This window comes from bacterium (assembly GCA_017744355.1).
In the GTDB taxonomy this organism is placed as follows: domain Bacteria; phylum Cyanobacteriota; class Sericytochromatia; order S15B-MN24; family UBA4093; genus JAGIBK01.
The window spans coordinates 57672-173014 of record JAGIBK010000004.1; the positions used below are offsets into that span (position 1 = coordinate 57672).

At 67.7% G+C, this 115343-nt stretch carries 101 protein-coding genes and 2 pseudogenes (2 of these 103 cut by a window edge); 52 read left to right on the plus strand and 51 right to left on the minus strand.

Annotation, left to right across the window (positions count from 1 at the left end; translation table 11 throughout):
- The 7 genes from J7643_11225 to J7643_11255 all read left to right on the plus strand — a co-directional run.
- Nucleotides 1–691, plus strand: the 3' end of a protein-coding gene (locus J7643_11225) for an MASE1 domain-containing protein (GenBank protein MBO9541150.1). Its footprint begins 1355 nt before the window's first position; 691 of the gene's 2046 nt are visible here — the last part of the coding sequence; the start codon falls outside the window, past its left edge; its stop codon occupies nt 689–691.
- Between the two features lie 39 nt (nt 692–730).
- Nucleotides 731–2197: a deoxyribodipyrimidine photolyase gene (locus J7643_11230; GenBank protein MBO9541151.1), complete on the plus strand. Its 1467-nt coding sequence runs from the start codon at nt 731–733 to the stop codon at nt 2195–2197.
- Between the two features lie 142 nt (nt 2198–2339).
- Complete coding sequence (locus J7643_11235; GenBank protein ID MBO9541152.1) at nt 2340–3131, plus strand: ABC transporter permease; 792 nt, start codon at nt 2340–2342, stop codon at nt 3129–3131.
- 88 nt (nt 3132–3219) lie between these two features.
- The gene (locus tag J7643_11240) at nt 3220–3396 is read left to right on the plus strand and encodes a hypothetical protein (protein MBO9541153.1); all 177 of its coding nucleotides are present in this window, start codon (nt 3220–3222) and stop codon (nt 3394–3396) included.
- 125 nt (nt 3397–3521) lie between these two features.
- Nucleotides 3522–4304 (plus strand): ABC transporter ATP-binding protein, encoded by a 783-nt coding sequence (locus tag J7643_11245; GenBank protein MBO9541154.1) that lies wholly within the window; start codon nt 3522–3524, stop codon nt 4302–4304.
- Nucleotides 4301–5611: an MCE family protein gene (locus J7643_11250; GenBank protein MBO9541155.1), complete on the plus strand. Its 1311-nt coding sequence runs from the start codon at nt 4301–4303 to the stop codon at nt 5609–5611. Before J7643_11245 ends, J7643_11250 begins: the two co-directional genes overlap by 4 nt.
- A 62-nt stretch (nt 5612–5673) precedes the next feature.
- The gene (locus J7643_11255; protein ID MBO9541156.1) at nt 5674–10872 is read left to right on the plus strand and encodes a diguanylate cyclase; all 5199 of its coding nucleotides are present in this window, start codon (nt 5674–5676) and stop codon (nt 10870–10872) included.
- Nucleotides 10873–10927: 55 nt separating this feature from the next.
- Here J7643_11255 and J7643_11260 read toward each other — a convergent pair whose 3' ends face one another.
- Nucleotides 10928–12712, minus strand: coding sequence for a hypothetical protein (locus J7643_11260; GenBank protein MBO9541157.1), 1785 nt, complete (start codon nt 12710–12712; stop codon nt 10928–10930).
- A 172-nt stretch (nt 12713–12884) separates the two neighbouring features.
- Here J7643_11260 and J7643_11265 point away from each other — a divergent pair, with 172 nt between their 5' ends.
- A complete protein-coding gene (locus J7643_11265; GenBank protein MBO9541158.1) occupies nt 12885–13241 on the plus strand; it encodes a hypothetical protein in 357 nt (118 codons plus the stop codon).
- A 113-nt stretch (nt 13242–13354) separates the two neighbouring features.
- Entirely contained in the window at nt 13355–13600 is a 246-nt protein-coding gene (locus tag J7643_11270) for a hypothetical protein (GenBank protein MBO9541159.1), read from the plus strand.
- A gap of 244 nt (nt 13601–13844) precedes the next feature.
- On the opposite strand, the gene J7643_11275 is transcribed toward J7643_11270, so the two are convergent.
- From J7643_11275 to J7643_11360, 18 genes and pseudogenes are all read right to left on the minus strand, one after another.
- Entirely contained in the window at nt 13845–15104 is a 1260-nt protein-coding gene (locus tag J7643_11275; GenBank protein ID MBO9541160.1) for a type II secretion system F family protein, read from the minus strand.
- Between the two features lie 24 nt (nt 15105–15128).
- Nucleotides 15129–16232 carry a type IV pilus twitching motility protein PilT gene (locus tag J7643_11280; GenBank protein MBO9541161.1) on the minus strand — a complete coding sequence of 368 codons (1104 nt, stop codon included), beginning with the start codon at nt 16230–16232 and terminating at the stop codon, nt 15129–15131.
- A 46-nt stretch (nt 16233–16278) separates the two neighbouring features.
- The gene (gene tadA / locus J7643_11285; protein MBO9541162.1) at nt 16279–18186 is read right to left on the minus strand and encodes a Flp pilus assembly complex ATPase component TadA; all 1908 of its coding nucleotides are present in this window, start codon (nt 18184–18186) and stop codon (nt 16279–16281) included.
- A gap of 52 nt (nt 18187–18238) precedes the next feature.
- Complete coding sequence (locus tag J7643_11290; GenBank protein MBO9541163.1) at nt 18239–19345, minus strand: roadblock/LC7 domain-containing protein; 1107 nt, start codon at nt 19343–19345, stop codon at nt 18239–18241.
- A gap of 82 nt (nt 19346–19427) precedes the next feature.
- A complete protein-coding gene (locus tag J7643_11295) occupies nt 19428–21836 on the minus strand; it encodes a phenylalanine--tRNA ligase subunit beta (GenBank protein ID MBO9541164.1) in 2409 nt (802 codons plus the stop codon).
- 76 nt (nt 21837–21912) lie between these two features.
- Entirely contained in the window at nt 21913–22950 is a 1038-nt protein-coding gene (pheS, locus tag J7643_11300; GenBank protein MBO9541165.1) for a phenylalanine--tRNA ligase subunit alpha, read from the minus strand.
- Nucleotides 22951–23048: 98 nt separating this feature from the next.
- Nucleotides 23049–23291 (minus strand): 30S ribosomal protein S18, encoded by a 243-nt coding sequence (locus J7643_11305; GenBank protein MBO9541166.1) that lies wholly within the window; start codon nt 23289–23291, stop codon nt 23049–23051.
- A gap of 12 nt (nt 23292–23303) precedes the next feature.
- Entirely contained in the window at nt 23304–23711 is a 408-nt protein-coding gene (locus tag J7643_11310) for a single-stranded DNA-binding protein (protein ID MBO9541167.1), read from the minus strand.
- A 37-nt stretch (nt 23712–23748) separates the two neighbouring features.
- Nucleotides 23749–24039, minus strand: coding sequence for a 30S ribosomal protein S6 (locus J7643_11315; GenBank protein MBO9541168.1), 291 nt, complete (start codon nt 24037–24039; stop codon nt 23749–23751).
- Between the two features lie 166 nt (nt 24040–24205).
- Complete coding sequence (locus J7643_11320) at nt 24206–24886, minus strand: hypothetical protein (GenBank protein MBO9541169.1); 681 nt, start codon at nt 24884–24886, stop codon at nt 24206–24208.
- A gap of 128 nt (nt 24887–25014) precedes the next feature.
- Nucleotides 25015–26139 (minus strand): hypothetical protein, encoded by a 1125-nt coding sequence (locus J7643_11325; protein MBO9541170.1) that lies wholly within the window; start codon nt 26137–26139, stop codon nt 25015–25017.
- A 92-nt stretch (nt 26140–26231) separates the two neighbouring features.
- The gene (locus J7643_11330; GenBank protein MBO9541171.1) at nt 26232–27668 is read right to left on the minus strand and encodes a phosphoglucomutase/phosphomannomutase family protein; all 1437 of its coding nucleotides are present in this window, start codon (nt 27666–27668) and stop codon (nt 26232–26234) included.
- Nucleotides 27661–30174 (minus strand): mannose-1-phosphate guanyltransferase, encoded by a 2514-nt coding sequence (locus J7643_11335; protein ID MBO9541172.1) that lies wholly within the window; start codon nt 30172–30174, stop codon nt 27661–27663. The genes J7643_11330 and J7643_11335 overlap by 8 nt, the downstream gene beginning before the upstream one ends.
- A gap of 260 nt (nt 30175–30434) precedes the next feature.
- On the minus strand, nt 30435–31634 hold the full coding sequence (locus tag J7643_11340; GenBank protein ID MBO9541173.1) for a glycosyltransferase family 4 protein: 1200 nt from the start codon (nt 31632–31634) through the stop codon (nt 30435–30437).
- Nucleotides 31635–31709: 75 nt separating this feature from the next.
- The gene (locus J7643_11345) at nt 31710–33275 is read right to left on the minus strand and encodes a four-carbon acid sugar kinase family protein (GenBank protein MBO9541174.1); all 1566 of its coding nucleotides are present in this window, start codon (nt 33273–33275) and stop codon (nt 31710–31712) included.
- Between the two features lie 306 nt (nt 33276–33581).
- The gene (locus tag J7643_11350; GenBank protein ID MBO9541175.1) at nt 33582–34325 is read right to left on the minus strand and encodes a hypothetical protein; all 744 of its coding nucleotides are present in this window, start codon (nt 34323–34325) and stop codon (nt 33582–33584) included.
- A gap of 88 nt (nt 34326–34413) precedes the next feature.
- A complete protein-coding gene (locus tag J7643_11355) occupies nt 34414–35106 on the minus strand; it encodes a carboxypeptidase regulatory-like domain-containing protein (GenBank protein ID MBO9541176.1) in 693 nt (230 codons plus the stop codon).
- 566 nt (nt 35107–35672) lie between these two features.
- Nucleotides 35673–35951 (minus strand): annotated as a pseudogene (locus tag J7643_11360) (LysM peptidoglycan-binding domain-containing protein).
- A 323-nt stretch (nt 35952–36274) separates the two neighbouring features.
- On the opposite strand from J7643_11360, the gene J7643_11365 reads away from it, so the two are divergent.
- From J7643_11365 to J7643_11375, 3 genes are read left to right on the plus strand one after another with little or no spacing between them, the layout of a single operon-like run.
- Nucleotides 36275–38884 carry a CBS domain-containing protein gene (locus J7643_11365; protein ID MBO9541177.1) on the plus strand — a complete coding sequence of 870 codons (2610 nt, stop codon included), beginning with the start codon at nt 36275–36277 and terminating at the stop codon, nt 38882–38884.
- Nucleotides 38885–38909: 25 nt separating this feature from the next.
- The gene (locus J7643_11370) at nt 38910–39548 is read left to right on the plus strand and encodes a site-2 protease family protein (GenBank protein ID MBO9541178.1); all 639 of its coding nucleotides are present in this window, start codon (nt 38910–38912) and stop codon (nt 39546–39548) included.
- Entirely contained in the window at nt 39545–40039 is a 495-nt protein-coding gene (locus J7643_11375; protein ID MBO9541179.1) for an HD domain-containing protein, read from the plus strand. Before J7643_11370 ends, J7643_11375 begins: the two co-directional genes overlap by 4 nt.
- Nucleotides 40040–40100: 61 nt before the next feature.
- Here the strand turns inward: J7643_11375 and J7643_11380 are convergent, their stop codons facing one another.
- From J7643_11380 to trpB, 5 genes are all read right to left on the minus strand, one after another.
- Nucleotides 40101–40409, minus strand: coding sequence for a DUF167 domain-containing protein (locus tag J7643_11380; protein ID MBO9541180.1), 309 nt, complete (start codon nt 40407–40409; stop codon nt 40101–40103).
- 105 nt (nt 40410–40514) lie between these two features.
- A complete protein-coding gene (locus J7643_11385; protein MBO9541181.1) occupies nt 40515–41927 on the minus strand; it encodes a carboxypeptidase regulatory-like domain-containing protein in 1413 nt (470 codons plus the stop codon).
- 1 nt (nt 41928) lies between these two features.
- Nucleotides 41929–42921 carry a hypothetical protein gene (locus tag J7643_11390; protein ID MBO9541182.1) on the minus strand — a complete coding sequence of 331 codons (993 nt, stop codon included), beginning with the start codon at nt 42919–42921 and terminating at the stop codon, nt 41929–41931.
- Between the two features lie 95 nt (nt 42922–43016).
- Nucleotides 43017–43841 (minus strand): tryptophan synthase subunit alpha, encoded by an 825-nt coding sequence (locus J7643_11395; protein MBO9541183.1) that lies wholly within the window; start codon nt 43839–43841, stop codon nt 43017–43019.
- 2 nt (nt 43842–43843) lie between these two features.
- On the minus strand, nt 43844–45052 hold the full coding sequence (gene trpB, locus J7643_11400) for a tryptophan synthase subunit beta (protein MBO9541184.1): 1209 nt from the start codon (nt 45050–45052) through the stop codon (nt 43844–43846).
- Nucleotides 45053–45231: 179 nt separating this feature from the next.
- Here trpB and J7643_11405 point away from each other — a divergent pair, with 179 nt between their 5' ends.
- From J7643_11405 to J7643_11415, 3 genes are all read left to right on the plus strand, one after another.
- Nucleotides 45232–45690 (plus strand): hypothetical protein, encoded by a 459-nt coding sequence (locus tag J7643_11405; GenBank protein ID MBO9541185.1) that lies wholly within the window; start codon nt 45232–45234, stop codon nt 45688–45690.
- A 215-nt stretch (nt 45691–45905) separates the two neighbouring features.
- Complete coding sequence (locus J7643_11410) at nt 45906–46115, plus strand: hypothetical protein (protein ID MBO9541186.1); 210 nt, start codon at nt 45906–45908, stop codon at nt 46113–46115.
- A gap of 195 nt (nt 46116–46310) precedes the next feature.
- Nucleotides 46311–47255, plus strand: coding sequence for a hypothetical protein (locus tag J7643_11415; GenBank protein ID MBO9541187.1), 945 nt, complete (start codon nt 46311–46313; stop codon nt 47253–47255).
- Between the two features lie 54 nt (nt 47256–47309).
- On the opposite strand, the gene J7643_11420 is transcribed toward J7643_11415, so the two are convergent.
- The 7 genes from J7643_11420 to J7643_11450 all read right to left on the minus strand — a co-directional run bounded on the left by J7643_11420 (nt 47310) and on the right by J7643_11450 (nt 54832).
- A complete protein-coding gene (locus J7643_11420; protein MBO9541188.1) occupies nt 47310–48095 on the minus strand; it encodes a hypothetical protein in 786 nt (261 codons plus the stop codon).
- Nucleotides 48096–48264: 169 nt separating this feature from the next.
- Nucleotides 48265–50061 (minus strand): discoidin domain-containing protein, encoded by a 1797-nt coding sequence (locus tag J7643_11425; protein ID MBO9541189.1) that lies wholly within the window; start codon nt 50059–50061, stop codon nt 48265–48267.
- A 113-nt stretch (nt 50062–50174) separates the two neighbouring features.
- Nucleotides 50175–50381: a hypothetical protein gene (locus tag J7643_11430; protein ID MBO9541190.1), complete on the minus strand. Its 207-nt coding sequence runs from the start codon at nt 50379–50381 to the stop codon at nt 50175–50177.
- A 91-nt stretch (nt 50382–50472) separates the two neighbouring features.
- The gene (locus J7643_11435) at nt 50473–51411 is read right to left on the minus strand and encodes a hypothetical protein (protein MBO9541191.1); all 939 of its coding nucleotides are present in this window, start codon (nt 51409–51411) and stop codon (nt 50473–50475) included.
- A 109-nt stretch (nt 51412–51520) separates the two neighbouring features.
- A complete protein-coding gene (locus tag J7643_11440; GenBank protein MBO9541192.1) occupies nt 51521–51856 on the minus strand; it encodes an MliC family protein in 336 nt (111 codons plus the stop codon).
- A gap of 89 nt (nt 51857–51945) precedes the next feature.
- Nucleotides 51946–53760, minus strand: coding sequence for an S-layer homology domain-containing protein (locus J7643_11445; GenBank protein ID MBO9541193.1), 1815 nt, complete (start codon nt 53758–53760; stop codon nt 51946–51948).
- A 67-nt stretch (nt 53761–53827) separates the two neighbouring features.
- Nucleotides 53828–54832, minus strand: a complete 1005-nt coding sequence (locus tag J7643_11450) for a hypothetical protein (protein ID MBO9541194.1) — start codon at nt 54830–54832, stop codon at nt 53828–53830.
- A 267-nt stretch (nt 54833–55099) separates the two neighbouring features.
- Here J7643_11450 and J7643_11455 point away from each other — a divergent pair, with 267 nt between their 5' ends.
- From J7643_11455 to J7643_11470, 4 genes are read left to right on the plus strand one after another with little or no spacing between them, the layout of a single operon-like run.
- Nucleotides 55100–55999 carry a polyprenyl synthetase family protein gene (locus J7643_11455; protein MBO9541195.1) on the plus strand — a complete coding sequence of 300 codons (900 nt, stop codon included), beginning with the start codon at nt 55100–55102 and terminating at the stop codon, nt 55997–55999.
- Nucleotides 55999–56439, plus strand: coding sequence for a divergent PAP2 family protein (locus tag J7643_11460; GenBank protein MBO9541196.1), 441 nt, complete (start codon nt 55999–56001; stop codon nt 56437–56439). The genes J7643_11455 and J7643_11460 overlap by 1 nt, the downstream gene beginning before the upstream one ends.
- A 5-nt stretch (nt 56440–56444) precedes the next feature.
- Nucleotides 56445–57278: a TlyA family RNA methyltransferase gene (locus J7643_11465; GenBank protein MBO9541197.1), complete on the plus strand. Its 834-nt coding sequence runs from the start codon at nt 56445–56447 to the stop codon at nt 57276–57278.
- Nucleotides 57275–58129 (plus strand): NAD(+)/NADH kinase, encoded by an 855-nt coding sequence (locus tag J7643_11470; GenBank protein ID MBO9541198.1) that lies wholly within the window; start codon nt 57275–57277, stop codon nt 58127–58129. Before J7643_11465 ends, J7643_11470 begins: the two co-directional genes overlap by 4 nt.
- Here the strand turns inward: J7643_11470 and J7643_11475 are convergent.
- Nucleotides 58126–58416: a stage V sporulation protein S gene (locus J7643_11475; GenBank protein MBO9541199.1), complete on the minus strand. Its 291-nt coding sequence runs from the start codon at nt 58414–58416 to the stop codon at nt 58126–58128. The two genes, J7643_11470 and J7643_11475, sit on opposite strands and share 4 nt — an antisense overlap.
- A gap of 222 nt (nt 58417–58638) precedes the next feature.
- Between J7643_11475 and J7643_11480 the strand changes: the two genes are divergently transcribed.
- The 5 genes from J7643_11480 to J7643_11500 all read left to right on the plus strand — a co-directional run bounded on the left by J7643_11480 (nt 58639) and on the right by J7643_11500 (nt 63864).
- A complete protein-coding gene (locus tag J7643_11480) occupies nt 58639–60102 on the plus strand; it encodes a DUF4127 family protein (protein MBO9541200.1) in 1464 nt (487 codons plus the stop codon).
- A gap of 130 nt (nt 60103–60232) precedes the next feature.
- Nucleotides 60233–61063: a transketolase gene (locus tag J7643_11485; protein MBO9541201.1), complete on the plus strand. Its 831-nt coding sequence runs from the start codon at nt 60233–60235 to the stop codon at nt 61061–61063.
- Nucleotides 61063–62028, plus strand: a complete 966-nt coding sequence (locus tag J7643_11490) for a transketolase family protein (GenBank protein MBO9541202.1) — start codon at nt 61063–61065, stop codon at nt 62026–62028. The genes J7643_11485 and J7643_11490 overlap by 1 nt, the downstream gene beginning before the upstream one ends.
- A 36-nt stretch (nt 62029–62064) precedes the next feature.
- Nucleotides 62065–62514 (plus strand): nucleoside-diphosphate kinase, encoded by a 450-nt coding sequence (gene ndk / locus J7643_11495; protein ID MBO9541203.1) that lies wholly within the window; start codon nt 62065–62067, stop codon nt 62512–62514.
- A 213-nt stretch (nt 62515–62727) separates the two neighbouring features.
- Nucleotides 62728–63864, plus strand: coding sequence for a HAMP domain-containing histidine kinase (locus J7643_11500; GenBank protein MBO9541204.1), 1137 nt, complete (start codon nt 62728–62730; stop codon nt 63862–63864).
- Here the strand turns inward: J7643_11500 and J7643_11505 are convergent.
- Nucleotides 63861–64250 (minus strand): response regulator, encoded by a 390-nt coding sequence (locus J7643_11505; protein MBO9541205.1) that lies wholly within the window; start codon nt 64248–64250, stop codon nt 63861–63863. The two genes, J7643_11500 and J7643_11505, sit on opposite strands and share 4 nt — an antisense overlap.
- Before the next feature lie 105 nt (nt 64251–64355).
- A complete protein-coding gene (locus J7643_11510; protein ID MBO9541206.1) occupies nt 64356–65195 on the minus strand; it encodes a helix-turn-helix transcriptional regulator in 840 nt (279 codons plus the stop codon).
- Between the two features lie 266 nt (nt 65196–65461).
- Between J7643_11510 and J7643_11515 the strand changes: the two genes are divergently transcribed.
- The gene (locus J7643_11515; GenBank protein MBO9541207.1) at nt 65462–66268 is read left to right on the plus strand and encodes a M48 family metalloprotease; all 807 of its coding nucleotides are present in this window, start codon (nt 65462–65464) and stop codon (nt 66266–66268) included.
- 49 nt (nt 66269–66317) lie between these two features.
- Here the strand turns inward: J7643_11515 and J7643_11520 are convergent, their stop codons facing one another.
- Genes J7643_11520 through J7643_11530 form a run of 3 tightly spaced genes read right to left on the minus strand, consistent with a single transcriptional unit; the run spans nt 66318 to nt 71735 of the window.
- Nucleotides 66318–67751, minus strand: coding sequence for a hypothetical protein (locus tag J7643_11520; protein ID MBO9541208.1), 1434 nt, complete (start codon nt 67749–67751; stop codon nt 66318–66320).
- Between the two features lie 31 nt (nt 67752–67782).
- A complete protein-coding gene (locus J7643_11525; GenBank protein MBO9541209.1) occupies nt 67783–68430 on the minus strand; it encodes a hypothetical protein in 648 nt (215 codons plus the stop codon).
- Nucleotides 68427–71735: a tetratricopeptide repeat protein gene (locus J7643_11530; GenBank protein ID MBO9541210.1), complete on the minus strand. Its 3309-nt coding sequence runs from the start codon at nt 71733–71735 to the stop codon at nt 68427–68429. The genes J7643_11525 and J7643_11530 overlap by 4 nt, the downstream gene beginning before the upstream one ends.
- A gap of 202 nt (nt 71736–71937) precedes the next feature.
- Here J7643_11530 and J7643_11535 point away from each other — a divergent pair, with 202 nt between their 5' ends.
- The 4 genes from J7643_11535 to J7643_11550 all read left to right on the plus strand — a co-directional run bounded on the left by J7643_11535 (nt 71938) and on the right by J7643_11550 (nt 75401).
- On the plus strand, nt 71938–72792 hold the full coding sequence (locus tag J7643_11535) for a hypothetical protein (protein ID MBO9541211.1): 855 nt from the start codon (nt 71938–71940) through the stop codon (nt 72790–72792).
- A 109-nt stretch (nt 72793–72901) separates the two neighbouring features.
- Nucleotides 72902–74635 carry a DNA polymerase/3'-5' exonuclease PolX gene (gene polX, locus J7643_11540; GenBank protein ID MBO9541212.1) on the plus strand — a complete coding sequence of 578 codons (1734 nt, stop codon included), beginning with the start codon at nt 72902–72904 and terminating at the stop codon, nt 74633–74635.
- Between the two features lie 3 nt (nt 74636–74638).
- Nucleotides 74639–75127, plus strand: coding sequence for a GNAT family N-acetyltransferase (locus J7643_11545; GenBank protein MBO9541213.1), 489 nt, complete (start codon nt 74639–74641; stop codon nt 75125–75127).
- A gap of 76 nt (nt 75128–75203) precedes the next feature.
- Complete coding sequence (locus J7643_11550; GenBank protein ID MBO9541214.1) at nt 75204–75401, plus strand: hypothetical protein; 198 nt, start codon at nt 75204–75206, stop codon at nt 75399–75401.
- Between the two features lie 55 nt (nt 75402–75456).
- Here J7643_11550 and J7643_11555 read toward each other — a convergent pair whose 3' ends face one another.
- Nucleotides 75457–76977: an alpha-amylase gene (locus J7643_11555; protein ID MBO9541215.1), complete on the minus strand. Its 1521-nt coding sequence runs from the start codon at nt 76975–76977 to the stop codon at nt 75457–75459.
- Nucleotides 76978–77046: 69 nt separating this feature from the next.
- The gene (locus J7643_11560) at nt 77047–78747 is read right to left on the minus strand and encodes a DUF4932 domain-containing protein (GenBank protein MBO9541216.1); all 1701 of its coding nucleotides are present in this window, start codon (nt 78745–78747) and stop codon (nt 77047–77049) included.
- A gap of 123 nt (nt 78748–78870) precedes the next feature.
- On the opposite strand from J7643_11560, the gene eda reads away from it, so the two are divergent.
- From eda to J7643_11580, 4 genes are all read left to right on the plus strand, one after another.
- Complete coding sequence (gene eda / locus J7643_11565; protein ID MBO9541217.1) at nt 78871–79497, plus strand: bifunctional 4-hydroxy-2-oxoglutarate aldolase/2-dehydro-3-deoxy-phosphogluconate aldolase; 627 nt, start codon at nt 78871–78873, stop codon at nt 79495–79497.
- A gap of 114 nt (nt 79498–79611) precedes the next feature.
- On the plus strand, nt 79612–80424 hold the full coding sequence (locus tag J7643_11570) for a hypothetical protein (protein MBO9541218.1): 813 nt from the start codon (nt 79612–79614) through the stop codon (nt 80422–80424).
- 99 nt (nt 80425–80523) lie between these two features.
- Complete coding sequence (locus J7643_11575) at nt 80524–81378, plus strand: MBL fold metallo-hydrolase (protein ID MBO9541219.1); 855 nt, start codon at nt 80524–80526, stop codon at nt 81376–81378.
- Nucleotides 81375–82130, plus strand: a complete 756-nt coding sequence (locus J7643_11580) for a fumarylacetoacetate hydrolase family protein (GenBank protein MBO9541220.1) — start codon at nt 81375–81377, stop codon at nt 82128–82130. Before J7643_11575 ends, J7643_11580 begins: the two co-directional genes overlap by 4 nt.
- On the opposite strand, the gene J7643_11585 is transcribed toward J7643_11580, so the two are convergent.
- On the minus strand, nt 82127–83806 hold the full coding sequence (locus J7643_11585; GenBank protein MBO9541221.1) for an EAL domain-containing protein: 1680 nt from the start codon (nt 83804–83806) through the stop codon (nt 82127–82129). The two genes, J7643_11580 and J7643_11585, sit on opposite strands and share 4 nt — an antisense overlap.
- Nucleotides 83807–83965: 159 nt before the next feature.
- On the opposite strand from J7643_11585, the gene J7643_11590 reads away from it, so the two are divergent.
- The gene (locus tag J7643_11590; GenBank protein MBO9541222.1) at nt 83966–85123 is read left to right on the plus strand and encodes a SpoIID/LytB domain-containing protein; all 1158 of its coding nucleotides are present in this window, start codon (nt 83966–83968) and stop codon (nt 85121–85123) included.
- Between the two features lie 54 nt (nt 85124–85177).
- Here the strand turns inward: J7643_11590 and J7643_11595 are convergent, their stop codons facing one another.
- Complete coding sequence (locus J7643_11595) at nt 85178–85924, minus strand: carbonic anhydrase (protein ID MBO9541223.1); 747 nt, start codon at nt 85922–85924, stop codon at nt 85178–85180.
- Nucleotides 85925–86287: 363 nt separating this feature from the next.
- On the opposite strand from J7643_11595, the gene J7643_11600 reads away from it, so the two are divergent.
- Nucleotides 86288–86860: a peptidylprolyl isomerase gene (locus J7643_11600; protein MBO9541224.1), complete on the plus strand. Its 573-nt coding sequence runs from the start codon at nt 86288–86290 to the stop codon at nt 86858–86860.
- A gap of 64 nt (nt 86861–86924) precedes the next feature.
- Here J7643_11600 and J7643_11605 read toward each other — a convergent pair whose 3' ends face one another.
- Together J7643_11605 and J7643_11610 are read right to left on the minus strand one after the other, a co-directional pair.
- Nucleotides 86925–87116 (minus strand): hypothetical protein, encoded by a 192-nt coding sequence (locus J7643_11605; protein ID MBO9541225.1) that lies wholly within the window; start codon nt 87114–87116, stop codon nt 86925–86927.
- Between the two features lie 112 nt (nt 87117–87228).
- Nucleotides 87229–88128 carry a HAMP domain-containing histidine kinase gene (locus J7643_11610; protein MBO9541226.1) on the minus strand — a complete coding sequence of 300 codons (900 nt, stop codon included), beginning with the start codon at nt 88126–88128 and terminating at the stop codon, nt 87229–87231.
- Between the two features lie 142 nt (nt 88129–88270).
- Between J7643_11610 and J7643_11615 the strand changes: the two genes are divergently transcribed.
- The 3 genes from J7643_11615 to J7643_11625 all read left to right on the plus strand — a co-directional run bounded on the left by J7643_11615 (nt 88271) and on the right by J7643_11625 (nt 90807).
- Complete coding sequence (locus tag J7643_11615; protein ID MBO9541227.1) at nt 88271–89185, plus strand: diacylglycerol kinase family lipid kinase; 915 nt, start codon at nt 88271–88273, stop codon at nt 89183–89185.
- A gap of 56 nt (nt 89186–89241) precedes the next feature.
- A complete protein-coding gene (locus J7643_11620) occupies nt 89242–89919 on the plus strand; it encodes a DUF1054 domain-containing protein (protein ID MBO9541228.1) in 678 nt (225 codons plus the stop codon).
- A gap of 75 nt (nt 89920–89994) precedes the next feature.
- Nucleotides 89995–90807, plus strand: coding sequence for a helix-turn-helix transcriptional regulator (locus J7643_11625; GenBank protein MBO9541229.1), 813 nt, complete (start codon nt 89995–89997; stop codon nt 90805–90807).
- 66 nt (nt 90808–90873) lie between these two features.
- Here the strand turns inward: J7643_11625 and J7643_11630 are convergent, their stop codons facing one another.
- On the minus strand, nt 90874–92811 hold the full coding sequence (locus tag J7643_11630; protein ID MBO9541230.1) for a tetratricopeptide repeat protein: 1938 nt from the start codon (nt 92809–92811) through the stop codon (nt 90874–90876).
- 107 nt (nt 92812–92918) lie between these two features.
- On the opposite strand from J7643_11630, the gene J7643_11635 reads away from it, so the two are divergent.
- Both J7643_11635 and J7643_11640 read left to right on the plus strand, forming a co-directional pair.
- Entirely contained in the window at nt 92919–93317 is a 399-nt protein-coding gene (locus J7643_11635) for a CoA-binding protein (protein MBO9541231.1), read from the plus strand.
- Nucleotides 93318–93329: 12 nt separating this feature from the next.
- Complete coding sequence (locus J7643_11640) at nt 93330–93503, plus strand: hypothetical protein (GenBank protein MBO9541232.1); 174 nt, start codon at nt 93330–93332, stop codon at nt 93501–93503.
- A gap of 61 nt (nt 93504–93564) precedes the next feature.
- Here the strand turns inward: J7643_11640 and J7643_11645 are convergent, their stop codons facing one another.
- Nucleotides 93565–94743, minus strand: coding sequence for an acetyl-CoA C-acetyltransferase (locus tag J7643_11645; protein MBO9541233.1), 1179 nt, complete (start codon nt 94741–94743; stop codon nt 93565–93567).
- A 104-nt stretch (nt 94744–94847) separates the two neighbouring features.
- Between J7643_11645 and J7643_11650 the strand changes: the two genes are divergently transcribed.
- Nucleotides 94848–95264 (plus strand): hypothetical protein, encoded by a 417-nt coding sequence (locus J7643_11650; GenBank protein ID MBO9541234.1) that lies wholly within the window; start codon nt 94848–94850, stop codon nt 95262–95264.
- Here the strand turns inward: J7643_11650 and J7643_11655 are convergent.
- Nucleotides 95261–96646 (minus strand): annotated as a pseudogene (locus J7643_11655) (3-oxoacid CoA-transferase subunit B). The gene J7643_11650 and the pseudogene J7643_11655 sit on opposite strands and share 4 nt — an antisense overlap.
- A gap of 60 nt (nt 96647–96706) precedes the next feature.
- Nucleotides 96707–97312 carry a peptidylprolyl isomerase gene (locus J7643_11660; protein ID MBO9541235.1) on the minus strand — a complete coding sequence of 202 codons (606 nt, stop codon included), beginning with the start codon at nt 97310–97312 and terminating at the stop codon, nt 96707–96709.
- Nucleotides 97313–97445: 133 nt separating this feature from the next.
- On the opposite strand from J7643_11660, the gene obgE reads away from it, so the two are divergent.
- Together obgE and proB are read left to right on the plus strand one after the other, a co-directional pair.
- Nucleotides 97446–98717 (plus strand): GTPase ObgE, encoded by a 1272-nt coding sequence (obgE, locus tag J7643_11665; protein MBO9541236.1) that lies wholly within the window; start codon nt 97446–97448, stop codon nt 98715–98717.
- 11 nt (nt 98718–98728) lie between these two features.
- On the plus strand, nt 98729–99835 hold the full coding sequence (proB, locus tag J7643_11670; protein MBO9541237.1) for a glutamate 5-kinase: 1107 nt from the start codon (nt 98729–98731) through the stop codon (nt 99833–99835).
- Nucleotides 99836–99844: 9 nt separating this feature from the next.
- Here proB and J7643_11675 read toward each other — a convergent pair whose 3' ends face one another.
- Together J7643_11675 and J7643_11680 are read right to left on the minus strand one after the other, a co-directional pair.
- Nucleotides 99845–101341: an NHL repeat-containing protein gene (locus J7643_11675; GenBank protein ID MBO9541238.1), complete on the minus strand. Its 1497-nt coding sequence runs from the start codon at nt 101339–101341 to the stop codon at nt 99845–99847.
- 139 nt (nt 101342–101480) lie between these two features.
- Complete coding sequence (locus tag J7643_11680) at nt 101481–102008, minus strand: hypothetical protein (protein MBO9541239.1); 528 nt, start codon at nt 102006–102008, stop codon at nt 101481–101483.
- A gap of 217 nt (nt 102009–102225) precedes the next feature.
- On the opposite strand from J7643_11680, the gene J7643_11685 reads away from it, so the two are divergent.
- The 4 genes from J7643_11685 to rsfS are packed head-to-tail and all read left to right on the plus strand — an operon-like array spanning nt 102226 to nt 105133.
- Nucleotides 102226–103482, plus strand: a complete 1257-nt coding sequence (locus tag J7643_11685; GenBank protein ID MBO9541240.1) for a glutamate-5-semialdehyde dehydrogenase — start codon at nt 102226–102228, stop codon at nt 103480–103482.
- Between the two features lie 8 nt (nt 103483–103490).
- Nucleotides 103491–104126 (plus strand): nicotinate-nucleotide adenylyltransferase, encoded by a 636-nt coding sequence (gene nadD / locus J7643_11690; GenBank protein ID MBO9541241.1) that lies wholly within the window; start codon nt 103491–103493, stop codon nt 104124–104126.
- A 29-nt stretch (nt 104127–104155) separates the two neighbouring features.
- On the plus strand, nt 104156–104758 hold the full coding sequence (gene yqeK / locus J7643_11695; GenBank protein ID MBO9541242.1) for a bis(5'-nucleosyl)-tetraphosphatase (symmetrical) YqeK: 603 nt from the start codon (nt 104156–104158) through the stop codon (nt 104756–104758).
- Nucleotides 104759–104761: 3 nt separating this feature from the next.
- On the plus strand, nt 104762–105133 hold the full coding sequence (gene rsfS / locus J7643_11700; protein ID MBO9541243.1) for a ribosome silencing factor: 372 nt from the start codon (nt 104762–104764) through the stop codon (nt 105131–105133).
- A gap of 2 nt (nt 105134–105135) precedes the next feature.
- On the opposite strand, the gene J7643_11705 is transcribed toward rsfS, so the two are convergent.
- Nucleotides 105136–105576 (minus strand): hypothetical protein, encoded by a 441-nt coding sequence (locus J7643_11705; protein ID MBO9541244.1) that lies wholly within the window; start codon nt 105574–105576, stop codon nt 105136–105138.
- Nucleotides 105577–105700: 124 nt separating this feature from the next.
- Between J7643_11705 and J7643_11710 the strand changes: the two genes are divergently transcribed.
- The 4 genes from J7643_11710 to J7643_11725 all read left to right on the plus strand — a co-directional run bounded on the left by J7643_11710 (nt 105701) and on the right by J7643_11725 (nt 110371).
- The gene (locus J7643_11710; GenBank protein ID MBO9541245.1) at nt 105701–106162 is read left to right on the plus strand and encodes a GNAT family N-acetyltransferase; all 462 of its coding nucleotides are present in this window, start codon (nt 105701–105703) and stop codon (nt 106160–106162) included.
- Nucleotides 106163–106208: 46 nt separating this feature from the next.
- Nucleotides 106209–107351, plus strand: coding sequence for an endonuclease/exonuclease/phosphatase family protein (locus J7643_11715; GenBank protein MBO9541246.1), 1143 nt, complete (start codon nt 106209–106211; stop codon nt 107349–107351).
- Between the two features lie 118 nt (nt 107352–107469).
- Nucleotides 107470–109332: a 2-oxoacid:acceptor oxidoreductase subunit alpha gene (locus J7643_11720; protein ID MBO9541247.1), complete on the plus strand. Its 1863-nt coding sequence runs from the start codon at nt 107470–107472 to the stop codon at nt 109330–109332.
- A gap of 1 nt (nt 109333) precedes the next feature.
- The gene (locus J7643_11725) at nt 109334–110371 is read left to right on the plus strand and encodes a 2-oxoacid:ferredoxin oxidoreductase subunit beta (GenBank protein MBO9541248.1); all 1038 of its coding nucleotides are present in this window, start codon (nt 109334–109336) and stop codon (nt 110369–110371) included.
- A gap of 53 nt (nt 110372–110424) precedes the next feature.
- On the opposite strand, the gene J7643_11730 is transcribed toward J7643_11725, so the two are convergent.
- Nucleotides 110425–112845 carry a tetratricopeptide repeat protein gene (locus J7643_11730; protein MBO9541249.1) on the minus strand — a complete coding sequence of 807 codons (2421 nt, stop codon included), beginning with the start codon at nt 112843–112845 and terminating at the stop codon, nt 110425–110427.
- Nucleotides 112846–113006: 161 nt separating this feature from the next.
- Here J7643_11730 and J7643_11735 point away from each other — a divergent pair, with 161 nt between their 5' ends.
- Nucleotides 113007–115343 carry the 5' portion of a hypothetical protein gene (locus J7643_11735; protein MBO9541250.1) on the plus strand. 948 nt of this gene lie beyond the right edge of the window, so only the first 2337 of its 3285 coding nucleotides appear in the window; the start codon lies at nt 113007–113009; its stop codon lies off the right edge, out of view.

Sequence of the window (115343 nt, forward strand, 5' to 3'; positions counted from 1 at the left end):
CCCCCTGACCTCGATCCAGGGGTTCGCGGAGTTCCTCGAAGATCGCCTGGCCGGCGATCTGACCACCGAGCAAGAGCACTTCGTCCAGCAGATCCAGCAGGGCAGCAGGCGCCTGACGCATCTGGTCGACGACTTGCTGGACGTGGCGCGGCTGGAGTCCGGCAGCTTCCGGCTCGCGCTGGAGGACGCCAACCTGAGTCAGGTCGTTCGCGAGAGCGTCATGAGCTTCCGGCCGCAAGCCAAGGAGGCCGGCATCGCCCTGACGGCCGAGGGCATCGAGACGCCCCAGACAATCCGGATGGACCCCAAGCGGGTGGGCCAGATCCTCTTGAACCTGATCGGCAACGCCATCAAGTTCACGCGCCCGGGCGGCCGGATCACGGTCTCGGTCACCCGCAACGCGCGCGAGGTCCACATCCAGGTCCACGACACGGGGATCGGCATCCCCCCCGAGGACCTGCCTCACGTCTTCGACAAGTTCTACCAGGTGGACAACAGCCTCACCCGCCGGCGCGGGGGTACGGGGCTCGGCCTTGCGATCACCAAGGCCCTGGTGGAGGCTCACGGCGGCACCATCGGCGTGCTGAGCGAGTGGCATCAGGGGAGCACCTTCTGGTTCACCCTGCCGCTCGGAGCGGCCACGACCAGCCCGAAGGAGGATGGTGCGCGGATGCGCCTCGACGTATCGTAGGCGAAGCTGCGCCCGCGCCCGAGAGGAGAGTCGCCTCCCATGGTCCCGTCCATCCGCCGCCAGGTCTGCAACGAGGCCCCGCCAAGGCCCGAGGGCGACTACGTCCTCTACTGGCTGCTCACCAACCGCCGTGCGACCTGGAATTTCAGCCTTCAACGGGCGATCGAGTGGGCCCAAGAGTTGGACAAGCCGCTCGTGGTCCTCGAATCTCTCGGCGTCAGCCAACCCTGGGCCTGCGATCGCTTCCATCGCTTCGTCCTGGAGGGGATGCGCGAGAACCGGCACGCCTTCGCCGCGCGCGGCGCCCTCTACTACCCCTACGTCGAGCCGGCCGCGGGGGCGGGTGATGGGCTCCTGCAGGCCCTCGCCGCTCACGCCTGCGTGGTGGTGACGGACGAATTCCCGTGCTTCTTCTTGCCCCAGCTGGTGCGCGCGCTCTCGCCCACCCTGGGGGTTCGGGTCGAGATGGTCGACTCGAACGGGCTTCTGCCCCTGCGCGCCACCGACAAGGCCCACGCCACGGCCTACTCCTTTCGGCGCATGCTGCACAAGACCCTGCCCGCGCACCTCTTGCAGCTGCCGCAGCCGGACCCGCTCGCCAACACCCCCCTGCCCCGGCTCGAAGCCCTGCCCGAGCGCATCACCCGTCGGTGGCCCGCGGCCACAAAGGCCCTGCTCGACGGCGAGGCCTCAGCACTCGCCGCTCTTCCCATCGACCACGCGGTGCGCCCGGTGGACACCCTCTCGGGCGGGCATTCGAGCGCCTGCGAGGTGCTCGACGCTTTCCTGAGCGAGAAGCTGGCGCGCTACGACGAAGCCCGCAACGTCCCGGACGAGGCGGCGTCGAGCGGCCTTTCGATCCACCTCCACTGGGGGCACATCAGCGCCCACGAGGTCTTCGCCCGCCTGATGCGGCAAGAGGGCTGGACGCCCGCGAACCTGTCCTCCAAGCCCACCGGCCAGCGCCACGGCTGGTGGGGGGCGAGCCCCGAAGCCGAGTCCTTTCTCGACGAGCTGATCACATGGCGCGAGCTGAGCTTCAACACCTGCGTCTACGTGCCGAACTACGACCGCTACGAGTCCCTGCCCGAGTGGGCGCAGGCAACGCTCGACAAGCACGCCGCGGATCCGCGCCCGGTGCGCTACGCCCTCTCGGAGTTCGAGGCGGCCCGCACCCACGACCCGCTCTGGAACGCGGCCCAGCGCCAGCTGGTGCGCGAGGGGCGGATCCACAACTACCTGCGCATGCTCTGGGGCAAGAAGATCCTGGAGTGGAGCGCCAGCCCCCGCGAGGCCCTCGACACCCTCATCCAGCTCAACAACAAGTACGCCCTCGACGGGCGCGACCCCAACTCCTACGGCGGCATCTCCTGGATCCTCGGGCGCTACGACCGGCCCTGGGGGCCCGAGCGCCCTATCTTCGGCACCATCCGCTACATGAGCTCCGAGAACACCGCCCGCAAGGTCAGCGTCAAGGAGTACCTGCGCCGCTACGCGGGGCCCTGAGCCGGCATGATAGAATGCTGCGGGACCGCCTGAGCGTTCGGGCGGCGGTTGGATCATCCAACAAAACTGTTCCTTCTAGCCGCCCACGGCGGCCAACGGCTGTAACATGCCTGGTTTTGTTGGATGCTCTTAGGGAGACGGCATGCGGGTCGCAAGCGCCCTGGAACGCATCGGAACACGCACCATCGCTTCGCTTGAAGGCCTGGGCCGCTTCGTGATCCTGGCGGGCCGCGTGCTGCGCCTCATCGCCACGGGCGCCGTCCACGGGCGCAACACCTTCCAGCAGATGGCCTTCATCGGGGTCGAGAGCCTGCCCATCGCCCTGATCACCGCCCTGTCGATCGGGATGGTCTTCACCCTCCAGATCTCCAACGAGTTCATTCGCTTCGGCGCCACCTCGGTCATCGGTGGGGTCTCGACGATCGCCCTGACGCGCGAGTTGATCCCCACCCTCACGGGGGTCGTCATCGCCGGGCGGGTGGGGGCGGCGATCGCCGCCGAGCTGGGTTCCATGAAGGTCACCGAGCAGATCGACGCGCTGACAGCACTCGCCACCGACCCGCTCTACTACCTGGCGGTGCCCCGTGTGATCGCCTGCGCCGTCATGCTGCCGCTCCTCGCTCTGCTGGGCGACGCGGTGGCCATCGTCGGCGGCTACGCGGTGGCGGTGGCCGTCAAGGGCGTCACCCCGCAGCTCTTCATCAACAGCCTGCAGGACCTGGTGGTCCCCGCCGACATCCTGCGCGGGCTCGTGAAGGCGGGCTTCTTCGGGATGGTGGTGGGGCTCATCGGCTGCCACCAGGGCCTCTCGACCACCGCGGGCGCGCGCGGCGTGGGCAAGGCGACCACCGACTCGGTGGTGCTCTCGCTCATCACCATCTTCATTTCGAACTACTTCCTCTCGGCGCTGCTTTTCCCGGGCGCCGGCAAGTAAAGGCCAAAATTGGGGGCTACCCCCCTAGGCTCAAAACGAGCCGGACAGGTATCCTGGAGGGTCCTACTCGCCAGGAGAGATCCCCCCCATGACCTGTCTGAAGTGCGGCGAACCCATGACGCTCGATAGAACGATCGAATTCGCCGAAGGGCCCGCCAAGGCCATCTGGTGCTGCGGGCTCGACCGCAACCACGTCCGAATCCTGAGCCTGTCGAATCCCGAGCCGCCTACAAGCGAGGCGCCCGCAGGGTCGCGCGCCTCATGATAAAATACCGACGGACAGCCTGAGCGTTCAGGCGACGTTTTGGGAGACGGCATGCCGGTCGGTTTTACCCTGGAACGCGTTTGCACCCCTTTCGATCCCCTTCGTCGCGCGGTCGGTCCTCTCGGATGAGCGCCCCGACGGAGCGCGGCCTGGCCATCGGGATCGACGCCATCGAGAAGGCCTTCGGCCCCAAGCCCATCCTGCGGGGGGTCTCCTGCGAGTTCCCGGCGGGACAGACCTCGGTCGTGATCGGGCCGTCCGGCTGCGGCAAGAGCACCCTCTTGCGGATGCTCATCGGCCTGGTGACGCCGGACGCGGGGGCCATCTACTGCAACGGCGAGGACCTGACCCGGCTGGATGCGCGCGGCTGGAGCCGCTTTCGGCACGGGGTCGGGATGGTGTTCCAGTCCGCGGCCCTCTTCGACAGCATGACGGTCGCCGAGAACGTGGGCTTCTCGCTGCGCGAGCACACGCCCATGACCGACGAGGAGATCCGCCAAGTGGCGGACGCCAAGCTCGCGGTGGTGGGTCTGGCCGGCACCGGCGACGCCTACCCCTCCGAGCTCTCGGGCGGCATGCAGAAGCGGGTCGCCATCGCCCGGGCGATCGCCCGCGACCCTCAGCTCATCCTGTACGACGAGCCGACCACCGGCCTCGACCCCATCACCTCGACGGTCATCGAGGACCTGATCGTCCGCATCTCCCGCGAGACCCAGGCCACCTCGATCGTCGTCACCCACCAGCTCTCGACCATCTTCCGGACCGCCGACCGCATCACCATGTTCCATCAAGGGAAGGTGGTGGGCAGCGGCACCCCCGACGAGATGCGCGAGACCACCGACCCCACCATCGCGTCGTTCCTGAGCGGGGACCCCACGGGCACCCCCGACGAGAGGAGGCATCCTTGAAGCTCACGGCCCCCGCCAAGGTGGGAGCACTCACCGTCCTGTCGCTCGCGATTTTGGTCGTCGGCCTCAGCTGGCTGACCCAGACCTCGTTCAGGCCGCAGGGCTACCACCTCAAGGTGGTCTTCAACGACGTGGACGGCCTCTTGCCCGGCGCCAACGTGCTCTTGATGGGCGTGAAGGTCGGCCGGGTCGCCGCCGTCAATCCCGAAGAGCGGCTGGTGGTGGTCGACGCCGAGATCAGCGATCGCAAGACCCGCATCTTCGAGGGCTCGCGCTTCAAGATCCTCAGCAAGGGGATCATCGGCGAGAAGACCCTCGAGATCTTCCCGCCCGAGGAGCTGACTAGCGAGACCCTCGCCCACGACGCCACCGTCTACGGCACCAACCCGGCGCGCCTGGACGTGGCCATCGAGCAGGCCAACAAGGCCCTGCGATCGCTGCGCGACCTGGCCGAAGCCCCCGAGACGCGCATGGCCCTCAAGGACGGTATTGCCCAGTTCCAGCAGACCATGACGGGCCTCAACGCCCTCATCAAGCACACCGACGAGGTCGCCGTCGACGCCCGTCGCTTCGTGGGCACCGCCGACGCGCTGGCGGGCTCGCTCTCGCCCAACGAGCTTCGGGCCATCGTGGCCGACCTGCGGGCGGTGACGGGCGGCGTCCGCAAGAGCTACGACGCGTTCGCAGGCCAGGGCGACCAGTTCGCCGACGCCCGCGAGGCCCTCGGCAACCTCAAGCGCCTCACGGCCCGCCTCGACTCGCTGGCCGGCCAGGTCGAAACCTTCTCGCAGGACCCCAAGCTCAAGTCCGACGTCTCCGAGATCGTCAAAACCAGCCGCGCGGTCGTCACCAAGGCCGCCGACGTCGCCGCGCACCCGCCCGGCTTCTCCCCGCGCTTCGACCTGACGGGCGTCCAGGAGACGCGCCGCTCGTACGTCAACGGCAACTTCAACATGGGCCTGCACCTCTCCCAGGACTCGTTCCAGGTGGGCGTCGAGGATATCGGCGACCGGAACCTCTGGAACGCCCACTGGGGCAAGCCCAACTTCCTCGGCGACGGCCTGAGCTTCCACCTGGGGATGATCCGCAGCAAGATCGGCGCGGGCCTCGACTGGACGCCTCGGCATGACGTGGCGCTGACCGGCGAGGTCTTCAACCCCATCACGCCCTCGCTGCGCCTCTCGGGGGTGTACTACCCCAGCTGGTGGAACCAGCGCTATGGGTTGACGGGCGCCTGGCTCCGAGATCTGTCGGATCCGAACGACAATCGCCTCTACCTGGGCGTGCAGTGGCGCCCGCTTGATTAATCGCCTGGTTGATAGGGTTTATATCCGAAGAAGCCTCCTCAACGTTGTCAGTGGAGTACCCGATGCCTGACGCCATCGCCAATCGCTACGAAGTCCTCACGGCCCTCGGGGAAGGGGGAATGGGCAAGGTACTGTCGGTCCACGACACGCTCAACGACCGCGAGGTGGCGCTCAAGCTGTTACGCGCGCGCGGCTCGGGCACCCTCCAGCAGCTCAAGCATGAGTTCTGGACCATGACCCGCCTGCGCCATCCCCACACCGTCGAGGTCTACGACTTCGGCGCCCTGGAGGACGGCACCCCCTACTTCACCATGGAGGTGGTGCCGGGCAAGGGCCTCGACGAACTGCTGCCCATGGCCCCCGAGACGGTGCGCGAGGTGCTCGTCGCCCTGTGCCGGGCCCTCGGCTACATCCACGCCCAGGGCTACGTCCACGGCGACCTCAAGCCCGAGAACATCCGCCTCGGCACGACGGGCGTCGTCAAGCTGATGGACTTCGGGCTCATGGAGCGCGCGGGGCGCGCGGGCGGCACCCTCCGGGGCACCCTGCGCTACATGGCCCCCGAGATCGCCCGCGGCGGAGCGGTCGATCGCCGCGCCGACCTGTACGCACTGGGCTGCGTGGCCTACCACCTCTTGGCGGGCGAGCCCCCCTACCCTCAGACCGAACCTCGCGCCCTGCTCAAGGCCCACCTGGAGGCTCCGCTGCCCCAGGCCCCCGGCCGCGACCCCGCGCTCGAGGCCCTCATCCTGCGTCTGATGGCCAAGGATCCCCTGCGCCGCTGCCAGTCGGCCGCCGAAGTGTTGCAGCACCTCGGCCACGACGCCGAAGAAGCGGCAATGCCGCTGCTCGCGGGGGGCTTCGTGGGCCGCGAGGCCGAGACGACCGCCTTCGCATCGCGCCTCGAAGCGGGCCCCGGCACGGCCTTGAGCCTCTTGGGCGAAGCGGGCAGCGGCAAGAGCCGCCTTGCCCAGGAGCTCCACCTGATCGCCCAGCTCCAGGACCGAGAGACGGTCCTCGTGCGCTGCCGGGAGCACGCGGCCCCTTACGAGAGCCTGGTTTCGGCCATGCGCGCCCTCTTGCCGCTCGCGAAGTCCGCCTGTCCTGCAATCCTTGATGCCCAGGCGCCGGTCCTCGCGCGCCTCTTGCCCGAGCTCGGGAGCGAGGCGGCGCCCGAAGCCCTGGAGCCCCAGCAGGAGAAGATGCGCCTCCAAGCCGCCGTCTCGGAGGTGCTCTCGGCCGTCGCCCGCGCGCGGGGGCTGGTGCTCGTCGTCGACGACGCCCAGTGGCTCGATAGCCCCTCGCTTGAGCTGATCGAGCACCTGGAGCGTAACGCCCACGACCTTCCCTTCTGGATGGTGCTCGTGGGGCACGAGGCCCCCTGGCTCGAACCCATGCGCCTCTCGAACCTGGACGCGGACGAGGCCCGCGCCCTGATGGCCTCCATGCTCGGCACCCCGTCGATCGAGGCCGGCCTCTTCGAGCCCTTGATGACCCTCACCCACGGCAACCCCCGTCACCTTTCCGACCTGCTGCACCACCTGGTCGAAGCGGGCCTCCTGGTCCGGGCCCAGGGCAGCTGGCGCCTCGAAGCGGGCTTCGACCTTTCGGCCCTGCCCAAGGACCTGCAAGGCATCAGCGCCCAGAAACTGGACGCCCTTGCCCCCGAGGCGATCGCGATCGCCCGGGCCGTGGCCCTGGCTGGCCGCGCGGACCTGGCCCTCTTGGGGCGCATCGAGGGGCTCTGCGCCGACGACGAGCAGCTCTACCAGGCCCTGTGCGAGCTCGAGGCCGAAGGGGTGCTCGTGCTCGGCCCCGAGGGCTACGCGGTGGCCCACCACCTGCTCCAATCGCTCATCGTGGGCGCCCTGGGCGAGCGCGAGCGGCAGGCCCTGCACGGCCGCATCGCCCAGGCCCTCTTGCCCGCACTGGAAGCGGCCCCGAGAGACGCGGGGCTGCTCAACGCGGTGGCCGACCACCTGCTTTCGAGCGACGCTCCTAGCCGTGCCATCCCCTACGCCGCCGAGGCCGCCGAGCGCAACCTCGAACTCTTCGCCAACGCCGAGGCCCGGCGCTACCTGCAAGCAGGCCTCGCGGCCCTCGAAGCGGCCACGCCCGACCCGGCGCTGCGCCTGCGGTACCTGAGCGCCCTGGGTGACGTGGATCGCCGGCTGGGCGACTTCCAGCAAGCGAGCGCATCCTTCGAGGCGGCCCTCGCCCTGAGCCAGACGCAGGGCGACCCGGTGCTGAAAGCCCGGCTGCTCACCGGCCTGGGCAAGGCCCGTCAGGCCATGGCCGACTACCCGCGCGCCATCGAGGCCCTCGCCGAGAGCGCCGAGCTCGCCGAGGCGACCGGGGCGACCCGCGAGCAGGTCCGCGCCCTGACGACCCTCGGGCGCATCCGCTACTTCGGCGGCGACGTGGAGGAGAGCATCCGCACCTACACCCTCGCCCTCGACGCCTCCCGCGAGGCCCAGCTGCCCCTGTACCTGGCCGAGAGCCTGGCCTTCCTCGGCTACCTCTTCGCCTCGGACCCCGAACGGCAGGAGGAAGGGCTCGGCTACCTTCAGGAGAGCCTGCTCATCAAGCACGCCATCGGCGACAAGATGGGCCTCAACGACACGACCATGCTCCTCGGCAACGCCTACCTGGCCCTCGGGCGCTACGCGGAGGCCAACGAGTGCTTCCTCCAGTGCCAGGTGCTCAACGAGGAGACGGGCCAGCGCGACGAGGCCATCTTCGGCCTCTTGAACCTCGCCATCGTCGCCTTCGAGATGGGCGACCTCAAGGAGGCCCTGCGCCTCTCGGAGCTCGCGCGCGACGGGGCGATCCAGACCCAGAGCCGCTTCGCCGAAGGCATGGCCGTGACCCTCTCCGGCGTCTCGCGCCTCTACCTGGGGCAGCTGGGACAAGGCGCAGGCGAGCTGGATATGGGGCTTGCGCTCGCGCGCGAGATGAACAACCGCTACCTGGAAGTCACCATCGCCGCCTACCGCTCGGATGCCCTCATCCAGCTCGGGCGCTACGACGAGGCCCTCGCCTACGCCACCAGTGCGCTCGCCGTGGCCGAAGAGGGCGGCATGCGCGAGAACATCCCGCCCCAGCAGATCGTGGTGGGGCTCGCCCAGCTGTTCACGGGCGAGCGCGAGGCCGCCCGCCTCAGCCTCGGGCAGGCTCGCTCGACCGCTGAGGAGACCCGCGCCCGCGGCACCCTCGCCAAGGCCGGCTGGGCCCTCGCGCTGCTTTCCGCCCAGCAGCGGGACTACATGGGCGCCCAGAAGCTCGCCCACGAGGCCCTGCAGGACGCCGACGAGGTCGGCGCCCGGCACCTCTCGGCCCAGCTCCACGCCCTGTTGGGCGAGCTGCAGCTGGTGCAGGAGCACCGCAGCCTCGCGAGCGAACACCTGCGCAAGGCCCAGCACCTGGCCGAGAGCATCGGAAGCCCCCTCTTGCACGGTCGCATCCTGCGCCTGATGGCCGAAGCCGACCCGCTGCGCGCCGACGACTTCAAGCGCATGGCCAAGAACGGCGCCATGCGCCTCTACGACACCCTCGACGGCGAGGCCCGCGCCACCTTCGAGGCGGCATGGCACGCGCCCTGGGTCCCGCGCGGAGCGGGCCGCCAGCAGGCGGGCCAGTCGCTCGAAGAGAAGCTGGGCAAGCTCGGCGCCGACATGCAGGACCTCATCCAGAGCGCCCGCGACGAGGCGGCGCGCCACGCCGAGCTCGCGGACTCCCACCGCCACCTGGAGCAGCTCATCGACTTCGCCCTCAAGATCAGCCAGATCCACGACCTGCAATTGGTCCAGGAGATGGTGATGGGCCTGATCCTCGAGATCAGCGGGGCCGAGCGGGGCTTCTTGCTCCTGCTCAAGCACCACGAGCCGACCATCTGCCAGAAGCGCGGCATCGAGCCCTCGAACGAGAATGCCGACTGGCTACGCTGCCAGGCGATCGCCGACGAGGTGCTGAACAGCGAGCAGCCGATTTGCCTGAAGGGTGCGAGCGCCGGCGAGGCCCGCACCGCCCTCTGCGTCCCGCTCAAGATCCGCAACGCGGTGGTGGGGGCCGTCTACATGGACCGCCCGGCCGAAAAGGGGGACTTCGGCGACCACGACCTGGACGTGGTGACGAGCCTCGCCTCGCTCTCGGCCACCGCCATCGAGAACGCCAACCTCCACGAGGAATGGCAGGACAAGAGCCGCAAGCTGGAGATGCTCAACCACCTCTCGCGGACCATCTCGACCACCCTGGTGACCGAGGAGGTCCTGGAACTGGTGGTCAAGCTGACCCTCGAAGTGACGGACGCCGAGCGCGGCTTCTTCATGCTCTGGGAGCAGGACCAGCTGCGGTGCAACACCGCCTTCGACCGGCTGGGGACCGCGCTCGACCCCGAAGAGGAAGCGATCAGCCGCTCCATCTGCCAGAAGGTGCTCGAAAGCGGCCAGTCGCTCTGCGTGGCCGACGCCCTCTCGGACGAGGAGTTCCAGGTCCAGGAGAGCATCATGGCGCTCAGCCTGCGCACGGTCATGTGCGTGCCGGTCATCGCCAAGCAATCGGTCCTCGGCCTCCTCTACGTGGACTCCCAGGCGATCGTCAACGCCTTCAGGGCCCACGACCTGGAGATCCTGGAGGCGATCGCCAACCACGCCTCGGTCGCCATCGAGAACGCCCACCTCTACAGCCAGCTGGCACGGCGCGCCCAGGAGCTCGAAGAGCTGGTCGCCCTCTACGAGGAGGCCAACCTGCGGGCCTCGACCGATCCGCTGACCGGCCTCCACAACCGGCGCTTCTTCCAGGACCAGCTCAACCGCGACTTCGCCCAGGCCCGGCGCCACCGCCGGCACCTGAGCGTCATCATGCTCGACATCGACCACTTCAAGAGCTTCAACGACACCTACGGCCACGCCCTCGGCGACCAGGTCATCCAGAGCGTCGCCCTGGTGATCGGCCAGGCCGTGCGCCTGGCGGACGTAGTCGCCCGCTACGGCGGCGAGGAGTTCATCGTGGCGCTGCCCGACACCGACCTCGAAGGCGCGGTGATCGTCGCCGAGCGTATCCGGCGCTCGGTGGCCGAGATCGAGCTGACCGACCCCGAGGGCAATCCCCTGCGCCAGATCACCGTCTCTCTGGGGGTGAGCGCCATCCGGCTCGATGACGAGCGGATCGCCGAGCTGATCGAGCGGGCGGACCGCGGCCTCTACGTGGCCAAGGTCAAGGGCCGCAACCAGATCCGCACCGTCGACGAGGAAGACCGCTAAAAACGCAAAGGGGGTGGGACGCGACCGCATCCCACCCCCTACGCTTCTTTTGTCATCAGGCGTTGAGGACCATGAGCAGCTTTTGCACGTGGTCGCTCATCTTGGCTTTGAGGGTCTTTCGGGCCAAATCGACCACCGCCTGCTCCGCCTTCACGTCCTTCTCGGGCCGCGGCTTGTCCTGATCGTCGCGCGGGTTGACCAGCTTCACGGCGGGCAAGCGTTCCTGCTCGATCTTCTCGACCTCTCTCAGCACCGCCCGGTACTGAGTGGGCTTCATCGTGCGCGGCGGACGCGCGTTAATCGCGTCGCGCAGGGCCCTTGCGAGGCCCTTGAGATCCAGCATCGCCCCCTCGTTCTCGTTGACCAGATCCCGCGCATCGAAGAGAATCTCCAGCTTGTATACCAGGGTCTGGACCGCCGAAGCCGCCGCCTGGAAGTAATCGGCCGGCGAGGCCGCAGGTATTTGGACGGGGGTGACGTGCAGCATGGACGCCATCTGCCCCACGTCGGCGCCAAGGCCCTTTATCAGCTCATCTCGCTTGGCGTTGTCCGTGAGCGCCGAAGCGCCCAAGTAAAGTTTCTCCTGGCGGTCTACCGCCTCTAGCAGGGTCTTGAGATCCTGCTTGGTCATCGTCCGAGCAGGCGTGGCCCCAATCGCATCGGTGATTGCCCTCGACAGCCCCAGCACGGCGCGCCTCGCTCCGTCCTGCTCGTCGCTGAGCATGCCATCCATCGCCTGGAAGAGGCCCGACATGCGATACGTCAGCTGCTGGACGTAGTTCGCGCCGATCTGGAAGCACTCCTGCGGGGTGGGGTCGGGCACGGGCATCACGCTGACCCCAAGGGCCTTGGCAAGGTCGTCGACATCCTTCGAGAGCCCTGTCTTGAAGGCCTTCAGCTTGGCATCGATCTCGGCCTGCTCTCGCTGCACCTCGCCCGCATCGCGAGGCTTGTCCTCCTCGTTGCGCGGGTTGACCAGCTTCACGGCAGGCAGCCGCCGCTTCTCGATCTCATCCACCAGCTTCAGGAGGGGCTCCAGCTGATCGGCCCTGAGGGTCTTGGGCGGCACGGCGGTCGAAGCCGCTTGCAGTGATTTGGCCAGGCCCTTCACGGCCTTCATGGATTGCTCCATGACAGGGTCATTGAGCGCCTCGTGCATGTCGAAGAGGTACTCCAGCTTGTAGCTCAGCGTCCGGACTGCCGCAAGCCCCGTCTGGAAGTGATCGGCCGGCGTGGCAGGGGGGATCTGGACGGGCGTGACGCCGAGCAAGCCCGTCAGCGCCTTCACGGCATCGCCCACCCCGCCTATCAGCTTGCTCCGCTCGGCGTTGTCCGTGAGCGCCGAGGCCCCCAGGTACACCTTCTCCAGCTCGTCCACCTTGTCCAGGAGTTTCCCGAGCTGATCCTTACCCAGCGTCCGGGGAGGCGAGGCACTGATCGCGGCCGAAAGGGCGCGCGAGAAGCCCAGGACGTCGCGGCGCGCCTGTTCGTAATCCTTGTCGAGAGACGTGCTGTCGAGGGCCTGGAACAAGCCCTCCATGCGGAAGACCAGCTGCTGGGCAGCCGTTGCGCCGGTCTGGAAGTACTCCTGCTGGGTGGGTGGCTCCGCACGCTTGAAGGCCACGTTGGGACCACCGACCTGGGCAACGGTCGCCGCAAACTCCTGCACGTTGAAAGCCCCAGGTATCGCCATCCCGATGCCCGCGACCTGAGAGCGGTCTTCGACCTTCCCCGATGACGAGGGAGCGATCGCGGCCCCCTTGGCTGCCGCGACGTTCTCGGCTTCCGAGACCGGAGCGGACCAAGCGGAAGAGTTGACGCCATCGATCTTCTTGAGCATGCGACAACCTCTCATCTTGAACAAAAGGCGTTAATTTGCTCTATTGTAGAAAGATTGGCTCGCAAATCACTCTGTTTTTGTCCAGATTTAAAGAAGAATTAATAGCTTTCCGCAAATAAGCCTTATTCTTAGCTAGAAACGCCTGTTTTCACACAAAACCAGGGAGGACCTCATGAATTTGCAGCAAATCTCGCGCCTTCCCGGCATCGCCGACCCAGCCCTTCTGCGTGCCGCCGTGCGCCTGCGCATCGGCCACAAGGAGCCGCGCCAGCTCGTCACCTTCAAGGTCTACGAAGAGGCCGCCGGTGGCTTCACCGCCATCCCGAGCCACGTCCCGCTCGCGCCGAGCAAACCCGGGCTGGCCCCCAAGCCGCTCCCCAAGCCGGGGAAGGCCCCGGCGACGTCGCGATCGCCTCTCTCGGGCTCTCGTCCAAGCCCCGAGGGGGCCATCGAGCATGCCGTGCTCACCCTGCTCCTCCAGGCGGATCGCCTCGCCGCCAAGGAGTGGGGGCCCAATCCCGAGTATTGAGCGACATTTAACGAAATGAAAATGACCAGCCAACGATCAGTTGAACGAAGCGAGGGTTTTGCCGGGTATAACCCCTTTAGTCATGTAGTTTTCGATCGTCGGGAGGTCTCGTTATGAATATTGGCGGTTTGGTTGGCGGCCTCGTCAAAGGCCTGTTTGGTGGCAACAAGCTTGGCGACGCCATCGGCAACGCCGTCGGTGGCCTCATCAACGGTGGCAACGCTGGTGACATCTTCAAGGACCTTTTCAAGAGCCTCTTCACGGACACGTCGACGGTCGGCAAGCCTGCCGGCGAGCAGGCCGGTGCCTCCGGCTCGACCGTCATCCGGTCCATGATGGCCGAGATCACCAAGAAGTAACGCCCTTTCACGAACACGGCGCCCCGGTCGATGACCGGGGCGCCGCGTTCGTTTCAGGCCGATTTTAGTGCTCGGTGGATTCCGACATGATCTTGGCGGACATGTAGCCGACCCAGCCGGTGACCCCGAAGAAGACGGCGAGCATGAAATAGAAATAGACCCAGTTGTTCATCGCTAACTTTCTCTCCTCTACAAGGCGTTGCTAATAGCATATCAGGCCCCGGCCGGGCCGTCATCCCCGTGCTTACTTGATCTGGTTGATGATGGTGAAGACGGGCAGGTACATGCCGATGACCAGCGAGCCGACCAGGACGGCGATGAGCACCATCATCAGGGGTTCGAGGAGCGAGGTCAGCGACTTGACCGCCTGCTCCACCTCGTCGTCGTAGAAGTCCGCGACCTTCTCGAGCATGGAGTCGACCGCACCGGTCTCCTCGCCGATCGAGATCATCTGGGTCACCATGGGCGGGAAGACCGCCGCGCGCTCCAGCGGCCGCGCGATGCCCTCGCCCTCGCGCACCGCCTGGCGCACGTCCTCGACCGCGCCGCTGACGATGGCGTTGCCCGACGAGTCGCGCACGATCTCGAGCGCCGACAAGAGAGGCACCCCCGACTTGAGGAGGGTCCCCAGGGTGCGGGTGAAACGCGCCACCGCGATCTTCTGGGCCAGGACGCCGAAAATGGGGACGTTGAGGATGTGCTTGTCGATGAAGTGCTTGCCCTGGTCGGTCGCCCCCCAGGTCTTGATCGCCCAGCCGATCGCGAAGGCCGTCACGGCGACCATCAGGCCCACGGGACCGCGGGCCGTGTTGGACATGTCGATCAGGAACTGGGTGTACGCCGGCAGCTTGGCGTTCATCTGCTCGAACATGTTGGCGAAGACCGGCAGGATGAAGACCAGCATGACCACGAAGATCACGACCGCCATGATCAAGATGACGACGGGGTAGGTCATGGCCGACTTCACCTGGGCCTGCAGCTTGCTGTTGGCCTCGATGAAGCCCGCCACGCGCAGCAAGACCTGGTCGAGCACGCCGCCCGCCTCGCCCGCGCGGATCATGCCGACGAAGAGTCGGTCGAAGACCCGCGGGTGGCGCGACATGCAATCCGAAAGGGAGTTACCGGCCTCGACCCGCGCCTTGAGGTCGAGGATGACCTTGCGCAGCTTGGGGTTGAGGGTCTGCTCCTCCAAGATGTTGAGGGCGCGGACCATCGCCACCCCCGCGTTGATCATGGTGGCGAACTGACGGGTGAAGATGGTCAAGTCCGTGAGCTTGACCTTGCCGCTGTTCGCCAGGATGTTGTTGAGTTGGTCGAGGAACTTGTTGTTGCCGCCCTTCAAGCTCCCCGCCAGCTTGTTCTCCCGCTTCTCGGTGACGGGAGTGACGACCATGTAGCCCATCTCGCGGAGCTTGTTACGCACATCGGCGGCGCTATCGCCGTTCATGACCTTCATGAAGGCTTCGCCGCGGTGGTCGCGGACCTTGCACTGGTAGACGGGCATGGCGTGAGTCCCTTAGGCTCCTGACTAGCGCGCCATCGCCTGGCTCATGGAGCCTGCGGGGGCCGCGCCGATCATGCGGATCAGATCCTCGGGGCGCGAGGTCTTCGAGATGGCGTCCTCGTAAGAGACCAGACGGTTGGTATAGAGGTCCTTGAGGCAGTTCTCGAGGGTCTGCATCCCGAACTTCTGGCCGGTCTGGATCGCCGAGTAGATCTGGGCGGTCTTGCCCTCGCGGATCAGGTTGGCGACCGCGGGGGTGTTGATCATGACCTCGAGGGCCATCACGCGGCCGCGGCCCCGACCGTCCGAACCCAGCTTGGGCACGAGGGTCTGCGAGAGGACGCCCACCAAGCTGTTCGAGATCTGGACGCGGATCTGCTGCTGCTGGTGCGGCGGGAAGACGTCGACCACGCGGTCCACCGTCTGCATGGCGCTCGAGGTGTGAAGGGTGCCGAAGACCAGGTGGCCCGTCTCGGCCGCGGTCATGGCGAGGCGGATGGTCTCCAGGTCGCGCAACTCACCCACCAGGATGACGTCGGGGTCTTCGCGCAGGGCCGCCTTGAGGGCGTTGTCGAAGCTCTTGGTGTCCGCGCCCAGCTCGCGCTGGTTGACCAGGCTCATCTTTGGCGGGTGGACGTACTCGATGGGGTCCTCGATGGTGAGGATGTGCTCGGCGCGGGTCTGGTTGATGTTGTCGATCATCGCCGCAAGCGTCGTGGACTTACCCGAGCCGGTGGGGCCCGTCACGAGGATGAGGCCGCGGGGCTTGTGGGTCAGCTCGCGGACGATGGGCGGCAGGCCCAGGTCCTCGAAGCGGGGGATCTTGGTCGAGATGGTACGCAGGACCGCCGCGTAGGCGCCCTTGGAACGGAAGGCGTTGACGCGGAAGCGCCCCAGGCCGACCACGCCGTACGAGCAGTCCAGCTCCATGGTCTGCTCGAGGTTCTTGCGCTGCTCGTTGGAGAGGATCGAGAAGATCAGGCGCTGGGTGTCCTCGGGGGTGAGGGGATCGTAGTCGGTGCGGACCAGCTTGCCGTTGATGCGGATGATGGGCGGCACCCCTGCCGAGATGTGCAGGTCCGACCCATCCCGGTCGAAGACCAGTTGCAGCAGCTCTTCCATGTACATAGGCCGGTCTCCTTATGAATCACCCGCAGGCGCTACGCGCTTTGCGCTACACTTCCAACAACGTTCCGCAGCCGGGGCAGCCCTTCCAGCCCTCCTCCACGCGCTGATGACACTTGGGGCAGACTTTCTTGAGATCGATCTGGCAGAAGGGACACTTCATGAACTCGTCGCCGATGGGGTTGCGGCAACCGGGGCAGAGCTTCTCCTCGCCCTCGCCCGAGAAGGTCACGCGGATGACCTCTTCGAGCGACGTGTGGCCGTCGGCCACCAGCTTGAGCGAGTAGTCCTTGAGGGTGGTCATGCCCGACTGCTTGGCCGCGTAGCGGATGAGGCCCGTGCTCGCGCCGCGGCTGATCAGATCCCGCAGCTCGTCGTTCATCTTCATGATCTCGTAGACGCCCATGCGTCCCGAGTAGCCCTTGGAGCACTCGTTGCAGCCCACCGCCTTGTAGAAGGTCGGCAAGTTGTTTTCGTCGTAGCGATAGCCCACGTAATCCAGTTCGCGGATCTCGGGGGTATAGGGCTGCTTGCACTTGCTGCACAGCTTGCGGACCAGGCGCTGGGCCACGACCCCGATGGTCGCGGCCGAGACCATGAAGCCCTCGACGCCCATCTCGTGCAGGCGCATGATGGCGCCCGGCGCGTCGTTGGTGTGGAGCGAGGTGAAGACCAGGTGGCCGGTCAGCGCCGACTCGATGGCGATCTTGGCCACTTCCAGGTCGCGGGTCTCACCGATCAGCATGATGTCCGGGTCCTGGCGCAGGAAGGCCTTGAGGACGCGGGCGAAGGTGTAACCGATCTCGGGGCGGACCTGGACCTGGTTGATGCCCGGAGCGTCGTACTCGATGGGATCCTCGGCGGTGACGATGTTGACGTCGGCGGTGTTGCGCTCGTTGAGGATCGAGTAGAGGGTCGTGGACTTACCCGAGCCGGTGGGGCCGGTCACGAAGATGATGCCGAAGGGACGCGCGGACATCTCGCGGATGACGGCCAGGTCCTCGGGGTAGATGAACAGCTTCTCCAGGCCGAGGGTGGTACTCGTCTTGTCGAGGATGCGCATGCAGATCTTCTCGCCGAACTTGCCAGGCAAGCTCGAGACGCGGAAGTCCCAGTCGCGGCCCTTGAAGCGGACGCGAATGCGGCCGTCCTGGGGCAGGCGCTTCTCGGAGATGTCCAGGTTCGCCATGATCTTGAAGCGGCTGACCAGTGCCGGCAGGAACTTCTTGGGAATGGTCGTCTGCCGGTGCAGCATGCCATCGATGCGGTAGCGGACCTGGACCTCGTTCTCCCACGGCTCCACGTGGATATCCGAGACCTTCTTGGAGCTACCGATGGCGTTGGTGAGGATCGAGTTGGTGAGCTTGATGATCGGCGACTCTTCGGCCTGCCGCTCCAGCTCGATGGCCCGGGTGTTCTCCTCCTTCTGCTCGACGATCTCGAGGTCGTCGTCGCTGGAGGCGATCTCGCCCAGGACCGAGGAGATGTCCATGACGGGGCCCGTGTCCACGTCGGGGACGTTGGTGGCGCTCTGCTGGTCCATGAACCAGAAGAACTCGTCTTCGGTGATTACCACCGGCTGCACCGCGACGCCCTTGACCGTGAAGCGCACGTCGTCGATGGCGATCAGGTTGGTGGGATCGACCATCGCGAGCGTCAGGCGGTTGTTGGCCAGCGAGACCGGGATGATCTGGTGCTGGCGCTGGAGGTTCTCGGGGATGAGCTTGAGGACCTCGGTCGGGATCTTGGTCTTGCGCAGGTTGATGTAGCGCAAGCCATACTGAAGCTCGAGGGCGTCCTTGATCGAGGCCTCGGTGATGTAGCCCTGCTTGATCAGGATGAGGCCCAGGCTCTCCTTGCTCTGCTTCTGGATATCGACCGCAGTCTTGAGCTGGGCGTCGGTGATGAGATTCGCGTTGAGCAGAATCTCCCCAAGTTTCATCTTGACGATGGCCACGATGCACACCTCCTAGGCAGGTCGTTCAGGCGGGAAGGCCCGCGACAGACCGTTAAATCTTGTCGGCGACTCCCGCGATGACCGAGAGCACGCCCGTCAGGTCGAGCCCCATCAACGACTGGGACATGACCACGAGCACCCCGACCTCGAGCGAGATGAGCAGTACCACGCCACCCTCGGTGTCCAGGATGACCTGGCGCGAGGCCCCGAGCTTCATCTTCTTGCACTGCACGTCCAGGTTGGTCAGCATCGAACTCGAGATGGCGCCGATCAGCTCCTTGTCGAAGTTCTGCGGCAGGGTGCTCGAGATGACGAGGCCGTCGCGGCCCACGATCAGGCTGCCCGCGACGCCCTGACAGGCGTCGATCTGGCCCAGGATCGAGTCGAGGTCCGCGCCCTTGGCGTTCGAGATGATCTTGGTGGTCGTGTAGAGGCCGGTGCCGCGCTTCTCGGCGTTGTCGATGATGCGCTTCAGCGTGTTCTGGTCGACCAGCAGCTTACCGATCGAGACCAGGCCGTCCTGCTGAGGGGGCTGCTGGGCGGCGGGAGCCTGCGGGGCCGGCGCCGGGGGCGCGGGTTGAGCGAAAGCGGGTGCCGGCACAGGCTCCGCGAAAGGAGGCGGCGAGGGCTCGGCGAAAGGCGGAGGCGCCATGGGGCTCGCCACCGGCTGCGGGGGCGCAGCCTGAGGCACCGGAGCCTGCGGGACGGGAGCAGCAGGAGCGCCGCCGACCTCGAAGCTGTCGAAGAGCGAATCGAGGGCGTCGTCTACCCCGTCCGGGCCGAAGAGGGAGTTGCCCTGGGCAGGGGCCGGGGTGGGCTCGGGCGCCTGGGCGACCGGCTGCGGCGGCACGGGGGGCACGCGCCGCTCGGCCTGCGCGGGGGCAGGCGGAGGGGTCGGCGTCCCGAAGTCCATACCCGCGAAGAGGTCGTCGTCCAAAGAACCGAGCAGGTCTGCCGCATCGTCTTCAGGCGGCGGTGCCTGGACCTTGGGCTTCTTGGCGAGCGAGGCGCCCTTCTTGGAGACGGGAGTCCCGCCCTTCTTGCCACCTGCGACCGGTTTCTTCTTCCCGCCCTGGTCCTTCTTAGCGCCGAAGCCGGCGAACAGGCCGCCGAGAAAGCCCTTCTTCTCAGGTTTCTTCGAGGATTTCCGGTCAGCCATGTTGGTTCAACGCACTCCTATTCAGGGCAGCAGCCTTCCCTATGATACCCTGAAGGCTGTCAAAAAAATCCCCCACAGGGCCTTACCTATCCCGGACAGCCGCCCCGAAGGCCTCCTCGGCCGACTGGACGATCCCCCGGTGGATCGGCTCGATCTCGTCGTCGCTCAGCGTGCGCTCCGCCACCCGGTAGCGCAGACGCAGGCCGAGGCTGACCTTGCCTTCGGGGACCTGGGGCCCCTGGTAGCGGTCGAAGACTTCGACCGACTCGAGGACGCCGCCGGCCATGGAGCGGACCTGGGAGACGACCGAGGCCGCGGGCAGGTCCTGGGGGACCACCAGCGCCAGATCGCGCAGGATCGCCGGGTAGCGACCGAAGACCGCGTAAGGGCGAGGCTCCGTGGAGACGAGGGCCTCCAGGGCATCGAGCGAGAGGGTAGCCAGCGCCGCGCGAGCGCCGACCGGCAGGTCGTAGGCCGCAGCGACTTCGGGGTGGATCTCGCCGACGATGCCGACGAAGCGATCGCCGAGCGACAGACGCGCCGCGCGGCCCGGGTGCAGGACCGGCTCGTCCTGGGTTGCCTCGGCCGTAAGGCCCGCGAGCCCGAGCGCCGAGAAAAGGCGCTCGACGATGCCCTTGGCCCAGAAGAAGTCAGCCGTGAGGGCCTCGGGGGCGTGCTTCCAGACGCCGGTCGCCTGCTCGCCCGTCACCAGGAAGGAGAGCCAGCGGGGCTCTTCGACGCGCCCGTCGGGCTGCATGTGGTAGGTCCGGCCGATCTCGTAGTAGGCCCCGTGGGAGCGGCCCTGGTAGTGGTTGAAGCGCGCGACTTCGAGCAGGCCGGGCTCCATCCGGGTGCGGAGCAGGGCCATGTCGGCCAGGGGATTGGCCAGCACGACGCCCTCGGCAGTAGGAGCCTTGGCGAGCGCGAGGGCCGCCTCGTTGGTCAGCGAAGGGGTGACGACCTCGCTGAGGCCTGCGCCCTCGACGATCTCGCGCACGCGGCGCACGAGCGCCTCGCGGGGGCCGATGGTCCCGATGGCGTCCAGGGGCATGAGGGTCGAGGGGATGCGGTCGTAGCCCATCAGGCGCGCGACCTCCTCGATCAGGTCGATCTCGCGGGTCACGTCGTGACGGCGCCAGCCGGGGATCCGGACCTGCATGGGGTCCTCGCCGGTGACGACGAAACCGATGGCCTCGAACTTCGAACGGATCTCGGCCGCCTCGAAGCCGGTGCCGAGCACGCGGGCGATACGCGAGGGACGCAGCTCCACGACCAGGGGCTCGGGGTAGCCGGGCTGGACCGTCACGTCGACGGCCGGCATGACCGCCGTGCCGCCCGCCACCTGGGCGAGCAACTCGGCTGCGCGAGCGAGGGCATGCAGAGTCCCTTCGGGATTGACCCCGCGCTCGAAGCGGTAGGAGCTCTCCGACGAGAGGCCGAGACGCTTACCAGTCTTGCGGATGCTCGAAGGCTCGAAGTAGGCCGATTCGAGGACGATCGCGGTGGTCGCGTCGGTGACCTGGGAGTGAGCGCCGCCCATGACCCCGGCGATCGCCTGAGGGCCTACTTCATCGGCGATCACGAGCATGGCGGCATCCAGCTTGCGGGTCTGGCCGTCGAGGGTAACGATCTCCTCGCCGTCGCGGGCGCGGCGGGGGGTGAGGGTGCCCTCGGAGATCTTGGCGCGGTCGAAGGCGTGCAGGGGCTGGCCGAGCTCCAGGAGGACGTAGTTGGTCACGTCCACCACGTTCGAGATGGCGCGAACCCCGGCGAGCTCCAGGCGCTGCTTGAGCCAATCGGGAGAGGGGCCGACCTTGAGGCCTTCAACGACCAGGGCCGCGTAGCGGGGGCAGAGATCGGCCGCTTCGAGCGTCACCTTGACAGTCGAGGCGCCCTCGGTGGTCACGGGCTTGGGGGCGGGCAGCTTCAGCTTGCCGAGGCCCGCAGCGGCGAGCTCGCGCGCCACGCCCAGCACCGACAGGGCGTCGGGGCGGTTGGCGAGGACGGCGACCTCGATGACGGTGTCGCCCACTTCGAGGGCGGTCGCAGCGGCCATGCCCACCGGGGTGCCCACGGGGAAGACGTAGACGCCCTCGGATTCCTCGGCGAGGCCGAGCTCCACGAGCGAGCAGTACATGCCGAAGCTCTCGACGCCGCGCAGCTTGGAAGCCTTGATCTCGAGCCCGTTGGGGAGGTTGGCGCCGATCTGGGCGACGGGGATGACGTCGCCGACCTGGACGTTCTGGGCGCCGGTCACGATCTGGAGCGGCTCGGCCGCGCCGATGTCCGTCTTGCAGATCCGCAGGCGGTCGGCGTTGGGGTGCTGCTCGGTTGCCACGATCTTGCCGGTGATGACGTGCTCGAAGCCGGGCGCCACGCGCTCGACGCCCTCGACCTCGAGGCCGGCGGCGGTCAGGGCCTGCGCGATCGCCTCGAGATCGCGCACGGGCGCCTCGAAGTAGTCATTCATCCAGTTCAACGGAATACGCATCTCACAACTCCAACGTCAAATCGGGCCGGGCTCACCCCCTCGGTGGGTCGGGGGTGGGGGGATTCAATCAAGTTCCTTAGAACTGCTCGAGGAACCGCGCGTGGTTCTCCCAGTACAGGCGGATGTCCGGGATCCCGTGCTTCAGCATGGCGATGCGCTCGGCGCCGAAGCCGAAGGCGAAGCCCGTGTAGCGCTCGGGGTCGATGTTGACCGCCGTCAGCACGTTCGGGTCCACCATGCCGCAGCCGCCGATCTCGAGCCAGCCGGTCTGCGAGCAGAGGCGGCAGCCCTCGCCGCTGCACAGGATGCACTCCACGTCGTACTCGGCGGAAGGCTCGGTGAAGGGGAAGAAGCTCGGGCGGAAGCGAATCTTGCGATCGGGCCCGAACAGCTCGCGCATGGCCGCCGTCAGGGTGCCCTTGAGGTCGGCGAAGGTCGTACGCTCGTCCACCACCAGCCCCTCGATCTGGTGGAAGATCGGGTAGTGGCGGCCGGTCACCGCATCGCGGCGGTAGACGCGGCCGGGCATCAAGTAGCGCAGCGGGGGCTGGGAGTTCTCCATGACCCGGATCTGCACGCTCGAGGTGTGGGTGCGCAGCAGGCGCCCCGCGGCCTCGTCGCCGCCCAAGTAGAAGGTGTCCTGCATCTCGCGGGCGGGGTGATCCGCCGGCGTGTTGAGGGCGGTGAAGTTGTGCCAGTCGTCCTCGACCTCGGGCCCCTCGGCCACGCCGAAGCCCAGGCGCGCGAACACGTCCACGATCTGGTCCAGGGTCTGGGTGAGGGGATGGCGCTTGCCCATGGGCAGGCTGCGGCCCGGAAGGGTGACGTCCACGCGCTCGGCGACGAGGCGCTCGGCGAGGGCTTCGCGCTCGGCGGCCGCCAGGCGCTCCTGGTAGCGGGCCTCGATCTCGCCCTTGATCCGGTTCACGCCCTGGCCGAAGGCCTTGCGCTCGGAGGGCTCGACCTTGGGGATCTCGCGCATGAGCATGTTGAGCTCGCCGCGCTCGCGCCCGAAGTAGCGCTGGTACCAGGCCTCGAGGTCGGCCAGGCCGCTGGCGGCCTCGAGGGCGCTCAAGGCGTCCTGCTGGATGGTATCGAGAGACGTCAGGTTCATGTCTTGCCTCTAAGATCACGTGTGTACGCGAAGGGCCCGGCAGCCGAAGCCGACCGGACCCCTCGTATCCACTCCGAATAGACGAGCGATGGGGATCGCTAGTCGATCGAGAAGGGGAGCAACGCGATCTCGCGCGACACCTTGATGGCGTCGGTGAGGGCGCGCTGATGCTTGGCGCAGTTGCCGGTCACGCGGCGGGGCAGAATCTTGCCACGCTCGGTGAGGAACTTGCGCAGGCGCATCACGTCCTTGTAATCGACGAACGTGGCCTTGTCGACGCAGAAGCCGCAAACTTTGCGACGCTTCATGCGACCGCCACCACGCTTGGCACCAAATGCCATGGTTACCTCCTGCTAGAAGGGAATCTCATCCGTGTCACCGAACGCCGGGGCATCTTCGAAGTCCGGGAAGGCCTCGGGCTCAGCTTGAGCCGGGGCGCCGACCGGGCCCGAAATCGTGTGGACATGCTGGGCTTCGACCTCGACGACCTTCTTGCGTTGGCCGTCTTGCTCGTAGCTCCGCGTCCTAAGGGCGCCTTCAACCGAAACGACATGGTCCTTCTTGATCGTCGAGTTGACGGTCTCGGCCAGGGTCCGCCACGTCACGACCTTGATGTAATCGGTAACATCGTAGGTCGACCCCTCGCGGGGCGGCCGCTTGACGGCGACCGTGAACTGGGTGGTGGGGATGCCGTTAGGGGTCATGCGCATCTCGGGATTGCGCACCACGTTGCCGACGAGGGTGATGTGATTGATTCCCATCGGTGCTTCTCCTACTGAAAGGGTAAGCCGTCCTCGGCTACGCCTCGGCGCGAACGACGATGTGACGGATCACGTCTTCGTTCAGCTTGAACATGCGCTCCAGCTCAACGAGCGACGTGGTGTCGGCGTTGAAGTTGGACAGCACGTAGAAGCCGTCGCGATGGTCCTTGACCTCGTAGGCCAGGCGCTTGCGACCGCGCTTCTCGGTCTTCTCGACCGAGCCGCCGTTCTTGGTGATGTGATCGGTGACCTTGGCGATCACCGCATCCACGGCTTCCTCTTCGAGCTGAGGACGCAGGATGTACATAGTCTCATATGCACGCTGCATAATGGTTTTCACCTCCCTCTGGGCTAATCGGCCCCCCGCACCTTGCGAGGAGCAGGGAAGAAAAGGCTGCGAAATACTCGTTTTAAGCAACCTTTAGTACAGTCTTAACAGACTGAGAGTCAATCGTACCATGGCCCGAAGGCCGTGGCAAGCCACGATGCGGGCTTTAAGCCTTCTTGGACTTGCGAGGCCACTGGATCGACGAGATGAGCGCGACGATCTGGTCCACCTTCCCCATGGCCGAGGCCGCGATGTCCTTGTAGTGGAGGGATTTGGAGGTCGCGAGGATCGAAACGGCCAGGGGCAAGAGCTGGTCGACGATGGGAATCCCGCTCGCGAAGGGGATGAGGGAGGCCGCCATGCCAACGGCTGTGGCCTTGATGGCCTCTTGGCGGTTGAAGGCCTCGCCGCGGTGAGTCAGCCAGTAGATCGACAGGCCCTTGGCCGCGCCGATGGCCATCTCGATGGCGATGGGGATGACGAAGGCCGGCAGGGCGTCGATCTCGACGGTCTGCATGACCTTGTCGAGGGGCAGCTCCAGATCGTAATCCTTGGAGGTGATGCGGACCGTGCCCTTGCGCGGCGCCTTGCTGAAGTCGTAGACGGTCGGCGCCATGAGCTGGTAGTGGAGGGTGACCACGTCGCCCTTGACCACCACCGGGCCCTCGAAGCGCACCTGCACCTTCTGGGCGAACTCGCGCGCGAGGCGCTCGGACTTGGCGCTCTGAGCCTCGCTCAGGGCGTCGGTGCCGCCAGCGAGCGGCGAGCCGGTCGGCGAGAGGCCACAGCCGGAAAGAGAAGGGAGAACCAGGGCGCCCACCAGGAACAAGCTGAGGGGGGTGCGCATGCGGGAGCATCTCCTTGAGCATTAAGAACGGAAAATTTAGGTTAATTATTGGCGCGAAAACCTTAAAGCTTCTTATCTCAAGGAAAAATTCAGATTAACCTAAGGTTAATCAAATGACTGGAAAAGGATCAGCCCTGCAAGGAGGCGGTCGCGGGCATGGCCTCGATGCGGCCTGCCGCCCCGATCCCTTCCAGGATCGCGACGAGTTGCTGGGCCTGCTCGTGGGAGAGGTTGCGCTTCATGACGAAGGGCAGGCGCTGGAGGGCGAGGGCGAGCTTCTCTTCGGGGATCGAGAAGCGCTCGGCCATCTGGGCGAGGATCGCCGCCTGGGCCTCGGGGGAGGCGCCGGCGCTGACGAGTGCTACCTGGTAGCGATCGCGCGCAGGCGCAGCCGCCGAGACGGTGGCGGTGGCCTCAGCGACCCCGCTGGCGCGGCGCGAAGCCGCCTCAGCCGCAGCGAGGGCTGCCGTCGAGACCTGCTGGCGCGTGCCCTGGCCGAGGTCCGCAGTGGGTGAAACGGCGACGCGCTTCTCCTTGGGGATCTTTCTGAGCACCTCGTCGATGGCAGCCTTGATCGTCTTGGCGGTTCGGGCCGAGCCCATCGAAGGATAGAAGAGGACCAGGTGCTTCTCGCCCAGGTCATCCTGGTAGTCGATCACGACCCAGCGCTTCTTGCTCTGCACGAACTCGAGGAAGGCCTTGACCAGCGGGTTCTTGTGGGTTGCAGCCTTGGGAAGCTGGACCGTCGTCAGACGCTTGGAGCGCAAGAGCTTCAGGGGCTCGATGGTCACCCGCCGGATACGCGCCAGCTGGAGCTTGGCGCGGTTGTTCTGGTTGCGGAAGAGCAGGTTCTTCTCGTGGATGTCCAGGGATCCGTACTCGACCTTGCCCTTGAGGGTCCAGCCGGGATGGCCGCCGTGGTACTCCAGCTGATAGGCGTCGAGCAGGCGATTGTTGGTGCCCTGCTCCTCGTCGATCTTGCTCTCGATTTTGCGGGTCAGGTCGTTGACCTTGAGCTTCAGCTTCTTTTCGTACTGGACGAGGTACTTGTACGCGACCGCGAAGATGCCGAAGCCCAAGAGGCCGCCGCCGAGCACGTGCCCCCAGGCGATCGAGCCGTCGTACTGGTCGCCCATCATCATCCCTTGATAGGCGCAGAAGCAGACCAAGGCCGCCCCGGCCAGATTGGCCATGGGCAGCCTTGCAGCGAGGCGCTGTAATGCCTTTGCCTGTTTCCGCTTGGTGACGCTCAAGGGGGCGAATCCTCAAGATATAGACAACAAGAGGATTATACCCCACGCCCAAGCGCTTGGCATGGGCGTGGGGCCGATCCTAAACCTGTCGACTAGTGGGCGCCCGCGGGAACGGGGCCCGCCACCTCTTCGACCAGACGTTCGACCGCATGCGCGAGCTTGTCGAGCGCGGGCTTGTCGGCGGCCTCCAGGTAGACCCGGATGATGGGCTCGGTGCCCGAGGGACGCGCAAGCACCCAGCTACCGTCCTCGAGCATCAGCTTGACGCCGTCCTTGCGCGAGGAGTCGGTGACCGAAAGGCCCGCGATCGCCTTGGGGGTCTCTTCGAGGAAGAGCTTGAGGACCGCAGCCTTGGCCTCCTCGGTCAGGTGCAGGTCGAGGCGGCGGTTGGCGGGATTCCAGCCCACCTCGGCCACCAGCTCGGCCCAGATTTGCTTGAGGGGCTTGCCCTCGGTGGCCATCATGTCGGCCACCAGCAGGTTGGCGAGGATGCCGTCCTTCTCGGGGATGTGGCCGAGCACCGACAGGCCGCCCGACTCCTCGCCGCCGATGAGGACCGACTCCTCGCGCATCTTCTCGCCGACCCACTTGAAGCCGACCGGGGTCTCGCGGATCTCGACGCCGTAGTGGGAGGCCAGGCGATCGAGCAGGTGGGTGGTCGCCACGGTCCGGACCACCACGCCTTTCTGCTTGCGGTTCTTGATCAGGTGGCGCATCAAGAGGGCGATCACCTGGTTGGGCGTGTAGAAGGTGCCCTCGCTGTCCACTACCCCGAAGCGATCCGCGTCGCCGTCGGTGGCAAGGCCCAGGTCGTAGCCGCCCTTGACCGTCTGGATCAGCTCGCCGAGCTGGCTCACCGCCGGCTCGGGCATGCCGCCCCCGAAGAGGGGATCCCGGTTGCCGTGCAGCAGCTTCACCTTGCAGCCGTACTCTTCGAGCAGGGCGTCCAGGTAGCCGCGGCCGGTGCTGTAGAGGGCGTCGTAGACGACCGAGAGCTTGGCCTGCTTCATGGCCTCGCCCGGCACCAGCTTGCGGATCCAAGCCATGTAGCCCGGCATGGGGTCGAAGGTCTCGCCGACCTTGCGAGCCTTGGGGAACTCTGCGTTCGTCTTCAGGTAGTGGTTGACCCGCGCGACGATCTTGTCGGTGATGTCCTTGGTGGCAGGCCCCGCGTAGTCGGGGATGTACTTGATGCCGCAGTACTGGGGCGGGTTGTGGCTCGCCGTCAGCATGACCGCACCGGCCGAGTCGAGCTCCTTGGCCGCGAAGGCGATGACCGGGGTCGGCACGTCGCGCTCCGAGAGCAGGGTCTTGAGGCCCCGCGCCTGGAGGATCGCCACCACGGTCTCCGCGAACTCACGGGCGAGGAAGCGGGTGTCGTAGCCGACCAGCACGGGGCGGTCGGCCGCGTAGGCCTCCTGAACGTAGTCGGCGATCGCCGAGGCGACGATCCGGACGTTGCCGAAGGTGAAGCCGTCCGCGATCAGGTCGCGCCAGCCGTCGGTCCCGAAGGTGATGGTGTTAGACAAGGGTGGATTCCTCCTTACCGGCCGCCATGACGCGGATGACCTGGGCGTATTCCTCGATGAGCCGCTCGGCCTCGATGGCGGAGCGCCCGTCGGCGTACAGGTGAATCGTGGGCTCGACCGGGTCGGGCAGCACCAGGGCCCAGCCCTGGTTGGCGTAGACCTTGACCCCGTCGATCAGCTCGATGGTCTTGTCCTTGCCCTGCTCCACCAGCACGCGCATGACGGTGCCCTTGTGCTCCCAAGCGCAGGCGACCTGCTCGTGGAGGTGGTGGAAGTCGGGCATGTCAGCCTGGATCGCGGAGAGGGACTTGCCGGACTCGGCGAGCGCCTCGCAGATCTTGGCGACGGTGAGCATCCCGTCGAAGCCGGGGTGCATGGTCGGGAAGATGAAGCTGCCCTCGGTGCCGGCGAAGAGCACGCCTTCCTTCTTGGCGACCTCCATCATGGCGCGGGGGTTGGCCTTGGTGCGGACGATCTTCGAGCCGAAGCGCTCGGCGATCCGGTCGTTGACGCTCGAAGCGGTCACGGGCAGGGCGATGGTCGCACCGGGATGCTGCGACAGGAAGAGCTGCGCGAGGGTCGCGGTCAGCTGATCGTCGCGCAGGATCCGGCCCCGGTCGTCCACCAGGGTGATCCGCTCGCCGTTGGCGTCGAGCTGGACCCCGAAGTCGGCCTTGAGGGCCGAGACGACCTCGGCGAGCTGCCGGGTGAGGTCGAGCTTCTCCTCGGCGCTCGGCAGCCGGGAGCGCAGGTGGGCGTTGAGGACCACCGTGTCGATGTCCAGCTCGCCGAGGATGCCGGGCAGCACCGGGTTGGCGATCGAGAAGGCGTAGTCGATGACGACCTTGAGCTTGCGATCGTGCAGCGCCTTGGTCGAGGGGATCTCGCGGCGGAAGCCCTGCTTGTAGTACTCGACCACGCGCGCGGGGAACGAGATGTCGCCGATATCGGAGAGCTCGACCCGGCGGAAGTCCTCCTTGAAGAAGTTGCCTTCGATCTTCTTCTCGGTGGCCTTCGAGATGTTCATCCCTTCCTTGTCCAGGAACTCGATCTGGACCACGTCGGGGTGGGTGGGCGAGATGCGGATGTGGACGCCGCCGTGGACGTTGAGGGTCGGGACCTGGTAGCGGGCGATGGGCAGGGCGGTGGTTTCAAGGTTCATGACGCTGATGCCCACGCTCATCAGACCCGAGATCAAAGCGCGGTTGATCATGCGGGCGGCCTGCGAGCCGTCGCGGCTGACCGTGACCGAGGTGCCCGCGGGCAGGGTCGCGCCGAAGGCAGCACCCAGCTTGACCGCGAACTCGGGGATGATCTCGATGTTGACCAGGCCCGTGACGCCCGAGGCGCCGAACAGGGTGCGCTGGGCGCTCGAACCCCAGATGAGGCTGCTGCTCACGGTCGCGCCGGTCTCGATGGTCTTGTTGGGCCACACCTTGACGTTGGGCTTGACCAAGGCACCCTCGCCCACGATGCAGTCGTTGGCGACGATGGCGCCTTCCTGCAGCTCGGCGCCGCGCTTGACGGCGGTGTTCTTGCCGATCACGCAGCCGCGCAGCTCGACGTTCTCGCCGACGTAGGCGTTGTTCCAGAGCACGGGGCGCTTGAGGCTCGCGTTCGGCTTGACGATCACGTTGTCGCCGATGACGGTGCCGGGGCTCAGGGTCACACCCTCGGTGATCTGGCTGTTGTTGCCGATGACCAGGGGCCCGTTGAGCTTGGCGCTCGGGTGGATGATGGTGCCTTCGCCGATGTAGATGCCGGGCTCACGCTCGGGGTAGGGCATGTCGATCTTGACCTTGCCCTCGAGGATGTCGTAGTGCGCTTCGCGGTAGGCCTGGAGGTTGCCCACATCCTCCCAGTAGCCGCTCGCGATGTAGCCGTACATGGGGTCGTTGCGGCGCAGCAAGAGGGGGAAGAGGTCCTTGGAGAAGTCCACTTCCTTCTCGGGCTCCAAGAGGCGCAGGACCTCGGGCTCGAGGATGTAGGTGCCGGTGTTGATGGTGTCGGAGAAGACCTCGCTGGAGCTGGGCTTCTCGAGGAAGCGCTGGATGCGGCCCTGCTCGTCGGTGATGACGACGCCGAACTCGAGCGGGTTCTCGACCCGGTGCAAGAGCAGGGTCGAGAGGGACTTCTTCTGCTTGTGGTAGGCGATCGCCGCCGTCAGGTCAATGTCCGTGAGGCTGTCACCCGAGATCACCAGGAAGGTGTCGTCCAGGTACTGCTCGATGGCCTTGACCGAACCCGCCGTGCCGAGGGGCATCTTCTCCTCGACGGAGTAGGTGATGTTGACCCCGAAGTCGCGGCCGTCCCCGAAGTAGTTCTGGATGACCTGCGGCAAGTAGTAGAGGGTGACGAGGATGTCGGTGATCCCATGCCGCTTGAGGAGGTTGATGATGTGCTCCGCCATGGGGCGGTTCAGCATCGGAACCATGGGCTTGGGAATGTCGCAGGTGAGCGGGCGCAGGCGGGTACCGGAACCGCCGGCCATCAGAACAGCCTTCATCGGGAACTCCTTACTCCATCGTAGGGCGTAACGCTGAGGGTGGCTTGTACGGGATTATGTCGAAAATCTTAACATAAGGGCCCGTGCCTGATAAAGGGGGAGAAAGCCTTTCCGAACAGGTGACTCCGGCCTCATGGGCCGGGGCGATCGCCGCCGCCGAGCTTGCGCCCTTCGCGCGACACGTTAACGAACTTAACGTTCGTTCGCCACCTGCTTTTTAAAAAAGGGGGCAGGCCGATGGCCTGCCCCCTTCTAGGGAGCTAGGCGACAGGCAGGGCGCGACCCGCCTGGTGCAGGACCCGCTCGTAGACGCCGGTGGTGGCGCGAGCGATGTTCTGCCAGTTGTAGACGTGCTCGACCTTGTGGAAGGCGTTCTGGCCCAGGTAATGAGCGTACTCGGGGTTCTTGAGGACCTCGAGGACACCCCAGGCGAGGGACTTGGCATCCCCGGGATAGGTGGTGATGCCAGTGCGGGTGTGGTCGACGATCTCGGCCAGGCCGCCGGTCTCGGCGACGACCGTGGGGAGCTTGGCGCCCATGCCCTCGAGGGCGACGATGCCGAAGGGCTCGTACAGCGAGGGGACCACGTCCACGTCGGCGACCCGGTACAGGCGCAGCAGCGCCGCGTCATCCACGTAGCCGGTGAAGAGGATCTTGTTCTTGATGCCGAGCGCGGCCGCGCGGGCCTTGATCTCGGGCAGGAAGCCACCCTTGCCGACGATCACGAACTTGGCGTCGCGGTACTGGGCAAGGATCTTGGGCGCAGCCTCGACCAGGACCTGGGCACCCTTCTCGGGCACCATGCGGCCGACGAAGAGGACGATCTTCTCGTGGTCCATGGCGAAGCGGCGACGGAACTCCAGGCCGTTCGGGAAGTCGAAGGCGAACTTGGAATAGTCGATCCCGTTGGGGATGATGTCAACCTTGTCGGCGGGCAGGGCGAAGTTGTGCTGGACCTCGCGGCGCATGTAGTCCGAGCAGACGATGACCCGGAAGGCTTCGTAGGTGAGCAGCCACTCCTGCTGGTTGATGTAGGACTGGATCTTGTTGTGGATGCCGTGGTTGCGGCCCGCCTCGGTGGCGTGGATGGTCGCCGTCATGGGCACCCCGAGGGACTGCTTCATGGTGATGGCGGCCTGACCGACCAGCCAGTCATGGGCGTGCACCATGTCGAAGGGCTGGTGCTGGTGCAGGCGGATGGCCTGCTGCAGCATCCCGATGTTCAGGTGCATGATCCAGGTAGTGAAGTCGGTGGTCTGGTCCTGCGAGGGCTGGTTCTTGACCCGGTGGATGTGAACGCCCTTGCGGTGCTCGTACTCGGCGGTGTTGGGGTGATCGGCCGTGATCACGTGGATCTCGTGACCCTGCGAGGCCAGGGCCTCGGAGATCTCCTCGACGTGACGGGCGATGCCGCCCACGATCCGGGGGGGGTATTCCCAGCTCAGCATGCAAATGCGCATCGGTTGGTCTCGTTCCCTTTCATGGATGATTGGACGGGGAGTGGTCGCTTGGGTTCTGGGTTTTTCTTTACAATACTAACAGTATAGGGCATCTCGCCGCACCGGCGCGGTCCGATGCAGGTGCGTGACGATGGCCTCGAGCGCATCCGACGCACCGAAGCCGCCGGACTTGGTGACGACGCGCAGGCCCGAGCCCACCAGCTGGCTGCAAGGGACGGCCGGCAGGACCTCCCCCACGATTTCGAGCTGCTCGCCTTCGAGGGCCGCGCAGACGTGAGCCGCGGTCTCCCCGCCCACCAGCACCAGGTTGGTCACCGCACCCTGGGCGACGACCCGGCTCACCAGGCGGCCCAGTAGCCCCGAGAGGTGATGGCCCAGCTGGAAGGGGGTCATGCCGACGTCCACCCCGAAGCCCTGATCCCGCCCGAGCTGCTCGTCGCTCTCGACGGTCGCAAGCACCACGTCGAGGCCCGCGAAGAGGCCTTGCAGGACCTGGCGCGCGAGGCCTTCGAGCTCCTCATCGCCCTTCAGGACCAGTTGCCGCACGTCCACCGGCACCCGGCGGGTCTGCGGGCCGAGGGCCTGGATCTGGGCGAGGCTCGTCGGGTTGGCGCTACCGCAGACCACCAGCACGGGCGGAGTCCTGCCGACGAGCGCCGGCCCCTGGGGCGAAGGCTGCGCGCCCAAAAGGGGCGCCTTGCCGCTGACCCGGCACAGGGCGGCGGCGAGGCCCGCCGAGCCCGCCGGCAGGATCATGAAGGGCAGGCGATGGATGGCCTGGGCGATCGCGTCCAAATCCTCGCGGCGCGTGGCGTCCACCGCCACCAGCCGCACCCCCTCGGCCTGCAGGCGCAACAGGTCGAAGGCGATCGCTTCCCACCCGCGCAGGACCGACGAGAGACCGATAAGCCCCGTCCTCTCGCCCGAAGCCGCCAAGAGAGCCGGCAGGTACGACGCCGTGACCGGGGCGAGCGGGTCGCGGGCATAGCTCGAAAGCTCCACCGGCACCCCGTCCACCAGCTGGTAGCCGCCCACCGTGAGGCGACCGGCCTCGGGGAAGGCGGGGACCACGACCGCGAGCTGAGCGCCGACGGCGCGGCGCATGGCGGCCGTCTCGACCCCCACGTTCCCGCGCAGGGTCGAATCCAGCTTCTTGTAGAAAGAGCCGCAGCCCGCCCCCAACAGGGCGTAGACCGCTTCGCGGGTGCGACTGGCCGCCTCGTTGGCCTCCAGGTGACGGGTCGCGGCGTTGACGCTCAGGACCCCGACCTCGGCGCCAGCCGCCAACTCGCGCCCGTCCGGGGCGAACGAAGGCAGCACCCGGGTGCGCAGCCCCGCCTGGTGGAACTGCAACCCCGTGTCGCTTGCACCGGTCAGGTCGTCGGCGACGACCCCGATGCGCCGGGCGGCGAGGTTCAGAACGGCAGCTCCGCTTCGGCGCCACCGCCGCCGAAGCCACCGGGGGCTCGGCCGCTTTCCTGGCGGCTGCCCAGCAGGCGCAGGTTGCTCGCCGCGATGATGGGCATCTCGTGCTTCTGACCCTGCTGATCGGTCCAGCGGCTGAACTCCAGGCGGCCCTCGATGCCGATCAGGCTCCCCTTGCGCACGTACTCGTTCGCGATCTCGGCCTGCTTGCCCCACAGCTCGATGCGGAACCAGTCGGTCGAGTCGACGCCCTCGGCACGCTTGACGGGGCGGTTGACCGCCAGGTTGAAGGTGGTCTTCACGCGGCCGGTTTCGAAGTACTTGATCTCGGGGTCGGCCCCGACGCGCCCGACCAGGACCACGGAATTGAGCATGATCGCCTCCTCGCGGGAATCATTGCATAGTTGAAACGAATCGCTTCATCATAGCACGGGACCGGCGCCAAGCGCCGATCCGCAGGCTGGAAGGCAAGCGAGCAGCAAGCGGGCAGGAAGCCCACGGAGCCGCGAGCGGCTCAGGGGCTCAGCGCGTCCGCGTGAAGGCCGCCTGCTTCTGGGAGCCGCTGAGGGTGAGGGGCTTCTCCCCGACCGCGAAATCCGACGCGTAGGTCGCTCCCCCCGCGCGCCCGCCGCGCATGGCGAGGGTCGTCTCGGCGGGCGCCTGAGGACGGCTCGGCGCCGCCTCGAAGACCTGGGCGGTCTGGGTCGTGAGCCAGTAGTTCCGGCGCGCCTCCTCGCTCAGGTAGCCCGGCGGGTTGGTGAAGTTGCCGTTGAGGCCGTGGGCCGTCAGGATCTCGCCCATGCCGTTCGGGTGCACGTTGGCGATGCGGATCCCGAAGACGTTGGGGCCGGTCTGGTCGGCCAAAAAGACGTAGGTGTCCCCGTTCTCGCCCTTCGCCGTGAAGATCCGCTCCACTCCGCCGTCGCTGCGCGTTACGGTGGTCATGGTCCCGTTCATCACCAGCGGCAGCGAGATCCCGAGCGACTTGGCGTAGCCCAGCAGATCCGCCACGCCCACCTTGAGGGTGTTGGCGAGCGAGAGGGTCGTCGCCTGAGCCGACTCGGTCCGGTTGCCCGTCACGACGACCGGCTTGCCCGTAGCATCCCGGTAGGGGTTGCCGTTCGGATCGGTGAGGGCGGAGCCGACCGGCACCCCGGCGCTCGAGAGGGCCTGGACCGGCTGAGGGGCCTGCATGGCCCAGGCGGGAGCCGCCATCAGGGCCACCACGAGGCCAAGAACTAAACTCAATGCACGGAAGCCGACCATCTTGCGCGCTCCTCTCTCAAGGGGACGCAAGAATTGTCGGCGCTCCGGGCGATGAAGTGACGTCCTTTAAATGAAGCTTTCCTCAGCTTTAACCCCCGTCGCGGGGAGCGTTGACGATCTTGATGCGCTGCACGGTCGCACCGTCCTTGGTGGCCGTCATCTGGTAGGTGCCCATCGGCACCCCGTAGAAGGCGTAGTTGCCGTCCGCGCGCGAGCGGGTCGCCATCCTAAAGGAGTTGTCGCCCTCCAGGACAACGTCCGCCCCCGGGCAGGCCCGACCGTCCGGCCAGACCAAGTGGCCGATCACCGTGGAGTTCGGCTCCATGTAGACCGCATTGGCCTTGACCAGGCCGGCCGGCCCCGAGTAGGCCGCCTCGAGCGGATCCCCGGCAGGTGCCCCCTCGGCGAAGATGGCGAGGCGCTCGCCGCCGATCGGCAGGGCCGCCCCGGTCTGGGGATCGAACGGACGCATCAGCGCGACGGTCCCCCGGAACACGCCGGTGTTCGGACCCGTCTCGACGAGCGTCAGGGACTTGCCCGCCTTATCGGTCCCGGACGAGAGGACGACCGTGACCTTCTCGACCACGTCCGGCTTGGTGTTGGCACGGACGTCCCGGACCTCCACGTCCGCCGCCAGATCCGAGACGCTGCTCTTGATCCAGCGGATTTCGGCCGAGGGTGGCGCGGGCGACGTGTAGCGGATGGGGTCGTAGGAGCCCCACAGCCCGCAGCCCACAAGGGCGACGAGCGCCATGGGGCCGAGGAATTTCAGCTGCCGCATCATTTGGCTCCCATCTTCACGGCCTCAGCGGCCGCTTGCGTCTCCTTGTGCTTGGCCCCAAGGTAGGCGTCGATCGGCGCCGCCACGCTCAGGCCCAAGAGGCCGATGCCCCCCGTGCGGGCGAGGCCCTCGTTCTGGGTCTGCATCCCGTAGAGGGCCACCCCGTACATGGCAGCCGCCGCCCCGGCGTAGATCGCCCCGCGTCCCCAGTCGCCCACGTAGGCCTGGCCGGCCCCCGGCAGGATGAGCGAGGCCCCGGCCGCCACCCACGGATTGGGCAGGCTCGGCAGAGCACCGTCCGCCGGAATCTTGGGCATCGGCATGGTCACGACCTCCCCGTCGGCGATGGCCTTGCGGGGCACGTACGCCTCGGCGGGCGCGTCGGGCGTCACCGGCGGGGCCACCCGCGTGGGCGGCATCACGGGTGCAACCCGCGGCGCCGGGGCTTTCGCGCCCATCGCGAAGGGATCACGGGGGGCCGGGTGAGGCTGCTTGACGCGCGGCGTGGGAACGCGCGGGGAGAGCGAGGCGATGCGGATCCCTTTGCGGGGGTGCGTCGCAAGCGGAGCGCGCGACTGAAAGAGCTTCAAGCGCTGGCCGGGAAAGATCAGGTGCGGGTTCGTGCCCACCACCCGACGATTGAGAGCGTACAGGCGCGGCCACTGCGAGGCGCTGCGCAGCTTGCGCTCGGCGATGACCGACAGCGAGTCACCGGACTTGACGCGATACGTGGACTGGCTGGTCTGCGGTTTGGCCTCGACGCCGGGGGCCGCAAGCAGGACGGCCGCCGTCAGGCCGAGCGCCCAGGCGGCGCGCCGGGTTCCGTCTCTTCGAAGCATGGCCATGGGTCACCTCCCTCGGGTCTGTCGCGGTGGGGTGGACGTTCACGGTGATGCGAGGCCCGTCGATACCGGTTCGAAGCAAAGAAGCGAGGTTGGAAAGGAGCAATCGATACCTGCGATCATAGGAGGCAGGCAAGCGTCTGCCCCCGGCAAAAGGCACGAAGATCTTCGGCCCTCGTTGCCCGAAAGCCGCGTCCCATCCGGCTGCCGCCCCGCACCCATGCTATGATCGAGGGGCACGAGAGCGTCTCGCGACACGGCTGCTTTGAGCCGCGAAAAGCCCCTGCCCCGGCCCTTGCCGGGTCGGACGCTCCAAGGAGATGGCCGTGGACGCGATCCTCACCCACACCCACGCAGACTTCGACGCGCTCGGCGCCGCGATTGGCGCTCGCCGCCTCTACCCGGGCGCCGTGATCGCCCTGCCCCCCGCCCTCGACGCGAACGTCGCCCGCTTCGTCGGCCTCTACCGCGACGCCCTGGGCCTGACGCGGCTGGCGGATCTCGATCCCGCCGCCGTCTCGCGGGTCATCCTGGTGGACACCCAGGACCCCCAGCGTGCGGGCAACGTCAAGGGCCTGGTCTCACGCTCCGACCTGGTCTGGGAAGTCTACGACCACCACCCCCCGAGCGATCGCTGCCCCCCGGCCCGGGTCAAAGAGGTCCGCTCCGTCGGCTCCGCCAGCACGATCTTCGCCACCAAGCTCAAGGCGGCGGACGTTCGCCTCACTCCGCCCGAGGCGACCGGCATGCTGCTTGGGGTCTTCGAGGACACCGGCCGGCTGAGCTTCTCGAGCACCACCCCCGAGGACGCCGAGGCCGTCGCCTACCTCCTGACCCAGGGCGCGCGGCTCGATCAGATCGCCGATTACCTGGATCCTCCCCTCGATCCGGTCCAGCAGGAGCTCCTCACCGCCATCCTGGATCACATGGAGACGGTCGACTTCGAAGGCGGGACCGCCCTGCTCGCGGGGCTCGACTTCCGCTCGCCCCTGCCCGAGTGCTCGCTCTTGCTGGAGCGCCTGATGGCCCTCTACCGGCCGACGCTCGCGGTGCTCGCCATCCGTGCCGGCGACTTCACCCAGCTGGTGGGCCGCTCCCGATCGAGCGAGACCGACCTCAAGCGCCTTCTTGCCCCATGGAACGCCAAGGGCCACCCCTGCGCGGTCAGCGCCCACGACGCCACGGGTCCCGACCCGAAGGCCATCGTCGCCGAGGTGCGGGCCCGACTCGAAGGCGGCGAGCGCCTTTCGCTCTCCGCCCGCGACGTCATGAGCAGCCCGGTGCGCGGGCTCGCCTTCCACCAGACCGCCCGCGAGGCCCTCGAAGAGATGCGGCGCTGGGGCCACACGGCCATGCCCGTGCTGCACAACGGCCGGGTCCAGGGCATGATCTCGCGGCGCGACCTGGACCGCGCCATCCACCACGGCTTCGGCGAGCGCAGCATCAAGGGGCTCGTGGCCCGGCGCATCGAGACCGTCCAGCCCGACACCCCGATCGCCGAATTGCGCGAGCGGATGATCGCGTTCGACATCGGGCGCCTGCCGGTCGTGGACGGCGACCAGCTCATCGGCATCGTGACCCGCTCGGACCTGATCCGCGAGCTGGACCGCGAGCCCGGCCGCTTAGGCCCTCGCCCGGGACTCGATCTGGCCGAGCGCATCGCGCGCCTGTGGCCCGCGCACTGGCAAACGGTCCTCGAGACCGTGGGCAAGGTGGCGGGCGATCGCCCCGCCTACCTCATCGGCGGCTCGGTGCGGGACCTGGTGCTCGAACGCCCCAGCTTCGACATCGACGTGATGATCGAGGGCAGCGCCCTCGACGTGGCCCGGGACCTCGCGCACCAGATCGAAGGGGTCCGGGTCAAGCCGCACGAGGCCTTCGGGACCGCGCACGTCGTCTTCCCCGGCGGCGAGCGGCTCGACCTCGCCATGGCGCGGATCGAGCACTACCCGCACCCCGGGGCGCTCCCGGTCGTCTCGCCGGCCACCCTCAAGCAGGACCTCTCGCGCCGCGATTTCACGGTCAACGCCCTGGCCATGCGCATCAACCCGGGCCACTTCGGCGAGGTGAGCGACTACTTCGGCGGGCTCCTGGACCTCGAGACCCGCACCATCCGCGTGCTCCACCCCATCAGCTTCATCGAGGACCCCGTCCGCCTTTTCCGGGCGGCCCGCTTCGAGCAGAAACTCGGCTTCGTCATGGACCCCGTCACCGAGTCCTACGGCCACTACGCCATGGCCTCGGGGCGCTTCGACGGCATGGCCAATGAGCGCCTCAAGCTGGAGCTGCGCCTCGGCCTCTGCCTTTCGCGCGTCGCGCCGCTCTGCGCGCGCCTCTCGGAGCTCGGCGCGTGGCGGATGCTCTCGGCGACCCTCGCGCTCACCCCCGAGACCTCGCGCCGCATGCGGCGTTTCGACCGACTCATGCGCAGCCTGAGGCCTGCGGACCAGGCTGCGCCCGAACGGTGGCTCACCCCTCTAGCCCTCTTGGTCGATCCCCTCGAAGCGCCCGAGCGCAGCCGCGCCCTCGACGCCCTCAATCTTCGCAAGGACGAGCGCGCCATCTTGGAGGCCGCCCACCGCGGAACCTCCATGCTCTCCGAGCAGTCCAAGGAGTGGGAGGCGCGCTCCGACGCGGAGCTTGCGCGTCTGCTCGAAGGGATGCCCGACGAGGCCCTCTGGGCCATGGCCGCGTCCACGGCCAGTAGCACCCTGAGACGGCGCCTCTGGCGGTACGCGACCGTGCTGCGCCACCTGCGCCTCCAGCGGGTGGACGGCGACTGGCTCAAGGCGCGGGGGCTCCCCCCCGGGCCGCGCTACAAGGAGATTCTCGGCGCGCTCTTGGACGCACGCCGCTCGGGAGAGCTCGAGACCCCGGAGGCCGAAGAGGCCTTCGCCCACCGCCTCATCACCGACCGGAGCCAACCGGTCCTGTAAGGTTCCCACGAGAAAGGATGTCGCCATGTTCGGGCTACTAACGGGCAGCGCCGACGGTCATGACCTGATCAACCGTGCCCTCATCTGGCTGCCGCTCGCAGTCGTCTCGCTCTCGCTGCACGAGTTCGGGCACGCGGCGACCGCCTACGCCTTCGGCGACCAAACCCCCAAGTCGGACGGCCGCATCACCCTCAACCCCTTCGCACACCTGGACTTCTTCGGGACCCTCATGATGCTGCTGGGGCCGATCGGCTGGGCCAAGCCCGTGCGGATCGACCCTTCGGCCATGCGTGGCGGCCGCTTCGCCGAGCTGGTCGTCTCGTTCGCGGGCCCGGCCATGAACCTGCTGCTCGCGCTCCTCGCCGCCGCCGGTCTCAAGTACCTGAGCTTTACCGGGGAATACGCGGGAGCCAACGACGTCCTGCAGGTCCTGTTCTTCCTGAACATCGGGCTTGCCGTCTTCAACCTGCTGCCGATCCCGCCCCTCGACGGGGGGCACATCTGGCCCGCCATCCTGCCGCGCTCCCTGCACCCGGCCTACTACCACTTCCTGCCCTACGGCATGATCCTGCTCATCGTGCTGGTCATGTGGCCCGGCGCCAACTCCGGCCTCTCGCAGCTCGTCTACACGGTGGCGCGCTTCATCTTCGGGCTGCTGCCTTGAGCACCCGGGCCCTCACCCGCGTTCGGCAGGTCTGGGACCTGCTGACCAAGCGAACCTCACCCGAGGACGAGGTGTGGGCCCTCTCCGTGCTCCAGGGGCCCGAAGTCACTCTCTACCGTGGCATGCAGCGCTACGATCGCTACCACTGCACCAGCGTCGCGCGCCGCTTCGCCGAACTCGAACCGCCGGCGTGGGCCCTCAAGGGGGCGCTACTGCACGACTGCGGCAAGCCCTGGGGCTACGGCCTGTTCTGGCGCGTCTTCGTCGTGCTCTTCCCCGATCCTGACATCCCATCGGCTCCTCGGGCACGCCTGCCATGGCGCTGGGCGCAGCAGCTCTACCGCTGGCACGGCCTCTACGGCGCCGAGCGCGCCCGCGCGGCCGGGCTCAACGAGGATGCCTGCACCATCATCCGCGACCACCACGCCCGCGGGGCCGTTCAGGGCGACGCCCCCTGGCTCGCGGAGTTCCAGCGCATCGACGACGACTGAACCTCGACGCCTTCCCGCCGTTCCGCCTAACCTCAAAGGGGAGGGCTCTTTCCCACTCTACTTAGCGCGAAAGCTCGTCCGCGCGCGCCAAAAGACGCTCGGCGTCTCCGGTGATCTCCCAGAGCTTGTCCTTGGACTTGTCGCCCGATACGAGGCGCACCGCTCCCTTGGCCACCCCGAACAGCTCGGCGAGGAAGGCCTGGCAGGCGCCGTTGGCGGCGTTGTCCACGGGCGGTGCCGTCAAGCGCAGCTTGAGGCGCGCCTCGCCGCCTTCCCCGAAGAGGCCGCAGACCTCGTTGCGGCTCGCTCTCGGCTGGAGGCGCACCGCGAGGCGAATCCCCGCTGATATGGACCTGGCTGGCGACGCCATGGGCTCTCCTTCTTATCGGGAGCCTGTTGCCCCCATCGGCAGCATTGTAACCCAAGGAAGAAGGCCGCCCACTGGTGAGCGGCCTTCTTCCTTGGGTTTGGTCTTTTAGATCCGGACGGCGAACAGGGGGGCCGAGACCGGCATCTGCCACACGACGGTGTTCTTCGAATCGACCTCGATAACCCGGTTGTTGCCGGTATCGGCGATGAGGGTGGTGCCGCCGGGGAGGCGGATGGCGCTGTTGGGGTTGCTGAGGTTCTTGCCGTCAGCCACCGGGCGGCTGCCGCCGATCATCCACACGAGCTGGCCCTGGGGATTGACCTCCATCACGCGGTTGTTGCCGGAATCGGTGACGAGGGTGTTGCCGTTCGCGAGGCGGGTGGCGTGGGTCGGACGGTTGACGATGTTCCCCGAGCCGTCGCCCAGACCCCACACCGGGTTGCCGCTGCGATCGACCTCGACCAGGCGGTTGTTGCCGGTGTCGACGATCAGGGTGGTGCCGGTGCGCTGCCGCTCCGCCCAGCGGGGGGCGTTGAGGCGGGTCTTCATCTCCCACACCTTCTTCTCGGTGGCATCCATCTCGACGATGCGGTTCTTGCCGGTATCGGCGACCAGGATGGTGCCCGAGGGGGTGTAGTTGGCGCCGCGGGGGGCCTTGAGGCCGCCCAGGCCGAGGGTCATCCACGAGGTGGCGTTGTAGGTCTTGAGGGTGGTGCCCTTCTCGGTGGTCTCGACGACGGCGTCCTTGCGGGCGTCGGCGATGAGCAGGTTGCCCGAGGTGGGGTGGACCACGGCGCTCCAGGCCTCGCTGGTCTTGGCGTTGGCGACCGGGTTGCGCCACTGGTCGACTTCGAGGACCGTCGCGGTGCCGGTGATGACGGTGTGCTGGGCGCGGTTGCCGGCCGACTGGGGCGCCATCTCGATCACGAGCGAGTTCGAGGTGCCGGCCTTGACCGTCAGGTCGCGAACGCCGTCGTGGAAGCCCGCGTAGCTCGACTTGATGCGCTGCTGACCGGCGGGGACGTTCTCGAGCTTGTAGTGACCGGTGCTGTCGGCGACGGCCGAGACGCCGGCGCCCACGACTTCGACCTTGGCGCCGGGCAGGGCGCGCTCGGTGCCGGCGACCTTGACGGTGCCGGCGATGATGCCGCCGGGGCCCGCGTGGGTCTGAAGGGTGATGGTGACGGCCTCCGAGCGGCCGTTGCCGACGCTGACGTTGCTCGCGCGGCCGGTGGCGCCGTCGTACTCGGCGACCACGGTGTAGCCGTCGCCGGCGGGCAGGCCTTCGAACACCGCCTGGCCTTCTTCGTCGGCCTGGACGCCGGTGCCGGCCGCCTGGCCGTCCGCGTTGGTGACTTCGACGTTGGCGCCGGGGACGGGACCCTGGTCGTCCTGGACGAGGACGGTGAGCTTGGCGGCGCCGGCGGTGTCGCGGGTGAGGGGGGTGCGCCCGCAGCCGGTGACCGAGACCGCGACCAGCAGGGAAAGAAGCGCGCTGGCGAAAGTGATTCGCTTCATCTTACTTCCCTCCCACGGGCTTCTTGCCCATGTAGAACCGCATCGCGGGGGTGTTGCTCTTGGCCCAGGCCTTGGCCTTCATCGCGTTGTCCGGGCTGTCGTTCTTCACCGCGGTCACCGACCAGGTGTAGGTGCCGGCGGGATTGAGGACCTGGGTCCAGACCGCGGGCAGGGTCCCGGGCATCACATCCACCTGGTTGCCGTAGGTGATGTTGGTGCCGTTCTTGTGCGAGCGGTAACCGCGCCACATGGGCATCAGGGTCACGCTCGAGAAGACCTCGACGTAGTAGCCGTCGGCATCGCCCACCGTGCCCCAGGCGAACTCGGGGGTGGTCCCGGCCAGGTTGTCGGTCCCGTCGGCGGGCTTGAGGCTGTCCTTCGGGGGGATGGCGATGGGGTAGAGGGGGGTGGCGTTGTCCTCGCCCGCGGCGATCACGTTGCCGGCGTTGTCGAGGGCCTCGACCCGGTAGTCGTACTTGACGCCGATCTTGAGGTTCATCAGGCCGCCGTCCTGGTAGCCACGGAAGCTCGAAGGCACGTTGGCGCGGATGTAGAACTTCTCGTCGAGGGCGCCCTCTTCGCGGCGGCTGACGCGGTACTGGGCCGCACCCTCGGACTTGCTCCAGGTGATGGTGGTGTAGACCGAGGTGCGGTTGAACAGCGCGACGTTGGTGATGGACGCCAGGGGGTTGGAGGTGACGGTGTTGGCCACCACGCGCACGTTGACCTTCCCGGGATCCGAGGGGGGCTCGGGCTGGGGAATGGGCTGCGGGATGTTGGTGGGAACGTCGTCGCCGTACTCGTTCTTGGGGGTGCTGGGGACCTCTTCGCGCTGCTGCTTGGTGGGGGTCACCGAGCGACCGTCGGGGGACTTCTTGCCGGTGCTGTCGCCGGGCGAAGGGAGGCTCGAGCCGCAGCCGACGAGGGCCGTCGTGAGGATGGTGGCGGCAAGGGCCAAGGCTGCGTGACGCCCCAGCTTTCCGTTCTTGTCCATCGCTCCCCGTCCTTTCCCAAAAACCAACTAAGAGTTGCTATTACTCTTATCCACCAAAAGCGAGGGAGAGTTGCGGGAGTTTACTTAAATGTCGGTTAAATCTTCCTCAAATCTGACGCGCCCTCCGTTCGGGCCTGCAAAACACCCCGTTTGAGGTCGCCCACGAAGGCGCCGATCTTCGCCGGCAGATCCGCTTCATGGCTCCAGCGGCCGATCCGATCGACCAGGGCGCTGCCCACGACGACCGCCTCGGCGCCCAGGGCCGCGATCTGCGTTGCCTGCTCGGGCGTCGAGACGCCGAAGCCCACCGCGAGCGGCTTTGAGGTCTGGGCGCGCACCCGGCGCAAGTAGCCTTCGAGATTTGCCGCAACTTCGGATCGCACCCCGGTGACCCCCAGGGCCGCCACCAGGTAGAGAAAACCGCCCGTGGCCTCGCCGATCAGCGCGATCCGCGCATCGGAGGTCGTGGGGGCCACCAGGAAGATGACGGCGAGGCCGAAGCGCTGGGCCTCGGCCCTGAGCTCGGCTGCCTCTTCGGGAGGCAGATCCGGCATGAGGACCCCGTCGGCCCCCGCCTCGGCGGCCTCGCGCATGAAGCGCTCGAGACCGTAGCGGTAGACCGGGTTGCAGTAGGTGAAGAGGACGAGCGGCACCTCGGACTTGGCCCGGATCCGGCGCACCACCCCGAACACGTCCGCGAGGCGCGTCCCGCGCTCCAGGGCCCGCTGGCTCGACGCCTGGATGATCGGGCCGTCCGCGACCGGATCGGAGTAGGGAATCCCCAGCTCGACGAGATCCGCCCCGGCCTCGGCCATGGCGACGACCACGTCGGCGGTGGCCTCCAGGCTCGGATCGCCCACCGTCACGAAGGGAATCAACTTGGCGCCGTCCCGCGCAAAAGCCGCCTTGATGCGCTCCATCCCTAGAACCCTCCCTTCAGGATCTCCGAAACCTGCACGACGTCCTTGTCCCCCCGGCCCGAGAGGTTGACGAGCACCACCTGGTCCGGGGTGGTCTCGGCCATCAGGCGATCCAGGTGCGCCAGGGCGTGGGCCGACTCGAGCGCCGGGATGATGCCTTCGAGGCGCGAGAGGCGCTGGAAGGCATCGAGCGCCTCCTTATCAGTCACCGAGACGTAGCTCGCACGGCCCGTGTCCTTGAGGTAGGCGTGCTCGGGACCCACGCCCGGGTAGTCCAGGCCCGCCGAGACCGAGTGGGCCGGCAGGATCTGGCCCTCGTCGTCCTGGAGGATGTAGGTGCGGTTGCCGTGCAGCACCCCCACCGAGCCCATGGTGAGGCTCGCGGCGTGCCGGTCCGTGTCGATCCCCTCACCCGCGGCCTCGACGCCGATCAGGCGCACCGAGGCGTCGTCGCGGAAAGGATGGAAGATGCCCATGGCGTTGCTGCCGCCGCCGATGCAGGCGACCACGTAATCGGGCAAGCCACCCGCCTGCGAAAGGCACTGTTCGCGGGCTTCGCGCCCGATGACCGACTGGAACTCGCGCACCAGCTCGGGGAAAGGGTGGGGGCCCGCCACCGTCCCGATGATGTAGTGGGTATTCTCGACGTTGGCGACCCAGTCGCGCAGCGCCTCGTTGAGGGCATCCTTGAGGGTCTTGGTGCCCGACGAAACCTCGCGGACCTCGGCCCCCATCAGGTTCATGCGAAAGACGTTGAGGGATTGCCGGCGCGCGTCCTCCTCACCCATGTAGACGACGCACTCCATGCCGAAGCGGGCGCAGACCGTGGCGGTCGCCACCCCGTGCTGGCCGGCGCCGGTCTCGGCGATGATGCGCTGCTTGCCCATCCGCTTGGCGAGCAGGGCCTGGCCGAGCGCGTTGTTGATCTTGTGAGCACCCGTATGGTTCAGGTCCTCGCGCTTCAGGAAGATACGGGCCCGGCCGTAATAGGCCGTCAGGCGCTCGGCGAAGTAAAGGGGGCTCGGACGGCCCACGAAGTCGCGCTGGAAGTAGGCCAGCTCCTCGTGAAAGGCGGGATCCACAAGCGCTTCCCGGTAGGCGGCGTCGAGCTCGTCAAGGGCGCCGACCAGCGTCTCGGGGACGAAGCGCCCGCCGAACGGACCGAAATGGCCCTGCGCATCAGGCAGCACGGGTTCCGTCGGAGAGGTCATCAGCGGCTCCTTCCTTTCAGTGAGAGGGTCCGAGCCATTCTAGCACTCAACGGAGCCCAGGCGCCGAGCGGGGCCTGCCGATACCTTGGCAAAATTTTCCACGCGCGCGCATGAACTCCTTAATAACAATTCATATTAAGATTAAGTATCGCGCAAGACTATCGAGAAGGAGAACGCTCTTGATCCGGAAACGCGTCGCAATCGGCACCCTCGCCCTCCTGCTGGCCGGTTGCGGAGTTTCTCCCCAGACGTCCCGCTCCACGACGAACGCGGCGCCCGCCCAGGCGTCGAAAGCCGCCTCGCTGGAGGTTTACGACTCGGCGGTCGATCAGGCTTCGCGCACGGCGAAGGCCGCCGTCGAAGCGTACAACCAACTCGCCGCCCAGCTCGCCAATGCAAAGACGCCCCAGGAACGCGCCGATGTGCAGCGCACGACGACCACCTTCCTGTTCAACACCCTGCGCACCATCCTCGCCATCGTCGACGAGGATGCCAACAACCCCAACCAATCCAAGGCGATGCGCCAGCAGATCCGCAATCTCGCCACCCCGGCCCTGCAGCCCGGCGGCTCGCCCGAGGACAAGATCCGCTACGCCTATCAAGCGCTGCTCTCCATCTCGGTCATCCGGACCTTCTAAGCGCAGGCGCTCCAGCCGCCACAGGCGGCCAATGGGTACCTGTCAGAGACTTCCATCGATAAGCCCTCGAGAGCCGCCGTTGAGTGGCTCCTGAGGGCTCTCTCACAACCGTGCCCGCACTGGGCAACTCGCACATAAGCAACCGGCCGTCCGACTGAAGCCTAACCCCCGCTCGTATAGCAGAATCCTTCTTGCGCTCAGAGAGGGAGGCGACCATGATCACCGTGCTGCTCTGGATCCTCGCGTTCAACATCCTCGGCGCGATCGCCTTCGTCGCGATCGCCAAGCGCTCCAGTGTCTTGGTGGACGACGACGGACGGCCCGTCCGGGCGCCCTCGGACCTGCCCGAGGCGATCGCCGGCGAGCCCGTGCAGCTCGTACGGCGGATCGGGGCCGCCGACCCGCAGCTGCCGGACGTGCACTAGCGCGTCCAACAAAACTATCCCGCTACTTGAGCCGCCCAAGGCTGCCACCCGTCGCCACATGCCTGGCGTTGTGAGACGCGCTTGGCCCCACGAGACCTCCTTGGTGTTGCGATCGCTTGCCGAACGTCCGAGCCGGGCCTATCATGGACTCCGCCTGGCCGTCATCTTCAAGCCCGCAGCGCGGGGGAGCCGCCCATGAACCCCACTGATCCCACGACCGACATCGACCACCTGGACGACGACGACGTCCTCGAGATCGAGACCATCAACCTGGTGCCGGATACCCCCGCCGAGGAGAGCACGCCGGACGGCGAGAGCGCTCCGTCCGAGGCCTCCCCGTTCACGGGCGCCATGGCGCCCGACGTGCTCACCGCGCACGTGCCGGCAGCCATCCCCACCGGTGAGCTCAAGCCCATCGACCCATCCAACGACGAGCCCGCCCAGGAGGCCGACGAGCAGCTCAACTCGCTCTTGCACGTCTTCCAGGAGCACGTCACCAAGATCGCCCAGCTCGTCCACCGGATCCGCGCCAAGGAGCTCTACCGCAACCTGGGCCACGAGACCTTCGAGGCTTACATCAAGAGCAAGGAGCTGCGCATGAGCCGCAGCTTCATCTACCAGCTCGCCAAGGTCGGCGAGGTCATCGAGAACGCCGGAGTGGACCTGGACGCCCAGCCCGCCGCCCGCGACCTCCAGATCTCCAAGCTCGCGCAGATCTCGCGCCTCCCCGATCCCGAGACCCACCGCAAGGTCCTCGAGACCGGCCGCATCACCCTCAAGAACGAAGACGGCTTCGAAGAGGACGTCCTCCTCAACGACGTGCCCGTCAAGAAGCTCAACGCGCACATCAACGAGGCCCTGGGCATCCCCCCCAAGATCGCCCCGGCCTACGACCCCATGCCCGAGCCTGCCTTCAAGGGCAGCGGCCAGGTGCCTGGCATGCAGAACGCCGCGGCCTACCAGAGCGTGGTCGCCGCCGAGCGCGCCCCCGAAGCCGTCATGCACGCCGGCGGCTGGATGGGCATGCTCGATGCGCTCGCCGCCGACCTGCGCGTGATGGGCATCAGCGATCGCCGTGCCGCCGTCGAGGAGATCGTCCGGGTCTGCCAGGCCACCGTCAGCGACGCCGTCCCCTTCTAACCCCCTTCAAGCCAAAGCGGGGGCGCCCAGTGGGCGCCCCCGCTTTAATTTTGGCTATCGGCTGAAGCCGTGCTCCAGCATCCGCTGCTCGAGCAGGGCGAGAGCCTGGGCGTGGGCCGGGGTGAAGTCGTAGTTGAAGCGGCCCAGGAAGCCCTCGATGAGGTGGGCGGGCAGACCCGTCGCCGCGTGGGCCTCGGCGACCAGCGCGGGCCGCAGCGACGGCAGGGCCGCCTTGGCGCCGTGCAGGGCCTCGGTGATCGTCTGCTTGGTTTCTTCGGGCAGGTCCTGGCGCATGACCCAGAGGGTGTAGATGAGCGGGGAGTTCGTGAACTGCCACCAGGCATCCCCGAGGTCCCAGACCTCGACGCCGGCGGGCGGGGCCTGGATGGCGGCGAAAGCCTCGTCCTCGAAGAGCAGGACCGCGTCGTGGTCGGCGAGCAGCTCGGTGAGCGACCCGGTGCGCTCCACGAAGGTCGGCGCCAGGCCGAAGAGGTCACCGAGCAAGCTCGACAGGAGGTAGGTGGTCCCCGCCGTGCGGCTCGGCACCGCGACCAAGAAGCCCTCGCGCGGGCCCAGGGGGCCCTTGCTGAACAGCACCCCGCAGCCCGCCCGACCCCAGGAGGAAACCGACAGGTTGGGCACCAGCGCGAAGTGGTCCCGGTTCGCGAGGTAGCCCGCCACCGAGATGGGACCGGCCGCGAGCTCGCCCGCCACGAGGCGATCCGTCAGGTCGGTAAGGCCGCCCGACACGAGGGACACCTCGGCGGGCACGGCGCCGACGCGCAGGGGGTAGGTCAAAGGCAGCGTCGAAAGGTAGCGCGTCTCGCCGATCGGGTGCACGGTGAATCCTCGCAGGCTTTTAGGGGACCCGAGCGTTTTACGAACCCCCTTCGGCCGCAAAAAGCGGCGCCCGGCACCGGAACGGCTCCGAAAACACTCTAAAAAGTGTCCGGTATTATAGCGAGATGCCAAAAGGCTTGTAAAGCAAGGCCGAGCGCTTCGAGCCCTCTTATTCCAGCTCGATGGCAAAGGCCCTCACGGGGCGCGGGGCCTCGCCGGGCGGAAAACTCCAGGAGAAGCGCACCCAGCGCGCGCGGACGGGCGCCGGTAGGGGCACCTCATGCAACGCCCAGTCCTCGAAGTTGAGCCCCGAGACGAGCGTCTGGTAGCGATCGCCATCCTCCGACACCGCGATCGCAAGCGAGGCCCCCGCCATGGGCCCGGTCTTGAGGCGCACCCCCTTGAGTAGGTGAGTTCCTTCGAGCGCAAGGGTCAGGGCCGGTTCCGGAAGCAGGCCGCTCACCCACTCGGTATCAGGATCCCCGTCCACCGCAAGCTCCGGCTCATGGAAGCCCCCCGCCTCGCTGGAGGCAGCCAGCGCCTCCCGGAAGGGGATGCGCCCGGCGTAGCGCGGCGGGTTGGGCTGCGCGGGCTCGTAGCGACGTTCAAGATCCGAATCGAGCAGGACCGGCGTGGCCGACAGGCGAAGCGTCTCGCCGGGCGCGAGGCGCCGCGCCCGCCCGTCCGGCCCCACCGCCTGCCAGCGCCCCGGCGGACGGTAGGCGATCGCGGCCTTGGTGTCACGGAAGGGGGCCCACATCACCCGGACCTCGCGAGCGCCTTCGGGCGCAACGAAGCGATAACCCACCAGCTCCGGGCTCAAGTGCAACTTGCCGGCAAAGCGCAGGCCCGAGAGGGCAGATGAAGTGGTCTTGTAGGCCCAATAGCCCGCCGTGCGTTGCTGCATGGTGCGCCAGTCGACGAGCCCCATCTGGCGCCAGCTCGGGTTGGTGTTGGAGTAGTAGATGATCCCCTCGAGCCCCAGGGCGAGACCCGTCGCGTACAGCTTGGGGATGTAGTCGGCCTGGTGCGCCGCTTGGGATGCGGGAAAGCCCGTCTCGGAGCAGATCAAGGCCTTGTCGAGGCCCGCATGGCGCAGCACCCGGCGCATCTTGGAGGACACCGAGAGGAAGGCCCTCAGCGCTCCGTCCGAGCCCGGATCCCCGTAGGCGTGGAAGTCCAGGGCGTCGAAGACGGCCCCCGCCCCGTGGTCGATCATCGCCTGGAGGTAATCGGCGTAGCCGAGGCCGCCCGTGGCGATTTGGGCCTCGGGATCCTGCCACTTCACCACCGTGTGGGCGATCGCGAGCATCCGCACGTACTCCTGGACGCTGCCCGTGAAGGAGCGCTCCAGATCGTGCGGCGCGGCCTCCTGGACGCCTTTCGGGAAGTCGGGCTCGTTCCAGACCTGGTAGTACTTGACCTTGCCCTTGTAGCGCGACGCCACCCGCGCGAGCATGCAGCCCCAGTATTGCTCGGGGTTGAGGCGCTTGCCGGGCCCGGGCACGTCGGTACCGTCGTCGAAGATGCTCGCGTAGAGGTTGCGCGGCGGGGCGTGACGGAAGGTGTCCGGCCGGTTGGGATCCTTGCCGGGCGCGCTGGAGGCCCAGTAGGGGGTGTCGGTGATCATCAGCTGGATGGCGATCCCCGCCTCGGCGCAGCGCGCGATCGCATCGTCGAAATCCCCCTGGTTGGGGTGCCGCCCCTGCTCGGGCTCGTCGTGCAGCCAGATGTAACCCTCGCGGCTGAGCTGCACCCCCAGGTCCCGGTGCATGGCCAGGCCGCGATCGCGCGAGCCGGTCCACGCCCCGTGCCCCAAGCGCTCGTCGAACTTGGGGATCGCCTGCATGCCGAAGTAGGCCTGGGCGACGGCTGGCGCATCCGCCTGGGCCGGCCCCCGCGGGGCCACGAAGAGGCCAAGGCCAACCCCCGCAACCCCGAGCAGCATCCACCAACGCTTGGCCATCTAGCGCCCTCCCGTGGATCGAATATCTCTAGCTTATTCGGTCCACGGGTCGGGCGCCGCCGCGAAACGGCAAGAAGAATTCGACGGAAAGCGGCGGAGCCGCCTACAACGCCCTAATCGTCTCCCCACCTGCGTTCACGGCCATACGCGTGGCCGCGCGGCTTCTTTTTCTCCTTGATCTTCACCACCGTGACCTTCCGGACCACCTGCGGCGGCTCCGGCTCGTAAACGACCGGGTGGTGGCGATACGTCGCGTAGCAGCCACTGGCGGCCAGGACGCACCCCAGGATGATGGCGACCGAAAGCGCGCGCTTGAACACCTCGACCCTCCTCTGCTGGTAATCGACCTATCCTGGCTGCAACGATAGGCTGATTCCTTGAAGACGAGGTGTTTGCAAGCTTACGGCGGTATTATCGGGCTGCCGGACGCGAAAGCGTCACGTTCCGAGCCACCGCGTCCAGCACCGATTCATAGCCCGGCAGACAACGGATCATCAGCCAGTGCTGAGCGTCGGGATCCAGCGGGACGAGATAGAGCGGCCCGACGACGAGCGCGCGAGGGCGATCTTCTCCCAGGTGCCCCTTCAATCCTTGCCAAGTCTCAAGCCATGCGGGGTGACCGTCAGGCAGCGAGAAGCGCTCGAACCGGACCAACTCGTCGGCCGACTCGATGTTCAGCGGGCCGAACTGGCGCACGTACTCCTCGGTCCCCATCTGGCGCGCATTCTCGGGGCGAGGCAGCACGGAGAGGAAGATGACGGGGTCGGACACGCCGGGTGCCAAAAGGGAGACGGCGCCGTCCGTGACGCGCAGGCGATAGGCGTCGGGATAGCGAAGCCAATACCCCGCTCCGGCGTACGTCCGCCCGAGGTCTTTGGCCGAGAGGCGCGGCTGCGGCACAAAGGACCAGCTCGAAACCCGCCACGGCCCGTCCCCATGCGCTCGGATGCCCACGTAGGCGATCACGGGCCGCCCGGAACCCACGCGGTAGTGGACGCGATACTCGCGGCCTTGCGCCGACCACAGCTCCTTGCGCCAGGGCTCGATCCGATCGAGTTGACCGCCTCGCAGCGCTTCGAAGAAGTGCGACCAGCTGCTGTAAGGACGAGGCGCCTCAAGCCCCGGCTCAAGGGTCATCGAGGCCTGCTCGGTTTGGCCCGCGGCAAGCTGCAGGATGAAGGCCCGGATCACCGCCTCGGGCTCCGGTTGGGCCACTATCCCGCGGACGGGGGCCTGGGGCGCAGCCGAAGGCGACAGGGCCCAGGCGGGCGCGGCAAAGCCTAGCAGAAGCCCGCACAGGAGCACCCACGAGGTCGTGCGAGAGAGGCAGTGGTTCGAGATAACGCTCATCCTGGGCCTTTCGTAAAAATAGGGAAAGCCACCTAAGAGACGAAAGCGAGCAGGCATGGGTTCTATTGCCTCTAGAGAGGCATCCACCCCTTCGGCCTAGCAGAAAGCGTCAGCGCGCCGGGGCTTCAAGATTGCACTCGAACGCGTGGCCATCCACCTCCAGCCGGGCCGTGTCGCCCTTGGTCCAGAAGGTAGTCTTCCCATCGCTGTAGCGGGCTCCGGATCCCGACACGACCTGCGGCAAGCGCACCTCTCGATCGGAGAGGCGAAGCACGGCAACCTCCGGCTCGTAGTGAACCGAGACGCTCGATGTCCCCGCGCAGCGAAACACGAAGGTCTCGGGCGCGCTCTCGGTCTGGCGGCTCTCCTTGGCTTGATTGCACCCGAGCACCAGCGCCACCAAGAGCACGCCGGCCGCTCCCTTCCCAAATTGACGGCAGGACATCCATCCTCCTCCTTCTTTGTGCCGAGACGCCGACAGCCTGGACCGAGCGGGTCCAGGCTGTCGGCCGATCTCTTCTGTTCGGAAGTCCCTTAGAACTTCACGCTGGTCCCGATCACGATCTGCTCGTGGGTCGGGAAGCTACCGCCGATGAGCTGGTTGTCCTTGGCGGGATCCGCGCTCGGCGTGGTCGAAGTGCCGTAGAACCGGCCCATGTCGTACTCGACGAACAGGTTGGGCAGCCCGGGCGAGACCTGGATCTCGGCGATCGCCGAGAGACCCGAGCCCAGGTCGGTCGCAAACAGGCTGCGGCCCGAGTGCTGAGCGGCGATGGTCAAAGTCGGGATCACCGAGAAGAACGGCACCCGCACGTAAGCGCCGGTCGAGCTCCAGTCGTAGTCCACAAAGGCCATGGCGCGCCCGGCCTGGTTGGCTGCGGGCGAATCCCCCAGCTTGGTGCCGATGCCGAGCCCGATGCCCGTGCCGAAGAGGCTGTTGGTCACCAGGAACGCGCTCGACTCCGCGTAGCGGTTGGAGTCGAAGGCGCTGCGGCGGTTCATCTCGGCGAAGCCCAGGCTCAGGCCCAGTGCGTCGGTGCCCAGATCGATCGTGGCCCCCCAGCCCTTGCCGGGCGCCGAGCCATTGGTCAGCTGGCTGATCGCCCCATTGTCGGCGCGGCCGTAGGCCCCGATGCGCGCGATCCCCAAATCCAGCCCGGCCTTGGCCAGGCTATAGCCCTGGTAGTACTCCGCGATCATGGGGAAGGTGCGGGGCAGATCCGAGAGCGCAAGCTGGGTGGAGGCCCCTGGCGTGCCGTAGGTGAGACCGGCGCCCAGTTCGACCGGGCCAAAGGTCGTCGAGACGACCGCGCCGGGTGCCGCGCCCGAGTTGACCGCCCAGACCGAGTTGGGGTCGAGCAGATCCTCGGCCACGTTCACGCCCGGGTTCCAGTGGACGCGGCCCGGGATGATGGGCAGCCCCGAGAGGGGATCGATCGGCGCGAGCACCAGGCTCCCCTGATCGGTCGTGCTGGGCGCGGCCGGCGGCTGGAAGGGCGGAGTGCCGACGAAGCCGTAGCCGCTCTGGGACTGGATCCAGGTGGGGCCCGAACGGAAGTCGTTCTTGAGGCTCGAACCGATGCGCAGGGTGTCCGAGAAGGTCATCACGCCCGCGTGGACCGACACCGCCGCAGGCGTCCACGAGAAGTAGGAGCGGCGCACGTAGAGAGGCGTGCCCGTGTCGGTGGCGGCGTTGTACTGGCCGCCCTCGGTGCCCTGATAGCCGTTGGCGAAGCGCTTGACCCCCACATTGTAGATCGAGAGCTGCCCGCGGTAGGACAGGTCCGGGCTCATCTCGGTGTCGAGGGTCAGGTGAGTGGCGATCCGCAGGTCGTCCAGCTCGGAAGCCTGCTTGTTGGGCTGCACCGTATAAGTGCGGTAGAGGGCTTCGAGCGAGCCCCCGAGGCGCAGGCGCTTCTCGAGCGAAGCCAGGCGCTGGTCCTGGGTGTCCACGCGGCCCTTGAGACCGGTCAGCTCGTCCTTGAACTCCTGCTGGAGCCTGGCGATGGTGCGCAGGTCGTCGGCGTTCACGTTGGGCTGGAGCCGGGTGGGTTGGGGCGTCTCGCCGGTGGCGGCGGCGACCATCTCCTCGACCCGGGCCATGACCTTGGCGAGGGCTGCGGCGAGCTCGAAGCGCGAGATGGTGCGGGTGCCCCGGAAGGTGTTGTCCGGGAAGCCCTCCATGATCTGGTACTTCTCGACCAGCGCCTTGATCGCGTTGTAGGCCCAGTGGTCCGGGGTGATGTCCTTGAACTCGCTGACCGGGGTGAAGGCCGAGGCCGGCGCGGCAAAGCCGCCGGTGGCTGCGATCGCCACCGTGACGGCGAGAGTCGCAAGGCGCATGCGCATGGTGTCCTCCTGCTGCGATAGAGAAAGCAGGGGACCCGCGCGGGGCCCCCTGCGAGATGGGATTGCCTTAGAAGCCGAGCTCGATGCCCAGGTACGGACCGGTGTAGAGGCCGTAGCGGGTCGCCGTCAGGTTGTCGAACTTCTCCTGGGGCACGCCGCTGCCATCCGAGGGCACCAGCGAGCCGGGGTTGAGCAGGGCCGAGAAGAGGTCGCCAGGCGCCGCGTTGACCGCAGCAGCGGCCTTGTAGCCGAGCTTGGCCTTGATCATGGCGAGCTTGAAGGAGACGTTGGCGTCCCCATCCACCGGCACGTGGATGATACCGGTCGGCAGGGTCGAAGGCTTGCTGAGCGAGTAACCGCCCTTGAGGCCGACGTTCACGCCAAGGGTGTCGAGCAGGCTGAAGTCGATCACGTTAAGGCCGAGCATCAGGTTGCCGTAGGTGCCCGCATAGTTGCCGGCGCCGCCGTAGGTCTCGTTGCGGTAGCCCAGCGAGAGGCCGAAGACCTTGGCGTAGACTTCCTGGTACGCGGTCGGCAGGAAGGCGCCGAGGGTCGCGGGCTTGGTCACGGTCGCGCCCTGGGGCACGGCCGGGTCGTTGAAGGTCGCCGCGGGGTTGGCCTCGAACGCATAGTTCTGCATGCGCGCGCCGAGGGTCACGACGGGCAGACCGAGTTCGGCGCCGAAGCCGTAGCCCGAGGCAGCAGGCTTGGCGTTGCCGAGACCGGGCACCTGGGTCGTGGCGCCGCCGCCCGAAACGCTCAGGGCCTCGAAGCCGCCGGTGTTCAGGGAGCCGCCGAAGTCATAGTTCGCCCCGACGCTGATGGGCACGGGCGACTTGGGCCACGAGAAGCCACCACCCGCAGGGGCCGCGGGAGCGGCCGCGACCGGCAGCGAAGTGGTCGCCGACGGGGTCGCGGGCAGCACCTCGGCCGAGGGGGTGGCCGACGAGGTCGCGGGGGCGACCACCTTGGGGGCAGCGGGCTTGGAGGTCTTCATCTGGGCCATGGCCGGCGAAGCGGCGCCGAAGGTCAGGGCGACGAGGCCGACGGAAAGCGCGAAGGCGTGTTTCAAAAGTGGTTCCTCTTCGAAGACGACGTGGGCGGACACGGGCATGAAGCCCGACGAATCGTATTCTTGGCAAGCGAATAACGCTCGCAAGCCCGGTTCATTCCGGTCATTTTATCACATCGGCGTGCGCGCAAGCCCCCGCACGCAAGGGGCGCCGGAGGCACAAGAAAGCGACGGTGCGGTATAATCGTCAGGCTAGCGGGAACTCCCCGCTCGGGCACCCGTGCCACGCCCTTCACGCCGCCTGGAACGGTCAATAGGAAGGACTTGATTTTGGATTCGGCGACCGAAACCTTCTCGCTGAGCGCCTACTGGGACGACCGCGCCGCGCGCGTCGAAGAGGCGCTCACGGCCCTGCTTGCGCCCCGGCGCCCCGAGCCTCTCTGGGAGGCGATGGCCTACAGCGTCGTGGCAGGCGGCAAGCGTCTGCGCCCCCTGCTGGTGCTCGCCGCGTGCGAAGCCGCGGGCGGCCGCCCCGAGGCCGCCATGGGGGCCGCCTGCGCCATGGAGCTGGTCCACACCCAGAGCCTGGTCCACGACGACCTGCCCTGCATGGACAACGACACCCTGCGCCGGGGCCGCCCCACCAACCACGTGGTCTACGGCGAAGCCCTCGCCCTCTTGGCGGGTGACGGCCTGCTGACCTACGCCTTCCAGGTGCTCGCCGAGGACCTGCCCCGCCACATCCCGGCCGCGCGCGCCGCCGGCGCCATCGCCGAGTTCGCCCGTGCCACCCTCGGCATGGTCGCAGGCCAGGTGGTGGACGTGCGCTCCGAAGGCCAGCCCATCGACAAGGAAACCCTCGAGTACATCCACCGCCACAAGACCGGCGAATTGCTGCGGGTGGCATGCCGCCTGGGCGCTCACGCCGCCGAGGCCGACGACGCCACCCTTTCGGCCCTCACCGCCTACGCCGAGGCCCTGGGGCTCGCCTTCCAGATCGTCGACGACCTCCTGGACCTGACGGGCACCGCAGAGGAGCTGGGCAAGAGCCCGGGCAAGGACGCCGCCGTCCAGAAGGCGACCTATCCGGCGCTCTACGGCGTCGAGGCCGCCCGTGCCGAGGCCGAGCGCCAAATCCGCCTGGCTGAAGAAGCCCTTGCGCCCCTGGGCGCCGCCGCGACCCCCCTCCGGGCCATCGCCCGGTTCGTTTCGGAGCGTAAGCACTAGTGATCGCAAACCAGGCGCTCATCGCCGGGGTCGTCTCCCTGACCCTCGCCCAGCTCATTAAATTCGGTACGGTCTGGTTCAAGAAGCGCAAGATCGACGTCCGGACCCTCGTCACCACCGGCGGGATGCCCAGCTCCCACACGGGGCTGGTCGTCGGCCTGACCACCACCGTCGGTATCCTCGAAGGGGTCCACTCGCTGCTCTTCGACGTGAGCCTGGTCTTCGCCTTCATCGTCATGTACGACGCGGCAGGCGTTCGCCAGGCCGCCGGCAAGCAGGCGCGCATCCTCAACAAGATCGTCGAGGACCTCCAGCACTCGCTCTCCTTCAAGGAAAGCCACCTCAAGGAGCTGCTGGGCCACACCCCCCGCGAAGTGATCGGCGGGGCGATCCTCGGGGTCGCGGTCGCCTTTGCGATCAACGCCCTCAACTACCTCTAGCACCCATGGCCAAGAAGAAAGAACGCCTCGACGCCCTCCTGGTCCAGCTGGGCCACTTCCCGAGCCGCGAGCAAGCCCAGCGGGCCGTGATCGCCGGCTGGGTCAAGGTCGGAGGCCTCAGCGTCACCAAGCCCGGCACCCCCACCGACCCCGAAGCCGCCCTCACCGTCGAGCGCAAGGGCCCGGGCTACGCCTCGCGCGGCGGCCTCAAGCTCGAAAAGGCCCTCGACACCTTCGGCATCTCGGCCGAAGGCCGGTGCGCCATGGACGCCGGGGCCTCCACCGGGGGCTTCACCGACCTGCTCCTGCGGCGCGGCGCGCGCAAGGTCTACGCGGTGGACGTGGGCTACGGGCAACTCGCCTGGGAGCTGAGACAAGACCCCCGGGTGGTCGTCATGGAGCGGACCAACGTCCGGCACCTGACCCCCGAGGCCCTCTCGGAGGATCCGGCCGAGCTTCCCGACCTGTGCGTGATCGACGTGTCGTTCATCGGCCTCGAGAAGGTCCTGCCCGCCATCCATGCCCTCCTCATCCCCCCGGGCGACGTGGTCGCCCTGGTCAAGCCCCAGTTCCAGGCGGGCAAGGCAGACGTGGGCAAGGGCGGGGTGGTCCGCGACGCCAAGGTCCACGAGCGGGTGCTCGAAGAGGTGGATGCGGCGGCAAAGGCCCTCGGCCTGTACCTGTGGGGCCTGACCCACTCGCCCATCAAGGGCCCCGAGGGCAACATCGAGTTCCTCGCCTACTGGCGGCGCACGCCGCCCCCCGTTCCGCCCGCCTCCTACGCCGAGGTGGTCGAAATGGCCCACCACGCCCAGGCTTTCGAAGGGGCCCCCGCATGAGCGCCAAAGTGATCGGGGTCGTCTACAACGCCACCAAGCCCGAGATCGGGGCCCTGGTCGGCCAGGTCCAGCGGACCATCGAGCAGCTCGGCTGCGAGGCGGTGGTGGTGCCGGGCGCGGCCCAGGACATGGACCCGGTCGACGCCGTGGTGGTCCTCGGCGGCGACGGCACCTTCTTGCGGGCGGCACGCCTGGTGACCGCCCGGCGGACGCCCCTGTTGGGGGTGGACCTGGGCACGCTCGGCTTCTTGGCCGAGGTCTCGTACCCGGATTTGGCCCCCGGCCTCGAACGGCTGGTGGCGGGGAACTACACGATCGAGGAGCGCCCCCTGATGGAGGTAGCGCTGGTGCGCGACGGCCAGGTGGTCGCAAGCGAGCTGGCCCTGAACGAGGGGGTCGTGCTGAAGGGGGCCTCGGGCCGCATGCTCGAGGCCGAGGTCTTCGCCGACGCCTCGCACGTGGCGACCTACGGGGCCGACGGTTTCATCGTCTCGACCCCCACCGGCTCGACCGCCTACGCCATGGCCGCCCACGGGCCGATCATGGCCCCGGACGTGCCGGCCTTCATCTTCGTGCCGATCTGCCCCCACACCCTGACGGCACGCCCCCTGGTCCTTTCGGACGAGCGGACGGTGCGGATCGTGGTCAAGGAGCGGGCCGAAGGCGCCATCCTGACCGCGGATGGCCGCACGGTGGGCCACCTACAGCCGGGCGACGCCATGACCTTCCGCCGTTCCGAGCACGTGACCCGCATGGTCCGGCTCTCGACGCGGGACTTCTTCACGACCCTGCGCCGCAAGCTCCAGTGGGGCGATCGCCTCCGGAGCGACGGCGCGGGCGGTACCTGCTAGGGCCGCGGCTCGATGATGAAGCGGATGGCGGTACGTTCCTCTCCTTGGACCTCGATGTCGAGGAAAGCGGGGACGGCGACCAGGTCGATGCCGCCGGGGGCCACGTAGCCCCGGGCGATGCCGATGGCCTTGACGGTCTGGTTGACGGCCCCGGCCCCGATGGCCTGGACCTCGCACCGACCCGTCTCGCGGATCATGCCGGCGATCGCCCCTGCGACCGATGCCGGGTTCGACTTGGAAGACACCTTGAGTAACGTGGGGCCTGTTTTGGTTGCATTCGATAACACCGACGATCCCTCCTCTACCCGGCCGCATGGCAGCGGCTTGCCGGCTCAGGGTTAAAACGCTTGCCGGCCGCGGCATTCCGCCGCTTGCGAGGGGATTATAGTTTTTCACGAAGGGAGTGTCATCGGTCGATTGTGCCGACAGATCACCGCCATCCGCGCCAAGGACGCCCCTCTTCCCTCGCCCTGACGTCCCCCTCGACGACCTCGCCTGGAGGCTCCTTCATGTCCCGCCCTCTCTTGCTCATCCCCCTCGACGACCGGCCGGCCACCTACCGCCTTCCCGCCGAGATCGCCGCCATCGGCCGGCTTTCGGTCCTCCGCCCGTCCCGCGAGGCCATGGGCAACCTCGAGCGCCCCGCCGATCCCGATTCCTTGCTCGCCTGGCTCGAGGCCCACGCCGCCGAGGCCGGGGGGGCCGTCGTCGCCCTCGACACCCTGGGGTACGGCGGGCTCATCCCGAGCCGCCAGTCCGCCGAGCCCTTCGAGGTGATCCGCGAGCGGCTCGAGCGCCTGCGCGCCCTCAAGCAGCGACACCCTGAGCTCTCCCTCTACGCCTTCAGCATCACCATGCGCCTCTCGGCCGAGGCCGCCGTCGAAGAAGAGAAGCCCTACTGGGCCACCCACGGCCGCGCCATCTACGCCTACTCCTACCACCAGGACAAGTACGAGCAGGAGGGGCTCGAAGCCGACCGCCTCACGGCCGAGACGGCCCGCGAAAGCATCCCCGACGACATCCTCGAGGACTACCTCGCGACCCGCCGGCGCAACGTCGCCATCACCCGCTTGATGATCGACTGGGCGGCCGAGGGCTGCTTCGAAGCCCTCCTCCTGACCCAGGACGACACGGGCCGCTTCGGCCTCAACGTGCGCGAGCAGCGGGGGCTGGTTTCGAAGATCGAACAGGCTGGCGTCGGGGACAAGGTGCTGGTCTACCCGGGCGCCGACGAGGTCGCAAGCGTCCTGGTCGGCCGCCACCTCAACCGGGTGCGCGGCCAGCACCCACGGTTCTTCGTCCAAACCTCCACCCCCGAGGGGGGCACCCTCGTGCCCATGTACGAGGATCGCCCCCTCGAAAAGACCATCGCCTCTCAGGTCCGGGCGGTGGGGGGCGAGGTCGTCCCTTCGCTCGATACGGCCGACTTCGCCCTGATGGCCAACACCCCTGCGAGCGGCCAGGGGGATCTGGTGCTGGATCTGCACCTGGAGCGGGTGAACACCCCGCCACGCGACCTCGAACCCTTCGTCCGGGCGCTCGCGTCGAGCTCCAAGCCAGTGGCCCTCGCCGACGTGGCCTACGCCAACGGCGCGGATCTCGCCCTCTTTCGTTACGACGTGGACCCGACGCGCCTTGCGGCCTTCGCCGCCTGGAACACGGCGGGCAACACCCTCGGCACCGTGGTCGCCCAGGCGAGCGCCTGGCTCGATCCCGCCCACCGGGACGAAAAAGCCCAGCAGCAGTACATGCTGGAGCGCCTGGCGGACGACCTCTTGTACCAGGCCTGCCTGCGCAAGGAGCTGCGCGCCGAACTGAAGGCCGGCGCGTCGATCCCCCAGCTCGAAGCGAGTGTCGGTCCGCGCCTTGAGGCCCTCTGGCGCGAACGCTTCCCCCAGCACCCGATCCGCCGGATCGCGGCGAAGTTGCCCTGGAAACGCCTGTTCGAGGTGGACCTCAAGGTGGAGGCATGACCCCCTCTCAAGAGCCGAGCAGGGGAGGCGCGGTCTGTGATATGATGCAGGTCGAAGCCTGATAGGCCGCCCTTTTGGACCGCCTCGCGGCGGAGCTCACGCACGAAGGAGCGCACACTTGGAGCAGACGATCCCCCAGACCTCGGCACGCTACGCCGAACTCGCCGAACGCGCCCGCGCCACCCGGCGCCACATCATCACCATGGTCCGCGACGGCAAGAGCGGCCACCCGGGCACGAGCCTCTCGTGCACCGACATCCTGGTGGCGCTCTACTTCGCCCACATGCGGCACGATCCCAAGCGCCCCGACTGGGCCGAGCGCGATCGCTTCGTCCTCTCCAAGGGCCACGGCGCCCCCGGCCTCTACGCCGTCATGGTCGAGGCGGGCTACATCGATCCCAGCGAGCTGACGACGCTGCGCAAGATCAACACTCGCCTCCAGGGCCACGTGGACATGCACAAGATCCCGGGCATCGAGGCCTCCACCGGCAGCCTGGGCCACGGCCTCTCGCTCGCCCACGGCATGGCCCTCGCCCTGCGCATGGACGGCAGCGACAGCCGCGTCTACACCCTGTTGGGCGACGGCGAGTGCCAAGAAGGCCAGGTCTGGGAAGCCGCCATGTCGGCCGCCCACTACAAGACCGGCAACCTGGTCGCCATCGTGGACCGCAACGGCCTCCAGATCGACGGCCCCACCGAGAAGGTCATGGCCCTGGGGGACGTGGCCGAGAAGTTCCGCGCCTTCGGCTGGAACGTCCTCGAGATCGACGGCCACGACTTCGGCCAGATCCTCGAGGCCCTCGACAAGGCCAAGGCGAGCCCCATGGTCGGCCAGCCCACCTGCATCGTCGCCAAGACCGTGAAGGGCAAGGGCGTCTCCTACATGGAGAACGTCGTCAAGTGGCACGGTACCGCCCCCTCCGCCGAGGAGGCCGAGATCGCCCTGAAGGAGCTGAGCTAATGGCTGCACCCGTCGTCAACACCAAGGACAAGATCGCGACCCGCACCGCCTACGGCGAGACCCTTCGCCAGCTCGGTCGTGAGCGCTCCGACATCGTCGTGCTCGACGCGGATCTTGCCGGCTCGACCATGACCAAGTACTTCGCCGACGAGTTCCCCGACCGCTTCTTCAACGTCGGGATCGCCGAGCAGAACCTGATCGACACCGCCTGCGGCTTCGCGCTCGCCGGCAAGGTCGCCTTCGCGAGCTCCTTTGCCATGTTCGCGGTCGGCAAGGCCTGGGAGATGGTCCGCAACTCCGCGGGCCACATGAACCTCAACGTCAAGATCGCCGCCACCCACGCGGGCCTCACCCTCGGTGAGGACGGCGCGACCCACCAGATCCTCGAGGACATCGCGATCACCCGCGTCATCCCCGACCTGACGGTGCTCGTGCCCGCCGACGGCCCCGAGACCGAGGCCATGGTCCGGGCGGCCGCCGAGCATGTCGGCCCCGTCTACATCCGCCTCGGCCGCCCCGCGGTGCCCGTCATCAAGCGTGAAGGCCCCATCGACTTCAAGATCGGCCGCGCCGAGATCCTGCGCCAGGGCAAGGACGTCGCCCTCGTCGCCTGCGGCGTCCTGGTCTACCAGGCCATGCAGGCCGCCGAGGAGCTCGCCGCCGAAGGCATCGAGGCGACCGTGATCAACATGGGCTCGATCAAGCCCATCGACCGCGAGGCCCTGGTGGCCGCCGCCCGCACCTGCGGCGCCGTGGTCACCGCCGAGGAGCACAACGTCATCGGCGGCCTGGGCGGCGCGGTCTGCGAAGTCCTCGCCGAAGAGTGCCCCGTCCCCGTCATCCGGGTCGGCACCCAGGACACCTACGGCGAGTCCGGCACCGCGGACGCCCTCCTCGAGAAGTACGGCCTGCTTGGCGTCGACGTCGCGCGCGCTGCGCGCCAGGCGATCGCCAAGAAGCGCTAAAATCACCCCACACGTAGAAAGGAACCCACAAGCACCATGGAACGCACTTTCCTTGCCGTCAAGCCCGACGGCGTCCAGCGCGGTCTCGTCGGCGAGATCATCGGCCGCTTCGAGAAGAAGGGCTTCAAGCTCATCGGCCTCAAGCTGATGCAGGTCACCCGCGAGCAGGCCGAGACCCACTACGGTGAGCACGCCGGCAAGCCCTTCTTCGGCGGCCTCGTCGACTTCATCACCTCGGGCCCCATCGTCGCCATGGCGTGGGAAGGCAAGAACGTCATCTCGACCGCCCGCACCATGATGGGCGCCACCAACCCCGCCCAGTCGGCCACCGGCTCGATCCGCGGCGACTTCGCCTCGGACATCGGCCGCAACATCATCCACGGGTCGGACGCTCCCGAGAGCGCCGCGCGTGAGCTGGGCATCTTCTTCAAGCCCGAAGAGCTCCTCACCTACTCGCGCGCCATCGATACCTGGATCACCGAGTAAACGCGCACCCGCCTTCGCGCCGCGGCCCCTCGTGGGCCGCGGCGCGTTGCTATAGGGACAAGCGGCAAAACCTCACGATCCGCTTACGCTCCGCCGCACGAAATATATCTTAAAATACAAGACATCCTCCCAACATAAATTAATCGGATTGGTCTGGTTCCCCTCCAAGCCGCCGGTCGACGTCGACCGCGCCGCGTCACGACGGGAGGCGCCATGATCCAGCTGAGCACAGCAGAGCGCCCACTCGAGGAGGCCTTCTGTGGCCTGGCTCCGTACCTGATCGAGACCCTCACTCACTCTCTCTGCGCCCAGTTCCGGGCCGACTCCACCTGGGCCTGCCTCAGGCTACCCGACGAGCCGGGGGTCATCCTCGCGGCCGCTGGCAAGCTCCCTTCAAGCTTCCCGATCGCCCCGCTCCACTGGACGGAGCATGGCGCCCAGGTCGATGCGGAGTGCCGCACCGAGATCGTCGCCATCGGCTCGTTGCGCTACGAGGGCGCAACGCTCGATTACCTGATCGGCCGCGCCGATCAGCCCCTCTCTCCTCTGGAATGGCGACGCTTCGAGAGCCTATTCGAGCGCTGGCAAACGGCGCTCGACGAGGCGATCAGTGAGCAACGAGCTCAAGCCCTGGCCTTCCAGGCGCGCCTGGCCCAGCGCCGCGAAGCCCAGTGCAAGCGCCTCGCCGCCAAGCTCCAGGCCCAAACGGAGCAGCAGAAAGGCATCTACCACGACCTCATCAACGACATGACCCCGGCGGTCTTCGCCACCGAAGCCCTCCAAGAGCGTCTCCCCAGCCTCGAAGAGCTGGGGCACCTCCTCTTGATCGAGCGGCAATTCACCCGCATGCGCCAGCGGTTGCGCCGCGAGATCGGGGCCGGGGCGCAAGGCTCCGAGCCGGGGTGCGACAGCAGCCGCATCCTGCGCGAGACGATCGCCATCTGGCAAGACGCCTTCGCGCGGCGCGAGCTGAGCCTGCGGATCGATCTGCCGGCAGCCCCCCTGCACGTGACGGCCGACGAGGCAGATGTCTCCACCATCGTCTGCAACCTGCTCTCGAACGCCCTGAAGTACACCCCGCCGGGCGGCAAGATCGCCATCAGCCTCGGCACCGCGGGGCGAAACGCCTGTCTCGTGGTCCGGGACAGCGGCAGCGGCATCGCCCCGGACGTACAGTCCCAGCTCTTCGAGCCGGGGGTCCGGGGGCGTACGGATGTCGAGGGCAGCGGGGTCGGGCTCTGTCAGGTCGCACACATCGTGCGGCGCCTCTTGGGGGGCATCTCGGTCGACAGCACCTTGGGGCAGGGCAGCAGCTTCCGGGTCCTCTTGCCCCTCGTCCCGCTTCGCTAGGCGGAAGGGGCCGGCGTGGGATGGACGCCCAGTTGCTCCAGGGCCTGCAGCAAGGACTTGACCTTGATGGCCTTCTCGAGGCACAGGGTCGTGCCCGGCTCCAAGAGGTCGCGCACCCGCTCCTCGGACTCGGCGGTCACGAAGATGACGGGGATCTTGGCGGTGCGCGGATCCTTGCGGATCTCCCGGCAAAGGTCGTCGCCGTTCATCAGGGGCAGGTGAATGTCGAGGATGATGGCGGCCGGCGGCTCGGCGGCCACCGCCCGCAGGGCCTCGAGGCCGTTGCGGGCGATGCGGGTCGAATAGCCCGCGTCGTTGAGGCGCCGGATCAAGAACTCGACCGTATCGGGGTTGTCCTCGACCAATAGGATGTCGCGGTTGGCCATGCGCGCCCCCTTCACAAAAAAGCATCACCGGAAGCAAGCAAGCTTACTCCCGGTGATGCTAACACAGATCGGACCCGATGAGCGAGGCGCCGCTCAGGACTCCTCCTAGGAGACCTTGAGGAGCTCCTTGAGCTTGCGGGCGGTCTCGGGCAGATCCTCGGTCTGGATCTGGCCCATCAGCAGCAGACGCACGTCACGCTCGGGCACGTCCGCCTCGAGGGCGAGCTTGCGGACGTCGTAGCCGCCCTTGCCCATGGCCGCCATGATCTTGCGGACGACGGGCTCGTAGCGGTCCTCGGCCGGGAAGATCGAGAGCATCTCGTCGGAGATCTTCTCGGCCGAGCCGCCTTCCTTGAGGTGGCCGCGGGCGATCAGCATCTTGGTGACGAGCAGGTTCATGAAGACGTGCTCGATGGCCAGCGGGTTGCGCTCGGCCCAGTCCTGGACCGGGGCCAGATACTCGCCGAAGGTCTCGGGCGCGACCTCGAGGACCTCGGCGATCTTCTCGATGACCTCGGGGTTGCGGGGGAAGGGCACGTCCCCACGCAGGATCTCGTACATGTAGGTGCGCGAGATGTCGACGCGGTTCGCGAACTCCTGACGGGTCAAGCCCACCTCTTGGAGGCGGTTCCAGAGCTTGCGGGTCGACTCGGGCAGCACGCTGACGAGCTGCTGGTACTCGGGGAAGACCATGGGATCGATCTTGGCGACCTCGGCGAAGCGCTCGAGGGTCTCACGCACGGTCGGGAACTTCACCTTGGAGTTGAAGATGCGCGAGACGTACTCGTAGCTGAGCTCCGTCTCCTTGACGAAGGTCTTGCGGTTGACGCCGGCGACCTCGAGGGCACGCTTGAGGATGTCGATCGACGGGCTCCGCGGCCGCGAGGTGCTGGGCCCCTCGCCACGGGCGGGCATCCGGTTGAGAGCACGACTACGGTACGTCACTGACGATCACCCTTTCATAAAGGAATGCTGCCAGGAGCAGCGGTACGAGGGAGGGGCGACTTGATGGGCTTACTATAGCACAGAGCGCGCTTCACACCTGGATTCAAGTCAAAAATTTAACATAGGAACGACAAAATCACACCAAATAAGGACTTTCGTCCCGACATCAAAGACGAATGGCCTAAGCGCGCCGAATGGGCTAGAATGCCGGATGGAACCTGTCGCCCCGGTGCCCCGTCATGGGAATGGCGACAGAAGGAGGCATCATGCAACGATTCTTGAAGGCGGTTTGTCTGGCGGCCATGTTGGGAACGGTCCCGGCCTGCAGCCAGATCCTGGCGGGCGGCCTACAGGCCGGCCAGGCGCTCTTACCCATCACAGACGAGCAAGAGATCCAGATCGGGCGATCCGCCGCCCAAGAAGTGCTCGCCGACCCCAAGACCCCACCCTACGGGAACGCCGAGGTCAACGCCTACGTGGACGCGGTGGGCAAGAAGGTCGCCGCGCGCTCCGATCGTTCGGATCTGCCCTACACCTTCCACGTGATCCAGAGTGACGAGCTCAACGCCTTCGCCCTGCCGGGCGGCGAGATCTTCATCACCACCGCGGCCCTCAAGGCCATGAAGAACGAGGCGGAGCTTGCCGGGGTGCTCGCGCACGAGGTCGTGCACGTGGCGCGCAAGCACGGTGTCGACAGCCTGCGCGCGGCCATGGTCGCCCAGGGCATCACGACGGCCGCCCTCGGCAGCACGCCGGCGATGGTCCAGCAAGCGGGCAAGATTGCAGCCTCCTTGGTCCTCAAGGGCTACAGCCGCGGCCTCGAGTCGGACGCCGACCACTACGGGGCCATCTACTCCAACGCGGCGGGCTACGACCCCCGGGGGCTGGGCTCCTTCCTGACGACCCTCGCGCAGACCGTCGGTGACACGCCCAAGGCCTTCGAGGCCTTCGGGGACCACCCGGTCATCTCCGAACGGGTCGCCGCCCTCGACGCCGAGATCACGAAGCTCGGGCTCAACGCCCGCAGCCAGGAAGCCGAGAGCTTCCTCTCCCGCACCGCGCCTCTGCGCTGATTTAGCAAAAGAGCCGCAGGCGCTAATGCCTGCGGCTCTTTTCTCAGGTTTAAGGCAAAACGATCGCCCCGCCGAACAGCGCCGAGCCCGAGCGGAACTCGAAGGCCCACGTACGCTTGGCGGGGGCCTTCAAGTCGTAATAGGTGGTGCTCCAGGGACGCAGGGTGCCGGGTAGCCCCTTCTGAAAGTCGGCGACGGGACGGGCCTGGACCCCACCGAGGGTGAGGCCGCCGTAGGTGCCCCTCAGGTTCACGTCGCTCGCGTACGAGAAGCGCCGATCATCGGTGAGCTTCAGGCCGCTCACGGCGTTGGCCACCGTCCAGTCCGAGTACACGTCCTGGAAGCTCGCCTCGCGCTTGACGAGCCCCCCTTGGACCGCGCCCACTCCCGTCGCGGGTGCCGCCAGGGCGTCCTTGACCACCTCGGCGCCGAAGCGATCGTAGAGGTAGCGAGCAAAGAGGTAGCTCAGGCCGTACGAGAAGCCATTGGGGTTTCCCGCCCAGTCGGTGAGCGAGTATTCGGCAGGGGCCTCCTCGAAGCGCTTGATGTCCCGCGCGATCGCCTCGTTGCCCCCGCGCAGCCCATACCCGCACAGGTCCATGGCGAGCATCGCCCAGCCCTCGTCGAGCCAGGTCTCCTCGGGAGTGGCGCGGTTGGGCACGAGCACCTTCTGGTTGAAGACGCAGAGGTGGGTGAACTCGTGGGCGAGCGTCCCGAAGACGGTCTGGGCGGGCTGCTCGAAGAGCCGGCTGGTCAAGAAGATGACCTTCTTCTGGTTGGTATGGGCGCGCGGCCCGGTCGCAGCAGGCGAGAGCAGGTCCCGGCTCCAGAAGTAGCCCATCAGGCCCTTGTCCTTGCCGAAGTTGTCCACCGCGGGCGAGAGGACCACGTAGACCCGGCTCTCGCCCGATGGATCGGTCTTGGGTTCGGCCCCGAAGGTGCCGGTCACGGTGCCGTAGATTCGGCTCTCGAAGGCCTCCCCGAGGCGCTTGAGCTGATCGTCGGTGATGCCCTCGGCCCCCTCGGCGTCCACGTAGAAGTTGGCGTGGGCGGTGGTGAGCCTTCGCTTGGCCGTGCGCTTCCGATCGCCCGCCTCGGTCGAGTCCCCGATGTTGACCCAGAAGGTCTCGGTCTCCGCGGCCGCCTGCACCCGCCGCACCGGCTCCCAGTCGAGGGCGCCGGGCTCTTGGGCAAGCCGAGCGCCCGACTCCCGGAAGCGGGCCTCGCCCTGAGTGGGATGCTGGTGCTGGATCCTGAACTGGAAGGCCGGGGCCTCGGCGTGGGCCGCGCTGACGGCCATCAAGAGACGGTTGGCCTCGCCGAGCTCCACGCGCATGGCCTCGCCCGCGGGCAAGACGAACTGCCGAACCAGCCCCCCCGCGGCCCACGCGGTGCGGGCCGTGACGGGAGTGGTCGGGAGGCTCGTGCAGGCCGCCAGGGTGACGGTCAAGCCGAGCAGCAGGGCGCAGGCGCGGCTCGTCATGGGGTCATGATGCGCGAAAGAGGGGCCTTTGTCAGCGTACGGACGCGACCGCGCGGCCCTCGCTGATCGAGGCGAAGGCGTTGGCGATGCTCGAATTCTTCTGCTCGACCTTGCCGAAAGCGGCGACTGCGGCCCCGTCCTTGGAGAGGTCCGGGATGTCGGCGGTATCGAGAGAGTTGCTGACGCGGCCTTCGAGGATGTCCACGTCGTTCTGGGAGACCGCCTCGAGCTTCGCGGCCGACAGGCTGGCCTTGAGCTTGTCGGCGACGATGGTCGAGGCCGTGTTGAGGTCGCGCGCCGTGCTGGTGCCGGCGGGCTTGACGAAGGCGGTGATGCGCAGGGTGCCGCCGCTCTTGGCCTTGGTGGTCGCCACCAGGATCACGGCCTTGCCGCTGGGCAGGCCCTTGATCTCGAAGAGGCCCGACTTGTTGGCCTTGACCGCCGCGCCGATGGCGTTGCCGTCGGCCGCGTAGGCACGGACCTCGGCCTCGGGGACCGCCCGCTCGCCGGCAATCGTCCCGGCGATCCGGTAGGCGTCGGTGAAGGCGATGGCCGCCTGCTGCGTCTCGGGGGCCTTGATGAGGCCGCTGACGGTGGTGCCGCCCCCCAGCTCGCCGAGCAAGCCGGTGCAGCCGCTGAGCGCGAGGGGCAAAACGAGGGCGATCGTACGGCGGATCATGAAACCTCCTCGGGGGACGCGGGCGAGGCGAGCGCACTGGCATGACACCACGCCGACAGGGCCCTTTGATCATAGCGGGCACTCAGCGCTTTGAAAAGCGCAGCGGCGGCTTCAGCCTGCTCGGCCGCTTCTTGGGCGCAACCGGCCGCTTGGTGGGCACGCGCGAGACGGAAGCGGGCACGGCCGAGCTCCAGCCGATTGCCGAGCATCGAGAGGCGGTGGATGGCCCGCTGAAGATGCCTGTTCGCCTGCGCATGACGCCCCGCTCGCAAGAAGGCCTCCCCGGCGAGCGCCCAGAAGACGGCCCGCTGCGCCTCGCTCTTGCCGCGCCCCACCAGCCGGATGCCGCGCACGATGGCCTCCCAGGCGGCCTGGGGCTGCGCGTCGGCGAGGCAAGCCTCTGCGAGCAAGCGGTAGCCCTCACCCAGGATCTCGGCGTTGCGCAGGGCTTCGAGGGCACGCAGGCCGTCCGCGATGAGGGCGATCGCCTCGGCGTGGCGCCCCTGCTTGGAGCAGGCCTCGCCCAGGTTGCAGAGGATCCCGCCCTCGCGCGAGGCGAAGCCGATGCGGCGGCAGATGGCCAGGGCCTCGCGGAAGTGCGCCTCGGCGGCCGCCAGCTCGTCCTGCTCCAGGAGCAGGGCGCCCAGGTTGCTGTGGCCCATGGCGATGCGGCTCTGGTCGCCCACCCGGGTGAAGGCCGCGATGGCTCGCTCGATGAAGCGACGGGCCTCCTCGAACTCGCCGAGCTCGTAGTGGAGCTGGAAGAGGTTGTTGCAGGACGAGCCGACCCCGAGGGTGTCCTCGCAGGCCTCGCGCAGCACAAGCGCCCGCCGGTGGGCGCCGAGGGCCTCCGGGTAGCGCCCCAGCTTGCCCAGGGCGATGCCCGTCACCGAGTGGCAGAAGGCCAGATCCTTGCGCGCCTCCTCGGCGCCCAGGCCCTCGGCCGCCGTCTGACAGCGTGCGATCGCCGCCTCGAAGCGACCGAGACCGACCTCGGCGTAGGCGATCGCCCCCAGGAGGGCGGCACGCTCGGGCGCCTCGCCTGCCGCCAAGTCGGCAAGCCCCGCCTGGTAGCAGGCGATGGCCTCCTCGTAACGGCCGAGCCGCTCGTGGATCCCGCCTTCGGCGCGCCGAATGCCCGAGCGCTCGGTGCCCGAGGCGGCTCCGTCGAGGGCCCGCGCCAGGTGGTCCAGCGCGACGGGGTAGGAGCCAAGCGTGCTCTCGGCGGCCGCCAGGGCCGCGTGGATCTCGCTGGCGCTCGGCGTCGGGGCATCCTCGTACGAGAGGCGCTCGCGCAGGGTCAGGGCCTCTTCGAGGTGCGCGCGGCTGCCGGGCGCATCGAAGCGGCGCTGGGCGAACAGGCCCGCCGCCAGCTGGTAGCGCAGCGCCTGAGGCCACGCCTCGGCCCGCAGGAAGTGCAGCGCCAGGAGCGCCGCCTTCTCGCCCGGCTGCCCCTGGATTTCGGCCTCCAGGCGATGGCCCACCCGCCCATGCAACAGGCGTCGCTCCTTGAGCAGGATGCCCTCGTAGGCCACCTCTTGGATGAGCGCCTGGTTGAAGGCGTAGAGGTCGGTCTGCCTGGCACGCGGATGGATCAGGTCAGCCCGCGTCAGCTCGCCGAGGGCGGCCTCGGGCGCAGGCAAGCCGGCCACCGCGCAGAGCAGGGAAGACGAGAACTCCCGCCCCATCACCGCTCCCACCTGGAGCGCCCGGCGCGCGGTGACCGAGAGGCGATCCACGCGCGCGGCGACGACCCCCTGGATGGTGGTCGGCAAAGCCCCCGGTCGACGCTCCGGATCCAGGCGCCAACCATTTGCCTGCCGCACCAGCGCCCCCGCCTCGACCAGCGATCGCAAGAGCTCGCACAGATAGAGCGGGTTGCCCTCGGCACGCGCGGCCACCTCGGCGAGGACCTCCTCGCAGCCGGCCGCCTCGTCCTCGGTGCCGAGGCCCAAGAACTCCCGGATGAGCGCGTCGCTCTCGGCGCGCGCGAGCGACGCGAGGAGCAGCGACGTCGCGTCGAGGCCCGTCGCCTCGAAGGCGGCCAGATCGCTCGGCAAGCGGCTCTGCCCCAGGACCAAGAGTCTGAGCGGGCGCTCGGCGCGAGCCAGGCGGCGCACGAAAGCGACGAGCCAATCGCGCGACGCCTCGTCGGCCCACTGCAAATCCGACAGGGAGAGGACCAAGGGCCCCTCGAGCGATAACAAGCGCTGGTCGAGGGTCTGGAGGGCGAGGCCGCGCAGGGCCTGGGCGGAGAGCTGGCGCAGCTCGGCGCTCTGGATCTCGCGCCCCAAGAAGTACCCGAGCAATTCCGCCTCGCGCGCGGCGTCGGCGGCTCCCTGCGTCCGGCACCAGCCCTCGAGACCCGCAAGCCCCTCTTCGCCGAGCCAGTCTTCGAGCAAGGCAGCGATGAGGCCGTCGCTCGTTGCCCGGCGGTAGGAGAGGCAGCGCGCGCGCAGAATCCGGACTCCTTCGAAGCGCGCGAGGGCCTCGCGCACCAGGCGGCTCTTGCCGACGCCTGCCTCGCCGCTCACCCAGACCGCCTGGGGCGTCCCGGCCATCATCTTCTCGCAGGCCGCATGCAGGAGGGAAAGCTCGGACCCGCGCCCCACGAAGGCAACCCGTTCGCGCCGCGCCCCGGCGTCACGAGCCTGGGGGCCCAGGGGTTCGAAGGCGCGAACGGCGGCCGTGCGGCCCGGGATCGAAACGGCGTCGCGTTCCGCGTAGTGCCAGGCCTGCCGCGTCAGACGGTAGGTTGCCTCGCTGACGAGGATCGCTCCCGGCGTGGCGTGGGCCTCCATCCGGGAGGCGAGGCTGACCGTCTCCCCCTGGACCGTGTAGTCACGCTTTTGCTCGCCACCGACCTCGCCGGCAATGACCAGGCCGGTGTGCAGCCCTACCCGGACCCGCAAGCGGATGCCGGTATCGGCTTCGAGCCTGTCGGCAAAGATACGTGCCGCCTGCTGCATCTCCCAGGCGGCGGCCAGCGCTCGCTCCGGGTCATCCTCGTGGGCGATGGGGGCCCCGAAGAGGGCCATGATCGCATCGCCGATGTACTTGTCGACCACCCCACCGAAGCGGTAGATGGGCTCGGTGAGCACCTCGAAGAAACGGTTGACGATGGCTGTGACGGCTTCGGGGTCGAGCTTCTCGCTCATGGCGGTGAAGCCCGACACGTCGGTGAAGAGCACCGTCACCACCCGGCGATCGCCGGCGCTGGCGCTGACGTCGACGAGGCGTACACCGCACTGGGCGCAAAAACGGGCATGGGGGACGCTGGGCGCCTGGCAATGAGGACAGGTCACGCGGTTCTCACAAGGCTCTCACGAGGGAAACGGGCTCGTCGATTATAGCTTATGCCTACTCGCTTTCGTCGGGTCGATCCGGCTCGGCAAATGCTTGACCGTTAAGTTATTTTAAGCTTATCATTTGGAAACAAATCTCTAAAATTTCGCTCTCTTCTCTCTCTTCTTTCCGTGCCCTCACTCAGAAAGGAAGCTTGACTTGATGCATCGCGCCACCCGCATGATCCCGCTCGCCCTCGCGCTCGTCGTCGGCGTCGCTCCCGCCGCATTCGCCAAGAACCACCTCGCCCAGGCCGCTGGTACCCAGCAGCAACAGCGCCAGAACCAGAAGATGACCGGCATGCAGCAGATGCTGCCCGGCGGCCTCTCGGTCAAAGGCCAGCTCGATCACGCCTACTCCGAGGCCCTCAACGTCCAATCCGCCCTGGCGATGGACATGGAGGACATGGCCAAGAACCACCTCGCCAACGTCAAGCTCATCATCGCCCACCTCGAGCAGTCGGGCGCGAAGCTCGACAAGCCCATGACGGACCGGCTCAGCGCCATCCGCAGCGAAGCCGACAAGCTCGACAGCATGATGGGCGATCGCAACGCGGCCCTCAAGGGCAGCGCCATCCTGGTCTCGCGCTTCGTCACCTTCTACGACCAGATGGCGAGTGCGATGCCCATGGGCGGCGGCGGGGCCATGGCCCGCCCGATGAAGTCCGCGACCGAGCTGCTCGCCAGCGCCGGTGACTCCGCGGCCATGACCCAGTCGGCGCTCGCTGGCCGCGACTTCGCGACCGCCGTCAACCACGCCCGGGACGTGGACCAGCACCTCAAGATGGCCGGGCTGGCCCTGGTCGCCCAGGGCATGACGGCCCAGAGCAACGAGGTCAAGCACGTCAAGGCGCTCCAGCAGGACAGCCGCAAGCTGGTCGGGGCGATCGAGAGCCGCTCGGCCAGCGCCACCAAGCAGGCCGGCCAGATGGTCGATCGAATCGGGACCGAGCTGATGCTCGTCGCCAACGCCACAATGGGCGGCGGCGGCGGGATGAGCCACCCCGAGCACCGCTAAGAGGACCTGTGAAGCGGGGGCGCCTATGGCGCCCCCGCTTCCTTTACGGGGTACGCCCGCACGCTCTAAACTGGAGGGAGGATCCCCCAGCCTTGCGGATGGAGCCCCCATGGACAAGAAGACCGTCGCCCACACCCTCGAAGCGATCGCCACCCTCATGGAGCTGAAGGGCGAGAACCCCTTCAAGGTCCGCGCCTTCTCCGGCGGCGCTCGCCTGCTCGAAACCACCGACCTGGACCTCTCGGGCCTCGTCGCCGAGGGCAAGCTGACCTCCGTCAAGGGGATCGGCGCGGGGCTCGCCGAGGTGATCGGCGAGATGGTCAAGACCGGCGCCTCCTCGGTCCATGCCGAGCTGATGGCTTCGACCCCCGCGGGGCTCGTCGAGATGCTCGGCATCCCCAACCTCGGCCCCAAGAAGATCAAGGCCATCCACGAAGGCCTGGGCGTCGCCTCGGTCGGCGAGCTGGAGTACGCCTGCAACGAGAACCGGTTGGTCTCGCTCAAGGGCTTTGGGGCCAAGACCCAGGACAAGATCCTCGCGGGCATCCGCCTCTTCAAGCAGAACCTCGGGCGCTTCCTGTACGCCGACGTCATCGAGACGGCCGAAGGGCTGCTCTCGGCCGTCTCGAATCATCCGAGCGTCCAGCGCGCCGCGATCGCAGGCTCCTTGCGCCGCTGCAAGGAGACGGTCAAGGACGTGGACCTGGTGGCGTCGAGCGACGACCCCGCGAGCGTCATGGCCGCCTTCGTCGCCCTGCCCCGGGTCGTCGAGGTCATCGGGCACGGCACGACCAAGAGCTCGGTGCGTCTCGACAACGGCCTCTCGGTGGACCTGCGGGTGGTGAGCGACGAACAGTACCCCTTCACCCTGCATCACTTCACCGGCAGCAAGGAGCACAACACCCTTCTGCGCCAGCGCGCGCAGGATCGCGGCCTCAAGCTCAACGAGTACGGCCTGTGGCGCGGCGACGAGCTGATCCCCTGCCGTGACGAAGCCGAGCTCTTCGCCAAGCTGGATCTCGCCTACGTGCCGCCCGAGCTGCGCGAGGGGCTCAACGAGGTCACCCTGGCCGAGGCGGGCCCCCTGCCCGAGCTGGTCACGCTCGACGATCTCCAGGGCGTCTTCCACGTCCACACCACCTACTCGGACGGCGGCGCGAGCGTCGAGGCCATGGCCCGCGCGGCCCAGGCCCTCGGCTACCGCTACCTCGGCATCTCGGACCACTCGGAGGCCGCGGTCTACGCCCAGGGCCTGACCCGCGATCGCATCCGCGAGCAACACGCCGAGATCGACAAGGTCAACGCCGAGCTTTCGGGCATCACCCTGCTCAAGGGAATCGAGGCCGACATCCTCGCGGACGGCAGCCTCGACTACGACGACGAGACCCTCTCGAGCTTCGACTTCGTCATCGCGAGCGTCCACTCCCGCTTCGGGCTCGACGAGCAGGCCATGACCGCGCGAGTGGTCAAGGCCCTCTCCAACCCCCACGTCACCATGCTGGGGCACATGACGGGCCGCCTCCTCCTGGGCCGCGAGCCCTACGCCCTCGACTTGGAGCAGGTTTTCAAGGCCGCCGCCGAGCACGGGGTGGTCATCGAGCTCAACGCCAACCCCCACCGCCTCGACATCGACTGGCGGCACCTCCGGCGCGCCCTGGAGCTCGGGGTCACCATCGCCATCAACCCGGACGCCCACTCCATCGACGGCCTGCAGGACACCCGCTTCGGGGTGGGGATCGCCCGCAAGGGCGGCGTCCAGCCCGCCCAGGTGCTCAACTGCCTGACGCTCGAAGCCCTGCGCGATCGCCTCGCCGCGCGCCGCGCCGGGGCCCTGGTTTCCTGACCCATGGCCGAGCACCTGGCGTTCAAGGAGCTAAAGCCTTGGGACGCGCGCGCCCTGCAGGCCCTCTACGCCACCGTGCCCGACTACTTCGCCCTCTTCGGGGGGCTGGGCACCGACGAGGCGAAGAAGGCCCTCAAGGACGCGCCGGGGGTCGGCGAGTCGCACCACGTCTGGGGCATCTACCAGGGGGAAGCGCTCATCGGGCACCTGGACTTCCTGCTGGGGCACCCCGACGCCTCGACCGCCTATCTGGGCCTGCTCCTCATCCGGGGGGACCTGCACGGGCAGGGGCTCGGGCGCAAGGCGTTCTCCCAGTGGCTCGAATGGGTGGCCGCGGGCCCCTTCGAGCGGGTCAAGCTAGGAATCGTGGCGGGCAACGTCCAGGCCTTCTCCTTCTGGAAAGCTTGCGGCCTGACGGACACCGGCGAGCGCAAGACGCTCGCCATCAACGGGGTGGACTGCCAGGTCCACCTCCGCGAGCTGCGCTTTTAATCGCGGGTTGTCACGCCCCCTGCGGCGCGCTATCCTCCCCACACCCCGCCCGAAGGGGAGTGTGAGGAGGTGTCGGATGCCTGTCCCAAAGAAACAGCCCATCCCCCCGTTCAACCAGGCGCGGCTCGAAGCCGAGACCGACGACCTCGAGGAGTTCGTCGCCGAGATCCCCTTGCGCCGGGACGACGCGCAAGGGGCCGAGATCGTCAGCGGCCGCGAGGTGCACGACGAGCCGCCGCAGCGCGATCGCGCCTACCGGAACCTGAACGAGTAAGGCTCTCACAACAGCAGCGCCCCCTCGCGTGCGAGGGGGCGCTTGTGTGTTTGGGTCAGCGGCGCGCCGTGGCCGGCATCAGGATGATGCCCTGCCTGGGGGCGAGCTTGAGGGGCACGTGGCCCTGCTGGACCGTGTAGCTCCGTCCGGTCAGCGGGTCGCTCAGCTTGGCCCCGTCGGCGAAGGCCGAACTGACGTCGAGCGACCACTCGCGCGTGTCGGTGCTGTTGTTGAGCATCACCGCCACCTTGTCCTTGCCCAGCTCGCGGACGTAGCCGAAGAGGCCAAGATCGTTGTGGCGGCGGATCGAGCGGAAGGCGCCGGTGCGCAGGGCGGGCGTGGCGTTGCGCAGGGCGATGAGCTGCTTGTAGAAGCCCAAGAGATCTCGGTTCTGCTTGCCGGCGTTCCACTCGAAGGCGCGGCGGTTGTCCGGGTCCTTGCCGCCCTGCATGCCGATCTCGTCGCCGTAGTAGACGACGGGCGCGCCGGGGTAGGTCATCTGGAAGAGGACCGCGAGCTTGAGCTTGTTCACGTCGCCGCCCGCCTCGGTCAAGAAGCGCGGGACGTCGTGCGAGCCCAGGATGTTGAACATGGCGCCGGTGATCTCGGGGGCGTACTTCTTGCGCAGCGTTTCGAGGCCCCAGTCGAAGTGGTCCACGTTCATGGTGCCATGCGCGAAGAAGTCGAGCATGTGCTTGCGCCAGACGTAGTTCATGACGCTGTCGAACTGGTCGCCCTGCAGCCAGCGATCGGCGTCCTCCCAGATCTCGCCCACGATGTAGGCGTTGGGGTTGATGGCCCGCGCCTTCTTGCGGAAGGTGCGCCAGAAGTCGTCGCTGTCGATCTCGTTGGGCACGTCCAGGCGCCAGCCGTCGATGCCCTGCCTCAGCCAGTGCTCCTCGACCGAGAAGAGGTACTTCTGGACCTCGGGGTTGCTCGCGGCGCGCAGCTGGGGCAGGGTGCCGAAGCCCCACCAGGCGTTGTAGTTGGGCTTGGGCGTGGTGGTGACGGGGAAGCCCCAGATGGTGTACCAGTTCCAGTAAGGCGACTTCTCGCCCTTCTCCTTGGCGTCCTGGAAGAGCGGGCTGTCATCGCCCGTGTGGTTGAAGACCCCATCCAGCATCACCTTCATGCCGAGACCGTGAGCGGCCTTGAGCATGCGCGCGAAGGCCGCGTCACCGCCGAAAGCCGGATCCACGTGCATGTAGTCCCGGGTGTTGTACTTGTGGTTGCTGCTGCTCGCGAAGATCGGATTGAAGTACAGGGCGTTGACGCCCAGCTCCTTGAGGTAAGGGAGCTTCTGGGTCACCCCGTCCAGGTCGCCGCCCATGAAGTTGTCGTAGGTCGGCGTCGCGCCCCAGGGCTCGCTTCCCTTCGGGTCGTTCGCGCGATCGCCGTTGGCGAAGCGCTCGGGGAAGATCTGGTAGATGACGGCATTCTTGGCCCAGTCGGGCGTCCCCGAGAGGCTCTGGGCGCGCACGCCCTGGTCCTCGGCCCCAGCACGGAAGGGGGTCATGCCGCACCCCGACAGCAGGATCGCCCCTGCGAGCAAGGCCTTCCCGAACCGCTTGCGCATGCGTCGCTTCTCCTAAAACGATCTTAAACGTGACTTAAGAATATTTTAGGAGCTGCGACGCAGATCTTGCTAGCGGAGGTTCCACTTCCCCTTGAGATCGTAAACGAAGTCCCCCTGGGCCATGGGGGATTCCCCGTGGAAGAGGGCGTAGTCGTAGGGACCCACGTTCATGCCGAAGAGGCCGGGAATCCCCGCATCCTCGCTGCTGGTGACGATCCGCATGGGCAGGTTCGGATTGTAGGGGTTCGAGAAGGCAGTGATCAGGCGCAGGTTCTTGCCCACGAACTGCTTGTCGCCCAGCTGGATCGTATCCTTCGTGACCTTGAGGGGGATGTACTTAAGCAAAGCCGCCAAGAAGGGGTTGGACCAGGGGGTTCCGAAGACCACGAAGGAGACCTTGGCGGGATCCAGGGTCGCGGCCTGCTCGGGGGTCACGATCGCCACGTCCTGGCCGAAGCGCTTGCGGAAGAAAGCCTTGGTCTCCTGGAGCGACGCTTGGGTCGCCGCGCGTACCTTGGCATCGGCGGGGGTCGGCGCCACCAGCACCGTGGCGGGCAGGAAGCGACGGTCGTTGGCACGCGGGATCGGCCCCTGGAACGAGCGGTAGCGCTTGGCCACGTCGTCGGCCGCTCCCATGTCCTTGAGGTAGGCGAGCTTGGCGGTGGTCTGCGGCAGGAAGGCTCCCAGGTTGGGATAGGTCGCGCGGTTGGCCTCGTAGTTCGCCAGCTGGGTGAAAATCTCGCGCACGTAGGCGAAGCCCGTGCGCTCGTTGGTCCGCAGGGCGACCTGGGCCTGCTTCACGTCGCCGTCCGCCTGCTGGAAGCGCGCGTCCACCGCACGCAGCAGGTGCTCGGCCACCGCCTCGGGCCAGTCGAGGCAGCCGGCGGCCTTCATGTCGTCGGTCACGGGCGTCATGAGCTCCTTGCTGAGCGCCAGGTCGCGGGCGTGAACGGCGAGCAGGCCAGGCAGGATCGCATGGCCGAAGGCGTGCGCGAGGCTGCGTCCGAAGTCCGAGGCCTCCACCTTGAAGTCAGGCAGCTTGTCCTTGGTCACCCCCTCGGGCCGCAGCACGACAAGGGGGCCGTCCTCGCCGGTCTGGGCGAGCAGCGCCTCGCCCGAGGCATCGCGCGGAGCCATCGGGGCGAGGAGGACGGTGAAACGGGGGTAGGTCACGCCGTAGAAGCCTTCGACCCGGCTCTTGGGGTCGGCCTTGGCCACCGCCTGGGCGACCTTCGCCTCCAGCTTGGCGTAGGCGGGGCGGCGCGCAGTGTAGAAGGCCATGAAGCCCGAATCGGCTGCGAACTGGCGCAGGTGAGCACTCAGGGTGCCGGCAGCCTCACTGCCGCCGAGCGAAAGGGCCAGCCCGGAGGGGATGGGGCTCGCGCCCGAGAGGGTGGAGTCGAGGGTCAGCGCAAGGCGCAGCAAGGGGCGTAGCCCCGCCGGCTCGGCCTTGAGGTAGGCGCTGACGGCCTCGACCGCCGGATGCGCGGCATGGCGGGCGAAGGTCTGCTGCACGTCGAGGGCGTAGGCCGAGGGGGCGACCTCCGCGTTCTCCTTGCCCCAGGCGCCCAGCGCGATGAGGGCCGTGACGAGCTCGATCTGGGGCTCGACCCGGACCTCGATCGCGGTCGCTTCGCTTCCCGGCGCGCGCAGCTCGATCCCCGAGGGATCTGGCAGAGGCACGGGAACGGCCTCCTGGGCGAGGGCAGGGGCGATGGGCAGGACGAACATGGCGGCCAACGCGGCGGCCGCCCAGGGCCGGGACTTCATGCAACCTCCGGAGGGCGGGATTGGGGCGACGTCTAGGGTTTCGTACCCCAGAAGGGCCCAAATCATCCCTCCGTCGCTTTCTGCTAGAATCGAAACGCCCTTTTGCCCGCTTCAGGAGACCCCGTGCGCCAGCGCCTCCTCGCCTCGATCGAACGTACCCGCCTCTTCGGCGTGATCCGCGCCAAGGACGCCACCGAAGCCGTCTGGGCCGCCCAGGCGGCCATTGAAGGCGGTCTCGAACTGCTCGAGATCACCCTGACCACGCCGGGGGCCCTCGACGCCATCCGGACCCTTTCCGAAAGCGGCGCCCTGGTCGGGGCGGGCACGGTGCTCACGCGCGACGACGCGCACGCAGCCATCAAGGCGGGCGCCGCCTTCGTGGTCTCGCCCCACACCGACGCGGCCGTCGTCGCGGCCTGCCGTGAGGCCGGTGTCTGGGTAGCCCCGGGGGCCGCCACCCCCACCGAGTTGCTCGCCGCCCACCGCCTGGGGGCCGACTGCGTCAAGGTCTTCCCCGCCGAGGCGCTCGGCGGGCCGCGCTACCTGAAGCTGGTGCGGGACCCCTTGCCCTTCTTGCCCCTGATGCCGACCGGTGGGGTGGATGCGAGCAACCTCGCTGCTTACCTGGCTGCGGGGGCCGTGGCCGCGGGCGTGGCCACCTGCCTCTTCGACCGCGAGGCCGTCGCGCGCCGCGATGCCGGCGAGCTGGCGCGTCGCGCCGCCGAACTGCTTGCGATTGCTCGCTCCTGAGCGATTGTTTAGAAACGATTAAACCCCTTTGAAATGATCGTTGCCTACCGCCAGAAAACCCTTGCTCGCGGGCATAACACGGTAGCAACGCCCCGATGAGGTGAGGACCCGACCATGGCGATGATCGACGGCAACGGCAACCCCCAGCGCTTGGGACGCCCCACGGGGCCCATCAAGCCTCGCACCCTGACGCTCGACTCGCCTCCCGAGGCGCCCAAGTCCGAAGCCGCCGCCAAGCCCAAGACCGACCGCCTCAAGGTCGAGAACCGCCCCACCAGCGATCAGGACCGCCTCAAGGCGGCGGTCGCGGCCGCTCAAGCCGCAGGCGCTGCCGCCCCGGCCGCGAACGGCGGCAAGGCCAAGGCCGCCGAGGCCGCCAAGCCCAAAGAAGAAGACAAGCCCGTCAGCAAGACGGTCGCCGATGCCGTGGGCGCGGTCGACGGCCTCAAGGAAGGCGTCAAGATCGCCTCGAACATCGACGAGCTCGAGAAGCTCCCGCTGCTCGGCCGCTTGATGCAGCGCGGCGGCCGTGCCGGCAGCATCGGGGGCTTCTTCGCGCGTAGCCGCGCAGGGGCTGCGATCGCCCACGCCATGGAGAACGGCAAGTACGTGGCCCCCATGGTCAAGGGTCTCGGCCGCGTGGCCCCCATCGCCGGCGCGGTGGTCGCGGGCTTCGACATCGCGGACGCCGTCAAGACCAACAAGGACCCCAAGGCGAGCGGCACCGAGAAGGTGCTCGCCAACGCCAAGGCTGGCCTCTCGGCCCTTTCGGCCGCCGCCGGTACCGCGGCCCTCTTCCTCGCCCCCACCGGCATCGGCGGGGCCATCGCGGGCGGCATCGCGCTGGGCGCGGGCCTGCTGTCCATGGGCGCCGACCTGATGCTGGGCAAGGTCCGCAACGATCGCAAGAAGGCCGAACAGCACTAGCGCGCTACGCGTCCCCTTCGGCGCCCCCCGTCACGGGGGGCGCCTTCGTTTTGGCGTTACAATGGGAGGATTCGCCCCCCTTCTCGGATTGGAGATGCCATGCAACTCGGCAAGATTCGGCTCCGCTGGCTCAGCGACGGCGAGTTCAAGCTCGACGGCGGCGCCATGTTCGGGGTCGTCCCCAAGACCCTCTGGACCAAGCGCTATCCCTGCGACGAGCACAACTACATCCGGCTCGCGCTCAACACCCTGCTGATCGAGACCCCCGACGCCACCATCGTGGTGGACACCGGCTACGGCAACAAGCTCACCCCCAAGCAGCAGAGCATCTTCCAGCTCAAGCAGCCCCCCACCCTCCGCGAGAGCCTCGAAGCCGCGGGAGTGGATCCGGCCAAGGTGGACTACGTCCTCTACTCGCACATGCACCACGACCACGCCGCGGGCGGCACCTACCGGGACGAGGCGGGCGAGATCAAACCCACCTTCCCCAACGCCAAGCACGTCATGCAGCGCGCCGAGTGGGAGGAGGCCCTTTCCCCCAACATCCGCTCGGCTCACGCCTACTGGCCCGAGAACTGGCAGGTCATCGAGGCCGCCGGCCTCATCGACCCCGCGGACGGCGAGCGCGAGATCGTGCCGGGGGTGAAGGTGGTCCTCACGGGCGGCCACACCAAGGGCCACCAGGCCATCCTGATCGAGTCCGAGGGCCAGACCGCTCTGCACCTGGGCGATTTGCTGCCCACCCACGCTCATCTCAACCCCCTGTGGGTGATGGCCTACGACGACTACCCCATGGACTCGATCACCGCCAAGGCCCACTGGATCGGCCGCGCCAAGGCCGAGGGCTGGTGGCTGACCTTCTACCACGACCCCGAGATCCTCGCAGGCGTCTGGGACGAGGCGGGCAACCTGGTCCAGCGCGTGAACGCCGAGGAAGCGATGGTGCGCGCATGACCCGCTTCATCCGCTTCGAGCTGGACGGCGCCCCAGCCTGGGGCGAGACCGACGGAGAGACCGTGACGGTCCTCGACGGGAGCATCGGCGCCTTCACGGCCACTGCGCGGAAGGTCCAATTCGAGGGCCTTCGCCTGCTGGCTCCCGCCACCCCGGGCAAGATCCTCGCCGTGGGCCTCAACTACCGCTCGCACCTGCAGGGCCGCCCCGCCCCCGCGCGCCCCGAGCTGTTCTATAAGCCGCCCTCGGCCCTCGTCGGCCCGGAGGAGGCCATCCTGCTGCCGCCGGACGCCGCCGATCCCCACTTCGAGGGCGAGCTGGTGGTCGTGATGGGCAAGCGCGCGCGGCACGTCAGCCCCGAAGAGGCGCGGTCGTGCGTCTTCGGCTACACGGCGGGCAACGACGTCAGCGATCGTCAGTGGCAGGCCAACGATCGCCAGTGGTGGCGGGCCAAGGGCTGCGACACCTTCGCCCCTTTGGGGCCGTGGATCGTCTCCGCCCTTTCGCCGGACGCGGTGATCCGCACGCGCGCAGGCGGCGAAGTGTACCAGGAGGCGCCCCTCTCGGATCTCATCTTCGACGTGGCGCAGGTGGTCAGCTTCGCCAGCCGCTACCTGACGCTCGAAGCGGGGGACCTCATCTTCACCGGCACCCCCGGCCACACCCGCGCCATGCAGCCCGGCGAGACCGTCGAGGTCGAGGTCACGGGCCTGGGCACCCTGCGCAACCCGGTGAGGCGGCTCGAAGCCTAGACCTTATGCGCCGCGCGCAGGAGGGCGCCGAACTCCTCGGCGGGTACCGGGCGGCTGAAGTAGTAGCCCTGGTACCCGTCGCAGCGGCGTTCTCTCAGGAAGTCGAGCTGCGCGCGCGTTTCCACCCCCTCGGCGATCACCTTCATGCCGAGGCTGTGCGCCATGGCGATGATGGCCGAGGTAATCGGGGCGCCGTCCTCACCCGAAGTGATGCCTCGAACGAAGCTCTGGTCCACCTTGAGGGTGTGCAGGGGAAAGCGCTGGAGGTAGCTCAGGGACGAGTAGCCGGTCCCGAAGTCGTCCACCGAGAAGAGGATGCCGATCCGGCTCAGCTCCTGCATCACCTCGGCGCTGGCCTCGACGTTGTCCATCAGGATGCTCTCCGTCAGCTCCAGATCGAGGCACGTCGGAGGGATGGAGGTCTCGGCGAGGACCCGCTTGACCAGCTCTGCCAGGTTCTGGCGCTTGAAGTGGCGTCCCGACAGGTTGACCGACATCCGCACGTCCCCCAGACCCTCCTGGGCCCAGCAGCGCTGCTGGAGGCAGGCGGCGCGCATCACCCACTCGGTAATGGGAACGATCAGGCCACACTCCTCGGCGAGTGGGATGAACTTGGCCGGCGAGATCATCCCGAGCTGGGGGTGATGCCAGCGGATGAGCGCCTCGGCCCCGAAGATGCGCCCGCTCTCGAGACAGACCTGGGGCTGGTAGTGGACGGTCAGCTCATGGCGCTCCAGGGCATGGCGCAGCTTGTGGCCGAGTACCAAGCGATCCGTGGTATCCTCGCTCAGCCCGAGGTGATACAGACAGTAGGCGTTCCGCTCCTGCTTGGCCCGATCGAGGGCGACCCCCGCGCAGCGCATGAGGGCATCGGGGTTCTGGGCATCGGCGGGAAAGCGCCCGACTCCGATGCTCGCCGTAAGGTAGACCTCGTGGCCGTCCACCATGAAGGGTAGCGAGAAGACCTCCTGAAGGCGCTGCGCCAAGGCCTCCGCGTCCTGGGCGTCGCCGAAGGCGAGGACGCCGAATTCGTCGCCGTCGAGGCGCGCGACCGTTCCCCCGAGCGGGAGCGCCGCTTGCAAGCGGACGGCCACCTGGCAGAGCAGGCGATCCGCCATCGGGTGTCCGAGGGTCTCGTTCAGGGGCTTGAATCGGTCCAGGTCGAGCACCAGCAGCATCACGGACTGGTCGAGCGACTCGGCGTGGATCAGGGCCTCGGCGAGGCGCTGGCGCAGACTGAAGCGATTGGGCAGACCCGTGACCCCGTCGTGGAAGCGCGCGAACTCCAGCTCGGCCTCTGCCCGCTTGCGCGGGGTGATGTCCATGAGACTGCCGAGCAGATAGGGGCAGTCCCCCTCCGGCGTGACGATGGGCGAGATGACCGCTTCGAAGGTGCGCCCCTCGGGAGCCGACACCTCGTAGACGATCGAGCGCTTGGCCTTGAGGGCCTCGGCAAACTTGCCGAGCAAGTAGGGACGCGCCGCCGGCGGCAGGACGTCCACGACCCGCCGCGAGAGGACCTCTTCGAGCGAGAGGCCCGCATGGCGCAGGTAGGCGTCGTTGACCGCCCGGTAATGGTAGTCGCCCCCCTCGACCGAGACCACGAACAGGGGATCGGGGTAGGCCAGGAAGATGAGCTCGAAGAAGGGGGCCAAGGCCTTGTCGATGCCTTCCATGCAGCAGCCTCCAAGCGTTCGCGAACGGGCGCAGAAGCTAGCTTACGCATCGGACGGAAGTCCCACTTGGGACGTTGGTCCCGAGTTTCGGTCAAGAATCGTCAAGCGGGGGGCATGCGCCCGTGCGCGGGGCGCTGGGCGGGTGCTAAGATGAGTCCCATGCGCAAGCCCCTGCTTTTGCTCACCGCTTGTTTCACCCTGGTCTTCCCCGCTCCCGGGCGCGCCCAGCAAGGCGATCGCCTCATCCGGATCGGCGTGGTGGAGGCCGCCCCCTCGGCGACGCTCGGCCTGAGCCTGCCAGCGACCCTCATGGAGGGCGATCGCAGGGTCGCGCGCTTCGCTGCCAACGCCCCGATCCTCGTCACCCAGGCGAGCGAAAGCCTGGAGGTCACCCTCTCGGACGGGACCAAGGCGAGCGCCAAGGGCCCTTTGCGCCTCAAGGCCGATGAGCCGACCCCCGAGGCCCGCGCCTCGGTGGCGGGCAAGACCTACCGGGGCGAGCTCGAAGTGCGCATGGGCCCGAGCGCCTTGACCGTCGTCAACGAAGTGACCCTCGAGGCCTACCTGTACGGCGTAGTCCCCGCCGAGGTGATCCCGAGCTGGCACCCCGAGGCCCTCAAGGCCCAGGCCGTCGCCGCCCGCACCTACGCCGTGGCCCACCTGGGCCAGTTCTCCTCTTTGGGTTACGACCTCAAGGCCACGGTGGCAAGCCAGGTCTACGGCGGCACCAAGCTGGAGCGCCCCTCGACCAACCAGGCGGTGGATGACACCCGCGGCCGGATCCTCACCTACCTCGGCAAGCCCATCGAGGCCGTCTACAGCGACTCGTCGGGGGGCTTCACCGAGTCGTGCCTGGAGGTCTGGGGCAAGGCCGTCCCGTACCTGCAGGCGGTCCCGGACTTCGACCAGCAGAGCCCCCGCTACGTCTGGGAGACCACGATCGCTCCCGACCGCTTCTCCCCGGCCCTCCAGAAGCTCGGGGTCTCCATCGGGGATCTGGTCGCCATCGAACCCTTGGAGCGCAGCTACTCGGGGCGCCTCAAGCGCGCCCGGCTCATCGGCACCACCGGCACGGCCGAGGTCGGCGGCGAGAAGCTGCGCTTCGCCTTCGGCCTGCGCAGCACCTTCTTCAACGTGGCCAAGCAAGCGGACGGCAGCCTCGCCTTCGCCGGACGCGGCTGGGGGCACGGCGTGGGCATGTCCCAGTGGGGCGCCAAAGCCATGGCCGATATGGGCTACTCCTACGACCAGATCCTCGCCCACTACTACGGGCAGACCACCCTCAGCGACGGCATGCTGGTTAAAGCCCCCCGCTAAACGAAACGGGGAAAGCATCCAATTGGACGCTTTCCCCGTCGATTTCAGTTGGGATCAGTGGCCCGCGGCGGCTTCCGGCGCGGCAGACGGCTGATAGCCTGCCGGATAGAGGTTGCGGTAGCCCTCGGCGAGCTGGGTGTTGACCTTGACGGCCTGAGCGCCCGCGTCCTTGTAGGCGTAGCCCGGCGTGATGGCCGGCAGCGAATCCGCCTGCTCCTGGCTGGTGACCACCACCCCGGCGGGCACGTAGTGGCCCTCGCGGATGTTGACCCCGATGGCGGCCGCGCGCGGCTCCAGCACGCAGCCCGCGCCGATGCGGGCCTTGAAGACCAAAGCCTGCATCCCGATGTAGGCGTCGTCGGCGACGACCGAGGGGCCGTGCACCTGACTCTGGGGGGCGAGCGTGACGCGCTCGCCGATGTAGACGGCGTATTCCTGGCCGTTCACCACGACCCGGTGCTCCATCTTGCTGACGCCCTTCTCCTCGGTCGACAGGGCGTGGATCACCACCCCGTCCTGGACGCTCGTCTCGTCACCCACCAAGATGTTCTTGCCCTCGTCCCCACGGACGGAGGCCTGGGGGGCGACGAGCACGCGCTCGCCGAGGGTGACGTAGCCGATCACGCTCGCCTGCGGGTGGACGTAGGCCGTCTCGGCGATGACCGGCCGCTCCATGGTCAGGCTGTAGTCCGAGACCACGTTCGGGCCGGTGGTGATGTCGGGAAAGCCCGCCGGGTTGTAGGAGCGACCATGATCCTGGTCGGCATCGCTCGGGCGCTGGACCACCACCTGGGTCGGCATGGCGAAGCGGACGGCGATCGCCGCCGAACCCGCCGAGAGGCCGCCGACCAGGATCATGGCCATGAGGAAGGTGCCGTCGAACTGCGCGGGTTTCCCACCGGGCAGCTTCAGGGCAGGCAGGGCAGGGGGCTGGATCTTGGGAAGGGAGAGCTTGAACCCCTTCTTGGCCTTACCGTTCGACGCATTCTTGCTTCCGCTCATATCCCTACCTTAATGATCCGATCTCTGTTAGGCCAATGTTCCCCAAGGGCGCGGCCTTTACACCCTTGGCTGGGCGCTTCTATAATGGCGCGTCCGCAACCCCCATACAGGAGGCTCCTCATGTCCCTGCGAACCCTCGCCGTCCCCATGTCTCTCGCCGCCATGCTCGTCGCTGCGGGCGCGGGAGCCGCCGACGCCAAGGCCCCCGCCAAGACCGAGGCCAAGCCGGAGGCCATCCAGGAAGTGGAGAAGGCCGCGGGCCACAAGGTCACGCTCGGCTCCAAGGTCCAGTTCACCACCACCAAGGGCAAGTTCACCGTCGTGCTCTTCCCCAAGGAGGCCCCCAAGACCGTCGCCAACTTCGAGAAGCTGGTCAAGAAGGGCTTCTACGACGGCCTGACCTTCCACCGGGTCATCCCCGGCTTCGTCGCCCAGGGCGGCGATCCCGAAGGCACGGGCGGGGGCGGCCCCGGCTACACCATCCCGGACGAGCTGGACAGCACCCTCAAGCACATCCGCGGCAGCCTCGCCATGGCCAAGACCTCGGCGCCCAATAGCGGCGGCAGCCAGTTCTACATCGGCTTCCAGCCCCTTCCCTCGCTGGATGGCCGCTACACCGTCTTCGGCCAGGTCATCAGCGGCATGGACGTGGTCGACAAGCTGCAGGCCACTGAGGGCCCCGGCGCCAACCCCGGCAAGCCCGACAAGATGCTCAAGGTCACCCTCGTCAAGTAAAGCCCAAGACGAAACAGCGCCCCGGCAAGCCGGGGCGCTGTTCGCGTGAAGGATGTAACGCGGCTTAGCGCTTGGCGAAGCGCGCCCGCAGGGCGCCGAAGAAGCGCTCGACCTTGCCCGTCTGGCGCTGAGCGGGGATCCCCTCGTCGGCCAGCAGCCCCGTGATGCCCGAGACGTCCTCCGGCGACAGGGGCCGGGTGTAGGCGAAGGTCATGGGGCGCTTGCTACGGGCGTGGGCGGGAAGGCGCTCGATCACGGAATGAATCCTCCTGCGGGGCAACGAGATTAAGTGTCTCGGGCGAAGTCTTAAACTTGATTTAATTATAGCCTCCCCCGACCCAAACTTGCGCGCCCGACGAAAGTTTTTTTCAGGCCTCGCTCAGTTGCATGCTCGGAGGCAGCTCCAGGGGCTGAGTGAGGGCCGCGCGCTCCAGGGGCAGGGTGAAGCCCGCGGCGGCGAGCGGCATGCGGGCGGTGAAGACCGTGCCCTTGCCGGGCGCGCTCTCGACCGACAGCTCGCCGTGATGCGCGAGCATCAGACCCTGGGCGATGGCGAGCCCCAGCCCCAGGCCGGACTGGCGCGAGGTAGCCCCGCCCTGGGCCTGGAAGAAGGGTTCGAAGAGCTGGGCCTGCGCCTCGGCGGAGATCCCGGGACCGTTGTCGATCACGCGGGTGGCGATCTCGACGCCCTCGCGGGCCACCTCGACCCGGACCGAGGCCCCGTGAGGGGTGTAGCGCGAGGCGTTGGAGAGCAGGTTGAGCAGAACCTGCGCCAGACGCTCCGGATCTCCGTAGACCGGCGCCAGGTGATGCGGCAAGATCAGCTCCAGGCGCTGCTCCTTGGTCTTGAAGGCAGGCCGCGCCTGGGCCACGACCCCCTTGACCAGCTCGCAGTAGTTCAGGGGACGGCACGCGAGCTGGAAGCGGCCCTGGCTGACCCGGTGGTAGTCGAGGAGATCGTCCACCAAACGCTGCATCTGGGCGGTGGCAACCTGGATCCGGTTCACGTAGGCGCCCTGGTCCTTGGTCAGCGGGCCGCCCAGCCCGTCCTCCAGGAACTCGGCGAAGGCGAGCACCGAGCTGAGCGGGGTCCTGAGCTCGTGGCTGATCATGCTGAGGAAGCGCGCCACCCGAGCGTCGTTGGCGTGCAGGCGATCGCTGATGGCCGCCTCCAGTGCGCGAGCGCGGCGGCGGTGTGCCAGGCTCGTCGCGAGCCAGGCTGCTCCCGCGCCCAAGGCGCCCGCTAGCCACCATGATGTGCCAAACATGCTCGTCTCCCCTGGGGCCTAAGATTGGATTAAGCGAGTATAAACTATCCTTAGTAAAAAGTTAATACTCTTAGATAACAAGACCTTCAGCGCCCCGTCCTTTATGATGAAGGGCGGATCGCAGCAAGGTGAAAGGAGCGTCATGACGGTCTTCGTGGTGAACCCCCGCGCGGCACATGGCCGGACGGCGTCCCGCTGGGCCCGCCTGGAGGCCAGTCTGCTGCGGCTCGGGCTGTCGGGCGAGGTCCGCTTCACCGAAGGCCCCGGTCATGCCCGGCATCTCACCGCCCAGGCCCTCTCGGAAGGCGCGCGGCGAGTGGTGGCGGTCGGGGGCGACGGCACCATCCACGAGGTGATGAACGGCTTCTTCGACGACCGGCAGCCTCGCTCCCCCGAGGCGACGCTCGGGATCCTGCCGACTGGCACCGGGGGCGACCTGATCCGGACCCTCGGCATCCCCCGCGACCCCCTCAAGGCGGCCGAGCATCTACTCTCGGGCCGGCAAAGCCTCTTCGACGTGGGGCGGGCCGAGTTCGTGGGCGCCGATGGGCATCGAACCGTGCGCCACTTCGTCAACATCGCCGAGGCGGGCCTCGGCGGCGCGGCGGTCGATCGGATCAACCGCGGCTCCAAGGTCCTGGGGGGCTTCCTGACATTCCTCGCCGGGACCCTCCACGCCTTCGCCACCTACCAGCCTGGCGTCATGTCGATCGCCTTCGACGACGAGGCGCCCCTCGAGGGGCGGGCATGGAACGTGGTGGTCGGCAACGGGCGGTACTTCGGCGGAGGCATGCACATCTTGCCCGAGGCGCGCATGGACGACGGGCTCTTCGACGTCATGGTGGTGGGGGACGTGTCCCGCGCAGCCCTCTTCCGGAACGTCGCCGCCATCTATCGCGGCACCCATCTCTCGGAGCCCGGGGTGGCGTTCCGCCGGGCCCGTGAGGTCCGGGTGCGATGCGCGCGGCCCCTCTTGCTGGATCTCGACGGCGAGGCCCCCGGGACCACCGATGCGCATTTCAGCATCATGCCCCAAGTCCTGAGACTAAGCGTTTAAGGCATTCCTCAGTTTTTTCTGCTAAGTTTATGATCGTTGACCAGGAAGAGGTGCCCATGAAAGCCCTGCTCGTTCCCCATCCCTCGCGCCTCGAAGGCTTCTCGGCTACAGACTTCGACGTCTTTAGCCTCCCGGACTTCACGGCGCGGATGGAGGCGCTCAAGGCCCGCGTCCGGCCCAAGCTCGAGGCGTTCGGGGCCGCCCTCGCCCCCGAGCTCTCGGCCATGCTCGGCGAGCCGGTCTATCCCCATGTCGCCAAGCATGCACGTCGCACGGTCAACCCGCCCAACGACACCTGGGTGGCCTGGTCCACCAATCCCCGGGGCTACAAGGCCCACCCCCACTTCCAGCTCGGCCTCTGGGGCACCCACGTCTTCGCCCAGTTCGCCCTGATCTACGAGAGCCCCCTCAAGGGGCCCTTCGCCGAAGGGGCCCTTTCCGATCTCGCGTGGGTCCGCTCCGTGGTGCCCGACACCATGCGCTGGTCCCACGACCACATGCGCCCCTTCGGCGATCGCCACGGGGCCATGGACGAAGCGGCCCTCACGGCCTACTTCGAGCGGGTCCGGCGGGTCGCCAAGGCCGAGGCCCTGTGCGGCATCGACCTGATGCGAGAGGAGGTCGAGGCCATCGACGGCGCTGCGCTCGCAGAGCTTGCCATGGCGACGTTCCGGTCCACCTTCGAGCTGTATCGCCTGGCAAATTCTCGAAAGCAAGCCTATCAGGAAGCTTAAACCCCCGCCGTTACTGCCATCCGTTCCTTGGCATCGAGCGGCATCCTGCGTAATATGTTTAGGATGGAGGTATTCATGGCAGCTGATCGACACACCACGTCCCCCTCGGTGGAGACGATTCTTCGACGCCTGGACGAGCTGGGCCTGCGCAAGGTAGAGTTCGCCCGCCGACTGGGAGTCAGCCCGGAGTACATCTATCGCATCCTCAACGGCAAGGTCGCGTTCCCCGGCATCCGCGAGACCCTCGAGAAGATGGCCGAGATCCTCGACATCGACCCGACCCGCTTCCCCGAGTACGTGCGCTTCCAAGAAGGCCTCTCGCCCTCGGCCCAGAAGGTCTGGGACCGCATGCGCGAGCTGCGCCTGACCCGCGAGGACCTGTACCGCAAGATCGAGGGCCGCATCAGCCGCCCCTACTTCTACGGGATCCTGCGCGGCGACCATCCCTTCCCCACCAACCGCGCCTTCATCCAGCTCTTCTCCACGGCGCTCGGCATGCAGCCCTCGGACTTCCCCGAGTACTCGGTGGCGCGCGAGCACCGCTGGCGCACCGAGGAGATGCGCGATTTGGAGCTGCGCTTCCTCAACCTGCTCTTCGACAAGATGCTCTCGGATCGGGGCTACAGCGACAACCCCATCCAGTTCAACCTGATCAACCCGTCCATGATGGACCTCTTCCCCAAGGACGAGGACTACGCCGCCGAGCTCAAGACCATCTTCAAGCGGATGGGCCACTGGGGCCTCGGCATCCCCGAGCTCGCCAAGCTCTCGGCGGTGCCCGAGCGCAAGCTGCGCCTGCTCTTCTTCGGCCAGATCACCCCGTCGTCGGTGCCCGCCGAGATGGAGCGGATCTTCTCGGCCCTGCAGCTCGACACCGTCAAGGCCTAAAGCCTTCCAAAAGACCTCGCCCCTGCTGGTTGAACCGGCAGGGGCGAGGTCTTTTGGAGGCCGCTGTTAGGGGCGATCCCCCTGGATCCGGGCGAGGCGCTGGGCCGTGCGGTAGGCCTCGTGCGCGCCGTGGCGATCGCCCATCTCTTCGAGCAAAGCCCCCAGGTGCTCGTAGCCCTCGACGAAGTCGGGGTCCAGCTCCAGGGCCTGCCGATAGGCCTCGACGGCCTCGTCGAGGCGGCCCATCTCGTGGAGGGTGGCGGCAAGGTCGTGCCGGGCGATGGGGTCGTCCGGGAAGTGCGAGAGAAACAGCCGGTACTCTTCAACGGCCTCCTTGAGGCGCCCCATCTCGGCCAAGAGGTGGGCGACGCTGAAGCGCAGCTCGTGCTCGTCGGGGCTGGCCTCGAGGGCCTCCGTGAGCTGCTTGAGGGCGGCCTTGCGATCGCCCTTGGACGCCAGGAGGTTGGCGAGGTTGTGGTGAGCGTTGGTGTTGGCGGGATCCGTTGAGATGGCCAGGCGGTACTCTTTCTCGGCCGCGCGGCGATCGCCCCGGCGCTCGAAGAGCGAGCCCAAGTTGTTGTGGGCGAAGCTGTGCTCGGGGTCCATGCGCAGGACCTCGGCGTAGAGCTTGAGGGCTCCTTCCTGGTCGCCAACCTGCTCCAGGGACCATGCCAGCTCGAAGCGCGCGTCCACGTCGTCCGCATCCAGCTCCAGGAGCTGCTTCAGCTCGCGGATGGCCACCTCCCACTCGCCCTGCTGCTCGTAGGCCCAGGCCAGGTGCAGGCGCGCCTCGGTGTCGGCCGGATCGGCCTTGAGGGCGGCGCGCAAGGGGGGCACGGCCCCGGCGAAGTCGCGCAGCTCGATCAGCGCCGAGCCCAGGTTGTAGAGGGCGTTGAGGTTGCGAGGGTTGGTCGAGAGGGCCTTGCGGTACTCGACGATCGCCTCGTCGATCCGCCCCTGCTGGAAGCGGATCCAGCCCAGGTGGTTGTGGCCCCACGAGTCGCCGGGCACCCGCCTCAGCAGGCTCAGGATGGCCTCCTCGGCCTCGTCGAGACGCCCGAGCTGCTCGAGGGCCCAGGCCAGATGACTGACCGCGTCGATGTCCTGGTGGTCGATCGAAAGGGCCCGTTCGAAGAGCGGCACGGCCCCTTCCAGGTCCTCGCGGCCCGCCACGATCATGCCGAGCATGCGGTAGCTGGGGGCGTGGTCCGGCAGGACGGCGAGGGCCTCGCGCACCTTGGCCTCGGCCAGGCGATCGTCACCCTTGAGGTGCTCTCGGTTGGCCTCGAAGACGATCAGATCCGCTTGCTCCTTGAGCTTCTCGCGCTCCTCCACCTGCTGGGCGATGCGGGTCTGGAGCTGGGCGCTCGCGGTCTTGTTGAGGCACGAGAGGGCCATGGCCAGGTCGTGGTGGGGCAAGGACCAGTCGGGCTTCGCCTCGATGGCCTTCCGGAAGGCCTCGCAAGCCTGCTCGAAGCTGCCCTTCTCGAACAGGATGGCGCCGATCCCCTGGTGCGCGACGGGGTTCGAGGGATCGAGCAAGAGGGCCTGCTTGAAAGCGGTCGCGGCCCCGTCCAGGTTGCCCGCGAAGAAGAGCATGGTGCCCAGCTCCACGTGGTTCTGGACGTTCTCGGGATCGAGCGACAGGCCCTTGCGCTGGGCGGTGATGGCCTCGGGGAGCTGGCCCTGCTTCTCCAGGGCCCAGGCGAGCGCGAAGTAGGCGTCCGCGTAGTCGGGATCGTTCTCGATCGCCTCGCGGTACTCCTTGATGGCGCCGGGCACGTTCTCCTTCTCGGCGAAGACCTCGCCCAAGAGGTAGTGGGACTCGGCGTGGCGCGGGTCGCGCTTGAGGGCGAGGCGCAGGGCGAAGGCCGCGTCGTTGAGCTGCCCCCGCTCCAGGTGGTCGGCGCCGAGGCGGGCGAGCTCTTCGGGGGCCGCGTCCGCCGAAGGGGTGCCGAGGGGGCCCTTGCCGGGCATGAAGGGGGTGCGATGCTTGGGTGCCATACGGCCATGATACCAGAGTTGGCGCGTTCGAGCGCCCTGGCGCCTGCTTGGCGCCTCTGGTAGAATCGCCTCGACCCCGTAGCGGGCGCAAAGCGAAGGAGGCAGACATGTCGGATGCGATCGACACCATGGTGAACGAGCGGCAGTGGGCGGTGATCGGCGCCTCCAACGCCCACCACAAGTTCGGGCGGCGCATCTTCGACCACCTCAAGGCCCTGGGCTACCAGGTCTACGCCGTGAACCCCAACGAGCCGAACGGGCTCGACGACGGCAGCCCCACCTACCCGAGCGTCAAGGACCTGCCGATCGTACCTTCGGTGGTGGACGTGGTGGTCCCGCCGCGCTTCGCGCGCCAGGTGATCGACGACTGCCTGGAAGTGGGCGTCAAGCACGTCTGGTTCCAGCCCGGCGCCGAAGAGATGGAGGCCATCCGCTACGCCGAGGGCCGGGGGATGACGGTTCTCTGGGGTGGCCCTTGCGCCCTGATCGAAGCCAAGCGCTGGTAGGAGGATTCAACGATGCAACGCACCGAACAGGAGCTCGAGCTCCTCGGCCAGCGCCTGATGGCCACCGGCAGCAAGGTCTGCCCCGACTGCAACCAACCGAGCTTGGTCATCCAGTTCGACGCCAACTACCTCAAGATCCGCTGCGGCAGCTGTACTTTCAAGATCGAGGACTACTTCGGCGGCTAACCTTTCAACGCGAAACGCCGCGGCCTCCTAGGAGGCCGCGGCGTTTCGCGTGTGAACGAGACTAGCGCTCGACGATGAGGCCGGTGCCCATGCCGCCGCCGATGCAGAGGCTCGCGAGGCCGTACTTGCCGCCGCGACGCTTGAGCTCGTGCAGCAGGGTGACGACGATGCGGGCGCCCGAGGCGCCGATGGGGTGGCCGAGGGCGATCGCGCCGCCGTTGACGTTGGTCTTGGTCAGGTCAGGGCCGAGTTCGCGGGCCACGCCGAGGCTCTGGGCCGCGAAGGCCTCGTTGAGCTCGATCAGGTCCATGTCGGCCATCTTGAGGCCCGACTTCTTGAGCATCTTCTGGACGGTGGGCACGGGGCCCATGCCCATGATCGAGGGATCGACGCCGCCCGAGGCGTAGGCGACGACCGTGGCGAGCGGGGTCACGCCCAGCTCCTTGGCCTTCTCCTCGCTCATCAGGACCACGGCGGCCGCGCCGTCGTTGATGCCCGAGGCGTTACCGGCCGTCACGGTGCCGTCCTTCTTGAAGGCGGGACGCAGCTTGGCGAGGCCCTCGGCGGTGGTGCCGTGCTTGGGGTACTCGTCCTGCGCGACGACCTTGGGGTCACCCTTGCGCTGCGGGATGACGACCGGGGCGATCTCGTCGGCGAAGCGATCGGCCTTCATGGCCGCCTCGGCCTTCAGCTGCGAGCCGGCCGCGAACTGGTCCTGCTCCTCGCGCGAGATGCTGTACTTCTCGGCGATGTTCTCGGCGGTGATGCCCATGTGGTAGTCGTTGACCGCGCACTGGAGGCCGTCCGAGATCATGGTGTCGAGCATGGGGGTGGTGCCCATGCGCGCACCCCAGCGGGCGCCGGGCATCACGTAGGGGGCCTGGCTCATGTTCTCCATGCCGCCCGCGACCACCACGTCGGCGTCGCCGAGCAGGATCGCCTGGACGCCGAGGCTGATCGCCTTGAGGCCCGAGCCGCACAGCTTGTTGATGGTGGTGGCGGGGACCTCGACGCTCAGGCCGGCCTTGAGGGCCGACTGGCGGGCGGGGCCCTGGCCGAGACCGGCCTGGAGCACGTTGCCCATGATGACCTCGTCGACCGCCTCGGGGGCGACGCCGGCGGCCTTGAGGGCCTCCTTGATCACGTGGGCGCCCAGGTCCACGGCGCTGACTTCCTTGAACGCCCCGCCGAACGACCCGATCGGGGTGCGGACGGCGCTGGCGATGACGACTTTACGCATGGGGTTCCTTTCGTAACAAGACAATATGCGATCGCCCGTTGACGCGGCCGGATCGCCCTTCATAGGATAGCCCCGAACCCATCGGGGAGATAGGGAGGGACAAGATGGATCGCTATCGTTCAAGAGCTCCCGGCGCCCTGATGATCCTGGTCGCCATCGTCCTGATCACCGCCCCGATCATCATGGCCGCGTGGGACACGCCCGGCGTCTTCTGGAGCGACGTGATCATCGGCCTGATCGTCACCGGCCTGGCCGTCTGGCGCCTCATGGAGGGGCCGCCCCTGCTCAGCTGGATCACCGGCCTCTTGGGGGTGTTCTTGCTCTTCTTGCCCCTGATCTCGGATCTGCCAGCTCGTAGCCTGCTCGGTGCGCTCAACACCCTGTGCGGGCTTGCGATCGCAGGCCTCTCGGCCTGGTCCTTGTTCCAGCCCTTCGAGGAGCACCCAACGGGCGAGCCGATCTTCAAGAGCGCGGCAGACCCGTTGGGGGAAAAGCGCAAGAAGCGCCTGCCGAAACTCTAGGCGAGCACCAGCTCCTTGAGCGTGGGCGAGACGATGATCGGAGCGCCGGTCTTGGCCTTGATCTCCTCGACCGTCACGCCGGGGGCGGTCTCGATGAGAACCAGGCCTTCGGGGGTCACGTCGAGCACCGCGAGGTCGGTCACGATCATGTGGACCACGCCCTTGCCGGTCAGCGGCAGATCACAGGCTTCGAGGATCTTGTGCTCGCCGTTCTTGCTGACGTGCTCCATGGCGACGACCACGCGCTTGGCGCCGGCCACCAGGTCCATGGCCCCGCCCATGCCCTTGACCATCTTGCCGGGGATCATCCAGTTGGCGAGATCGCCCTTGGCCGAGACCTGCATGGCCCCAAGGATGGTGAGGTCCACGTGGCCGCCGCGGATCATGGCGAAGGAGTCGGCGCTGGAGAAGTAAGCCGAGCCAGCCAGCTCGGTGATGGTCTGCTTACCGGCGTTGATGAGGTCCGGATCCTCCTCGCCCTCGAAGGGGAAGGGCCCGATGCCCAAAAGGCCGTTCTCGCTCTGGAGCACGACGTCCATGCCTTCGGGGATGTAGTTGGCCACCAGGGTCGGGATGCCGATGCCGAGGTTGACGTAGTAGCCGTCGCGCAGCTCCTGGGCGATGCGCTGGGCGATCTGGAAGCGATCGAGTGCCATGTCGAAGTCCTCCTAAACCGTCGCCGTGGCGCGCGGACGGGTCGTGCGCTGCTCGATACGCTTCTCGTAGGCGACGCCCTGGATGATGCGCTGAACGTAGATGCTGGGGGTGTGGATCTGGTCCGGGTCGAAAGTGCCGACCTCGACCAGCTCCTCGACCTCGGCGATGGTCACGGCGCCTGCGGTGGCCATCATGGGGTTGAAGTTGCGAGCGGTCTTGCGGAAGACCAGGTTGCCCATGGTGTCGCCGCGCCACGCCTTGACGATGGAGAGATCCGCCTTGAGGGGTGCCTCGAGAACGTACTCGTGCCCGTCGATGATCCGGGTCTCCTTGCCCTCGGCGACCTTGGTGCCGACGCCGGTCCGGGTGAAGAAGCCGCCGATGCCGGCGCCGCCCGCGCGGATGCGCTCGGCGAGGGTGCCCTGCGGCACCAGCTCGACCTCGAGCTCGCCGCTGAGGAACTGGCGCTCGAAGGTCTTGTTCTCACCGACGTAGCTCGAGACCATCTTCTTGATCTGGCGGGTCTGGAGCAGGAGGCCGAGGCCGAAATCGTCGACCCCGGCGTTGTTCGAGATGAAGGTCAGGTCCTTGACCCCGGAATCCCGGATGGCGAGGATCAGGTTCTCGGGAATGCCGCAGAGGCCGAAGCCCCCGGCCATGATCGTCATGCCGTCGCGCAGCAGGCCGCTCAGAGCCTCCGTCGCGTTGGCGTGCACCTTGTTCATACTAAGGCGTCTCCTTGAAGTGGCGCGTCTCGTTGATCGAACGAAGCGATAAGGGCGTTCTTAACTCAAGGTTATACCATGGATGGCATCCCGGGGCCCGAGGCGGCGGGCCACGTCCAGGCCCTCGATCACCTGGCCGATGACGGTGCCGGGAAAGCCCGCCCCGTCCGCCTTGACGATGCCGTAGCGGTGCCGCACGAAGGCGGGCTCGGCGTCCGGGGTGAACTGCCGATCCATCACCAGGGCCCCGGCCACCTGGGGCAGGCGGTTGTGGTCGAAGGTGGTGGGCATCAAAGCGTACTGGTAAGTGCCCGAGCCGTTGTCCACGTCGGTGTCGGGGCCACCCAATTGCACGTAGCTCGGCGAAATCCGCCAGAAGCCCTCGGCGCTGAAGGTGCCGAACTCCACCTCTTTGAGAAAGTGCCGGGTGTAAGTCGGCGCCTCGGCGGGAAACAGCACCACCGTGATATCCCCCTGGCTGGTCTTGATCCGCAGGCGCGGGCCGATCGCCAGGGGATGGCCTGCCGCCTTCTCGAGGGCGGGGGGCAAGACGACATTAGGATCGACCACTGCCGGCAAGGGCGCGGGGACCGGCCCCCGCGGGACGTAGAGCGGGCCTGTCGCGACCACCCCCACCAGGACGAGCATCAGCCACGGAACCACCATCGGGGCCTCCTTTTTTCGGCAAAGCGGAGAGCTGTCCGCTCGATCCTAGGGGGCCGAAACCGTGATGCCATCGTGCGTTTTTGCAAACGGGCTTCGTTGACGCCCCAGCGAGCCGGGGCGTACACTGACGAACATGTTTATCGATCGTGCAACCATCAAGGTCAAAAGCGGCGCCGGGGGTAACGGCGCCGTCGCATTCCGCCGGGAGAAGTACGTCCCCCACGGCGGGCCGTCCGGCGGGGACGGCGGCAACGGCGGCTCCGTCGTTTTGCGCGCCACCGAGGATCTCCAGACCCTCCTCGACTTCCGCTACAAGAAGGAGTTCGTCGCCGAACCCGGCGGCAAGGGCGAGAACAAGAACATGACGGGCAAGAACTCGCCCGATCTCGTGATCAAGGTTCCCTGCGGGACCGTGGTCTACGACGCCGACAGCGGCGACCTGCTCGCCGACCTGAGCCATGCGGGCGACTCCTACGTCGCGGCTGCGGGCGGCAAGGGCGGACGCGGCAACCAGCACTTCGCCACTCCCACCAACCGCGCCCCCCAGTACGCCGAGCCCGGCGGCCCGGACTTCGCCCGCAACCTGCGCCTGGAGCTCAAGCTCCTGGCCGACGTGGGCCTGGTCGGCCTGCCCAACGCCGGCAAGTCCACCCTGATCTCGGTCATCTCGGCCGCCAAGCCCAAGATCGCCGACTACCCCTTCACCACCCTCCAGCCCCAGCTGGGCGTCGTCCAGTTCCCGGACGGCGACCAGGTGGTGGTGGCCGACATCCCGGGCCTGATCGAGGGCGCCCACACCGGGGCGGGCCTCGGCCACGAGTTCCTGCGCCACGTGGAGCGCACCCGGATCCTCCTGCACGTGCTGGACGCCTCGGGGGGCCCCGAGGGCCGCGACCCGCTCAATGACTGGGAGACGATCAACGCCGAGCTCGCGAAGTACTCGCCCGAGCTGGCCCAGCGCCCCATGGTCGCGGTGCTCAACAAGCTGGATCTGCCCGAGGCCCAGGAGAACCTGCCCCGGCTGACGGCGGCGCTCGAAGCCCAGGGCTGCCCGATCTTCACGATCTCGGCGGCGACCCGCGAGGGGCTCACCCCCCTGCTCAACTACGTCCGGCACCGGGTCCGCGAGCTGCCCCCGCCCCCGAGCTTCCTGCCCACCCCGCAGGAGGCCCCCAAGCCGGTCAGCAAGACCTTCACCATCCACAAGCAGAACGGGGTCTACGTGGTCCGCGGCGAGCAGATCGAGCGTCTGCTCGAGATGACCAACATGGACAGCCCCGAGGCCTTGCTCAAGCTCCAGCGCGCCTGGACCCGCCTCGGCCTCACCGACGCCCTGCTCGCCCACGGCATCCAGGACGGCGACACGGTCCAGATCGGCAGCCTCGAGTTCGACTTCGTGGTCTAGGGCACGAAGCGGTGGAGCGGATCCTCGTCGTCAAGGTCGGCACCAGCACCGTCGCAACCCCGCACGGACTCAACGGCAAGGCGCTCATGCGCCTTGCCGGCGCCGTCTCCGACCTGGCCGAGCGCGGCTGGCGCACCCTCATCGTCACCTCGGGGGCGGTGGGGGCGGGTCGCGCGCGGCTCGGGATGACCGAGAAGCCTCGCACCATCGCCTCCAAGCAGGCAGCCGCAGCGGTGGGCCAGGGCCTGCTGATGCACGCCTACGAGACGTTCCTCGCGCCTCTGGGCCTTGCGAGCGCGCAGCTGCTCCTGACCCGCGCGGATCTCGCCGATCGCCAGCGCTACCTGAACGCCTCCAACACGCTCAGGGCCCTCTTGGACCACGACGTGCGGGTGGTGCCCATCATCAACGAGAACGACTCGGTGGCCATCGACGAGCTGAAGTTCGGCGACAACGACACCCTCTCGGCGCTGGTCGCCCAGCTGGTGGACGCCGACTGGCTCGCGATCCTCTCGGACGTGGATGGCCTCTACGACAAGAATCCCCACCAGCACCCGAACGCCGCCCTCATCCCCGAGGTCGCCGAGCTGACGCCCGAGATCGAGGCCCTCGCGGGCGGCGCCGGCTCGGACGTGGGGACCGGCGGCATGGTCACCAAGCTTGCCGCCGCGCGGATCGCCACCTCGTCGGGCATCCCCATGGCCCTCATGGCGGGCCAGGACCCCGCCCAGCTCGTCGCCCTCGCGGAGGGCCGGACGGTGCGCGGCACCATCTTCCGGGCCCGCGAGGACCGGCTGGAGGCGCGCAAGCGCTGGCTCGCCTTCGGCATGGGGGTTCGCGGCACGCTGAGCCTGGACGAGGGAGCCGTGCGCGCGCTCGTCCAGGACCACAAGAGCCTCCTGCCCGCGGGGATCCGCGCCGTCGAAGGCGACTTCTTACCCGGCGAGACGGTCTCGCTGCGCGACGCCGCCGGCCGGGAGCTGGCCCGAGGGATCGCGAATTACGGCGCCTCCGAGCTGCGCCGCATCCAGGGCCGCAAGAGCTCGGAAGTCGAGGCGCTGCTCGGCTTCAAGGTGGCCGACGAAGTAATCCACCGCGACAACCTCGTCATCCTCTAAAGTCCCCGCTCACTGCAACCGAATAAGCTTGTCCTTTGCGCCGCTGAAGCCGGAATCGCTCACGTAGAGTTGACCATTCGGCGCCTGGGCGATCACCTGCACGGTCGTGAACCCGATCGCGGAATTAAGGACCGTGCCGCCCGGCAAGATTTTGGCGATCCTGCCGTCGCCTCGTACCGCCACGTAGACGTTCCCGAAGGGGTCCACCGTGAGACCAGCGGCGCCCGTGAGGCCCGAAGCGAGCAACGTGGGCAGGCCGTTCACCAGCTTGTAGACCTTGCCGTTGCCTGTGGCGGTGTAGTAGAGCGTCCCCAGCCCATCCACGGCCACCCCCTCGCCGCTGTTCGTATTGCTCGCGACTACCGTCGTCGAGGAGGTGGCGCCGGGCAGGAACTTGAAGACCCTGCTATTCCCGGAGCTTGCGACGTACACGTTGCCCGCGGCGTCCACCGCCACCCCCTTGGGATTGGCAAGGCCCGTCAAGGTTCGCTCGAGCGTCCCGGTTGGCGAGAAGACCAGCACGTTGTCACCGCCGATGGTCGTGACGTACAGGTTGTTGGCGGCGTCCACCGCGAGCCCGCGCGGCTGGACGATGGCAGGGTCCGTGAAGGTGGTTTGCAGGACGCCGCTCGCGTCGTACTTCTTGATCTGGTTGAGGGCCGACTCCACGACGTAGATGAAGCCGTTCCGATCCACCGCCACCCCCATGGGCACCTTGAGGTTGGCAACGAGATCGCTCTTCACAGCCGGCACGTCGATCGACATCGAGGCCAAGGCGTCGTCGTTGGCGACGGCGAGGGTCGCCGACGCGGTCGAGAGCGGTTGGCCGCTGGCGTCGTAGGAAGTTGCGAGCAGCTGGTAGTTGGTGGTCGGCCGGAGGTTCGAGACGGTCACGACGCGGGATGCGCTCGCCTGGGTGAGGCTGGGATAGCTGGCCCTCGGGGCCGTCAGGTCGGTGAGGATCAGCGAGGCGGAAGCGGGGCCCAACAGGTTGATCGTCACGCTCGCCCGGCCCGCGAACACGGTATCGACCAGCTTGACGGGCAGCCTGGCAGCAATGGCCGACTGGTCGTTATTGCCCACCGCAACGGTGGCGGCACAGCGCTCGTCGTCGGTCGAGATCAGATTGCCGGCGGCATCGTAGGCACGGGCGAGCACCCGATAGGTGGTCTGGGGGCGGAGGTTGCCGAGCAGCGTCGCCCGGTTGAAGTCGATCGGGGCCGTGAGGGTCTTGGTCAGCGCGTTGGGGTCCGAGAGGGTCGTGGGCTGGCCCGTCAGCGCCGAGATCGGCGCGAACTCCTCGGGGGCGGTTTGGATCTCCAGGATGAGGTCCAGACGATGGATGTCGGCTGCCGTCTTGGGGGCGACAACGGCCTGGACGCGCGAGCCCGCGAACAAGCTCGGAGTGACGAGCAGCGACGTGCCAGGCGACGCCAGGGGCGGGACTCGCGCGCAAGCGGTCGCCAGCACGAGAAGCGATAGGGCCGTTGGCAAGATCAAGCGCATCCTCGTTCTCCTTCTGCGTTGATGACGACGTTCATGCAAAGTTGAGCCCCGAGCAGGTAGCGGTCAGCCATCTCGGTTGCCTAAAGCAGCCGGATCGCGAACCGCTACCTTGGAGCCGGTCTTGAGGGGATGCGCCTCGTTAGTCGATGGTTTCGCTGCCCGAGTGGCCCAGATAGCCGGGCAAGACCTCGAGGCCGGTGGCGTTGCCCGTGCCGCTGAACATCACGTTCTTGAGCTGAACGGGCACGGGGGGAAGGGTGATGGCGTTGTTGTCGGCCACGTCGAAGTCCAGCATGGACTCAGCGTCCACGCTGATCGGAGCGGAGGTGCCGTCCGTGGCGTAGGCGTAGGCCCGAATCCGGTAATAGCTGTCGTACGAGAGATTGCCGAAGGTGACGCTCTGGCTGTCGATGGGGCCCACGATATCCTTCGAGGCCTTCTCGGTCTCGGTGCCGCCTTGGAACTTGTAGAGCTTGAGGGTCAGGTGGTGGATGCTCGCGGCGGTGTACGGGCTGACGACGGCCTGCGTGGTACGTTCGCCTGCGATAACCTGGGGCCTGACCGTCACGCTGGCATTACCGGCAGGAGAGCCGGCAGGGGCCGCTGGGGCTGCATGACAAGCGGGCAAGAGCATGAGGAGGCCCAGGGTGGCGATGAGTTTCTTCATGACGTCTCCTTATTCGATGTAGGGCTATGGTCAATGCGTTGTAGAATCAGGCCTTCACTCTAACGAGGACTACCCTCGCTTGCCCCTTACGATCTCGACCGGTTTTTTTGGCCAGAACCACCGAACGAAAGACAGGCAGGGAACCATGCGGCCCTCCTTGCCAAGGGCGGGACGAGCGCCTAAGATCCAGGCGGGATCCCTGGCTCGAGGAGGCTCCATGACCGTCCTGACTCCGTCCGTTCGTACCCTCGCCGAGGCCGCCAAGGCCGCTGCCCCCGCCCTGGCGCGGACTCATGCGGGCGCGCGCGATCGCCTCCTCCACGCCATCGCCGACCGATTGATCGCTTCCGAAGCCGTCATCCTCGAAGCCAACGCCTTGGACCTCGAACGCGGCGAAAGCGAAGGCCTCACCGGGCCCCTCCTGGACCGGCTCTCGCTGGCAAACGGCCGAGTCCAGGCCATGGCCGACGGCCTGCGCGCGATCACGGCACTTCCCGATCCGCTGGGCGAGGTGGTCGGCGGCTGGACCCGCCCCAACGGCCTCAAGATCGAGCAGGTGCGCGTGCCCCTGGGGCTCGTGGGCTTCATCTACGAGGCGCGCCCCAACGTCACGGTCGAGGCCGCGGGCCTCTGCCTCAAGTCCGGCAACGCCCTGGTGCTGCGCGGGGGCTCTGCCGCCTTCGACTCCAACCGGGTGCTGGTGCGCCTCATCAAGGACGCGCTCGAAAGCGAAGGCCTGAGCCCCGACCTGGTCCAGGGCATCGAGAGCACCGATCGCCACGTGGTGGACGAGCTCCTGGGCCTCACGGGGATCCTGGACGTGGTGATCCCGCGCGGTGGGGCAGGTCTCATCCAGCGGGTGATCGAGAAGGCCCGCGTGCCCGTCATCGAGACCGGCACCGGCAACTGCCACCTCTACGTGGACGCATCGGCCGACGGCGAGATGGCCGAACAGATCGTCCTGAACGCCAAGTGCCAGCGCACCGGGGTCTGCAACGCCGCCGAGAGCCTCCTGGTCCACGCTTCGCGCGCCCATGACTGGCTGCCCGGCATGCTCGAAAAGCTGGACGCTGCCGGCGTCGAGATTCGCGGCGACGAAGCGACCCGTGCTGCCTTCGCCAAGGCCAAACCGGCCACCGAGGAGGACTGGGGCACCGAGTTTCTGGACCTCGTCCTCTCGGTCAAGGTCGTTTCGTCGCTCGACGAGGCGATCGCGCACATCAACCGCTACGGCACCCGGCACTCGGAAGCCATCGTGACCAACGACTACGCCAACAGCGAGCGCTTCCTGGCAGAAATCGACGCGGCGGCGGTCTACGTCAACGCCTCCACCCGCTTCACCGACGGGGGCGAGTTCGGCTTCGGCGCCGAGGTCGGCATCTCGACCCAGAAGCTGCACGCCCGCGGCCCCATGGGCCTGCGCGAGCTGACCACCACCAAGTACCTGGTGCGGGGCGCGGGCCAGACCCGGTAACTGGCTCCATGGCACGACGCATCGGGATCTACGGCGGATCCTTCGACCCCTTCCACCTGGCGCACCGGCAGGTGGCCCAGACGGCCCTCGACCAGGGCGGGCTCGACCACCTCCACGTGATTCCCGCCAGGGTCTCACCCCACAAGCAGCACGTCCCGCCCGCCCCGGGCGAGGCCCGCTACCTGATGGCCGTGCTCGGCACCCTCGACGAGCCCCGGATCACCGTCGAGCGCTGGGAGCTCGACCGGCATGGCCCCTCCTACGCCTTCGACACCGTCATGCACGCCCGCCATTGCCACGGGCCCGACGCGGAGCTGTACTGGCTCATCGGCGCCGACAACGTGGCCTCGCTCATGCGCTGGCACCGCGCCGACGAGCTCATCGCCGCCTGCCGCTTTTTGGTCGTGCCGCGCGAGGGGCTCGAAGGCGATGCGCTGGAGGCGGCCATCGCGCACCACCTCCCCGCCTCCCTCGCCGAGAGGGTGCGGCCGCTCGAAATGCCCCCCATCGACATCTCCAGCACCGCCATCCGCGATCGCCTGCAAGCCGGGGTCCCCGTGACGAATCAGGTTTCACGGTTGACCGCGCTTTATCTGGAGCGCTACAATCTCTATCCGGCGAAAACGGCCGACTATCCGTGCTAACGCCCGCAAGCGGAGCGCCCTTCAAAACGATGATAACGCTGAACTCGACCATCCAGGCCTACCTCGCCGAAACCCTTTCGGCGAAGAGGGTCGCTCATATCCTGCGCGTCGCCGAGACCGCCAGGGAGCTGGCCACTAGGCACGGGGTGGACGTGGAACGCGCCGCTACCGCCGCCATGCTCCACGACGTGGCCCGCGAGACGCCCGGGCACAAGCTGCTCGACGAGTGCCGCAAGCGCGGCGTGGACATCCTGCCCATCGACGAGGTCAACCCCATGCCGAGGCTCCACGGCCGGCTGGGCGCCCTGTTGGCCCGCGAGCGCTTCGGCATCGACGACCCTGAGATCCTCGAGGCGATCGCCAGCCACACCCTGGGCCGGGTCGGCATGACCCCGCTCGAGATGGTCGTCTTCCTCTCCGACTACACGGAGCCCGGCCGCGAGCCCCACGACGGCCTCGACGAGGTGCGCGAGATCGCCCAGACTGACCTCTCGCTAGCCACGCGCCTCGCCATGGATTACACTATTCGTCACTTAGTGAACAAACGCCGTGCACTTCACCCCCAGATGGTGGAGGCGCGCAACTGGATCCTCACCCGCGCCGGCGAGGCTCCCCAACCTGGAGGTTCTTAGTTGATCGACAGCCGCAAACTGGCTGAGCTGGCCGCCAAAGCGGCCGACGACAAGAAGGCCAACGCCATCACCCTGATCGATGTGGAGCACGTCTCCAGCATCACCGACTACTTCCTGATCTGCTCGGCCAACACCGGCGTGCAGCTCAAGGCCATCGCCGACAACATCGAGAAGAAACTCGAAGAAGCGGGCCACCTGCCCCTCCACATCGAGGGTCAGCAGTCCGCGCGCTGGATTCTGCTGGACTTCGGCGTGCTCGTCGTCCACGTCATGCTCGAGCAGGACCGCGACTTCTACGGGCTCGAGAAGCTCTGGAGCCACGGCAAGCGCGTGGAGTGGACGCCCGCTCCCCGCGAAATGCAGGGAGCGAGCTAGGCTTAATCCTTCCGAGCCAACACGGCCGTCCGGGGCATCGCCTCGGGCGGCTTTTCCATCTCCTGGGGCTTGCGACGGTGCTCCGAGAGGAAGCCGAGCGCGCCCTTGAGACCGGCGTTGAGCACCGCGAGCCGCACCAGGGTCGGCCGCGCGAGCACCTGGTTGAAGGCGAGCACGGTCTGGCCGACGGCCTGCGCGGCCGTGTTGGCCGAATCCACCGCCTTGTCCATCTTGGCGAGCTTATGGTTGACGTCGGCGACGATCTGGTCCGCCTGGCCCATGCCGTGTTCGGCCTGGCGCAGGATCGTCTCGATCTGGGGAATGACGGAGCTACGGAGTTGGGCGATGGCGAGCCCGAGCTGCCACAGCACGACCGCAAGCAAGCCGCCAACCACGATCACCGCCACGATCAGCACCCCGTAAAGCACATTCTGAGGGGTCAAGGGGGCCTCCTTTCTGGCGCTTTCCGGAGTATTGTACCCGACAGGCCAAGCTTTGCTCGTTTGCCAAGCCCTTCCCCCCATGGGATCATCGCGGAGCGCCCACCTTCCAGGAGAGGCACACCCCATGACCGCCCCCTTCCAGCTACGCGACGGCCACGCATCCGATCGTCCCATGATGCGCCAGGTCCTCGAGATGGCCGCCCTCGCGAGCTATCCGGACCTTCGCGCGCTCGGGCGCCTGACCCTGCGCGATCGCCTCGACGCCCTCTTTGCGAGCTACGACCTGCCGGGCAGGCGCTGGTGGATCGCCGAACGCGACCAGGAGGCGCTAGGGGGGCTCTGGGCGATCGCCGGGCTCCACCCGATCCTGGAGACGCCCGAGACCCTGATCGTCGCGGTAGGGGTCGTCGAGGCTGCGCGTGGCCAGGGCGTGGCGCGCGCGCTGATGACCCATGCCCGCGACGTCCTGAAGGCCGAGGGCTATGATGCCCTCCGGCTCTTCGTCCACCCCGACAACGCCCCGGCGCGCGCGCTCTACGCGTCGCTCGGCTTCGAGTCCACCACGCTGGAGCTGACATGGCGTTAAGGCTCGCCTGATTCCAGGAATAATGCAGGAAGCAGGAGGTCGCGCCATGAACATCGGTCCCTCGTTCCGTCCCCCCCGGTTCCTCTCCCCCAAGCTCGCCTCCTCGGCCCCCGAGACGCCGATCTCGAAGCCGGGCTTCTTCGAAAAGGCGGGGGACTTCGCCCAGAACGTCTTCCAGTCGCTGCGCACCTGGGAGAACCCCAACGCCAAGGCCCCCAGCGACACGGGCGGCCTCAAGCTCGCGACCTACAACATCTGGGTCGGCGGCAAGAAGCTCTCCGAAGTGGACGCGGACCTGCGCCGGCTCGACGCCGATGTCGTCTGCCTGCAAGAGACGACCGAGGCCTCAGCGCGCCGCCTGGCCGAGCGTCTGGGGATGCACATGAGCTTCTACGCCCAGGAGCAGGGCGTCACCCGCGTGGTCGGCAAGGCCATCCTCTCGCGTCACCCGATCGAGGACACCCGGAACATCCCCTTCAAGAAGAGCTGGGGCGACACCTTCAAGGCCATTGGCCGCGCCCTCTGGAACGGACCAAGCCTGCTGACCGTGGGCGAGCCCCTCGAAAAGCGAAGCTTTCTCAGCGCCAGCCTCAAGGTAGGCGGCAAGGAGATCGAGATCCTGGACGCCCACCTCAGCTTCGCCGACCCGGTGGCCAACGCCAAGCAGCAGCAAGAGCTCGCCGACTACGTCGCCGAGCGCCAGCAGGAAGGCAAGACCGTGATCCTCGCGGGCGACTTCAACACCAACTTCGCCCTGGCCAAGGGCGGCACGGCGGACGCCAATGGGACGGTGGCGACCCCGACGGACACGGCCGCCGAGTACCGTGAGCGCTACGGCGTAGACCTAGGTAACGTGGGCGACGCCAAGAACCGGGCCGCCACCGAGCGGCTCCTCTCGCTGATGAAATCCAACTGGCAAGCCCCCGAGCGTCTTGCGCTGGTCGATGGCCAAGCGATGACCCCGGAGGAAGCGCGCCAAGAGCTTGCGAGCGGCAAGGCGGCGCCAGGGTCCGAGCGTCACAAGGCCCTCTTGAGGGCAATGGACGGCATCACCAACTTCGAGGACGAGAAGCGCTACGACAACATCCTCGCCACGTCCGACGTGCGGATCGCCTCGACCCTGGTGGACCAGACCACGCGCGGCTCCGACCACCAGCCGGTGCTCGCCTCGATCCGCTGGGACGGCTGAAGAAAAAATCAGCGGTTTCCACGGGCCAAAGGGCACGAGAATCAGGAGTATAATCGAGTAAGCGCCACGCATGACGCGTGGCGCTTCTTTTCTTTAGCTAGAGAGAGAGTACATATATATGGCAGTCACACTCAGCGCCACGGGCGCCGGCGGGCTCCTGGACCGCGAAACGGTCATCAACGACTTCTCCATCCAGGTCGCGACCGTCAACGGCTCGGGTTCGCAATCAGCCAACCTGGTCCTGCTGCGTTCGATCTTCCGCATGGGGATCCCGGTCAGCGGCAAGAACCTCTTCCCGTCCAACATCGCCGGTCTGCCGACCTGGTTCACGATCCGCGCCAACAAACACGGCTATGTGGCCCGCAAGGCTCAGAACGAGCTCTTCGTCGCCATGAACCCCGAGACCATCGCCGAGGACGAGGCCCAGCTCATGCCGGGGGCCGTCTTCATCTACAACAGCGACCTCAAGTTCACCCCCTCGCGCGAGGACGTCCTCGCCGTCGGCGTGCCCTTCGGCGCCATCGTCGCCCAGACCTGCCAAGAGGTGAAACTCCGCAAGCTCGTCACCAACATGGTGTACGTGGGCGTGCTCGCCCAGCTGATCGGGATCGACCTCAACGAGATCGAGGCCGCCCTCGCCAAGCAGTTCAAGGGCAAGGAGAAGGCCGCGACCCTCAACTTCAGCGCCGTCCAGGCGGGCTTCGACTGGGCCGCGACCAACCTCGACTTCAAGGTCCCCTACCGCCTCGAGCGGATGGACGCCACCGCGGGCAAGATCATCATCGAGGGCAACCGCGCCGCGGCGCTGGGCTGCCTCTTCGCCGGCACCACCGTGGTCGCCTGGTATCCCATCACCCCCTCGACCTCCCTCTGCGAGAACCTGATCGGGTATCTCGAGAAGCACCGCCTCGACCCCGAGACCGGCAAGGCCACCTTCGGCGTCGTCCAGGCCGAGGACGAGCTCGCCGCGGCGGGCATCGTGTTCGGCGCGAGCTGGGCCGGCGCCCGCGCCATGACCGCCACCTCGGGCCCCGGCATCAGCCTGATGAACGAGTTCGTCGGCCTCGCCTACTTCACCGAGATCCCGGGCGTCATCTTCGACGTCCAGCGCGTGGGCCCCTCGACCGGCCTGCCCACCCGCACCCAGCAGGGCGACCTCATGGCCCTGTACCACGCCTCGCACGGCGACACCAAGCACCTGGTGCTCATCCCGGCCACCCCGCAGGAGGCCTACGAGCTCGCTTACCAGGCCTTCGACCTCTCCGAGCGCTTCCAGACCCCGGTCTTCGTCATGCTCGACCTGGACCTTGGCATGAACAGCTGGATGGCCGATCCCTTCCCCTACCTGGACCAGCCCCTCGACCGGGGCCCCGTGGTCACGGCCGAGGATCTGACCCGCCGCGTCGAACAGGCTCCCGAAGGCGCCAAGCACGACGTGTTCGGCCGCTACCGCGACGTCAAGGGCGACGGCATCCCCGAGCGCACCCTGCCGGGCACCCCGCACCCCCTGGCCGCCTACTTCACCCGCGGCTCGGGCCACACCTCCGAGGCCAAGTACTCCGAGAAACCCGCCGACTACACCTGGCTGGTCGATCGCCTCGCGCGCAAGCATGAGACGGCCCGCAAATACGTCCCGACCCCCGTCGAGGACTGGCAGGGCGCCGAGGTCTCGATCGTCGCCTACGGCACCAGCGAGTACGCCGTCCAGGAGGCGCGCGACCTGTTGGCCGCCCAGGGCATTTCGACCAACTACCTGCGGGTCAAGGCATTGCCCTTCACGCCTTCGGTCAAGGAGTTCGTGAAGAAGAGCCGGCGCGTCTACGTGATCGACCAGAACCGCGACGGCCAGATGGCCTCGCTGCTCAAGCTCGAGATCGACCCGGCCGATGCGCCCAAGATCCGCTCGATTCGCCACTACGACGGCATGCCCATCGACGCCATGTCGATCGTCGAGCCCGTCCTGGAAATGGAGAAGCACTAAGATGGCGACGACTACTCCGGGTCCCCAGACCAACCGACTGGGCCTCACCCTCAACGACTACAAGGGCGCGCCTTCCACCCTCTGCGCCGGCTGCGGCCACGACGCCATCACCGGCCAGATCGTCCGCGCCTTCTACGAGATGGGCGTCGAGCCCCACCGAGTCGCCAAGCTCTCGGGCATCGGCTGCTCCAGCAAGACTCCCGCCTACTTCCTCAACAAGGCCCACGGCTTCAACTCGGTCCACGGCCGCATGCCGGCGGTGGCCACCGGCACCATGCTCGCCAATCGCCAGCTCTTGGCTATCGGCGTCTCGGGTGACGGCGATACCGCCTCGATCGGCATGGGCCAGTTCATCCACCTGTTGCGCCGCAACGTGCCGATGATCTACGTGGTCGAGAACAACGGGGTCTACGGCCTCACCAAGGGCCAGTTCTCGGCGACCGCCGACCTGGGCTCGACCCTCAAGTCCGGGGTCGCCAACGACCTGCCCCCGGTCGATCTCTGCGCCCTGGCGGTGCAACTCGGGTGCTCGTTCGTCGCCCGGTCCTTCTCGGGCGACCCCAAGCAGCTGGTGGCCCTGCTCGAGGCCGCCATGGCCCACCGGGGCACGGCCCTCTTGGACGTGATCAGCCCCTGCGTCACCTTCAACAACCACGAAGGCTCGACCAAGAGCTACACCGCCGCCAAGGAGCTGGACATTCCCCTGCACACCCTCGGCTTCATCCCGGCCTTCTCCCAGATCGAGGCCGAGATCGATCCGGGCGAGACCCGCGTGGTCGAGATGCACGACGGCTCCAAGCTCACCCTCAAGAAGCTCGCCCGCGACTACGACCCGACCGATCGCGCCGCCGCCATGGCGACCCTGATGGAGTCGAACGGCAAGGGCGAGTTCCTCACGGGCCTGATCTACGTCAACGAGCAGCAGCCGGACTTCATCTCCAGCCTCAACCTCGTGGACGAGCCGCTCGCCACCCTGCCTTCCAGCAAGGTGCGTCCCGGCAAGGCCGTGCTCGACCAGGTGATGGAGAGCCTCAAGTAAGGCGATTTCCCAAACGCAGAGCGGGGGGCTGGTTTCAGCCCCCCGCTCTGCGTTCAGGGTTCCAGGTAGGGGGTGTGAAGCTTGCTGAAGGCGGCGGCGTGCGCGAGCCTTGCCTGGTGCACGCGCCGGGGCTCCTCGAAAACCGCCTCGGCGAGGCCTTCGAACAAGGGCTTGTCCGCGATCGCCAGGGCCATGCGATAGAGGATCGCCGCGCTCTCGGTGAGGCCATCCGCCTCGAGGGACTGGGCCTTGCGGTAGAGGCCGTCGAAGTCGTGCCAGTCGCAAAAAGCGACCGCCTCCCACTTGAAACGGTAGAAGCCCCGCGCCGACTCGAGCAGCTCGGGAGCACCCACCCCGTTCAAGGCCTGGCGCAGATCGTAGGCCAGCCGGTGCAGGGCCGCGGCCGCATCGTCCGGATCGACGCCCGGGTACAGCAGCCCGACCAGCTCGTCGGTGGGCAAGCCCTCGGGTCTGAGCACCAAGAGCGAGAGCAGGGAGAGGGCCTTCTTGCGGGGCCAGCGTGCAAGCGTCCCATCGGCCGCCCCGAAGGCCGGCCCCCCGAAGACCTTCACGTGGTAGCGCGAGACGCGCGGCCTGAGCCCCATCTGCTGCATCAGCTCGGCCTCATGGTCCCAGAAAGCGCTGCCGCCGGGCGAGGCGAGCACCTCCTTCACGTCGTCGACGGCCTTGGGATCGCCGCGCAGGTGGCGGATCCAGGCCTGGAAGAGCGCAGCGCGCAGGGCCCCACGGCCGGGGTCCGCCACCCGCTGGCTCAAGACCTGCTCGGCCTCGTCCAGATGCCCCCCCAAGATCAGGGCCTGCGCCCAGACGAAGCGCGCGACCTCGAGGTGACGCCGGCCGGCGGGATCGGCGCCGAGCTCGTCCAGGAAGGCACGGGCCCGCTCGAACTCACCCAGGCGGCCATTGGCGTGGATCAGGTTGATCCTGCCGTTGCGCACCGCGTCCCCCATGGGGTGAGCGGTGGCGAAGGCATGGTCCTGGACCAGATGAAAGAGCGCAAGCGCGAGCCGATGGGCGCCGAACTTGCTGGCGCGCCAGGCGAAGCAAGACAGGTAGGAATTGAAGAACGCGGGCGGTGGGGCCCGGAAGGCATCATTCGGCAACTCGGTCAGCAAGCTGAGGGCGATCTGCTCCGAGTCGTTGCTCACCATCAAAAGCAGGCGATCGGCGACGGTCTTCAGGTGCAGGCGCTCAAGCTGGTGCTCCTGGCATAGGGCGAGCAAGCGCTTGCTGAAGGCCTGCGCCTCGGCAAACCGCGCGTGCCGGATGGCCAGGGAGGTGAGCAGCGAAAGGGCCCGCGCGTGATGGTAGATTACCGTGCGATCCCCCGCGGCGACGACCTCGAGGACCTCGCGGCAGGCCGCCTCGACCTCGGGCAGGGCCGACTCCTCCCAGTGCATGAGCGCCTTCCAGAGCAGGTACCTGGCGCGAAGAGCCGGGGCAAGCGCCAGGACCTCGGCGTCGAGCTCCGCTGCGAGCGCCTTGACCTCCGCCGGGTCCCCCCCGTACTGCGCGGCCCAGAACAGGTAGACCTTGAGGCCCCGCCGCTCTTCGGGCGTGCGAGCCAGCGACAAGGCCTGGGTGAAGCAGGCCCTTGCCTCCTCGAAGCGCCCCAGCTCGGCATGGGCCTCGCCCTCCGCCTGGAGCAGCATGGGGTGCGCGCGGCGCACCTCCGGGGGAATGCGGTCCAGGATCTCGCGCAAGCGCGTCTCCTGGTGGCGGTTCAGGTGGCGCCGCCTGAAGGCGGCAACCTGGTGGGCGACCACCTCCCAGAGCTCGGCGGCCTCGGGAAGGTTCGCGATCGCTTCTGCCACGACCGAGGCCCAAGGGGCGCGCAAGCGAACCATCCCGTCCGAGGCCTGGGCGGCGACGAGGCGACGCACCAGCTCGAGCGATGCAGGCGAGGCAGTGGCCTCGCCCACGATGGCAAGGGCGATCGCCTTCGCGAGAAGGTCGGGAGGCAGGGCCTCCACGTCCGCAAGGGCGGGGCGCTCCTGCCAGAGCGGATTTTCCGCTCCCATGGTCTCGATCGGCATCCGATCCAGTGAGACCTGGTGCCGAGAGGCGAGGACCAGGGTGCCGCCCGCCGGGAAGTGCCGGACGAGGGCGAGCCACTCAGCCTGCTCGGGCAGGGTCTCGACCAGGTGGAAGTCGTCCAGCAAGAGGGTGAAGGCAGGATGGGCCTCGGCGATGGCAAGCCCCAACAGGCCGCCCCAGCCGAGCGTCTCGATCTCGGCGCGCAGGTGCTCGAAGCGCGACCGGATATCCGGCCAGTCGCCGAGAAAGCGCCGCAGGAAAAAAGAGGACGCCGCGTCCTCGGGCGTGAGCTTGAGGTAGTGAGCAGATTCCTGCCGGAGCGCCTTCCAGCGCAGCAAGAGCGAGCTCTTCCCTGCTTTTGGGCCTGCGAGCAGTAGGACGGTGGTCCCGGCGGGCGGCACTGCGATCGACTCCATGCGGGCCATCCTAGCAGATGGACGAGGGCTCCGAAAAGGGCTCACAACGGACATGTCAGCCTCGTGGAGGGACTGTGGAGGTTTAAGCATGCGCAAGCGGGGAAGAATCCTTCCTGAGGCATGAGTCCATTACTCAAGAAAAAGACAGAGGACCTCTAGGCATGGCCGTGTGGATGCGCTTTCTCTTGCTGGGCTGTATGCTGCTCGTGACGGGCTGCCCGCGTCCCATGGGGATGGTGGGAACAGTTCCCCAAGAGCTCGGACTGAGCGGGAAGCTGCGCTGGCAAGAAGCCTACGCCACCCAGGCCGATCCGACGCTCTCCGAGATCGCAAACGGCGCCACCGTCTCGCTCATCGACCCCGATAACGGCCAAACCATCGTCACGAGCCTCTCGGCGCCCGACGGGGGCTTCTCGCTCCACTTCGGGACCTGGAACCCGGCCCTCGACAAGGTCTACCTGCTCGAAGCCATCAAGGGCCTCAAGGTCGGCGGCGAGCCCAACCGGGCGGGGGCCCCAGCAAGCAGGCTCCGCACCCTCATCGCCAAGCGGAGCGACGGCTGGAAGAGCCTCACCGCAGGGTCTCTGGTCATCAACCGCAGCTCGACCGCGCTCGCCGTGATAGGCGGCCTCAAGGGCCTCACCCCCGCCCAGAACCTCGCCCTCCTCGGCAGCGTCACCGTCGGCAGCCCGGATGCCTTTTCCGCCCCCGGCGGGGGCGGCATCGCGGCCCCCGAGTACGCCACGGTGTGGGGCCTGGTGGACACGGCCGTCTCGCTGTACCAGGACCCGGTCCGCTCCATCGCCCTGGACGCGGCGACGCAGCAGTTCGCGCGCCTCGAGCGCGCCCCGTTCGTCACGGACTTCTCGCAGCAGGGGGTAAGGCCCGGCCAGACGCTCGTGCTCTCGGGCAACGGCTTTGATCCGGTCAGCGCCAACAACAAGGTCTTCTTCAACGGCATCCAGGCCCCGCCTGGGAGCGTCCAGGTCGACGCGACCGGGAGCCGGCTGACGGTCGTCGTCCCGGCCAACGCCCAGACGGGCGTCATCACGGTGCAGGTGGGCAACCTCGTGACCATCGCCGCGGGCGGTACCGTCTTCAAGGTAGGCGGCACCAACATCGAAATCGTCGCGGGCGGCGGCTCCCTGCGCAACGGCGCCAAGGCCAGCCTTTGGGGCTTCCCCGCGCCGGCCAGCGTCGTCCTGGCTCCAGACGGCGACATCTACTTCAGCACGGCGTTTCAAATCTTCCGCCTGTCTCCCGACGGGACCGCCCGCCTCGTGGCGGGGGCCAAACCCGAAATCGGGGGGTTCAGCGGCGACGGGGGCCCCGCGACCAGCGCCTACTTCGCCTGGCCCGACAGCATGGCCTGCGATGCAGCAGGCAACCTCTACATCGCGGATAGCGGCAACCATCGAATCCGCATGATCCCGAAGGTGACGGGCACCTACTTCGGCAAGACCATCGCGGCGGGCAACGTCGACACCATCGTCTTCAACGGCACCACCGGCGGTTTCTCAAATGACATGGGCCCCGCCGCCGACGCCCGGCCGCAGTTCCTTTTCGACTTCACGGCGGACGCGGCCGGCAACCTCTACATCTCGGACTCGGGGCGCGCCACGATCCGCATGGTGCCCATGACGACGGGCACCTACTTCGGCAAGGCCATCAGCGCGGGCAACATCAACACCATCGCGGGCACGGGCGTCAGCGGCTTCAGCGGCGACGGCGGCGCCGCCTCAAGCGCCAAGCTGAGTTCCCCCGAACACCTCGCGGTGGACGCGAGCGGCAACATCTACGTCTCGGACCGCTCCAACTTCCGGATCCGCGTGATCGCAAAGGTAACGGGCACTTACTTCGGCAAGACCATCACCGCCGGTAACATCGACACCATCGTAGGCACCGGCACCAGCGGCACCTCCGGGGACGGCAATGCCGCCACCGCGGCGAAAGTGACCTACCCTACAGGCTTCGCCTGGGATTCGGTCGGCAACCTCTACATCTCGGATTTCACCACCCATCAGGTCCGCATGGTGGCGAAGGTAACGGGCACCTACTTCGGCAAGACCATCGCGGCGGGCAACATCGACACCATCGCGGGCGATGGCATCGCGGGCTTCACGGGCGACGGCGGCCCCGCCGCAAACGCCAGGTTCAGCGCCCCCGCGCGGATCGCCTTCGACGGGGCGGGGAACCTGCTCGTAGGCGACAGGGTCAACAACCGCATCCGCGTGATCGCAAAGAACAGCGGCATTTGTTACGGCAAGGCCATCACGGCGGGCAACATCGACACCATCGCGGGCAACGGCACGCTCCTCATGGGCGGTGACGGCGGTCCGGCCGCGGGCGCCAGCTTCCTTTCGCCCTACAACGCGGCCGTGGACGCCGCGGGCAACCTCTACGTCGCGGACTCCGTCAACCTGCGGATCCGGATGGCGCCCAAGGTGACGGGCACCTACTTCGGCAAGACCATCGCCGCTGGCACCATCGACACCATC

Coding starts and splice junctions, on each gene's coding strand:
- J7643_11230 (MBO9541151.1), top strand. CDS start 731: ATGGTCCCGTCCATCCGCCGCCAGGTCTGCAACGAGGCCCCGCCAAGG.
- J7643_11235 (MBO9541152.1), top strand. CDS start 2,340: ATGCGGGTCGCAAGCGCCCTGGAACGCATCGGAACACGCACCATCGCT.
- J7643_11240 (MBO9541153.1), top strand. CDS start 3,220: ATGACCTGTCTGAAGTGCGGCGAACCCATGACGCTCGATAGAACGATC.
- J7643_11245 (MBO9541154.1), top strand. CDS start 3,522: ATGAGCGCCCCGACGGAGCGCGGCCTGGCCATCGGGATCGACGCCATC.
- J7643_11255 (MBO9541156.1), top strand. CDS start 5,674: ATGCCTGACGCCATCGCCAATCGCTACGAAGTCCTCACGGCCCTCGGG.
- J7643_11260 (MBO9541157.1), bottom strand. CDS start 12,712: ATGCTCAAGAAGATCGATGGCGTCAACTCTTCCGCTTGGTCCGCTCCG.
- J7643_11265 (MBO9541158.1), top strand. CDS start 12,885: ATGAATTTGCAGCAAATCTCGCGCCTTCCCGGCATCGCCGACCCAGCC.
- J7643_11270 (MBO9541159.1), top strand. CDS start 13,355: ATGAATATTGGCGGTTTGGTTGGCGGCCTCGTCAAAGGCCTGTTTGGT.
- J7643_11275 (MBO9541160.1), bottom strand. CDS start 15,104: ATGCCCGTCTACCAGTGCAAGGTCCGCGACCACCGCGGCGAAGCCTTC.
- J7643_11280 (MBO9541161.1), bottom strand. CDS start 16,232: ATGTACATGGAAGAGCTGCTGCAACTGGTCTTCGACCGGGATGGGTCG.
- J7643_11290 (MBO9541163.1), bottom strand. CDS start 19,345: ATGGCTGACCGGAAATCCTCGAAGAAACCTGAGAAGAAGGGCTTTCTC.
- J7643_11295 (MBO9541164.1), bottom strand. CDS start 21,836: ATGCGTATTCCGTTGAACTGGATGAATGACTACTTCGAGGCGCCCGTG.
- pheS (MBO9541165.1), bottom strand. CDS start 22,950: ATGAACCTGACGTCTCTCGATACCATCCAGCAGGACGCCTTGAGCGCC.
- J7643_11305 (MBO9541166.1), bottom strand. CDS start 23,291: ATGGCATTTGGTGCCAAGCGTGGTGGCGGTCGCATGAAGCGTCGCAAA.
- J7643_11310 (MBO9541167.1), bottom strand. CDS start 23,711: ATGGGAATCAATCACATCACCCTCGTCGGCAACGTGGTGCGCAATCCC.
- J7643_11315 (MBO9541168.1), bottom strand. CDS start 24,039: ATGCAGCGTGCATATGAGACTATGTACATCCTGCGTCCTCAGCTCGAA.
- J7643_11320 (MBO9541169.1), bottom strand. CDS start 24,886: ATGCGCACCCCCCTCAGCTTGTTCCTGGTGGGCGCCCTGGTTCTCCCT.
- J7643_11335 (MBO9541172.1), bottom strand. CDS start 30,174: ATGAAGGCTGTTCTGATGGCCGGCGGTTCCGGTACCCGCCTGCGCCCG.
- J7643_11340 (MBO9541173.1), bottom strand. CDS start 31,634: ATGCGCATTTGCATGCTGAGCTGGGAATACCCCCCCCGGATCGTGGGC.
- J7643_11350 (MBO9541175.1), bottom strand. CDS start 34,325: ATGGTCGGCTTCCGTGCATTGAGTTTAGTTCTTGGCCTCGTGGTGGCC.
- J7643_11355 (MBO9541176.1), bottom strand. CDS start 35,106: ATGCGGCAGCTGAAATTCCTCGGCCCCATGGCGCTCGTCGCCCTTGTG.
- J7643_11370 (MBO9541178.1), top strand. CDS start 38,910: ATGTTCGGGCTACTAACGGGCAGCGCCGACGGTCATGACCTGATCAAC.
- J7643_11380 (MBO9541180.1), bottom strand. CDS start 40,409: ATGGCGTCGCCAGCCAGGTCCATATCAGCGGGGATTCGCCTCGCGGTG.
- J7643_11385 (MBO9541181.1), bottom strand. CDS start 41,927: ATGAAGCGAATCACTTTCGCCAGCGCGCTTCTTTCCCTGCTGGTCGCG.
- J7643_11390 (MBO9541182.1), bottom strand. CDS start 42,921: ATGGACAAGAACGGAAAGCTGGGGCGTCACGCAGCCTTGGCCCTTGCC.
- J7643_11395 (MBO9541183.1), bottom strand. CDS start 43,841: ATGGAGCGCATCAAGGCGGCTTTTGCGCGGGACGGCGCCAAGTTGATT.
- trpB (MBO9541184.1), bottom strand. CDS start 45,052: ATGACCTCTCCGACGGAACCCGTGCTGCCTGATGCGCAGGGCCATTTC.
- J7643_11410 (MBO9541186.1), top strand. CDS start 45,906: ATGATCACCGTGCTGCTCTGGATCCTCGCGTTCAACATCCTCGGCGCG.
- J7643_11415 (MBO9541187.1), top strand. CDS start 46,311: ATGAACCCCACTGATCCCACGACCGACATCGACCACCTGGACGACGAC.
- J7643_11425 (MBO9541189.1), bottom strand. CDS start 50,061: ATGGCCAAGCGTTGGTGGATGCTGCTCGGGGTTGCGGGGGTTGGCCTT.
- J7643_11435 (MBO9541191.1), bottom strand. CDS start 51,411: ATGAGCGTTATCTCGAACCACTGCCTCTCTCGCACGACCTCGTGGGTG.
- J7643_11440 (MBO9541192.1), bottom strand. CDS start 51,856: ATGTCCTGCCGTCAATTTGGGAAGGGAGCGGCCGGCGTGCTCTTGGTG.
- J7643_11445 (MBO9541193.1), bottom strand. CDS start 53,760: ATGCGCATGCGCCTTGCGACTCTCGCCGTCACGGTGGCGATCGCAGCC.
- J7643_11465 (MBO9541197.1), top strand. CDS start 56,445: ATGGCCAAGAAGAAAGAACGCCTCGACGCCCTCCTGGTCCAGCTGGGC.
- J7643_11470 (MBO9541198.1), top strand. CDS start 57,275: ATGAGCGCCAAAGTGATCGGGGTCGTCTACAACGCCACCAAGCCCGAG.
- J7643_11480 (MBO9541200.1), top strand. CDS start 58,639: ATGTCCCGCCCTCTCTTGCTCATCCCCCTCGACGACCGGCCGGCCACC.
- J7643_11490 (MBO9541202.1), top strand. CDS start 61,063: ATGGCTGCACCCGTCGTCAACACCAAGGACAAGATCGCGACCCGCACC.
- ndk (MBO9541203.1), top strand. CDS start 62,065: ATGGAACGCACTTTCCTTGCCGTCAAGCCCGACGGCGTCCAGCGCGGT.
- J7643_11500 (MBO9541204.1), top strand. CDS start 62,728: ATGATCCAGCTGAGCACAGCAGAGCGCCCACTCGAGGAGGCCTTCTGT.
- J7643_11505 (MBO9541205.1), bottom strand. CDS start 64,250: ATGGCCAACCGCGACATCCTATTGGTCGAGGACAACCCCGATACGGTC.
- J7643_11515 (MBO9541207.1), top strand. CDS start 65,462: ATGCAACGATTCTTGAAGGCGGTTTGTCTGGCGGCCATGTTGGGAACG.
- J7643_11520 (MBO9541208.1), bottom strand. CDS start 67,751: ATGACGAGCCGCGCCTGCGCCCTGCTGCTCGGCTTGACCGTCACCCTG.
- J7643_11525 (MBO9541209.1), bottom strand. CDS start 68,430: ATGATCCGCCGTACGATCGCCCTCGTTTTGCCCCTCGCGCTCAGCGGC.
- J7643_11535 (MBO9541211.1), top strand. CDS start 71,938: ATGCATCGCGCCACCCGCATGATCCCGCTCGCCCTCGCGCTCGTCGTC.
- polX (MBO9541212.1), top strand. CDS start 72,902: ATGGACAAGAAGACCGTCGCCCACACCCTCGAAGCGATCGCCACCCTC.
- J7643_11545 (MBO9541213.1), top strand. CDS start 74,639: ATGGCCGAGCACCTGGCGTTCAAGGAGCTAAAGCCTTGGGACGCGCGC.
- J7643_11550 (MBO9541214.1), top strand. CDS start 75,204: ATGCCTGTCCCAAAGAAACAGCCCATCCCCCCGTTCAACCAGGCGCGG.
- J7643_11555 (MBO9541215.1), bottom strand. CDS start 76,977: ATGCGCAAGCGGTTCGGGAAGGCCTTGCTCGCAGGGGCGATCCTGCTG.
- J7643_11560 (MBO9541216.1), bottom strand. CDS start 78,747: ATGAAGTCCCGGCCCTGGGCGGCCGCCGCGTTGGCCGCCATGTTCGTC.
- J7643_11570 (MBO9541218.1), top strand. CDS start 79,612: ATGGCGATGATCGACGGCAACGGCAACCCCCAGCGCTTGGGACGCCCC.
- J7643_11575 (MBO9541219.1), top strand. CDS start 80,524: ATGCAACTCGGCAAGATTCGGCTCCGCTGGCTCAGCGACGGCGAGTTC.
- J7643_11580 (MBO9541220.1), top strand. CDS start 81,375: ATGACCCGCTTCATCCGCTTCGAGCTGGACGGCGCCCCAGCCTGGGGC.
- J7643_11585 (MBO9541221.1), bottom strand. CDS start 83,806: ATGGAAGGCATCGACAAGGCCTTGGCCCCCTTCTTCGAGCTCATCTTC.
- J7643_11590 (MBO9541222.1), top strand. CDS start 83,966: ATGCGCAAGCCCCTGCTTTTGCTCACCGCTTGTTTCACCCTGGTCTTC.
- J7643_11595 (MBO9541223.1), bottom strand. CDS start 85,924: ATGCCGACCCAGGTGGTGGTCCAGCGCCCGAGCGATGCCGACCAGGAT.
- J7643_11600 (MBO9541224.1), top strand. CDS start 86,288: ATGCTCGTCGCTGCGGGCGCGGGAGCCGCCGACGCCAAGGCCCCCGCC.
- J7643_11610 (MBO9541226.1), bottom strand. CDS start 88,128: ATGTTTGGCACATCATGGTGGCTAGCGGGCGCCTTGGGCGCGGGAGCA.
- J7643_11615 (MBO9541227.1), top strand. CDS start 88,271: ATGACGGTCTTCGTGGTGAACCCCCGCGCGGCACATGGCCGGACGGCG.
- J7643_11620 (MBO9541228.1), top strand. CDS start 89,242: ATGAAAGCCCTGCTCGTTCCCCATCCCTCGCGCCTCGAAGGCTTCTCG.
- J7643_11625 (MBO9541229.1), top strand. CDS start 89,995: ATGGCAGCTGATCGACACACCACGTCCCCCTCGGTGGAGACGATTCTT.
- J7643_11630 (MBO9541230.1), bottom strand. CDS start 92,811: ATGGCACCCAAGCATCGCACCCCCTTCATGCCCGGCAAGGGCCCCCTC.
- J7643_11635 (MBO9541231.1), top strand. CDS start 92,919: ATGTCGGATGCGATCGACACCATGGTGAACGAGCGGCAGTGGGCGGTG.
- J7643_11640 (MBO9541232.1), top strand. CDS start 93,330: ATGCAACGCACCGAACAGGAGCTCGAGCTCCTCGGCCAGCGCCTGATG.
- J7643_11645 (MBO9541233.1), bottom strand. CDS start 94,743: ATGCGTAAAGTCGTCATCGCCAGCGCCGTCCGCACCCCGATCGGGTCG.
- J7643_11650 (MBO9541234.1), top strand. CDS start 94,848: ATGGATCGCTATCGTTCAAGAGCTCCCGGCGCCCTGATGATCCTGGTC.
- J7643_11660 (MBO9541235.1), bottom strand. CDS start 97,312: ATGGTGGTTCCGTGGCTGATGCTCGTCCTGGTGGGGGTGGTCGCGACA.
- obgE (MBO9541236.1), top strand. CDS start 97,446: ATGTTTATCGATCGTGCAACCATCAAGGTCAAAAGCGGCGCCGGGGGT.
- J7643_11675 (MBO9541238.1), bottom strand. CDS start 101,341: ATGCGCTTGATCTTGCCAACGGCCCTATCGCTTCTCGTGCTGGCGACC.
- J7643_11680 (MBO9541239.1), bottom strand. CDS start 102,008: ATGAAGAAACTCATCGCCACCCTGGGCCTCCTCATGCTCTTGCCCGCT.
- J7643_11685 (MBO9541240.1), top strand. CDS start 102,226: ATGACCGTCCTGACTCCGTCCGTTCGTACCCTCGCCGAGGCCGCCAAG.
- nadD (MBO9541241.1), top strand. CDS start 103,491: ATGGCACGACGCATCGGGATCTACGGCGGATCCTTCGACCCCTTCCAC.
- yqeK (MBO9541242.1), top strand. CDS start 104,156: ATGATAACGCTGAACTCGACCATCCAGGCCTACCTCGCCGAAACCCTT.
- J7643_11710 (MBO9541245.1), top strand. CDS start 105,701: ATGACCGCCCCCTTCCAGCTACGCGACGGCCACGCATCCGATCGTCCC.
- J7643_11715 (MBO9541246.1), top strand. CDS start 106,209: ATGAACATCGGTCCCTCGTTCCGTCCCCCCCGGTTCCTCTCCCCCAAG.
- J7643_11720 (MBO9541247.1), top strand. CDS start 107,470: ATGGCAGTCACACTCAGCGCCACGGGCGCCGGCGGGCTCCTGGACCGC.
- J7643_11725 (MBO9541248.1), top strand. CDS start 109,334: ATGGCGACGACTACTCCGGGTCCCCAGACCAACCGACTGGGCCTCACC.
- J7643_11730 (MBO9541249.1), bottom strand. CDS start 112,845: ATGGAGTCGATCGCAGTGCCGCCCGCCGGGACCACCGTCCTACTGCTC.